104 protein-coding genes and 1 riboswitch (1 of these 105 running past the window's edge) are annotated in these 115343 nt (G+C 36.5%); of the genes, 39 read left to right on the plus strand and 65 right to left on the minus strand.

The genetic code is table 11. The features are described from left to right. Positions 1–86: 86 nt before the first annotated feature. The 3 genes from EGI24_RS01265 to EGI24_RS01275 all read left to right on the plus strand — a co-directional run bounded on the left by EGI24_RS01265 (position 87) and on the right by EGI24_RS01275 (position 2721). A complete protein-coding gene (locus tag EGI24_RS01265) occupies positions 87–1472 on the plus strand; it encodes a hypothetical protein (protein WP_255046373.1) in 1386 nt (461 codons plus the stop codon). A 6-nt stretch (positions 1473–1478) separates the two neighbouring features. Next, the gene (locus EGI24_RS01270) at positions 1479–2231 is read left to right on the plus strand and encodes an SH3 domain-containing protein (protein WP_255046374.1); all 753 of its coding nucleotides are present in this window, start codon (positions 1479–1481) and stop codon (positions 2229–2231) included. Positions 2232–2535: 304 nt separating this feature from the next. Next, complete coding sequence (locus EGI24_RS01275; RefSeq protein ID WP_255046375.1) at positions 2536–2721, plus strand: hypothetical protein; 186 nt, start codon at positions 2536–2538, stop codon at positions 2719–2721. An 88-nt stretch (positions 2722–2809) separates the two neighbouring features. On the opposite strand, the gene EGI24_RS01280 is transcribed toward EGI24_RS01275, so the two are convergent. The 3 genes from EGI24_RS01280 to EGI24_RS01290 all read right to left on the minus strand — a co-directional run bounded on the left by EGI24_RS01280 (position 2810) and on the right by EGI24_RS01290 (position 4355). Then, entirely contained in the window at positions 2810–3211 is a 402-nt protein-coding gene (locus EGI24_RS01280) for a Dabb family protein (protein ID WP_255046376.1), read from the minus strand. A gap of 449 nt (positions 3212–3660) precedes the next feature. After that, positions 3661–3963: a thioredoxin gene (gene trxA / locus EGI24_RS01285; RefSeq protein ID WP_255036607.1), complete on the minus strand. Its 303-nt coding sequence runs from the start codon at positions 3961–3963 to the stop codon at positions 3661–3663. Between the two features lie 8 nt (positions 3964–3971). Further along, the gene (locus EGI24_RS01290; protein ID WP_255046377.1) at positions 3972–4355 is read right to left on the minus strand and encodes a DUF983 domain-containing protein; all 384 of its coding nucleotides are present in this window, start codon (positions 4353–4355) and stop codon (positions 3972–3974) included. Between the two features lie 158 nt (positions 4356–4513). Here EGI24_RS01290 and EGI24_RS01295 point away from each other — a divergent pair, with 158 nt between their 5' ends. Next, a complete protein-coding gene (locus tag EGI24_RS01295) occupies positions 4514–5200 on the plus strand; it encodes a sulfite oxidase-like oxidoreductase (RefSeq protein WP_255046378.1) in 687 nt (228 codons plus the stop codon). On the opposite strand, the gene EGI24_RS01300 is transcribed toward EGI24_RS01295, so the two are convergent. After that, the gene (locus EGI24_RS01300; protein WP_255046380.1) at positions 5191–6027 is read right to left on the minus strand and encodes an N-acetylglucosamine kinase; all 837 of its coding nucleotides are present in this window, start codon (positions 6025–6027) and stop codon (positions 5191–5193) included. The two genes, EGI24_RS01295 and EGI24_RS01300, sit on opposite strands and share 10 nt — an antisense overlap. A gap of 63 nt (positions 6028–6090) precedes the next feature. Between EGI24_RS01300 and EGI24_RS01305 the strand changes: the two genes are divergently transcribed. Continuing rightward, on the plus strand, positions 6091–7317 hold the full coding sequence (locus EGI24_RS01305; protein ID WP_255046382.1) for a pitrilysin family protein: 1227 nt from the start codon (positions 6091–6093) through the stop codon (positions 7315–7317). A 539-nt stretch (positions 7318–7856) separates the two neighbouring features. Here the strand turns inward: EGI24_RS01305 and EGI24_RS01310 are convergent. The 5 genes from EGI24_RS01310 to EGI24_RS01330 form a co-directional block, all read right to left on the minus strand. Beyond that, the gene (locus EGI24_RS01310) at positions 7857–8969 is read right to left on the minus strand and encodes a trypsin-like serine protease (protein ID WP_255046383.1); all 1113 of its coding nucleotides are present in this window, start codon (positions 8967–8969) and stop codon (positions 7857–7859) included. Between the two features lie 329 nt (positions 8970–9298). After that, positions 9299–10825: an arylsulfatase gene (locus EGI24_RS01315; protein WP_255046385.1), complete on the minus strand. Its 1527-nt coding sequence runs from the start codon at positions 10823–10825 to the stop codon at positions 9299–9301. A 51-nt stretch (positions 10826–10876) separates the two neighbouring features. Next, complete coding sequence (locus tag EGI24_RS01320) at positions 10877–11926, minus strand: ferredoxin--NADP reductase (protein ID WP_255046386.1); 1050 nt, start codon at positions 11924–11926, stop codon at positions 10877–10879. A gap of 44 nt (positions 11927–11970) precedes the next feature. Next, on the minus strand, positions 11971–12384 hold the full coding sequence (locus tag EGI24_RS01325) for a barstar family protein (RefSeq protein ID WP_255046387.1): 414 nt from the start codon (positions 12382–12384) through the stop codon (positions 11971–11973). Further along, complete coding sequence (locus tag EGI24_RS01330; RefSeq protein ID WP_255046388.1) at positions 12381–12863, minus strand: ribonuclease domain-containing protein; 483 nt, start codon at positions 12861–12863, stop codon at positions 12381–12383. The genes EGI24_RS01325 and EGI24_RS01330 overlap by 4 nt, the downstream gene beginning before the upstream one ends. A gap of 97 nt (positions 12864–12960) precedes the next feature. Here EGI24_RS01330 and EGI24_RS01335 point away from each other — a divergent pair, with 97 nt between their 5' ends. Continuing rightward, positions 12961–13959 carry an SDR family NAD(P)-dependent oxidoreductase gene (locus tag EGI24_RS01335; RefSeq protein ID WP_255046389.1) on the plus strand — a complete coding sequence of 333 codons (999 nt, stop codon included), beginning with the start codon at positions 12961–12963 and terminating at the stop codon, positions 13957–13959. Between the two features lie 99 nt (positions 13960–14058). Next, positions 14059–15474 carry a lipopolysaccharide assembly protein LapB gene (locus EGI24_RS01340; protein ID WP_255046390.1) on the plus strand — a complete coding sequence of 472 codons (1416 nt, stop codon included), beginning with the start codon at positions 14059–14061 and terminating at the stop codon, positions 15472–15474. A 164-nt stretch (positions 15475–15638) separates the two neighbouring features. Here the strand turns inward: EGI24_RS01340 and EGI24_RS01345 are convergent, their stop codons facing one another. Then, the gene (locus EGI24_RS01345) at positions 15639–16484 is read right to left on the minus strand and encodes an arsenite methyltransferase (RefSeq protein WP_255046391.1); all 846 of its coding nucleotides are present in this window, start codon (positions 16482–16484) and stop codon (positions 15639–15641) included. 61 nt (positions 16485–16545) lie between these two features. Beyond that, a complete protein-coding gene (locus tag EGI24_RS01350; RefSeq protein WP_255046392.1) occupies positions 16546–16878 on the minus strand; it encodes a helix-turn-helix transcriptional regulator in 333 nt (110 codons plus the stop codon). Positions 16879–17101: 223 nt separating this feature from the next. Between EGI24_RS01350 and rpsL the strand changes: the two genes are divergently transcribed. The 5 genes from rpsL (at position 17102) to EGI24_RS01375 (ending at position 21805) form a co-directional block, all read left to right on the plus strand. Continuing rightward, positions 17102–17515: a 30S ribosomal protein S12 gene (gene rpsL, locus EGI24_RS01355; RefSeq protein ID WP_255036591.1), complete on the plus strand. Its 414-nt coding sequence runs from the start codon at positions 17102–17104 to the stop codon at positions 17513–17515. A gap of 115 nt (positions 17516–17630) precedes the next feature. Beyond that, entirely contained in the window at positions 17631–18098 is a 468-nt protein-coding gene (rpsG, locus tag EGI24_RS01360) for a 30S ribosomal protein S7 (protein WP_255036590.1), read from the plus strand. Positions 18099–18269: 171 nt separating this feature from the next. Next, a complete protein-coding gene (locus EGI24_RS01365; RefSeq protein ID WP_255046393.1) occupies positions 18270–18767 on the plus strand; it encodes a hypothetical protein in 498 nt (165 codons plus the stop codon). 131 nt (positions 18768–18898) lie between these two features. Further along, positions 18899–20788, plus strand: coding sequence for a T9SS type A sorting domain-containing protein (locus EGI24_RS01370; protein WP_255046395.1), 1890 nt, complete (start codon positions 18899–18901; stop codon positions 20786–20788). Positions 20789–20830: 42 nt separating this feature from the next. Beyond that, on the plus strand, positions 20831–21805 hold the full coding sequence (locus EGI24_RS01375) for a Gfo/Idh/MocA family protein (protein ID WP_255046397.1): 975 nt from the start codon (positions 20831–20833) through the stop codon (positions 21803–21805). Between the two features lie 33 nt (positions 21806–21838). Here EGI24_RS01375 and EGI24_RS01380 read toward each other — a convergent pair whose 3' ends face one another. From EGI24_RS01380 to EGI24_RS01405, 6 genes are read right to left on the minus strand one after another with little or no spacing between them, the layout of a single operon-like run. Then, entirely contained in the window at positions 21839–22366 is a 528-nt protein-coding gene (locus tag EGI24_RS01380; RefSeq protein WP_255046400.1) for a DUF2911 domain-containing protein, read from the minus strand. A gap of 2 nt (positions 22367–22368) precedes the next feature. After that, positions 22369–24396 carry a ComEC/Rec2 family competence protein gene (locus EGI24_RS01385; protein ID WP_255046401.1) on the minus strand — a complete coding sequence of 676 codons (2028 nt, stop codon included), beginning with the start codon at positions 24394–24396 and terminating at the stop codon, positions 22369–22371. 1 nt (position 24397) lies between these two features. Continuing rightward, positions 24398–25213, minus strand: a complete 816-nt coding sequence (panB, locus tag EGI24_RS01390; protein ID WP_255046402.1) for a 3-methyl-2-oxobutanoate hydroxymethyltransferase — start codon at positions 25211–25213, stop codon at positions 24398–24400. 7 nt (positions 25214–25220) lie between these two features. Further along, entirely contained in the window at positions 25221–26492 is a 1272-nt protein-coding gene (locus EGI24_RS01395) for a murein hydrolase activator EnvC (protein WP_255046403.1), read from the minus strand. Between the two features lie 14 nt (positions 26493–26506). Continuing rightward, complete coding sequence (locus EGI24_RS01400; protein ID WP_255046404.1) at positions 26507–27337, minus strand: DUF4292 domain-containing protein; 831 nt, start codon at positions 27335–27337, stop codon at positions 26507–26509. A 1-nt stretch (position 27338) separates the two neighbouring features. Beyond that, entirely contained in the window at positions 27339–29045 is a 1707-nt protein-coding gene (locus EGI24_RS01405; protein ID WP_255046406.1) for a tetratricopeptide repeat protein, read from the minus strand. Between the two features lie 164 nt (positions 29046–29209). Here EGI24_RS01405 and EGI24_RS01410 point away from each other — a divergent pair, with 164 nt between their 5' ends. After that, positions 29210–31216, plus strand: coding sequence for a tetratricopeptide repeat protein (locus tag EGI24_RS01410; protein WP_255046408.1), 2007 nt, complete (start codon positions 29210–29212; stop codon positions 31214–31216). A gap of 180 nt (positions 31217–31396) precedes the next feature. Here EGI24_RS01410 and EGI24_RS01415 read toward each other — a convergent pair whose 3' ends face one another. The 8 genes from EGI24_RS01415 to EGI24_RS01450 form a co-directional block, all read right to left on the minus strand. Continuing rightward, entirely contained in the window at positions 31397–32233 is an 837-nt protein-coding gene (locus EGI24_RS01415) for a tol-pal system YbgF family protein (protein WP_255046409.1), read from the minus strand. After that, entirely contained in the window at positions 32199–33011 is an 813-nt protein-coding gene (locus tag EGI24_RS01420; protein WP_255046410.1) for a hypothetical protein, read from the minus strand. The genes EGI24_RS01415 and EGI24_RS01420 overlap by 35 nt, the downstream gene beginning before the upstream one ends. Before the next feature lie 5 nt (positions 33012–33016). After that, the gene (gene yidD / locus EGI24_RS01425) at positions 33017–33439 is read right to left on the minus strand and encodes a membrane protein insertion efficiency factor YidD (RefSeq protein WP_255046411.1); all 423 of its coding nucleotides are present in this window, start codon (positions 33437–33439) and stop codon (positions 33017–33019) included. Then, on the minus strand, positions 33384–34130 hold the full coding sequence (locus EGI24_RS01430) for a DUF4292 domain-containing protein (protein ID WP_255046413.1): 747 nt from the start codon (positions 34128–34130) through the stop codon (positions 33384–33386). Before EGI24_RS01430 ends, yidD begins: the two co-directional genes overlap by 56 nt. Before the next feature lie 70 nt (positions 34131–34200). Continuing rightward, positions 34201–34647: a hypothetical protein gene (locus EGI24_RS01435; RefSeq protein WP_255046415.1), complete on the minus strand. Its 447-nt coding sequence runs from the start codon at positions 34645–34647 to the stop codon at positions 34201–34203. A 173-nt stretch (positions 34648–34820) separates the two neighbouring features. Next, positions 34821–35255, minus strand: a complete 435-nt coding sequence (locus EGI24_RS01440) for a hypothetical protein (RefSeq protein ID WP_255046416.1) — start codon at positions 35253–35255, stop codon at positions 34821–34823. Positions 35256–35509: 254 nt separating this feature from the next. Further along, a complete protein-coding gene (locus EGI24_RS01445; protein WP_255046417.1) occupies positions 35510–38323 on the minus strand; it encodes a metallophosphoesterase in 2814 nt (937 codons plus the stop codon). Positions 38324–38943: 620 nt separating this feature from the next. Continuing rightward, entirely contained in the window at positions 38944–41169 is a 2226-nt protein-coding gene (locus tag EGI24_RS01450; RefSeq protein ID WP_255046418.1) for an NADP-dependent isocitrate dehydrogenase, read from the minus strand. A 208-nt stretch (positions 41170–41377) separates the two neighbouring features. Here EGI24_RS01450 and EGI24_RS01455 point away from each other — a divergent pair, with 208 nt between their 5' ends. From EGI24_RS01455 to EGI24_RS01470, 4 genes are all read left to right on the plus strand, one after another. Further along, the gene (locus EGI24_RS01455) at positions 41378–41962 is read left to right on the plus strand and encodes a DUF1684 domain-containing protein (protein WP_255046420.1); all 585 of its coding nucleotides are present in this window, start codon (positions 41378–41380) and stop codon (positions 41960–41962) included. Between the two features lie 97 nt (positions 41963–42059). Continuing rightward, positions 42060–43082 (plus strand): UDP-N-acetylmuramate dehydrogenase, encoded by a 1023-nt coding sequence (gene murB, locus EGI24_RS01460; protein WP_255046421.1) that lies wholly within the window; start codon positions 42060–42062, stop codon positions 43080–43082. Between the two features lie 52 nt (positions 43083–43134). Beyond that, the gene (locus EGI24_RS01465) at positions 43135–43725 is read left to right on the plus strand and encodes a DUF6962 family protein (RefSeq protein ID WP_255046423.1); all 591 of its coding nucleotides are present in this window, start codon (positions 43135–43137) and stop codon (positions 43723–43725) included. Between the two features lie 34 nt (positions 43726–43759). Continuing rightward, positions 43760–43856, plus strand: a riboswitch (TPP riboswitch). A gap of 132 nt (positions 43857–43988) precedes the next feature. Beyond that, positions 43989–46223: a TonB-dependent receptor gene (locus tag EGI24_RS01470; RefSeq protein ID WP_255046425.1), complete on the plus strand. Its 2235-nt coding sequence runs from the start codon at positions 43989–43991 to the stop codon at positions 46221–46223. Between the two features lie 177 nt (positions 46224–46400). Here EGI24_RS01470 and EGI24_RS01475 read toward each other — a convergent pair whose 3' ends face one another. The 3 genes from EGI24_RS01475 to EGI24_RS01485 all read right to left on the minus strand — a co-directional run bounded on the left by EGI24_RS01475 (position 46401) and on the right by EGI24_RS01485 (position 52095). Continuing rightward, positions 46401–47147 carry a DeoR/GlpR family DNA-binding transcription regulator gene (locus EGI24_RS01475; protein ID WP_255046426.1) on the minus strand — a complete coding sequence of 249 codons (747 nt, stop codon included), beginning with the start codon at positions 47145–47147 and terminating at the stop codon, positions 46401–46403. A gap of 274 nt (positions 47148–47421) precedes the next feature. Further along, entirely contained in the window at positions 47422–48918 is a 1497-nt protein-coding gene (locus tag EGI24_RS01480; RefSeq protein ID WP_255046427.1) for a RagB/SusD family nutrient uptake outer membrane protein, read from the minus strand. Positions 48919–48930: 12 nt separating this feature from the next. Next, the gene (locus EGI24_RS01485) at positions 48931–52095 is read right to left on the minus strand and encodes a TonB-dependent receptor (RefSeq protein WP_255046428.1); all 3165 of its coding nucleotides are present in this window, start codon (positions 52093–52095) and stop codon (positions 48931–48933) included. Between the two features lie 503 nt (positions 52096–52598). Here EGI24_RS01485 and EGI24_RS01490 point away from each other — a divergent pair. The 4 genes from EGI24_RS01490 (at position 52599) to EGI24_RS01505 (ending at position 56447) form a co-directional block, all read left to right on the plus strand. Next, positions 52599–53930 carry an APC family permease gene (locus EGI24_RS01490; RefSeq protein ID WP_255046429.1) on the plus strand — a complete coding sequence of 444 codons (1332 nt, stop codon included), beginning with the start codon at positions 52599–52601 and terminating at the stop codon, positions 53928–53930. Between the two features lie 78 nt (positions 53931–54008). After that, positions 54009–54983: a polyprenyl synthetase family protein gene (locus EGI24_RS01495; RefSeq protein WP_255046430.1), complete on the plus strand. Its 975-nt coding sequence runs from the start codon at positions 54009–54011 to the stop codon at positions 54981–54983. A 4-nt stretch (positions 54984–54987) separates the two neighbouring features. After that, positions 54988–55605, plus strand: coding sequence for a rhomboid family intramembrane serine protease (locus EGI24_RS01500; RefSeq protein WP_255046432.1), 618 nt, complete (start codon positions 54988–54990; stop codon positions 55603–55605). 74 nt (positions 55606–55679) lie between these two features. Further along, the gene (locus tag EGI24_RS01505) at positions 55680–56447 is read left to right on the plus strand and encodes a LytTR family DNA-binding domain-containing protein (protein ID WP_255046434.1); all 768 of its coding nucleotides are present in this window, start codon (positions 55680–55682) and stop codon (positions 56445–56447) included. Positions 56448–56451: 4 nt separating this feature from the next. On the opposite strand, the gene EGI24_RS01510 is transcribed toward EGI24_RS01505, so the two are convergent. Genes EGI24_RS01510 through EGI24_RS01520 form a run of 3 tightly spaced genes read right to left on the minus strand, consistent with a single transcriptional unit; the run spans position 56452 to position 58382 of the window. Next, on the minus strand, positions 56452–57111 hold the full coding sequence (locus tag EGI24_RS01510) for a hypothetical protein (protein ID WP_255046435.1): 660 nt from the start codon (positions 57109–57111) through the stop codon (positions 56452–56454). Further along, complete coding sequence (locus EGI24_RS01515) at positions 57101–57601, minus strand: hypothetical protein (RefSeq protein WP_255046436.1); 501 nt, start codon at positions 57599–57601, stop codon at positions 57101–57103. Before EGI24_RS01515 ends, EGI24_RS01510 begins: the two co-directional genes overlap by 11 nt. A 49-nt stretch (positions 57602–57650) precedes the next feature. Beyond that, positions 57651–58382 (minus strand): intradiol ring-cleavage dioxygenase, encoded by a 732-nt coding sequence (locus EGI24_RS01520; protein ID WP_255046437.1) that lies wholly within the window; start codon positions 58380–58382, stop codon positions 57651–57653. A gap of 239 nt (positions 58383–58621) precedes the next feature. Here EGI24_RS01520 and EGI24_RS01525 point away from each other — a divergent pair, with 239 nt between their 5' ends. Together EGI24_RS01525 and EGI24_RS01530 are read left to right on the plus strand one after the other, a co-directional pair. Then, entirely contained in the window at positions 58622–59320 is a 699-nt protein-coding gene (locus tag EGI24_RS01525) for a hypothetical protein (RefSeq protein ID WP_255046439.1), read from the plus strand. A gap of 77 nt (positions 59321–59397) precedes the next feature. After that, a complete protein-coding gene (locus tag EGI24_RS01530) occupies positions 59398–59886 on the plus strand; it encodes a DUF4136 domain-containing protein (protein ID WP_255046440.1) in 489 nt (162 codons plus the stop codon). Here the strand turns inward: EGI24_RS01530 and EGI24_RS01535 are convergent, their stop codons facing one another. Together EGI24_RS01535 and EGI24_RS01540 are read right to left on the minus strand one after the other, a co-directional pair. Continuing rightward, on the minus strand, positions 59887–60300 hold the full coding sequence (locus EGI24_RS01535) for a DUF1801 domain-containing protein (RefSeq protein ID WP_255046442.1): 414 nt from the start codon (positions 60298–60300) through the stop codon (positions 59887–59889). Between the two features lie 20 nt (positions 60301–60320). Continuing rightward, positions 60321–61691: a DUF1214 domain-containing protein gene (locus EGI24_RS01540; RefSeq protein ID WP_255046443.1), complete on the minus strand. Its 1371-nt coding sequence runs from the start codon at positions 61689–61691 to the stop codon at positions 60321–60323. 190 nt (positions 61692–61881) lie between these two features. Between EGI24_RS01540 and EGI24_RS01545 the strand changes: the two genes are divergently transcribed. The 4 genes from EGI24_RS01545 (at position 61882) to EGI24_RS01560 (ending at position 66009) form a co-directional block, all read left to right on the plus strand. Next, entirely contained in the window at positions 61882–62721 is an 840-nt protein-coding gene (locus tag EGI24_RS01545; RefSeq protein WP_255046445.1) for a sterol desaturase family protein, read from the plus strand. Between the two features lie 259 nt (positions 62722–62980). Then, the gene (locus EGI24_RS01550; protein WP_255046447.1) at positions 62981–63808 is read left to right on the plus strand and encodes a universal stress protein; all 828 of its coding nucleotides are present in this window, start codon (positions 62981–62983) and stop codon (positions 63806–63808) included. Positions 63809–63978: 170 nt separating this feature from the next. After that, a complete protein-coding gene (locus EGI24_RS01555; protein WP_255046448.1) occupies positions 63979–65046 on the plus strand; it encodes a 3-oxoacyl-ACP synthase III family protein in 1068 nt (355 codons plus the stop codon). A gap of 3 nt (positions 65047–65049) precedes the next feature. Beyond that, positions 65050–66009 carry a YheT family hydrolase gene (locus EGI24_RS01560; RefSeq protein WP_255046449.1) on the plus strand — a complete coding sequence of 320 codons (960 nt, stop codon included), beginning with the start codon at positions 65050–65052 and terminating at the stop codon, positions 66007–66009. 93 nt (positions 66010–66102) lie between these two features. On the opposite strand, the gene EGI24_RS01565 is transcribed toward EGI24_RS01560, so the two are convergent. The 7 genes from EGI24_RS01565 to EGI24_RS01595 form a co-directional block, all read right to left on the minus strand. After that, the gene (locus EGI24_RS01565; protein ID WP_255046451.1) at positions 66103–68568 is read right to left on the minus strand and encodes an outer membrane beta-barrel protein; all 2466 of its coding nucleotides are present in this window, start codon (positions 68566–68568) and stop codon (positions 66103–66105) included. 329 nt (positions 68569–68897) lie between these two features. Further along, positions 68898–70640: a gliding motility-associated C-terminal domain-containing protein gene (locus tag EGI24_RS01570; protein ID WP_255046452.1), complete on the minus strand. Its 1743-nt coding sequence runs from the start codon at positions 70638–70640 to the stop codon at positions 68898–68900. A gap of 154 nt (positions 70641–70794) precedes the next feature. Beyond that, complete coding sequence (locus EGI24_RS01575) at positions 70795–71214, minus strand: hypothetical protein (RefSeq protein ID WP_255046453.1); 420 nt, start codon at positions 71212–71214, stop codon at positions 70795–70797. Beyond that, complete coding sequence (locus EGI24_RS01580) at positions 71211–71663, minus strand: DUF3592 domain-containing protein (protein ID WP_255046455.1); 453 nt, start codon at positions 71661–71663, stop codon at positions 71211–71213. Before EGI24_RS01580 ends, EGI24_RS01575 begins: the two co-directional genes overlap by 4 nt. Before the next feature lie 9 nt (positions 71664–71672). Beyond that, positions 71673–72710 carry a hypothetical protein gene (locus tag EGI24_RS01585; RefSeq protein WP_255046456.1) on the minus strand — a complete coding sequence of 346 codons (1038 nt, stop codon included), beginning with the start codon at positions 72708–72710 and terminating at the stop codon, positions 71673–71675. 4 nt (positions 72711–72714) lie between these two features. Next, a complete protein-coding gene (locus EGI24_RS01590) occupies positions 72715–74241 on the minus strand; it encodes a hypothetical protein (protein WP_255046458.1) in 1527 nt (508 codons plus the stop codon). Between the two features lie 11 nt (positions 74242–74252). After that, entirely contained in the window at positions 74253–74504 is a 252-nt protein-coding gene (locus tag EGI24_RS01595; RefSeq protein ID WP_255046460.1) for a hypothetical protein, read from the minus strand. 124 nt (positions 74505–74628) lie between these two features. Here EGI24_RS01595 and EGI24_RS01600 point away from each other — a divergent pair, with 124 nt between their 5' ends. Beyond that, on the plus strand, positions 74629–76095 hold the full coding sequence (locus tag EGI24_RS01600; RefSeq protein WP_255046462.1) for a LuxR C-terminal-related transcriptional regulator: 1467 nt from the start codon (positions 74629–74631) through the stop codon (positions 76093–76095). Between the two features lie 87 nt (positions 76096–76182). After that, positions 76183–77136 carry an ion channel gene (locus tag EGI24_RS01605; protein WP_255046463.1) on the plus strand — a complete coding sequence of 318 codons (954 nt, stop codon included), beginning with the start codon at positions 76183–76185 and terminating at the stop codon, positions 77134–77136. On the opposite strand, the gene EGI24_RS01610 is transcribed toward EGI24_RS01605, so the two are convergent. The 7 genes from EGI24_RS01610 to EGI24_RS01640 all read right to left on the minus strand — a co-directional run bounded on the left by EGI24_RS01610 (position 77137) and on the right by EGI24_RS01640 (position 85222). After that, positions 77137–77625, minus strand: a complete 489-nt coding sequence (locus EGI24_RS01610; RefSeq protein ID WP_255046465.1) for a DinB family protein — start codon at positions 77623–77625, stop codon at positions 77137–77139. It lies immediately after the preceding gene. A 513-nt stretch (positions 77626–78138) separates the two neighbouring features. Next, on the minus strand, positions 78139–79485 hold the full coding sequence (locus EGI24_RS01615) for a dihydroorotase (RefSeq protein ID WP_255046467.1): 1347 nt from the start codon (positions 79483–79485) through the stop codon (positions 78139–78141). A 5-nt stretch (positions 79486–79490) separates the two neighbouring features. Continuing rightward, complete coding sequence (locus EGI24_RS01620; RefSeq protein ID WP_255046468.1) at positions 79491–80327, minus strand: DUF6671 family protein; 837 nt, start codon at positions 80325–80327, stop codon at positions 79491–79493. A 266-nt stretch (positions 80328–80593) separates the two neighbouring features. Further along, positions 80594–82030 carry an NADP-dependent isocitrate dehydrogenase gene (locus tag EGI24_RS01625; protein ID WP_255046470.1) on the minus strand — a complete coding sequence of 479 codons (1437 nt, stop codon included), beginning with the start codon at positions 82028–82030 and terminating at the stop codon, positions 80594–80596. 401 nt (positions 82031–82431) lie between these two features. Next, complete coding sequence (locus EGI24_RS01630) at positions 82432–83025, minus strand: 2OG-Fe(II) oxygenase (RefSeq protein WP_255046471.1); 594 nt, start codon at positions 83023–83025, stop codon at positions 82432–82434. Positions 83026–83172: 147 nt separating this feature from the next. Further along, a complete protein-coding gene (locus EGI24_RS01635; RefSeq protein WP_255046472.1) occupies positions 83173–83610 on the minus strand; it encodes a nuclear transport factor 2 family protein in 438 nt (145 codons plus the stop codon). A 235-nt stretch (positions 83611–83845) separates the two neighbouring features. Next, the gene (locus EGI24_RS01640) at positions 83846–85222 is read right to left on the minus strand and encodes a hypothetical protein (protein WP_255046474.1); all 1377 of its coding nucleotides are present in this window, start codon (positions 85220–85222) and stop codon (positions 83846–83848) included. Between the two features lie 288 nt (positions 85223–85510). Between EGI24_RS01640 and EGI24_RS01645 the strand changes: the two genes are divergently transcribed. Beyond that, a complete protein-coding gene (locus tag EGI24_RS01645) occupies positions 85511–85975 on the plus strand; it encodes a hypothetical protein (protein ID WP_255046475.1) in 465 nt (154 codons plus the stop codon). Positions 85976–86180: 205 nt separating this feature from the next. Beyond that, on the plus strand, positions 86181–86396 hold the full coding sequence (locus EGI24_RS01650) for a hypothetical protein (protein WP_255046476.1): 216 nt from the start codon (positions 86181–86183) through the stop codon (positions 86394–86396). A gap of 8 nt (positions 86397–86404) precedes the next feature. Here the strand turns inward: EGI24_RS01650 and EGI24_RS01655 are convergent, their stop codons facing one another. The 4 genes from EGI24_RS01655 to EGI24_RS01670 all read right to left on the minus strand — a co-directional run bounded on the left by EGI24_RS01655 (position 86405) and on the right by EGI24_RS01670 (position 89011). Beyond that, entirely contained in the window at positions 86405–86785 is a 381-nt protein-coding gene (locus EGI24_RS01655) for a nuclear transport factor 2 family protein (protein WP_255046478.1), read from the minus strand. A gap of 17 nt (positions 86786–86802) precedes the next feature. Next, complete coding sequence (locus tag EGI24_RS01660; RefSeq protein ID WP_255046479.1) at positions 86803–87063, minus strand: hypothetical protein; 261 nt, start codon at positions 87061–87063, stop codon at positions 86803–86805. Between the two features lie 238 nt (positions 87064–87301). After that, positions 87302–88438, minus strand: a complete 1137-nt coding sequence (locus EGI24_RS01665; RefSeq protein ID WP_255046480.1) for a two-component regulator propeller domain-containing protein — start codon at positions 88436–88438, stop codon at positions 87302–87304. Positions 88439–88663: 225 nt separating this feature from the next. Continuing rightward, positions 88664–89011, minus strand: a complete 348-nt coding sequence (locus EGI24_RS01670; protein WP_255046481.1) for a DUF1801 domain-containing protein — start codon at positions 89009–89011, stop codon at positions 88664–88666. A 300-nt stretch (positions 89012–89311) separates the two neighbouring features. Here EGI24_RS01670 and EGI24_RS01675 point away from each other — a divergent pair, with 300 nt between their 5' ends. The 3 genes from EGI24_RS01675 (at position 89312) to EGI24_RS01685 (ending at position 96358) form a co-directional block, all read left to right on the plus strand. Then, a complete protein-coding gene (locus EGI24_RS01675) occupies positions 89312–92713 on the plus strand; it encodes a DUF2126 domain-containing protein (protein ID WP_255046482.1) in 3402 nt (1133 codons plus the stop codon). A gap of 227 nt (positions 92714–92940) precedes the next feature. After that, complete coding sequence (locus EGI24_RS01680; RefSeq protein WP_255046483.1) at positions 92941–95502, plus strand: circularly permuted type 2 ATP-grasp protein; 2562 nt, start codon at positions 92941–92943, stop codon at positions 95500–95502. Continuing rightward, positions 95492–96358 (plus strand): transglutaminase family protein, encoded by an 867-nt coding sequence (locus tag EGI24_RS01685; RefSeq protein ID WP_255046484.1) that lies wholly within the window; start codon positions 95492–95494, stop codon positions 96356–96358. Before EGI24_RS01680 ends, EGI24_RS01685 begins: the two co-directional genes overlap by 11 nt. A 129-nt stretch (positions 96359–96487) precedes the next feature. On the opposite strand, the gene EGI24_RS01690 is transcribed toward EGI24_RS01685, so the two are convergent. From EGI24_RS01690 to EGI24_RS01730, 9 genes are all read right to left on the minus strand, one after another. Next, positions 96488–97318, minus strand: coding sequence for an AraC family transcriptional regulator (locus EGI24_RS01690; protein WP_255046485.1), 831 nt, complete (start codon positions 97316–97318; stop codon positions 96488–96490). Positions 97319–97354: 36 nt separating this feature from the next. Then, positions 97355–97903: a cupin domain-containing protein gene (locus EGI24_RS01695; RefSeq protein WP_255046487.1), complete on the minus strand. Its 549-nt coding sequence runs from the start codon at positions 97901–97903 to the stop codon at positions 97355–97357. Between the two features lie 330 nt (positions 97904–98233). Beyond that, positions 98234–99724, minus strand: coding sequence for an FMN-binding glutamate synthase family protein (locus EGI24_RS01700; RefSeq protein ID WP_255046488.1), 1491 nt, complete (start codon positions 99722–99724; stop codon positions 98234–98236). Further along, complete coding sequence (locus EGI24_RS01705) at positions 99721–100845, minus strand: glycoside hydrolase family 130 protein (RefSeq protein ID WP_255046489.1); 1125 nt, start codon at positions 100843–100845, stop codon at positions 99721–99723. The genes EGI24_RS01700 and EGI24_RS01705 overlap by 4 nt, the downstream gene beginning before the upstream one ends. Positions 100846–100927: 82 nt before the next feature. Then, on the minus strand, positions 100928–103867 hold the full coding sequence (secDF, locus tag EGI24_RS01710; protein ID WP_255046490.1) for a protein translocase subunit SecDF: 2940 nt from the start codon (positions 103865–103867) through the stop codon (positions 100928–100930). A gap of 113 nt (positions 103868–103980) precedes the next feature. Further along, complete coding sequence (locus EGI24_RS01715; RefSeq protein WP_255046492.1) at positions 103981–104322, minus strand: hypothetical protein; 342 nt, start codon at positions 104320–104322, stop codon at positions 103981–103983. Between the two features lie 75 nt (positions 104323–104397). Further along, positions 104398–104883 (minus strand): hypothetical protein, encoded by a 486-nt coding sequence (locus EGI24_RS01720; RefSeq protein ID WP_255046493.1) that lies wholly within the window; start codon positions 104881–104883, stop codon positions 104398–104400. Positions 104884–104886: 3 nt separating this feature from the next. Continuing rightward, positions 104887–106083: an S-adenosylmethionine:tRNA ribosyltransferase-isomerase gene (locus tag EGI24_RS01725; RefSeq protein ID WP_255046496.1), complete on the minus strand. Its 1197-nt coding sequence runs from the start codon at positions 106081–106083 to the stop codon at positions 104887–104889. Beyond that, on the minus strand, positions 106083–106583 hold the full coding sequence (locus EGI24_RS01730; protein WP_255046497.1) for a hypothetical protein: 501 nt from the start codon (positions 106581–106583) through the stop codon (positions 106083–106085). The genes EGI24_RS01725 and EGI24_RS01730 overlap by 1 nt, the downstream gene beginning before the upstream one ends. Positions 106584–106703: 120 nt before the next feature. Here EGI24_RS01730 and EGI24_RS01735 point away from each other — a divergent pair, with 120 nt between their 5' ends. Further along, a complete protein-coding gene (locus tag EGI24_RS01735; protein ID WP_255046499.1) occupies positions 106704–107252 on the plus strand; it encodes a cob(I)yrinic acid a,c-diamide adenosyltransferase in 549 nt (182 codons plus the stop codon). A 57-nt stretch (positions 107253–107309) separates the two neighbouring features. Here the strand turns inward: EGI24_RS01735 and EGI24_RS01740 are convergent, their stop codons facing one another. From EGI24_RS01740 to EGI24_RS01750, 3 genes are all read right to left on the minus strand, one after another. Continuing rightward, positions 107310–107945, minus strand: a complete 636-nt coding sequence (locus EGI24_RS01740) for a carbohydrate-binding family 9-like protein (protein WP_255046501.1) — start codon at positions 107943–107945, stop codon at positions 107310–107312. Positions 107946–108042: 97 nt separating this feature from the next. Continuing rightward, a complete protein-coding gene (locus EGI24_RS01745; protein WP_255046502.1) occupies positions 108043–108195 on the minus strand; it encodes a hypothetical protein in 153 nt (50 codons plus the stop codon). 75 nt (positions 108196–108270) lie between these two features. Continuing rightward, positions 108271–108903: a hypothetical protein gene (locus EGI24_RS01750; RefSeq protein WP_255046503.1), complete on the minus strand. Its 633-nt coding sequence runs from the start codon at positions 108901–108903 to the stop codon at positions 108271–108273. Positions 108904–109159: 256 nt separating this feature from the next. Here EGI24_RS01750 and EGI24_RS01755 point away from each other — a divergent pair, with 256 nt between their 5' ends. The 4 genes from EGI24_RS01755 to tyrS all read left to right on the plus strand — a co-directional run bounded on the left by EGI24_RS01755 (position 109160) and on the right by tyrS (position 113214). Continuing rightward, the gene (locus tag EGI24_RS01755; protein WP_255046505.1) at positions 109160–109738 is read left to right on the plus strand and encodes an RNA polymerase sigma factor; all 579 of its coding nucleotides are present in this window, start codon (positions 109160–109162) and stop codon (positions 109736–109738) included. Continuing rightward, positions 109731–111113 carry a PorT family protein gene (locus EGI24_RS01760; protein ID WP_255046507.1) on the plus strand — a complete coding sequence of 461 codons (1383 nt, stop codon included), beginning with the start codon at positions 109731–109733 and terminating at the stop codon, positions 111111–111113. Before EGI24_RS01755 ends, EGI24_RS01760 begins: the two co-directional genes overlap by 8 nt. Before the next feature lie 142 nt (positions 111114–111255). Then, complete coding sequence (locus EGI24_RS01765; RefSeq protein WP_255046510.1) at positions 111256–111894, plus strand: outer membrane beta-barrel protein; 639 nt, start codon at positions 111256–111258, stop codon at positions 111892–111894. Positions 111895–111900: 6 nt separating this feature from the next. Next, positions 111901–113214 (plus strand): tyrosine--tRNA ligase, encoded by a 1314-nt coding sequence (tyrS, locus tag EGI24_RS01770; protein ID WP_255046513.1) that lies wholly within the window; start codon positions 111901–111903, stop codon positions 113212–113214. A 98-nt stretch (positions 113215–113312) separates the two neighbouring features. On the opposite strand, the gene EGI24_RS01775 is transcribed toward tyrS, so the two are convergent. Both EGI24_RS01775 and dxs read right to left on the minus strand, forming a co-directional pair. Then, entirely contained in the window at positions 113313–114110 is a 798-nt protein-coding gene (locus EGI24_RS01775) for an AAA family ATPase (protein WP_255046514.1), read from the minus strand. Beyond that, positions 114107–115343, minus strand: partial view of a 1-deoxy-D-xylulose-5-phosphate synthase gene (gene dxs / locus EGI24_RS01780; RefSeq protein ID WP_255046516.1) — the 3' portion only. It continues 692 nt past the right edge of the window; 1237 of the gene's 1929 nt are visible here — the last part of the coding sequence; its start codon lies off the right edge, out of view; it ends in the stop codon at positions 114107–114109. The genes EGI24_RS01775 and dxs overlap by 4 nt, the downstream gene beginning before the upstream one ends.

Below are 115343 nucleotides of genomic sequence, written 5' to 3' on the forward strand. Positions count from 1 at the left end.
ATCCAAATACCAAAGATGGATTTCAGTTGAGAAGAAGGCAACAAATTCTTAAAGCCATCTCAATTATTGGGAATACCACAGAATGTATGAAATCAAATAAGAATCAAGCGGAGCCAATGAAAAAAGGCCCAATTTGGTCTTCTATGCCTCTTGCTGATCCATGTTCAGATTCACTTTCAGAACTTGCAGAATTTGATTTTCAATTACTTCAAGACAATGTGGCCTTAACGGAAGAGGAAGGTAAATTTGCAAAAGAAATTTTGGATGTGACAAAATTTACGCTAGACGTCAAAAACAAGTCTAAAGATAATAAACCTGAATCCCTTAATTTGAAACCCAATTTTGATTTACATTTAGCAAAAATGCAAGCCATAGCCGATAGATTCACAGCTCCAAAACCCGAAGTAGATTCAAAGCGTTATCAAGTAGATAATGTAAGCTTAAAATTAAATGGAAAAACCACACAACTCAAGCATTTTATTTTAGGATATGAAGGTGATTTTACCATAAATCTTAATGAGTTTTCAGAAGAAAACATCAAAGACAATACTAAAGATAAACTACTTTTTGTAGGTGCCCAGGCCAGCAAAAAAGAGCTTTTGGCAGTCCATGGAACAATAAAGGATGTAAAGACCGTTTACGATTATCTTAGTCCAAAAAAAGGAAAACTTACTGGAAAGCAGTTGTATGATATCTTTGTTGATAAAAATGGAAAACATATTACTCCATTATCCCGCTGCGATGAAGTGGCAAAGTTAATTAATAAGTATGCGGATAAATTTGAAATAACAATGCCACTTCGAATGGCTCATTTTTTAGGGCAGATAGGTACTGAGACAGGTGGATTAAAGCACACAAAAGAAATACCCTGCTACAAAGAAAAAGCAATTAGAGATAATTTCGGTTATAAACATTATTGTGATTTGTTTGAAGGCTTTGATTGTGTAGATTTAGAAGCTTGTGCAACCAAAACCGAGAAAGTAAAATGTTCACAAGGGACACCGACAACAAAGGAAAATATTAAGCAAAAATACATCTGTACTCCTGACTTGTTCGATTATGTGTATTCTTGCTCTGCTCGATTAAAGGGGGGAGATTATGATTTAGGTAATGGCCCACCTTCTTCAAAAGACGGTTCAACTTTTTTAGGTAGAGGATTTATACAACTAACAGGTAAATCCAACTATAAGAGTTTGAGTGATGCTTGGAATAATGATAAGGAAAATGATAATAATAAAAAGTATTTTAATAAAAAAACATCTGATGGAGGTCATATAGACGAACTTGAGACAGACTTAGATGTAGCCATGAAAGCAAGTATGTATTACTGGAAGTTGAAAGGTTGTAACTCTAAAGCAGATGATGATAATACTGCGGGTGTCACCAAAAAAGTAAAAGGGTCAGATGATGAAAAAGAAGTTACTAATCGTGAAAAAATTAAAAATAAAGCAATCGAAGTTTTTAAAAAATAAACAATTATGAAATACACAAAACACTTAATATTTGGTTTTTTATTACTCATTTCAAATTTAAGCATCGCCCAAAATCTTAAATTGTCGGATATCAAAGGGGTATGGAAAAGTGTAAAATACGAATATAATTTCCAAGTTTTTTATGAAGACAGTGTTGCATCAATAGGGCTAAGAGATAATATAGAAATAGTGATTAGCTTTGGAAAAATTGGCTTTATGGATGAAAATGACCCTTATTTGTTGAAAATTGATTCTATTCAAAATAATTTGGATAATGGAGATAATCCACCACTTTATATTAGAGTAAACTTAGAAGATAAAGACATAAAACATCTAAATATAAAAAACGAAAAAAGTAAAAATGGACTTTTCTATTTTGATGGAATATTAAGTAAATTAGGAATTGAAGATTATCCAATCCATGTTGGTACCAGAATGGAAATTCTCAATTCAAACGTTCATATTTATATGAAAGAGCAAGATTTACCAGCATTGTTTATTTATAAACTGCTAACAAAATACCCATTAAATATGCTAGGAAAAATGTTAGATAAAACTTTCATGAAAATTATAAGTATGAAAGCAATGATTTATTCAAACCCAAATAGAGCCACCAAGATGTACCTACTCAAAAACGATTCAGTTGAAGTAACAGAAGAAAAAGACAATTGGCTCAAAATCAAATACTACCCAGAAAAAAATGGTGAATGGACAGGCAAAACCATCGAAGGCTGGATAAAAAAGAGTGATGTAGAATAAAAAAAATTAAATGAAAAATAGATTGACAGCCTTCGGGCTATTTTTTATTTGAAAATCTACACTTACTATTCATTGTCCAACAAAGAGTCAAGTTGGCCATTGCCTATGACATTTTTGACAAACCACCGATGCCGTTTATAATCATGCGGAGGTAATTTCGGAAACATATAATAGTATAGCTGATTTGTGTAAGGGTATTGCAAAAAAGACCCAGAATTTAATAGATAAATTAAATAATGGTCAAAAAATAACGAAAAGAGAGACCAAAGAATTAGAAGAATTAAAAAAGCAGGCAGCCGATATAATGAATAAATCTGCTGATTATTTTTTGAAATCGCTTGTATCACAAGTATCACAACCAAATTTAGACTTTTACCACCACAACAGAAACCGAAGCTATAACCGCAACCACAATTATTCTCATTCTGATAGAAGAGGCTCAAGATCAGGCTACGATAACAATAGCAGCGGAGGAAATCACAGAAGGTAGGATTATTAAATTGAAAACGAATTAACAATAAAAAAGCAGAGCCTTGGCTCTGCTTTTTCGATTTATATTTGTTGTACTACTATAAAGATTACTTTATATCTGCATTGATCACAAACTCCGCCTTCCACTCGTTTTTGTGTGTGTTAACGAATTTCTGATAAGACGCACTCTGCTTGAATTTAGCAATGTCTTCTTCAGTTTTGAAGGTTAGATAGTGCATTACGTCAAAATCAGGTTTTTTGTCGCCATGGCCCACTGTGTATCCAGCGGTATAGTTCACTATTTGTTTGTTGCTTTTTTTCAATTCCAAAAAATCTCCTATGTGTTTTTCAACTTGATCTTTGGGAGTATTTTCATTGAATTTATAACAAACCACCATTTGTTTTTTCACTTTAGCAGGGCCAAAAGCCACGCTCCATATAAACATTGTTCCGAGGAAAGTTCCGAATAGTGCAGCTGGCACCAGGTATTTTATTAGTCTCTTGTTCATTGTATTCCGAATTATATTCTGTTAACGATACAAAGATAACAAATATTCTACCAAAATGTTGCATTATTTTTATACAAAAAATAACGATAATAAGAGTAATGGTATTTATGCAGAATAATATTTTGTTTAAATAGTTTTTGCCAAAATCTACTTTGTGTGATTATATGAATCAATTTTTAGGTATTTTCTAAATGAGCCTTTCAGTTTAAAGGGATTTATCCTAAAAAAAGCATTTTTTTCAAATTGGAGGTTTGGCTTCTTGGCTTAGTGGTTTAAAAAATGATATTTTTGAATGTTTTATGTTTAAATGTGGTGGTTGAACGTCGCCAAAGATAATTTTGATAAAAAATTCTAATTTTTTTTCGTTCTGGCCTAAAAATGAGTCATTTAAAAACTTGGCACAAAAAAAAGCAGATGTTGACACCTGCTTTTTTTTAGTTTATGTCTTCTCAATTTAAGAATCCATTCATAACTTGTTTCAATTGAGACAATTGTAACACGCCCGATTGTCTCCATTTCTGTTGTCCATCTTTAAAAACCATCATGGTAGGCACACCAGATATATTGTACTTCCTTTGTAAAGCGGGGTTTTTATCAATGTCAATCTTTATGATTCTTATTTTGTCGCCCATTTCACCCGCCAATTGTTTTAAAATAGGAGCCAAGGCCTTACATGGTCCGCACCATTCTGCAGAAAAATCTATCAATACAGGTTTTTCTGATTTTATCAATTCATCAAAACTTCCAGTCATTTTTATATTTATTTAATTGTATCTTTTTTGTCAGGATCATAACTTACCATAATCATCAACCACAATGAACGGGACATTCTGTAAATCCACCTTACAAGTGTAAAAGTGATGAGCAGATAAATAATTATATAAAATCTCCAATCGTATTTATCTTCAAAAAACATGTAGTAACCCACAGTGGCCGTTACAAAAAGTGCGATGTTGAGCATGTAAGAGATGTACATGGCACCATAAAAGAATCCTACCTCTTTTTCATATTTCAGCCCGCAGTTGCTGCAGTTTTTATGCATGCTAAAGATGCCTTTTAACGAAAACAAATTTGTTCTGTCGTACAATTCACCTTCGCCACACCTAGGACATTTCATTTTTACTGCCGAACCTATTTTACCCATCTATTTGTTTATTTTAATACAAATTTACCTAATTCAAAGGAGAATTTAGTATTATTAGCTAATTAATATATGAACATATATTCATATTGAAAAATTCATTTCAATAAAAAAAACTTTTTGCGTTTGGTTTGTTACTATATTTATAAAAATACTCGAACATGCAGGATAAATTAGAGAGAATTATTGAGGCTAGAATGAAGTTGAAGGCCAGATTTGAAGAAAAAATCAAACTTTCTCCTTCCATTTCTGACGATAAACCATTGGGAAAAGGCCCCATAAATCGACATGGAATGCCGCAAACGCCAGTTGGGCAAACTTTAACAGAAAAGTGGCCGGTTTTAGACTTGGGTTATCATCCCACAGTGGAGCAAAAAAACTGGCGACTTAAGATTGACGGTGCAGTGGAGAATCCAGTTACTTTGACGTGGGAAGATTTTATGGCCTTGCCTCAAACAGATGATGTAAGCGATTTTCATTGTGTCACTACTTGGTCAAAATTGGATATGCCATGGCAAGGGGTTAGTTTTTTGGATTTGGCAGCTTTGGTAACGCCCAAACCTTCAGCTACACACGTAATGTGTTATGGATATGATACTTACACGACCAATTTGTCTATTGAAGAAGCCTTAAAGCCAGATGTTTTATTGGTACATACAGTTTATGATGAACCTTTGGCAAAGGAACATGGTGGTCCTGTTAGAATGATTACGCCACAGCTTTATGCATGGAAAGGCTCAAAATGGATAAAAAGAATAGAGTTTCTGGATAAAAACCAAAAGGGCTTTTGGGAAGAGCGGGGGTACTCAAACACGGCCTATCCTTGGAGAAATGACCGCTACTCTTGATGATAACGAACAAGATTATCAATTGGTTTTTCTATAATTGTAGTGATTTGTAAATTGAATTCTGAGCATATTTTTTCTAGAAATTTTGAATAATAGAAGGCTACTGATCCAACAAATCCAATTTTTGTGGTTTTGATATTTGGGTACTTCAAGAGATATTTTTCCAGGAAATCTCTGAATGAATTTTCTATTATATCTTGGCAGTAAGGTTCGTGGTCATTTTCATAAAGGAAATAGGAAAAAGAAGCAAAGTATTTGTTGGGTTTATCTTGTTTATAGGCTTTATTGAGTACTTCTATTCTGTCCATTGCTCCATATTTTTCCTCAAATAAATCTCTTATATTTTTGGGCATTTCTTTGTGCAAATAATCCAACATAAGTTTTTTGCCTAAATGTCCCCCAGAACCTTCATCGCCTAACCAAAATCCTAAGGGAGGTACCTGGAATTCGATACTTTGTCCATTCCAAAAACATGAATTTGAACCAGTGCCGAGGATACAGGCTATGCCTTGTGCGTTTCCGAAAAGGGCTTTTGCGGCAGCTATGACATCAGAATAGGTGAAAATTTGGGTATTATATCCGAGTGCTTTTAATATTCCCTCTTTTATGACAGCGGATTTTGAGTCGTCCGTTATTCCGGTTCCATAAAAGTGTATTTCGTCAATTCTAACATCCCTTAATGAACCAAATCTAGGCGATATTTCGTTACAAATTTGGTCAGCGTCTACAAAATAAGGATTGAGTCCGATTGTTTCGAAGCTTGTATTGTTTCTATCAAGAAGTCTCCAGTCTGTTTTTGTTGAGCCGCTCTCTGCTATTAATATCATCTGCTTTGTTATATTTTTTTCTTTGTACCTTTGTGGTTCTTTTAGCGAAATAGAAATCGAATAATGTCTGAATATCAATTATATACCTTGCCAAATGGCATAAGGATTGCCCACAAACAAGTTACACATACCAAGATTGTTCACTGTGGAATAATGTTAGATATTGGTAGTCGAGACGAGCAACCTCACCAAGCTGGTTTGGCCCACTTTTGGGAACACATGGCTTTCAAAGGTACAAAAAAACGCAAAGCTTATCACATAATCAATAGTTTGGAGGCAGTAGGTGGGGAGCTGAATGCTTACACCACCAAAGAGAAGATTTGTTTCTACGCTTCTATATTGGATAATTATTTTGAAAAAGCCATTGATTTACTGACGGACATAACGTTCAACAGTGTTTTTCCTGAGAAACAACTGGAGGTAGAACGAGGGGTTATATTGGAGGAAATGTCGATGTATTTAGACTCTCCAGAGGATGCCATTCAAGATGAATTTGATACAGTTGTTTTCCCAAATCACCAATTGGGTGTAAATATTTTGGGAACAGTTGAAAGCGTCAAAGCTTTTACACGAGAGGATTTTCAGAAATTTATCGATGAAAATCTGGATACAGAAAAAATTGTAGTGTCTGTAGTGGGTAATTTAGATTTTAAAAAGGTTGTTAGCGTTGCTCAGAAATTTTTGAATGATATTCCTTTCAAAAAAACAACTAGACAAAGGATTTCTCCACTTGAATATACTGCAAAGGAAGAAGTGGTTGAAAAAAGCAATAATCAAGCTCATGTGGCCATTGGAAGGCCATCTTTTGCTCTTAATCATCCAAGCCGTTTGCCATTTTTTGCCTTGGTGAATCTTTTAGGAGGGCCGGGCATGAACAGTAGATTTAACCTTAGTTTAAGAGAGAAACATGGCTTGGTTTATCAAATAGAAGCCAGTTATACTTCGTATTTGGATACTGGAATGTTTGCTATATTTTTTGGAACAGATCCACAAAACTTAAACAAATCGCTAAAGTTGGTAGACAAAGAACTATATAACCTCAAGAATAAGTCGCTGGGCCAAATCCAACTAAAGACGCTCAAAGAACAATTGAAGGGACAGCTGGCGATGTCTGAGGAGAGTAAACAAGGTTATATGTTGATGATGGCCAAAAGTTTGTTGGATTTGGATAGGGTAGAGACCATTGTCAAAATATTCGATGACATTGATAATATCACAAATCCAGTTTTGATGGAATTGGCCAATGAAATGTTTGACAGCAGTTTACTTTCCAGAATGATTTATAAATAAAAAGGCAGCCAAATTGGCCGCCTAGTGGTTTTACTTTTGGGTTCTTTAGATTTTATTCTTAAAAGGTGTACATCTATAGAACAAATGAGCTAACGAACTTTAGTGTTGCTGTCTCAAATTAATATCTCAATTTACCAAAGACACTGCATTGGAAGCATTTATTTAAAATTGTTTGGAAAAAGTGGCCTAAGGAAAGGCAGACAATATCTTCAACGTTTTTGACGGATTATTTATAATTGGTTTCTTTCTGTGCTTATGACGCTTTGATTTGCAATGGTCACAGATTTTAATTTTTTTTTATTTTGAAAAAATATTAAAGTGGAAAAAGATGATTACTCTTGAAGCTTTTCAGGCCAAAAATTCATTAATATGAGATAACTAAATTAGCTTTTTTTTTTAAAATCTATGTGGGTTTTAAGGATTGTAATTTCTTGAAAACGAAGATGAATTTTACATTGAAAAGCTTATCTAAAATATCCTTTAAAGTTAGAGCCTTTTGAATATTAGATTGTACTAGCCTTTTGGAGATAACAAATGGATTACTTCGTTATAGATTGAATCCAACTAGAAGCCGAGGCAGTTCTACAGTAGATGCTGATATCACCATATGAGCTATCTTTAAGTCCTGCTCTTACTTCATCTACACCTCCATGGAGTAGCCCACAAACTTTCCAAACACCGTTTATTTTTATAAAAATTGGTCCGCCACTATCACCTTGGACAGTTCCACCTTCCATTTCTAATGCTTCTGGTGCACTGTTTCCTGAGCCCAAAACTCGTTCTTGTTCGTTGGCGATATTATCTCCTAATGTATTGTAATTGCCATCGGGAGCATCAAAATCGAAAGCCAGTAAACCTCCGTTATAAGTTGTTCCTGCTATTGTAGTTGTTAGTCCGTTTACAATCCTATCTAACACGTTTACCATGGCGTGTTTTTTAGAGTAATCGTCTTTGTTTTGACCCGCTTGTTGCGAATAATCTCCAAAACCACATGTCCAAATGTAGGCTTTGTCTTTTTCGCCATTTAGGTCGAAATTGACCTCTGCTGGAGTTATGTCTGAAATTGGTGTGGCCAGTTTTAACAATGCCAAATCTGTACCCTTTTCAAAACCACCGTCGGAGCTGGTCCAATGCGGATGCACAATGATTTGCGAAACTTTTAAGGATTTTGAGGGTCTGTTAGGGTCATTTCCAATAAGTATAGAAACATCTGATAGTCTGGGTAGGTTTTTGGTTTCTTCAGGCAATAAAAAATTATGTGCAGCCGTAAGAACCCACTGCGAACTTATGATTACACCAGAACCTACAATTACGTCTTTGCCGTCTTCTATTTGAATACACACCACTGATCGAAAGTCTGGAAATTCATCAGTATTAAAGGGAGCAACATTGGTAGCAATCGCTTCATAATCAGTCAGCTTTTTGTCGTTCCTAATGCCGAAAGTTTGTGGTGAGCTGCTGACTTTTCCTAAAGCAGTTGGAGCATAGACTAAAGAACCACTCGTATTGGGCTGGACTGGGTTTATAGGATTAGTTCCTGTCGAATTGTCTAAATCTGCATCAACAGGATCAATATCTTCTACACTACAAGAAAAAAAGAAAAGCGATAAAAATAAGACCTTTAATCCAGTATAAGTTTTTTGAAACAGCATAGGAGAAATTATTCTTTAGTTATTTTTTTAAATAAACAGTTTTTGATGTTTGTTAAGTATACACTTCATTTATTTTTGGTTTGAAAAATACAATTATGTGTATATGTTTTATTTCACAAAATTATTCATTTCTATCCTTTATAAATCAATTTGTATAGTTTTCGGGCTCTATTTTGAGGGAAAATGTAATATTTTACAAGTTTGATCAAGTAGGTTTTTCAAAATTAGTTAAGCTGCACCAATGAAGGAACAAATTCTTCTTTTGGCTTTGTAAAATTAATTTTTATGGGTTTTTAGTCGAATTTATGCTGATAGTAGATTGTAGGAATCTATATTTCATCACCCAAACTCTTAATTCTAAATCGTTTATTGTCAGCTTGTACGTGATTATCTTTGAAGATTGCTTCTGCCTTTTTTACAATTTCAGGAAAAGAATCGGAAATGTCATTTTCCTCCCTGATATCTTTTGTTAAATTGAAAAGTTGAGTTTTAACAATTCCTTTGTGCAAATTTGTTCGTACAGCCTTCCAGTTACCCATTCTTACAGCTTGCTGGCCACCAGTTTCGGGAAACTCCCAATAAAGGTAATCATGCTTCTTTTGTGTTTTCAGTGTTAAAGTAGGGAGATAACTAATGCCGTCATTTTCGGGTGTTTCAATATTTAGTAAATCGCCAACGGTGCTCATAAAGTCATAGAACGAACTGATATGGTTACTTTCAGATCCTTTTTTGATAGTTTTTGGCCAAGATACTATCATAGGTACTCTTATGCCACCTTCATATACAAATCCTTTACCTCTGCCATATTGTCCTTGAAATGGTCCACCTGAATTAAAAAACTCAGGCTTAGCTCCACCGGCATAAGAAGGCCCATTGTCGCTGGAAAAAATGATGAGCGTGTTTTCGTACAAGCCTTTTTGTTTTAAAGCTTTTACTATGTCTCCAACTTGTTCGTCAAGATAAGATATCATTGCCGCATAAGTGGCCATCGGTGTATGATTGGGGTAGTAAATATTACTTTTTCCGCCAAGATATGGTTCTTCTCGACCAATTTTCTGTTGATAATATTTTACCCATTTTGACGGGGCTTGTAAGGGTACATGAGGTAAAGGTGAAGCATAGAACATAAAAAAAGGATTATCTTTTTTTTGGTTTTCGAGATATGTTAATGCTTTTTTGTGCATGACTTCTGGAGCGTAGTCGGTGAGCTCAAAGGATGTATAACTCTTTGGATCATAGGGGTCAAGTGACTTATCTAAACTTTGATGAAGATCCAAGAATTTGTTTTTTAAAGCATATATCTCCTCATTTTGCCATAGATGGGTAGGGTAGAGTGTGTGAGCCTGCCTTTGACAATTATAACCAAAGAAATAATCGAAGCCTTGTTTGTTAGGGGTACTTTCGCTGAACGGTGCACCTAGTCCCCATTTACCGAAGAGAGAGGTTTTGTAACCAGCATTTTTAAGAATTTTAGCCACCGTTATAATACTATCCGGCATAGGTCTTTGTCCCTCTAGGCTAGGATTTTCTTCCATTGCTTTTAGTGACCACACATCTCCACGCTCATTCCATTCGTCGTTTCCTCTGATGTTGGCGTGTCCTAAATGTTGGCCTGTTAGCAACACACACCTTGATGGAGCACAGACAGGAGCACCTGCATAATGTTGGGTGAACTTCATACCATCCTTAGCTAGGGCATCAATATTAGGAGTTTCAATGATTTTTTGCCCATAAACACCAAGTTCTCCATAACCTAGGTCGTCAGCTAAGATAAGAATTATATTGGGTCTTTGATTTTTCTTTTCTGAAAAACCAAACATGCAAATCAATAAAATTGAAACTGCTAAAACTTTCATATTTGGGCGGTTGAATTCCCAAAATTAGAAGATTTTTTTCGAATTGAAAGATTAATCTATCTCAACCACCACACCTTCACTCATCGGGTGCGAAACGCAGGTAAGTATGTAACCTTGGGCAATTTCTTTTTCGGTAAGGCCTTCTTCTTCGTCCATTTTTACTTTTCCATCGGTGCATTTACCAAGACATGCTGTACACATACCCGCTTGGCAAGAATAAGGCAAGTCGATGTCCTGTTCAAGTGCCGCTTCGAGAATCGTTTGGTGTGGTTCTACTACAAACTCATGCGTATCTCCATCATATATAACCTTTACCGTTTGTCTCTTAAGTTCATCTGTGTTCACTGTGTCTTCCTCTTGCATAGGAGCATTGAAACGCTCATAATGTACTTGGCTTTTGGCTACGTCATAAAGCTCAAATATTCTTTTTAAGTCATCCATCATTTCTTCTGGACCACACATAAAGAAATTGTCTTTTTTGAAATCAACACAAGCGTCTTTTAGCCAAATGGTGGTATTTGCCTGATTGATACGTCCTTTTGCACCTACCCAGGTGCTACCTGGTTGGCTAAGAATATATTGAACAGAAAAGCGGTCTTTATATTGACTTTCTAGTATATCTAACTCTTTTTTAAAAATTATGCTTTCTTCTGAGCGGTTGCCATAAAGTAAATGTACTTTGGTGTTCGGCTCTGTTTTCAAAACGGTTTTAGCTATTGAAATGAGTGGAGTAATTCCGCTTCCGGCACCAAAAAGGAAAATATTTCTGTTTGCATTTTCAGAAGGTTCAAAGGAAAAGCTGCCCATGGGCTCGATTACTTCTAAGAAATCTCCGGTGTGTACATTGTCGTTGAGGTAATTCGACACTATGCCATTAGGTACTCTTTTCACAGTGACAGCAACGGCAGTATCAGTTGCAGGTGAACTTGACATGGAGTAGCTGCGTTTTACTTTCTTTCCGTCGGATGTGGGTATAGAAATGGTTATAAATTGACCTGCTTTATATTTTATTTGCTCGCTTATGGGGTGCCAAAAAGAGAGCGTTACCGTATCTGCTGTTTCTTGTATGACTTCTTTTACTTGTAAAAAGTAGGTTTTCATTCGTTCGTGTTTTATGAAAGACAATCTGGTTTATTAACTGCTTTTTACAGAAGTTTGTTCAATAGGTGCTCCATTCTTTGGCTTTTATCAAATCCAAAGAATAACTCTTTTGAGGTATAATCCTCGTCTTCTTCGTCCATTTCATGCCATTTCCAATCTTCGCAAGTAGCATCTAATAGGTCCAGAAGGGTCAAAATTTTGGTTTCGTTTCTTTCTTTTTCAAGAAATTTCTCTGAATTATTGAAATAGATAGCCAATTTTTCATCCTCTATCCAAGTCAGGTCATTAAGTAGTTCGTCTAAAGAGTCTAGGTTGAAACCAAAATAGTCAGGAAAATGCATGGCTTTGGCGAGAACTTCATAAAATTCTCTCAGTGAAGTTACTTCACTAGCGTCAATTTCAATGATTGAAAACTCACTTGAAATCTGGTTTTTATCAATTATATCTAAGTTTTTCATTTTATTTTTTTGAAAGATTCATAATGGTCATTTGTGAAATAGGCACTTTTGTCATCTCCTGTTACCAGTCTTTCCTTTCCTCTGTTTTTGCCATCTACTTTGGGATTTACATCCCATTCTCTATAATTTATTTTCTTGTTATCTTTATCTGACTTCGGCAATAGACCCTCTAAGTTTTTGAATTTCCTTCCTCCTACATAGCCATCAGGAGCTTCACCTGTTTCTTCAATTTGACTCAAAACTTTCCATACTTTATTCGGGACTCCGGTGTTATCATCCGTATAGTCATTTTCAGAAGCCTTTTTTTCTTCGGCTGGTACTTCTCTACTTTTTTGAAAATTATCCTGAGGGGTATTTTTTGTTATCGTACTTTGGGTTTCATTTTTGTCAAATGTTTCATTATGAGAATTTTGCCCCCAAAAGTATCCTAAACCCAAACCTCCTAAAAACAACAGGATGTAAATAAGCAGTTTGTTCATTCGATTTTTTATTTTTTTTGCAAAAATATAGTCGCCATTAGTATTTATCATTAAAAACCAGAAACATTTTGAAGTACTTTTGTAAAAAAAACTCTAAATGGTCGTATTGATTACCGGTGCTACTGGGTTGGTGGGCTCTGCAGTGGCAAAAGAGTTTTTGTCGCTTGGATTTACTGTGAAGGCTCTCATTAGAAGTGAGTCTTCAAAAAGTGCGGTCAGGGCAGTTTCAGATCAAATAGAAATTGTTGAAGGAGATATTCTTGACATAATTTCTTTGGATGAAGCCTTGCAAGGCGTGGATTATGTGGTTCATGCTGCAGCAATTGTGTCTTTTTCTCCTAAGGAAAGGGCTAATATGTATAAAATAAATATTGAGGGAACCGCCAATGTGGTCAATGCATGTTTGGCTTCAAATATTAAAAAACTCTGTTTTATAAGTTCGGTGGCAGCTTTTGGAAGACCCGCCCAAACATTGATCAGTTCGGGAGAAAAAATCACGATTGACGAAAAGCAAAAGTGGGAGAGTTCAGACACAAACTCGCATTACGCCATTACAAAATATATGGCCGAGTGTGAGGTTTGGCGTGGTCAAGCCGAAGGTCTTTCTACGGTAATAGTAAATCCTTCCATTGTTTTAGGTGAAGGGGATTGGTCAAAAAGTAGCACGCAGCTTTTTAGATATGTTTTTAATGAAAAACCATTCTACACAAAAGGCTTTATCAATTATGTGGACGTACAGGATTTGTCAATCATAATCAAAACATTGCTGCTTTCTGAAATTGAGAACGAACGTTTTTGTGTTTCTTCGGGTTTGATAAGCTACAAAGAGTTTTTTGAAAAAATAGCCAATAGTTTCGGAAAGAAAAGTCCGAGTTTTGAGGTAAAACCGTGGATGATGGATTATCTGTGGAGATTTGAAGCTTTAAAATCTTGGATTACTGGCAATGCTCCGTTGATTACCAAAGAAACAGCCAAAACCTCAAGGTTGCAGGTTTTTTATAACAGCAACAAGCTTAAAAAAGCCTTAGAATTTGAGTTTAGGCCATTGGCCACCACACTGAAAAGGGTGTGTGACTATTTGGTCTCAAAATCTTAATTTCTTCAGAAAACAAAATTCCGTATTCGTATAATTTGAAAAATCTAATCAGTTTTGTATCTTTAATAGAGAAATGAATCTTATAAACCTAATTACTGCATGAATCAAGACTACAGTGATCATTTTGATGAGTTTAATGAGGCTACCATAGCCGATGCAGCAAAGAGGTTTGAGTCCATGCTTCAGAGAAAAGAAACTCCCTACTTTAGCGAAGAAGTATTTGAGTCACTTTCAGAATATTACATGGTGAGGGGCAAATTTGATTTTGCCATGAAAGCTTGCAATTTTGGTTTGAAGCATTATCCGCATTCTTTGGATTTGATTTTAAACAAAACTCAGATATTAATCAATAAATTTGAACTCGAAGAAGCCACAGATTTGTTGGACAATGCCAGTATTTTTCACCCCTCCGATACCGAAATTGAGTATTTCAGGGGCGTTATATTGATGTGTTCTGGCGACAATGCAGAGGCCCTAGATTTGTTTAGACAGATATTGCCACTCGCCGAGGAAAAAGAAAATGTGTACTTTCAAATGGGAATGGCATTGGTAAGTTTGGGTCATATTCCAGAGGCTATAGAATCATTTCAGAATGCGATAGGATGCAAGTCAAAGAACGAACTGGTCTACAATGAATTGGTGTATTGTTTCGATGTGCAGTCTAATCTGTTGGGAGGTATAGACTTGTTTAATCAGCTCATCGACGAAGATCCATATAACCAACTGGCTTGGTTTGCCCTTGGTCAGTGCTATAATCAGCTGAATCTATACGAAAAAGCCAAAGACGCTTTTGAATATGCTGTGGCAATAGAAGGGGATTTCGCCTCTGGTTGGTACAACCTTGGGCTAAGTCAGATGAATCTCGAAAGTTTTTCTGATGCGAAAGAGTCCTTTATCAATACTTTGCGTTTTGAAGAGCCCTCAGCCGAAGTTTTAACACACTTGGCGGCATCTCACGAAAAACTGGAGGAATATACCGAAGCTTACAAAAACTATAAGAAGGCAGCAGACATGGATGAGTTCTGGGACGATGCCTGGTTTGGTATGGCCTCGGTGCTTTATGAACAAGAGAAATACCTAGAGTCGATACATTTTGTAAAAAAAGCCATAAAGCTCAATGATATCAATAGTGATTTTTGGTTGTTATTGGCTGATAATGAGTCTAAGCTCGGCAATGTGATATCCTCAGAAGAAGCTTATGATAAAGCTGCGGATTTGGATCCAATCAATGCAGATATTTGGCTAAATTGGTCTCTTTTGCACTTTGAGCAAGAAAATTACCACCGTGCTTTTGAGATAGTTTATGAAGGCATTGAAGAGATACCCGACGATGCAGACCTTTATTACAGGGCTTGCACTTACTTGCTCTATAACAGCAGCTTCAACGAAGCCTATAAATATCTGCAAGAGGCCTTAGTCTTAGATTACGACAAACACGTGCAGTTGTACGATTTCTTTAGTAATCTGGACACTTTGAAAGCTTTGCAGAGGATTATTGATCAGTTTAGGAAATGAGGGTTTAATGTGATAATTTGTTAATTACTAATTTGTTAATGTTTTGACATAGATATTAAAAGAGCGATTTGAAATATCAAATCGCTCTTTTTATTTATAAAAACTATCCAAGAAAATCCGTGCGAGCATCCATGAAACCGGTGTTTCTTAAACCATCTGGAATCTCAACTACAACAATCTGGTCCACAACAAGCGGCTTTTTCAGCTGGTTTTTCGGCATAAACGGTAACACTGAAAATGCCCATTTTAGAGTTTTTGAAATCTTCTAACTGTTGAGCATCAAGGTATTGGCTCAGGATATCGTCAGGTATAATTATCGCTTTTTCTTTTTGTAGCGTTATATTCATAAACCCAGTTTCCTGAATCATTCCTAGGTATTCGTCTTTTTGAATCGCCCCAGAGACACATCCAGCGTACATTTCTGCGGCATTTTGTAATGTTTCTGGTAAATCACCCACCAAAACTATGTCGGAAATACTAAAATGCCCACCCGGTTTCAAGACTCTCATGATGTCTTTCAAGACCGCCTTTTTGTTCGGTACTAAATTTAGGACGCAATTGCTCACAATCACATCAGCAACATTGGCCGTAACTGGCATGTTTTCTATATCGCCTTGTCTGAACTCCACGTTGTTAAAACCTCTGATTTCGGCATTGGTTCTGGCTTTGTCTACCATGGCAGGTGTGAAATCTATCCCAATTACTTTGCCAGATTCGCCAGTTTCTGCTCTTGCTATGAAGCAATCGTTTCCCGCTCCGCTTCCTAAGTCTATTACAACATCGCCTTTCTTTATTTTGGTAAATTGCGTCGGTAGTCCGCATCCCAAGCCCAAATCAGCGTCAGGGTTGTAGCCTTCTAGTTGGGAGTAATCGTCGCTCATGATATTGTAAACCTCTGTAGAGCAACCGCCTGAGCCGCAGCATGACGACATGTTGGTTTCTTTGTCTTGCAAAGCTATCTCACTGTATTTTTGCTTTACAATCTCTTTTAATTGTTCTTCTGTTTGCATTTTTGTTTTAATTTTAGTTTTTTATTATCGTAATAATGCGATTGCTTTTCGCAAAAAAATATCAACAACAACTGGTTTTGTTTACATAATAACTACTAAATAGCTCGTCTATATAGCTTTTAGCTTGATTTAGCTCGGTTTCATCTATACAATAACACACTTTAGCTCCTTCAATTTCACCTTTTATTAAGCCTGCTTCTTTCAGTTCTTTGAGATGCTGTGAGACTGTACTTTGTGAAAGAGGAAGTTCCTCTACAATATCTCCACAAATACACGACTGCCTCTTTATCAATATCCGTAGTATAGCTATACGTGCAGGATGCGACAAGGCCTTTGCGTATTTTGCTAGCTTATTATCTTTGACTGTAAACTCTTCTGACTTGGTTAATCCCATATATTTATTTTCTTATCGCAATATTACGATAGAAATTTTGATATTTCAAACTATTTCGAATATTTTTTTTTGAAAGGGTCATTCACGTTTGGTTTTTTATAAAATATAGAGTCTTTAGGTATAATTTATTGTACAAAATTTTATTTACAGAAAAATAATCTTACCTTTGCAGTCCCAATTTTGGGGAGATAGTATTTAATTAATTAATTTTTAACAGTTTACAATGCCTACTATACAGCAGTTAGTAAGAAAAGGAAGAGAGACATTAATGTACAAGTCGAAATCTCCGGCATTGGATTCTTGCCCTCAGCGTCGTGGGGTGTGCACAAGAGTTTATACTACTACACCAAAGAAGCCAAACTCGGCTCTTCGTAAAGTAGCTCGTGTACGTTTAACGAACCAGAAAGAAGTGAACGCCTACATTCCAGGTGAAGGTCACAATTTGCAAGAGCACTCTATCGTATTGATTAGAGGTGGTCGTGTGAAAGACTTACCAGGTGTACGTTATCACATCGTTCGTGGGGCATTGGATACAGCCGGTGTAAACAACCGTAAGCAGAGTCGCTCTAAGTATGGTGCTAAACGTCCTAAGCCAGGTCAGGTAGCGGCAGCACCAACAAAAGGTAAGAAAAAATAACAAGAAAATCTTTATAGTCTCTCACTGAGAGCACATATAGGGGAAGTAATGTTTGGTATTACCGAATGTGAATTAGTTTAAATCATTAAACGAAACCTTCTTAAAAATTTAAGAAATGAGAAAAGCAAAACCAAAAAAGCGTTACGTGTTACCTGATCCAAAATTCAGAGATGTAACCGTAACAAAGTTTGTAAACAACATGATGTACGACGGTAAAAAATCACTGGCTTACGGTATTTTTTATGGTGCATTAGAGATTGTTGAGAAACGTACGAGCGAAAACGGATTAGAAATCTGGAAAAAAGCATTGAACAACGTTATGCCAGCTGTAGAGGTTAAGAGCCGTAGAGTGGGTGGTGCTACTTTCCAAGTTCCTACTGAAGTAAGAGCCGATCGTAAACAGTCATTAGGTATGAAATGGATGATCAACTACGCTCGTAAGCGTGGTGAGAAAACCATCACTGAGCGTTTAGCTGGCGAGATTATCGCTGCTTCGAAAGGTGAAGGTGCATCTGTGAAAAAGAAAGATGATACGCACAGAATGGCAGATGCTAACAAAGCATTCTCGCACTTCAGATTGTAATCGTCTATTCTACAGACCAAAAGAGAACCTCTCGATTATTCGGGAGGTTTTTTTGTGGGTAAATGTTTCTGTAAAATAGAAATCTTCATAGAAATTGCGTTTTCTGCTTAATGTCATAAATATTGGTTTGGTTATTATTTAGTTTTATCACTCAACCTAAATAACCCCGATATGACGAGTTTTAGAGTAAGGCCTAAGTTCAGGAAAGAATATCCCGATAAGCCGAAGGAATTAGTAGAAAAAATCAATAAAAGATTAGCGACGCAGCACGACCATATTGATGGCAAAGTGTTTCTTACCCACGGACTTTTTAGAATCTTGCCTGAATATCAGCATTTTTGGTCGCCACAGCTAAATGTGTCTTTTGAAGAAACAGAAAATGGAACTGTTTTGCGAGGAATGTACGGACCGCATCCCACAGTTTGGGCAGTTTTTTTGTTTGGTTATGCTATTTTGGGGCTGGCTACATTTTTCATTACTATTATTGGCTTGGTAAAATATTCACTGCATATTGACAGTCAGATACTTTGGCTGTTACCTTTTTTGCTTGGAGGTTTAGTGATTCTGTATTTTGTGGCACAAACTGGACAGAAAATGGGTGTGGAGCAGACTTTTCAACTGCATCACTTTTTTGAAGAATCGATTGGTGAAACCGTTCACATAAGCTGATTATTAGGTTATTGACATTAATATGTATTCGCACAACATATATAGGCATGAATTTTGAGTAATTTTTAGGGTAAAGTCTGTATTCTCGTAACTTCAGATTTTTACATTCCTATAAAAATACTTATTTATAAATGCTTAAATACTTATCCATATTAATACTAATTTTAATAACCCAAGAATGCGTTTTTGCACAAGAATACGTGGTAAATTGGCAAAAATCTTATGGGGGAGAAAGAAATGAAGTGGCATATGCGGGAGTAGAAACATCTGACGGTGGGTTTATTCTGGTGGGTTCTACCAATTCAAAAAATAGCTTTGATGTAAAAGACTCCAAAGGATTTGATGGCACAGGAGGAAATGATTTTTGGATTTCAAAAGTTTCAAATACTGGGGCTATCGTTTGGGCAAAGACTTTTGGTGGTTCAAAGGACGACGTGGCAACTTCGATTGTCAAAACTTTAAATAATGAATATTTAATATTAGGCACTTCTCAGTCTACTGACGGTGACGCCATATTTAATGGGGTAAATGGCGGCTTGATACTTATTAGGCTTAAAGAGAATGGAGATTTTGTTTCCAAACGACTTTTTGCTGGAGGAAATAGCAACTCTGGGGTTTCATTTCAACAAGTAAATAGTTTTAGTAAACCCACCATAAAAATTCTAGCTGACGGCCAGTTTATAGTCGGTGCAACTAGATCCATCGGTGTAAATCCATTTTCTGGATACGATTTTTATGTTGCAAAGCTCTCTACGTTTGGAGATACACTCTGGGAGAAAACATTCGGTGGTGGCTTAGAAGATTACATGAACGATATAATCCAAACTTCTGACGGAGGATATTTGATGGTGGGAGGGACACTTTCGTTAGAGAGGGATATCACAGGGGCAGGCCAAGGTTTTCTTGATATGTTAGTGATCAAAATTGATGGCACTGGAAGGCAACTTTGGGAAAAAGGATTTGGTGGAAATAATTACGATGTGGCGTTTTCGGCACTAGAAAATAGTTCTAAAACTGGGTTTTATATTGCGGGAGAGTCAAGCTCAATAAATGGTCAAATTGGGAATTCATTGGGGGAGAAAGATGGTATTATTTTGAGAATCGATAAAAACGGGATTTTGCAGAATAAAAATCACTTTGGCGGCATCGAAAACGATGGTTTTTATAGTTTGATACGTGGCACTGATGGCGTATTGTATGCATCTGGCACAAGCCAGTCCACAATAGGCACTACCAAGCCCAAAGGCACCTTGACAGATGTTTGGTTGATGGCTTTGAAAGAAGAGACCTTTGTGCCTATTTTTCATAAATTGTTTGGTGGAGCTGATATCGATTTGGCTCGACAAGTTATTTATTCTTCAAAAAACGGCTTATTCTTGGCTGCAAGTAGTCGCTCGGCAGATGGCGATGCAAGTGTTAATAGAGGCCAAAGTGATTTTTGGGCTCTTAATTTGAGTTTGCCTCCTCCAATTATTTTTGGAAAGTTTCAGGCTTTTTTAAATGAAAGGCAAGAGATAGAATTGGTTTGGACTACAACATTTGAACAAAACTCTCAGTTTATTTTCATAGAAAAAAGCGATGATAATAAAGCGTTTTTTCAGAAAGATGAGCAGGCTGCAGTTGGGGTTTCCACTGGAATAGTTTCTTATAGATTTATAGACAAAAATCCAATTTTTGGCAACAATTATTATAGATTGAGATATACGGATTTAGCAAATAAATCTTACGTTGGCCCAACTGTAAGCTTTAACTTTTTACCCCTTTCGATTTTAAATTTGCCCATAGATCAATTCAGGGTTTATCCAAACCCTGCTACAGATTTTGTACTAATTGATACCTTTTTAGAAAACCCAACCATTCAACTGGTGGATGCAAAAGGTATTAGCGTGCCTTTTGAGTTAATTAAAATTGGTGATTCTTCTTACAAAATAATTTTAGCAAATAATCCTTCCATTGGCATTTATCATGTGGTGGTTTCTAATAGTGTAGCTAAGCAGACCAAGAAAATTATTGTTAACTAATGGTTTTAGGGCTAAATTGCAAAAATATTTGACTTTATATAAATGATTAAAACCATAAAGTGGGGAATTTTGGGTGCAGGTAAAATTGCCGCAAAGTTTGCTTCAGATTTAAATAAAACAACTGGTATCGAGCTGGTAGCGGTGGCCAGTACTTCATTGGAAAGAGCTCAGCAATTTGCATTAAATCATCATGTTAGGCATGCCTTCGGTAGTTATGAAGCCTTATTTACAGTGGATATAGATGTAGTTTATGTAGCAACGCCACATACCTATCACAAGGAGCACTCTTTGTTGTGTTTAAACAAAGGTGTTGGGGTTTTGTGTGAAAAACCATTTGCTATGGATGAGATAGAGGTAAACGAGATGGTAGCTCTAGCAAGGAAAAATCAAGTGTTTTTGATGGAAGCCATGTGGACACGTTTCTTGCCTAGTACTTTGAAGGTACAATCGTGGATAGCTGAAGGTAAAATAGGTAATATTAAAACAATACATGCTGATTTTGGATTTAAAGCTGCTTTCGACGAAAAATCTCGCCTTTTCAATCCTAGCTTGGGCGGTGGGGCATTTTTAGATATCGGAATTTATCCAGCTTTCTTGTCTTTGTTATTATTGGGTTACCCATCTAAGATTTTGGCAGCAAGCATTTTTTCTAAAACAGGAACAGACGAAACCACCTCTTTTATTTACCAATATGACAACCAAAGTACAGCAGTGTTAAATTGTACGGTTGTGGCTCACACGGACTGTGATGCCCGGATTTATGGAGAAAATGGCTCCATTAAAATGCATGGTAGATTTCATGAGGCCACTCGTTTGACTTTATACACTTTGGAAGGAGTGGAAGTGGAGACTTTGGAGTTTCCAAGAGATACTTTTGGTTATAATTATGAAATCGAAGAGGTTAATGACTGCCTCAGAAATGGCCTATTAGAAAGCTCTAATTGGTCTTTGGCTGATAGTAATAAACTTATTCATTTGTTGGACAAAACTAGAGAGGCAGCTAAGATAGTGTACTGAATAGCTTAATTTAATTTTTTTGGATTAAACTAATTATCTTATTGGGATATTCAACACAGTGTTTTCCCAATTTAGTGTTAAATCTATGCCTCCCTCTGCTATTTCATTGAGTTTGATGGTCAGTTGTTCAATAGCCTTTTGGGTTTTACCGGCTTCTACTTTAAACCTCAAATAGTCTTTAGTTTCGTCATAATTGGTTCCCCACTGTCCTGTTTCTGTATTCAGTATTATTGTCCAATATTTTTCACCAGGGATAGTCCATAGGCTATATTTGCCGTCTTTTACTTTTCGTTTGCCAAAAGTACAAGTTCTGGAAAAACTAATCGTGGTGGCTTCATTGGCCCCAGTTCTCCATACGGTATTGTAGGGTATAAGTTCGCCAAATATTTTTCTTTCTTTCATTAATGGTCTGCAGTAGCCAAGTTCTACTTTTAAGTCTCTTTTGCCTTTGGCAGTGAGTTTCTCAAATGGGCTGTGGCTCTTCGTATAGGTACGCACACCGTATAGGGCTAGAACCAACACACCGATGACAATAAAGATTATATTTAGTGCTTTTTTCATGATTAAAAGGTTAATGTTTTCGATCCGGTATCATACAAAACTACCAATTTTTTCTTTTTTTGTTCAGCCTCCGCTTTGATTTTTTCTACAACCCATTTTTTATTAGAGCCATCCAGTATAATCGTGCCATCAAATTCTGATAAATTTGTGAGGTCTTTTATGGCATTTTCTGAGCAGACTAAATACGGGCTATTTTTTTCAATAATTTTTCCATTTGGTGTCTTCATCCATTGGATATTTCCCAAATCATTATTTATGATGAAGTTTCCTTGATCAGCGATTTTTTGTGTTTTATAATTCTTTATGCCTTTGGCGTCATAATAGTTTTTTAGGTGGAATTGATAAATAAGTGGCTCATTGCAAAGCGAATCTGTAGAAATAAAAGTAGCCGAACGACCCTCAATGACTGAAATTCCCCAGCCGTTTGGAATAAAATGGAAGGTGATTTCTTTTTGTTTGTTTTGTTTGAATAGCTGATTTGCTCCACTAATAGTTAGAAAAAGGCAGGTAATTGCAATCAATTTTATATAAATGACCTCTTTTTTTTTGAAGAATACAAGTATAGAAGCAATGGTCAAAAACAAAAATATTACAGTCGTGATGGATATTGAAAGCCCTGTACTTAGTGCGTTTGGAAGTTCTGCAATCAAATAAACTGAGTAATTGAGAATATCAATTAACCATTTGAAAATGAATCCTAAAGCCGCTCCTAAATAAGGTATTTTGGCAATAAACAATACCAATAAGCCAATCGGAAGCATGAAAGAAGACACCAATGAAACTACGGGATTGGCCAGTAGAAAATAGTTTGGAAATTGATGGAAATAGTAAAGTGTAAGCGGCAAAGTGAAAATCTGGGCGGCGATAGATACTGCTGAAATTTCCCAAATCCAACGAATAGGCTTCCATTTAAAATAAAATAGTCTTTTTAGGCTCGGATAAATTACCATTATGCCAAAAACCGCCAAATAAGATAGCTGAAAACCAACATCATAGAGCCAATTGGGTACAATGATGAGTAGAATTATAGCAGACAATAATAGTGTATTGACGGGATTATCGTCACGTCGGAAAAATGTCCCCAATTGTATCATAGAAAACATCAAAGTAGACCTGCAAACACTAGGACTTAGTCCTGTAAATATGGCATACGACCAGAGTAATATCAAGATAGCAGCCAAAAAGAAAGGTTTTTTCTTGTCTAAAAATAGCCCTAATAGTTTATTCAGTACTACAAATAATATGACCACATGCATGCCTGAAACCGCCAAAACATGTATGGCACCGGTGGCAGAATACCACTGTTTGGTTTCAAAATCTAGCTCAGCCTTCATGCCGCCAATCATAGCTTCCGCTACGCCCATTTGTTTTGGAGTATCTAAAATTTCTTTAAAAACTGTATGGGTATAAACATTTAAAGAATTGGCAAACTTCAACAAAGACCAACCTTTCATTTCGCCGGCCAGTTTAAAATCGCCTTCCCTCAAAAACTGATGCGTGAATATGTTTTTTCGTGCTTGATAGCTTTTATAATCAAACTCAAATGGGTTTTTAGGGGCTTCTATTTCTCTAATCGTATTTTTCAATATATATACTTCACCATATTTTGGAACAGTATTGGCCTCTTTGTTGAAGTAAAGCATGGTCTCACCAACTACATTTTGCCATTTACTGCCTTTTTTTACAGCAAATATCTTTGCTGTCACTTTGTAAGTCTTGGGCTTAGATTCGGTATATGAGTCAATCATAGCCATGTATTGGTCGAACTTACCAACCTTGGTGATATGATTCCCTTGATTTTTCTGATCAAAAAGATACGAACTGGCCAAGCCTAAGCCTAGAAAAAGAAGCGGAATGGTGTGTTTTAGAAAACGCAGTTTATTAATTTTTGTAGAAAGAATACCTAATAAAAATGCAGTACTTATAAAAATATAGATTTGGCCAAGCTGTGGTTGATACCATTGGTAGAGATAAATACCTACTACTAATAGTATAAAATATCTTAATACAGGTATGGATCTTAGGTACATATCAATAAGACTCCTTTTTGTTAGGAAAGTCTCCAGACTTTACATCGCTAATGTAGTTTGTAAAAGCAGTATTCATCATGGTGGCTAGGTCGGCATACCTTCTCAAAAACCTTGGGGAAAAGTCTTGGTTGATGCCCAACATATCATGGATTACCAATATTTGTCCGTCGCAACCGTTTCCTGCACCGATTCCTATTGTCGGAATTTCAAGTGTTTGGCTGACTTCTGTGGCCAGTTTAGCGGGTATTTTTTCTAATACTACACCAAAACATCCCAAGTCTTGTAATAATTTTACGTTATCTCGCAGTTGCTGAGCCTCTTCGTCTTCTTTGGCTCTTACGGTGTAAGTCCCAAATTTATATATAGATTGTGGAGTTAGACCTAGGTGTCCCATTACTGGAATTCCTGCACTCAAAACTCTCGCTATAGACTCTTCTATTTCTTTTCCGCCTTCCATTTTTACAGCATGGGCACCAGACTCTTTCATGATTTTTATAGCAGAACGGAGTGCTTCTTCTGAATTGCCTTGATAGCTACCAAATGGCAAATCGACTACAACCAATGCTCTTTTTACGGCTCTTATGACTCCTTGGGCATGATAAATCATTTGATCCAGCGTAATTGGTAGGGTAGTTTGGTGACCAGCCATGACATTTGATGCGGAATCGCCAACCAGTATCACTTCAATTCCAGCTGCGTCAACCAATGTGGCCATGGAAAAATCATATGCAGTCAAACAAACAATTTTTTCCTTTTTGTTTTTTAATTCTTTTAAGGTGTTGGTGGTTACCCTTTTGATCTCTGAATGTACTGACATTTTAATATTATTTAGACCCTAACCAAGGTTCGGGATTGAGTTTACTGAAATTATGCCAAATCTGGAAGTTTATTTCCGGACTACCGTCTTTGTAGGCTACGGTACCAATTTGTTGCTGAAGGCTTACTTGCTGATTGATGCTCACATTTACATTATCAAGGTTGGCATAAACCGTATAATAATCTCCATGTTGAATCGCTACTACATTGTTTAGGCCAGGAATTTGTGAAATGTCCAATACAACTCCCTCAAATACGGCTCTCACTGCTGCATTGGGAGATGACTGAATGTCAATGCCATTGTTATCAATTTTCAAACCTTTAAGTACAGGATGATTTTTGACCCCAAACTTATCTGATACAAAACCATCTACTGGCCAGGGAAGTCTTGCTTTGCTCGCTCCAAAATTTTTGCTGGAGATTCTATTGGGCTTACTGCCAGTTTCAGCCTCTTTTACAACAGCTTTCTTACTTTCTCTATCTCCCAATATTTTCTTTTCTCTTTCTTCTATTTCTATTTGTTTTTCTTTTCGTGAGGCTGGTACTTTTCTAGCTTTTTGTTCTTTCTCAATTGCATTCGAAATTACCGAATTCAAGCTTGCAAGTGCTGCTTTTGATTTCTCCAATTCTCCTTTAAGATCTTTTTCTTTATTATTGAGGTCTTTTACTATCAAATCTTGTTTTTCTCGCAATGCCTCCAGACTCTTGGCTTCAATTTTTACTATGTTGATCAGATTTTGCTGCGTGATTTTTTTCTGAAGAAGCGTTCTTTGGCGTTGCTTGAGCATTTCGCCTATTTTTTTGATTTGTAAAAGTTGATGTTTCCTGTTTTCAGTATATTGTTCCAAATATTTGTATCTCAAAAAAAGCTCGCTTAAAGAACCAGACGAAAACAAAAATCCCATTTTGGTGAGTTTGTTGCTGTTTTTTGATTCTCGATAAATAGTTGCAGAATATTCAGTCTGTAAGGCATTTAGCTGTTTAAAAAGGTCGCTTTGGGCTTTTTGGATTTCCACCATTTCTACTTTTATGAGTTCGATATCTTCTAGAGCTAAATCAATTTTGTTTTGTTGATTTTCTATTTGTTGATTGATGGCTTTTATATGACCAAGCGTATTTTGCTTTTCTTTTTGTGTCTCGTTCAGTATTTTTTTTACCTGAGCAATCTTTTGAAGGTTCTTTTTTTTATCAGATTCAAGAGCTGCTCTACTTTTTGGTTTTTGAGCAAAACTGGATAACGACAATAGAAATACAAAAAATAAAATAACGTATTTTTTCATAGTATGACCTAACCTTAAAAATTAGGTATTTTTTCTAGAGAATAACCTTTCGGAATATTAAAAGGAAAACGAATATTTCGGTCTAAAAAGTCAAATTTGGAATGCTCAAATTCTATTTTTGCCTCGTTTTTGCCTGAAATCAACAAAGAAATAATAGTTGGGACAAGTTTATTGTCTTCATTGATAAAACTTTTGTAATCGATATTGAGCTTGGTATTTGTTTTTTTGTCTGTGGCATTTATATAAAACAACTTACTTTTTTCTAGATCAAAACGGTTCTCAATCTCTACTTCGTTTCGTTTCTGAGAAATACTGTTAAACTCTGTAAGTTTTTTATAAATATCGATGCTGTCTATTTTTATGGGTAAATTTCCCACAAGAAGAGATTGTATCATATTAAAATCTAAGTCAAAGTCAAAATTATCGCTGAGCTCTTTAAAACTAACTTTATAATATTTTCGGTTGAGCCTATCCAATAGAAATATGCTGTCAGGATTGATACTGACTCTTGCCGCTTCAAGACCGATAGCTATCGAAATCCAGATAACACTGTCTTTCTTGACATGAATGGTAGCAGGAATATTTTGGTCTATTTTGGCTGTTTTTATACTTATTTTGGATTTGATTTTTAGTTTTTCAAAATCAATTTCTTTGGTTTCAAAAAACACTTTTTCCTCAACAGGTATTTCGGCCAACACCACACTGTCTTTTTTTACAATGACGGAGTCAGCTGTAGCCGTTACGGTTCCCAGTACAATACTATTTTTCTTCATCTTGTGGCTTCTACAAGATGAAACGACAACAATAATAAAACCCGCAAAAAATAGTTTTTGGAGTATCTTCATTTTATTCTATAATGGTTCTATCTTTTATTTTATTTTCAAGCTTTTTATTGGATTTGTTCAATTCTAGAGCTTTTTTCCAAGCCGCTACGGCATTGTCTATTTGCCCCAGCTTAAAAAGGATATCTCCTTTGTGTTCAAATATACTATCACTTCCGTCTTTATCTTTTGAAATTGCCAAATCTATAATTTCATTGGCTTTGGCCAAGTCCCCTTTTTGGTATAATACCCATGCATAAGTGTCAAAATTGGCCGACTGACCTGGGTGAAGTTTTACAAGTCGTTCGGACAAGGTCATAGCTTTCTCTATATTTTTTTTGTTGATGGCCAAAAGAAGGCTATAGTTATTTAATGCTTGTTCGTTATTTGGGTTTTCAGCTAAAACAATTTCAAATAATTCGATTGACTTTTCAAGCTTGCCTCTCAAATGATAAATTTCAGCCATACTGGCATTTATGTGGTGTCTGAGTTCTTTGTTGTTGGTGTTTAATACTTGGGCTTCTTCAAAAGAAATTAGTGCGTCATCGTATGATTTTGTTTGCAATTGTGCAAATCCCAAATGGTACCAAAAATAAGCGTGATTTGGATAGTATTCAGTGGCTTTTTCTGAATGTTTCACTAACTCATTGAATTTTCTCAGTTTAACGTCTAATTCAATTACGGCTAACCATGCTTCAAATATTCCTTTATCGTATTTAATAGCATTAAGATAGGCGTCTCTACCTTCCAATAGTCGGTTAGATTTCACCAAAATGTCTGCTTTATATACATAGGTTCTGGCTTCGTCGGGATGTTGGGCTATAATTTGATCGCAAAAACTCAATGCATCGTTTAAGTCATCCGGCTGGCTTCCACTTTTCAAAGTACTAAAAAACGAGCCTAAGGCATTGGCTTTTAGTGCATAAGGCAAGGATGATTGAGCCAAAATGCTTTTTAGGACATCCTTGGTGCCTTGTTTGTTGTTTTGCTTGGCGTAGGTTTCTGATAATAAGCCATAAGCCTCCATAAAACTGGGATTTTCATCAATGGCATTTTTTAGCATTTGAGCGGCTTCTGTAAACCTATTGTTGGAAATCAATATGGTTGATTGTTGCAAAACATATTGTGGGTCCGACTTTACCATCTTCTTTCCTTCTTTCAATGCCGCATCTACTTTGTTTTGTTTGAGAAAAATAGCTTGTTTGGCTTGAGTTATTTGTTCGCTTGCTCCCATTGATGTTTCCATATCCTCAAGCGTTTTTATGGCATCGGATTCTTTGCCTTCAATCAAATAAATATCCACAAGGTTCAAATAACCTTCTACATAGTTTGGCTTGATTTTAAGGGCTTTTTTGGTAGTCAAAGCTGCGTCTTTGTATTGCGAACTCTTAAATTGGATATTGCCCAGATGTTGCAAATAGAAAAAATTATCTTTTTCTAAATCCGAGGCTTTTTTAGCCGATATCAACGCGGATTCCAAGAGGTTAAGGGCGAGTTCGGTTTTGGAAAGCATAAAAAGTGAGCTTCCGGATTCTCCAAATACTTTAATGTTTTTTTTGAATTCTTCTTGGGCTTTTAAATAATCTTCAATTAAATAAAACTTCATACCTTCGGTAAAAGATTGCTCAGCTTTTAACTCTTTGGCTTCGATTTTCTGGTCTTGGGTTTCATCTACAGCAGATTGACCAAAGGCTATCGAGGATATAAATAGAAATATGATTAAAATTCGCATGGGACAGTTATTTTACCGAAGGTTGCCACTTTTTATAAAATTTTGATAAGTTTAAAACTTTAAATTATTTTTGATTGATTTTTTAAACCCCTTCAAAACGTAAATTTCAGTATTTTGTTACAAAAAATCAATTTTTGAACCCTTTATAATATATCACAAAGCTTATGGCCAAGCAAAACCCTAAACATAAGACAGAAAAAATAGCTATTGAAAGCCCAATAATTGAGAAGGAATATAACAAGTGGGTAGTTTTAGGTAGCCTAACTGCCTTGATTTTTGTAGCTTATGGCATGGTTTGGCAAAACGGCTTTGTTTGGGATGATGACCCGTATATTGTTCTTAATGAGGCTGTTAAAAATTTTAACCTAGGTTCGTTGTTGAAGGATTTTCATGTGGGTAACTACCATCCGCTCACTATGCTCAGTTTAGCCTTAGAATATTTGATTGTCGGAGATAAGCCATGGTTGTTCCATTTCAACAATCTGCTATTACATATTTTCAATAGTTATCTTTTATATGTTTTGGTTAAAAAGCTACAAATAAAAACAACCATAGCTTTGCTTTTGGCATTTTTCTTCGCCGTGCACCCCATGCACGTGGAGTCGGTAGCTTGGGCGGCAGAACGCAAAGATGTTCTTTATACGTTCTTCTTATTTCTCTCTTTTGTTTATTATTTAAACTTCAGAAAGTCAGGTAGTAAAATTCAGTATATGGTTTCTTTAGTACTATTTCTGGCGAGTTGTCTTTCTAAAGGTATGGCGGTGGTGTTGCCAGCTTTATTAATAGTTACAGACTGGTGGATGTTGGGTAAAAAGTTTTCTTTAAAAAGTCTTACGGATAAAATTCCATATTTTGCCATTACTTTGGTGTTTGCTTACATAGCCACTACTGCTCAAAAAGACGCAGGAGCAGATGCTTCGACTGTAATAAATGCTGCTTTTACGGGCTCGGAAAGATTTAGGATTGTATGTTATTCGTTTTTGTTTTACTGGTTCAAAACCATTCTTCCTATCAATTTATTGCCATTTTATCCATATCCTACCAAGATAGGAGGGAGTATTCCTGCAATTTATAATTATGCTGTGTTTGGTCTTTTTATTTTTTTAGGGGTAATGTATTGGTTAGGTAGAAAAAATAACAAAGTGTGGTGGGCGATTGCTTTTTTTGCCATTTCTATATCAACTGTTATTCAAATTTTACCTGTAGGTAGTGCCATTGTTGCAGACAGATATTACTACTTATCGTCTGTTGGTCCTTTGTTTTTAATTGCGTTTTGGTTGGGTAATCTCAAGTCAGATTTCGGGAGGATTATTTCCTTTGGATTGGTGTTGGTTTGGTCTGTATTGACTTTTTTCCAAACAGGTCATTGGAAAAATGGATATACACTTTTCAAACCAGCTGAAAAATTTTATCCAGAAGATGCCATGGTTTTAAGCAATATTGGCTGGTATCATTTGGGACAGAAAGAGTTTCCGATGGCAAAGGCTTACCTGACTAGAGCGGATAATAATGGTTTTAAAAACGGTGATGTTTGTAGAACCATTGGCTCTATGTTTATCGACGAAGGCGATTATAAAAATGCCCTTCTTTATTTAGAAAAAGCACAGCTATTTCTTCCGAAATCTCCAAGAACCGATTGGCTTACAGCGTTGGCCTACCTAAGGTCAAATGAATATGCAAAGGCAATTCCATTTGCTGAAAAAGCGATAAATGAAGACCCCAACAAGGTGGATTATTTGAATACCTATGCACAAGCTCTAATGAACCTAAAACGGTTTGAGGAGTCCAATAAAGTGTTTAATGATATCATTAGCAAAGATCCTGAAAATTGGGATGCATACCTTAATATTTCTTACTCTTTCAAATTGAAAGGAGACACGCAGACAGAGTTGAAATTATTGGCAGACTTGATTAATAAAAAGCCCAGTTATTTGCCCGCTTATAGAAATATTGGGGTTACATTCAGTGATTTAGGAATGCACGAGCAGGCCGTTCAGTATTGGCAAAGAGCTACTGTTTATGACTCCACGGGAGATTATGACTACAATATAGGTATAAATTTCGCAAACAGAGGCCAAGTAAATGTAGCCAAAGATTGGTATATAAAAGCAGCAAAAAAAGGCAAACCTGAGGCTATTGGGATATTAAAAGCTAATGGTGTGCAGTATTGAGATGTTTTAGTGGAGTCTTTAGAAATTGGAATGAGATTTTATTAATTAAAAATTAAAATTTTGAATGTAAAAGTTTTTGGATAGTGAAAAAAGTTATTAGTCACATTAGCTAAGATTTTAGCCTGTTGAAATTCAGATTTTTAAATTCAAAATTTTACATTTAAACTTTTACATACCTTCCTACCTGAAACTCCCACCTTTCTCAACTTCGTCAAGTAAATGATTATAAATCTTATATCTTTTTTCTTGAATTTTCGCAATGGCTATGAGTTCGGCTTTTTTGAATCCACCTTGATAATATCGTTGAAACCACGGAAGTACTGAAATAGCCGCATCCAGCGGATTGTTAATGATGGCTGATCTTACGCCCAAAGCGAACAAACCTGCAGACAAAATAAAAGAGTTTAGGCCATTTTTTATGTCTCCAACATACAGTTGACCCAGCCCTGGCATGATCATGCTCATTATTTTTGCTTTCTTAGGGCTAATTTTACTCACTTTAGTGTTTTGGTCGAAAAGTGCATTGATAGCTAAAGTATCCGAAGTCAATTTTTTGAAAATTTGCTCAGATAGATCATATTCTTCTTTGGCAAATCTTAAAATGGCTTCACTGAAATTTTTGTCATATTCAAGGCTATCAGGAAGGTCAGAGCCTAGATTGAGTAGTTCAATTTCCGCATAGTCGTATTCTTGCAAAATGAGAAAACAGGATATTTTTTTTAGAATATAGGTGTCTTTTAGCAATGAGTCTTCTGTACTAAAATACGCTAAATCATAATAGTCAGCAGATTCTTGATATTTTTCAAGGTTAAATAAGCAATCAGCAATTTTTGGGTAAATCTGATTTGAATACAAAGATGTACTATCAAAATACACCACCCTTTTATAGGCTTCTACAGCATTTTGATAGCTTTTTTGTATATAAAGTTGGTTGGCAAAGTCAAAGGTCTGCTCTAGGCTCTGTCCAAAACTTGCTAACGAATTAGTAATAAGTATTAAAAAGAGCACTCGCTTCATGCTGTAATGCGTTTATTTTTTTTCTATTATAATCTTTGGTTGATTTTACAGATCCGTAAATATTGCCCAAATAAAATCCAAGTCCAATTCCACCGTATATCCATCCTCTGTGGTTGTTGGTGCCATATTTGTTGAAACTTCTGTAGGACTGGAATGCCATACCAGCGGTAAAAAAAAGAGAGACTATTCCATCCTTCCAATTATTGGAGTAAGCTTTGCCCGTGCCAGGAACTATAGCCGACATTATGGCTGCCAATCCTGGGCTTTTTTTGTGAACTTCTTTTTCAAGAATGGATCTGTATCCAATTCCAAGTTCGTTTTCTTGATTTAATATCTGGGAAATATTGGCTCGGGCAGATTTAAAATCACTATTGAAAATATCAGAGGTAACATTCAACAATACCTTGTCGTCTAAAGAAAAACTCTCATTTTTATTCCAAAAATCTTTGGCTTGTTGCCAAGACTGATTCTGCATTTGCAGTTTTGAAAATTCTAAAGCTGGAGAAAAAGGCACTTTCGTCCTATCTGCATAAAGGACATTCAGTTTTTCTATTCCTAATGTAGTTTGATTTGAAAGTCTATAGGCTTTTAATAGATTGGTTTTCAGTGTGTCGTTGTTTGGAGAAAGATAAACCAAACGTTCATACTCCTTACTTGCAAGCTCAAATTGGCCAGATTTTAACAGGTAATCTCCATACTTTTTAGATTTTTCAAAAGTAAAAATATCTTGGCCCGCTAATGTAAAACTTATAGAAAATAACAATAATAATAATCTCATTTGTTTTATTTGATATTTGAAACCACAGATACAGCTGGTGTGATTCTCGGGTCATCCTTGAGAAGCATAGTGGTTTTGTCGAATTCATAATTGTGGGGAGAAAGGCCGTTGCATCGCGTTAAGCGATCCATGGTCATGACTCCACCTTTTATCATGCCGTATTTTTTTACCGCTAAAATGCCGTATTCTGAACAAGAAGGACTAAAAGTGCAAACGGTCAAATCTTGTGAAGAGAAGAAGGTTTTATAAAACAAAAACAGGCCTGAAAAAACTACTTGAACTTCATTTTTGTTATTTTTGGCCTCTACGTACTCTTTTTTTATGTTTCCATTTGGCAAAACATTCCTATACACACTTACCTGAGCTTGAGCATCATTTTTTAGAAGCAGCAGACCTAGAAATAGGAACTTTATAACGATATATTTCATCTTCATTATTTTGGTCTATAACCACGTTTTTATAAGTAGTTAATTGAATATTTTTTTCACCTTTTTCGCTTATGCTTACCATGGTTACCTCGGTAGGGAATTCCACGCCCTTCACATTAACGTATTTTTTGAAGTATTGTTGACTAACCACTTCTCCTTTAGTGCTATAAAACACCATTGCATCTAATCGTTTATTAATGGTCTGCATTCTGATATTTCCAAAAACTTTCTTGTATTGATCTTCGGAAGGAATCCATGTAGTGATAACCCCATTATTGGTTTTTTCGACCTTCCCGATTTTATAAATCGATTTTTCGTTGTTTTTGGGCTTCAAACCGTAGTCAGATAACTGGCCAGTCAAAGCCAAGTGGAACGCAGTAAATTCTGGAATAAGAAATGTGCGAGACGTACCAACTACCAAGTTTTTGTCATTGATGGAAAACATCGTGGTGTCTTGCACCACCATGGTTTCTTTTTTAGGAAAAATGAGCTTGTAAACTATTTTTTTGTATAATTTATCATAGTAAATTTTGCCCATGGTGAGCCTGTATGTACCGTTCGAGAGTTTATCTTTAATAGAAACATCAGCTCGGAACCTATAAAATTGCTGACTAAATACTATACTAGGTAGTAAAAAAAGCAAAAACAAAACCGCCCTAAAATTCAATTTTTTAGAAATTATGATGTACAAAAATAGGCCAAGGATTTTAAGTTTGGGCTATTTGTAAAAAAAATAATAGGGTTTATTTTATAATACGGTACTAGTATGCAGTAGATGACAAAGCGGTGATAAAAATAATAAGATATGACAAAGCCGTAATTCCGCCATAAACAACCACCGCTGTTATGCAGCCCTTGACAGTTTTATTAAGAGCGGCTTTGTCATTGTCGGTTATAAGATAAACGATTAAGATACCCCAAATACCCAAACAAAACCCCCACCAAAAAGCAGGAAACCCAGCTGGTTTCATAGGGTCATCACCACCAATGCTCGATTTGACCTCGTTGTTTATTCCCAAATCTTTTAATAACTGAGGCTGCTCTTTTATCACACTATCTATGGTAAGAGCAGGATTGGCGTTTACTATTGCTTCCAGCGTATTGAGTTTTTTGAACTCTGCCGAAAAGTCTTCTTTTTGTAAAGGCTCTGACGCAATGGAATTAAAATAGAAACAAATACTTGTTAAAAGAATGAGGATTCTTTTCATGAAATTTAAAATTATGGATGAAACTAAATTTTTTAAAAACCATGCAAAAGTCATGCAGAAAATATTTTTAGTCAAATTAAATCAATTAAGTTGAGGTGAATTATTTATTAACTGTACGGGTTGGGCATAAAAAAACCCACCGTTGGGTGGGTCTTTTTGTATATAGTTTTTTATCAGAAGAAACCTCTAGTTCCTATTGAAGCGACAACTATCCACCAGATGATATAAATACCTCCAGAAACCAAACAACCTAACAAGGCTTTTTTAGTTTGAGCATTGTCTTTGTCAGTTAAGACATAAACCAATACTACTCCAAGGATAGTAAGTACACATCCCCACCAAAAAGCAGGGATACCAGCAGGAAGGTCAGAAGAGGCAACAACAGAAGCGGTATCTGCTTCGATGTTTATATTAGCTAACAACTCAGAATTTTGCAATTTCAAATTTTCTAAAGTTGTGCCTTCATTGTTTTGAACAAAGTTTTCGATTTTGTTCAGTTTATCAAACTCAGACTCAATGTTCTGAGCATCATAATTTATTGGCTCGGCAGCAACAGCCATCGAAAAGCTCAAAGCCAAAATACTAAATAGGGAAAGGATTTTTTTCATGATAGATAAGATTTAAATTGTTTAATGATATTACAATAATAGATAATTAAAAATTGAATTTCAATGGCTTTAATCACTTTTTTACAAAACAAATTTAAAAATTGATTTTTTGATAATTTCTTCTGTATTGATTGGTGAATTTTTTATTTTACGGTAAAGGTTTTAAAATTTGAAAACTTTTAAATTGTTTATTTATATAAAACAAATGCCACTTAACACATTTGATATTAAGTGGCATTCTATTTAAGATTAAATTAATTATTTTTATTACAAGGAATTATCCTTGCATTAAAAACTGCTCCATTTTCTACTTTAAAAGTATTCGGATTTAAATTTATTGCCGTTGCAGCGTTATAATAAACCTTTTTGTTAAAGGTTGCATTGTATTTAATAGTATTATTTGCGTTTATAAATGTACTCGAATTGATTTTTTCGTCTTCAGGACTATCTATTAAATTATTTATTGTTACTCCGTTAGTCCAACAATCTGGTGAGAAGTGGAATCTTATGTTTTGAGTTAAACAGGTAGTTTGGTCTTTAACAATATAAATAGGCCCTATTTGAGGATTGTTAATTGAAACCGGCTCGTTTGCAAAGGTTTGATTAGTAATACCTGGGCCATTTAAAATGAAATTCTGTACTTTTGGCCAAGGAGAGGCAATTTTTTGTAATTGAGGGGATTGGTCTGGAAAATCTATTTGGGTTATTATCTTTTCTAAGGTATCTCCTTTATTTACATCTTTCATAATAGTAAATTCATCGGTTACACTGCCGAGTTGATTAACAAATTTTCCATCAAGTCTATTTCCTTTAACTTCAATTAAAAAAGAACCTCCATAGGTATCTTCTACATTTGATGATACCGTTTCAGTAACCATAAAGGTTCCATCACTATTTATTAACGATCTTGTAAAAGGAGGTCTAAAATATGAACCATTTAATGCAGAGTGCCCTGTTGTAAAATCGCTATTTCCTGGTGCCTTCGATCTTCTTTGGATTTGACTTGAAGAACCTGTCACTATATACACGATACCTTCATTTTTGGTATTTGATTGGGATTTGAAATATGGACACTGGCTTATTGCACCGAATTTTCCATCTGAATTGGCATTCGAATTAAAGTTAGTATTCAACAAAGGATTATTGTGCAAACTAGGGTCAAAAGTACTTGAAAAGCCATAATGTCCTTTTAATAATTTTGATCTTTGATAGGCGTGACTATGACCATTTAAAACTAAATCAATTTTATAATTTGCATTGTCGAGAAACTTAATAAGTTTTTCTCTTATTCCTCTCAAAATAAACTCATCTGCAACTTCCAAGTCTGAGTTGTGCCCACCTGCATTGGTATATGGAGAATGATGCCAAAACATTATTGTCCATTTGATATCCGGATTGTTTTTAGTGGCGTTCAAATCTTCTATCAGCCATTTGAATTGAGGATTATTATTAGAGGATGTTGTGTCCCCAAAAAGAAGATAATTATTATAAAAACCATAAGAATCCAAACTAATAAAATGAATATTGTTATGATTGTAAGAGTAATAACCTTTTTTACTGCTATTGTTTGTAGTGCTGTATTTATTTAATCCAGAAGTGGGGAATGAAAATAAATTAAAAAAAGGATTGTCTCTTGAAATCCGGAAATTAGATTCAGAAATAAGTGAACCAAATACGGTAGACGGTAATCCAAATGGGTTAGAGGGGCTTATAGGAGAAATTTTATTATTTGACTCGAGAGAATCAATCTTTGTTTGTGGAAAGGTGCTTTTGATACTAACCCCATTATAGTAATCATGATTTCCAAGTGAAGGTAATATAGGTGTTTGTTGCATTACTTTAAAATTACCATCATTATAATAATTGAAAAAGTAAGCATCATATTCAAATTCACGACCTAAAGAATCACCGAGGTCGCCTAAAAGTAACCATAAGTCTATTTGTGGTGAATTTTGACTATTATAAAAGTTAATGAATCCTGATTTAACCTGGTCTTGCACATCAGGCTTGTAGTCGTCTTGGTGATCTCCTGTTACCCATATTCTTGTAGTTAACGAATTATTTACACCCGATGGAGGGGTAGTAAATTTATGATTGGCATCACCCACAAATATTGTGTTTGTGGTATTTTGAATAGAATAAAAATAAGTTGTATTTTGACTTAGTCCAGTAAGGTTAACAATATGATCTTTAGTAGCTATGGTTTCAGGAACAGGGGTGCCTGGATTGCTTGGAGTAATTGGGCCTATATTGCTATAACAGACTTTACCCATTTCATGCGTATTGGTTTTCCATCTAATCTGAATACCAGTTGGATGAGGGAGCTGCAGATAAGGGCCCCTAGTGATTATTGGAGTTATCGGTCCAGTTGCACCGGTTAATTCTAAATCAAAAAAACAATCTGAAGAAGAAGAGTAAGGTGCTACATCTCCAGGGTTTAAGGATTGGTGAATTTCTGCAGTTACTGTTAGTTTTGTTAAGTCGGTTGAATAGGCACTCAATACAGAGGTCAATAATACTCCTGAAATAGTAATTGGTGCTGGAATATTCTGATCCACATCATGGGAGCTACCTGCACCAACAAATGTTGTCGCTGGTGTATCTTCGGAAACGTCTCCAGCTTGTATATTATCTCTATAAACTTCTATTCCATTTAAATAAACAATTACACCGTCATCTCGCTTAACATTTAAAGTTAACGAAGTATAGGACTGGAGATTGGGTTCTGTGACGGTTTTCCTAAAATAGCTTGTAATTAATTTACTACCAGTATACAATGGAGATGTTGGATATATGTTCGAAAATGTAGTAGTGGTATAACTACTACCCGGATATCCAAATGGTGTGGAATTTTGTGGTTGCAGATAGGGTGGGTTTGATGGCCAACCAGTTTCCACGGTATTGTATCCTGGAGACTTCCAATCAAATGCACCATAATCCGGTGGAATTTGAGGGGAAACTGTATTTGCGTAAAACTTCCAACCTGAACTTGAAAAAGATAACGGTAGCTGCCCATACAAATCAAAAATCGAAAATACTAAACACAAAAAAACGACTAAATTTCTCATATTTTAAAGATTTTAAATTTTGGAAAAAATGTAAAAGAAAGCCCCTTTTTACATTTGCAATCTAAAACCAATAAAAAGAAATGACAATGATTTTGGTCATCAAAAATAGCCATTTTTTGATAATTGAATACTTATTTTATTACCCATTCAATGGCTACTTTTGGATGTAACATTTTGGTGATATGCTTAAAAAAACATGTGATTTTTACGTGTTGTAGTTTATTAGATATACTACCAGCTCTAGATTAAATATTTTTCGGTTGCTAAAACAATACAATTGGTGGCCTATGTTATGCAAGAACAACGGGTATAGCTAGATTTATGTTTTTTAAATTTGACTAATCGGGAATATTTAAACCCAAAAAGCTCAATAGACATTCTGGCGAAATAATCGGTCCGTCGAACGGTTTTGCAAAATAGCTAATTCGAGCATAGAAAAACCTTTCGAGATAAGTTTGCAGAGGATCAGAAATAGGTAGTAGGGCGGCCTTCCGATAAAGCCAAATTTATCGTAGCCGATTTTCTAATGAGTTTTTTGGTTTAAAGCTATTGTACCCACAAAAACAAAAAAAGTCTCAGGACTACGCATCCTGAGACTTAATATTAAAAAATCAATTCAATTATATCTTAGCCAAAATAGCATTAAAAGTGGCACTTGGACGCATGGCTGCAGAAGCTTTTTCAAAAACTGGCTTGTAGTAGCCGCCAGTATCTTGAGGTTTGCCCTGTGAACCGATCAATTCAGCTGCAATTTTATCTTCGTTGGCTGTTAATTCAGCCGCAATTGGCGTAAATGTAGCTTTCAATTCAGCATCTTTGTCTTGTGCTGCTAATGCTTGTGCCCAATACAATGCCAGGAAGAAATGACTTCCGCGGTTATCTATTTGTCCAACTTTACGAGCTGGTGATTTATCGTTATCCAAGAATTTTCCAGTGGCTTCATCCAAAGTATCTGCCAATACTTGGGCTTTCGGATTTCCGAAGGTATTTGACAAATGCTCGTAAGAACTAGCCAAAGCTAAGAATTCACCTAAAGAATCCCAACGTAAATATCCTTCTTCTAAAAACTGCTGAACGTGTTTTGGAGCCGAACCACCTGCACCAGTCTCAAACAATCCACCACCATTCATCAACGGTACGATTGAAAGCATTTTTGCCGAAGTACCTACTTCTAAAATAGGGAACAAGTCGGTGTTGTAGTCACGCAATATATTTCCAGTAACCGAAATGGTATCTAAGCCTTTCACGATTCTTTCCAAAGAAAACAAACATGCATCAGCTGGAGTCATGATTTGAATATCTAGACCAGAGGTATCATAACTTGGAAGGTACTTGTTTATTTTAGCGATGATGTTGGCATCGTGAGCTCTTTTGCTGTCTAACCAGAAAATGGCAGGTGTACCAGTAGCTTTAGCACGATTTACAGCTAATTTTATCCAATCTTGAATCGGCAAATCTTTGGTTTGACACATTCTGAATATATCTCCAGATTCTACCGCTTGCTCCATCAAAACAGTTCCATTAGAATCGGTAACAATTACTTTCCCACCAGCAGACATTTGGAATGTTTTATCATGTGAGCCATATTCTTCGGCAGCTTGAGCCATCAAACCTACGTTTGATACACTTCCCATCGTTACAGGGTTAAAAGCTCCGTTTTTCTTGCAATAATCTATAACAACTTGGTAAATACTTGAGTAGCTGCGATCAGGTATTACATATTTGGTATCTTTTCCTTTGCCATCTGGTCCATACATTTGTCCAGATGTACGGAAGGCAGCTGGCATAGACGCGTCTATAATTACGTCGCTAGGTACATGTAGATTGGTGATGCCTTTGTCAGAATTAACCATGGCTAGGGCAGGATTTTTAGCGTATACAACATCCATGTCAGCTAAAACCTCAGCTTTTTTGGCTGCATCCAATCCTTCTAACTTAATCAACAAATCGCCAACGCCATTGTTAGGATTTACGTTTAATTGGTCAAACAAAGCAGCATGTTTTTCGAATACATCTTTGAAAAATACTGAAACCACTGCTCCAAAAATAATAGGATCAGAAACTTTCATCATGGTGGCTTTCAAGTGAACCGAAAACAAAACATCTTCAGCTTTTGCATCAGCTATCTCTTGAGCAATGAAAGTTTTTAGTTTCCCAAGGCTCATCACCGTTGTATCGATGATTTCGCCATCTTTCAATGACGTTTTTTCTTTCAATACTTTTTCAGAGCCATCATTTCCTACAAAAGTGATTTTTACGTCGGTTGCGGTTTCAATCATTACTGATTTTTCACTGCCAAAAAAATCACCTTCGGCCATTGACGAAACGTGTGATTTAGAATCCGCACTCCACGCCCCCATGCTGTGTGGGTGTTTACGAGCGTATTCTTTCACAGCTTTAGGAGCTCTTCTGTCTGAGTTTCCTTCACGCAAAACTGGATTTACTGCACTTCCTTTGATTTTGTCATATTTCGCCTTAGCGGCTTTTTCTTCATCTGTTACTGGCTCATCTGTGTAGTCAGGTATTTTATATCCTTTTTCTTGTAATTCTTTTACTGCAGCTGTCAACTGCGGAATCGAAGCACTTACATTAGGTAATTTAATAATATTGGCATCTGGGGCAGTAGCCAGAGCACCCAAATAAGCAAGGTCATCAGAAACTTTTTGTTCGTCAGTCAGATACTCTGAAAAAACAGAAAGAATTCTACCAGAAAGAGAAATGTCACGGGTTTCGATTACTACATTGGCTGGTTTTGAAAACGCCTCCACTATAGGTAAAAACGAATAGGTAGCCAATGCTGGAGCTTCGTCTGTAATCGTGTAAATTATCTTTGCTATTTGTGTCATAGAATTAAGGAAATTTTGAAGACTAATTTTAAGGAAAAGAAAAAACTAAACTTAAAATTCGGTCGGGTGCTTTGTAAAATTAGATAAACGCAAAGTTAATAATTCTCACGAAAATTTTATGATATAGTTTCAAATTCATGTATTAAATTTCGAAGAATTTCAAAATACGCCTCAATAAGTTCTTGGGCATTAAAAGTTTAATCTGAGTATGAATAAATTACTATTGATTCCATTTTTTATAATTTTAACCTTATTTCATAAAAATGGATTTTGTCAAGATTACACCACAGAACTTGCTTCACATCGAGAAAAATACAAATTAGAAACACAAGGGAGATTTCCCGGTCAATTGCAAGATTTTTATGCAGAAAATACTAAGTTTAGGATTGAGGCCAGCTATAAAAAGCCTAGAAAACCCAAGACGATTTCAGTACCAACTTCAGGTGTTAAAATCAAAGATTACATAGAGTTTGCAGTGGTAACTTTCAAAATTGAAGGTAAAAAATATAAAATAACCACTTATCGGCAGTCGCCAGTATTACCTCTTTACAGAAATCTGGTATTTGTGCCGTTCAAAGACCCTAGTGCCCCAAAAGACACGTATGGTGGCGGTAGATATATGGACATGGACGTGAATGATTTCAAAGATGGAAAGGTTATTTTGGATTTTAACAAGGCTTATAATCCATATTGTGCATTTTCAGATGGATGGAATTGCCCGATCCCTCCGAAGGAGAATCATCTGAATGTAAAAATTGAAGCAGGTGAAAAGGTACCCTTGACTGGACATTAAATTTCTAAAAATCTTAAGTGAGGGCTATGATGCAATATGTAAAAAAAAGCTTTCAAATAAAAATTCATAAATTGCAGTCAAATTGAGAATCTAGAAAATGACCGAAATACTTCAAAACATATCATTAAAACCTTATAATACCTTCGGATTAGAAGCAAAAGCAAAATATTTTGTTGTTTTCAAGTCAGTGGAAGAACTAAAGGAAATTCTTTCTAAAGAAAAATTCAAGAATGAGAAAAAGCTTTTTTTGGGTGGAGGAAGCAATATTCTGTTGATGAGAGACTTTGATGGTTTGGTTTTGAAGAATGAAATTTACGGAATTGAGAACATTTTTGAAGATGACTCCAAGGTGATATTGAAATCTGGAGCTGGTGAAGTTTGGCATTCTTTTGTATTGAAAAGTATTGATTTGGGTTTGTCTGGATTGGAGAATCTTTCACTGATTCCGGGGACAGTAGGTGCAGCTCCCATGCAAAATATTGGAGCTTATGGTGTAGAAATCAAAGATGTTTTTGTGAGTTTAGAGGCACTCAATTTGGAGACACTTGAGATAAAACATTTTAACAAAGTAGACTGTAATTTTGGCTATCGTGAGAGTTATTTCAAGCATGCTGGAAAAGGGAAATATGTTATTTTAAATGTAAGTTTTGAGCTTTCTAAAATTGCAGAATTTAATGTTTCTTATGGTGCAATAAAAGAGACCTTAGAACAAATGGGTGTGAAGGATTTAAGCACAAAGGCAATAAGTGAAGCTGTAATTTCGATTCGAAAATCTAAGTTGCCTGACCCCGCAAAGATTGGTAATTCAGGTAGTTTTTTTAAGAATCCTGAAATTCCTAAGACGCAATATGATGCTGTTATTGAGGCTTTTCCAAATATGCCTCATTACGTAATTGATGCAGATACAGTGAAGGTACCTGCTGGCTGGTTGATAGAACAAGCAGGATGGAAAGGTAAACGTATAGGTGAAATTGGTGTTCACACTAAGCAAGCTTTGGTATTGGTAAATTATGGTGGAGGCAAAGGGCAAGATATAGCTAATTTGGCTTACGAAATTCAAGCATCTGTTCTTGAAAAATTTGGTATCAAAATTACTCCAGAAGTGAATTTTATTGATTGATTTTTTTAATAATTTGATTATAATTATTTTTGACAAAATAACCCTTAAAACAATGCAAATAAGCCACGTAATTTCAGATTTAATTTTAGCCGCCATTGGACTTTATGTGTTCTTTGTATATTTATCCAAACTAAATCTCACCAGCACAGTGCTTTGGGAGTCATTTGTGCTTTCTGTTACCGCAGCCGCTATTTTCGGAGCCATCACTTTTGCCGGATATCCTGATTCTAATCCAATTTCTTTATTTTTTCAAAAACTCGCCACCATTACTGGAGGAGTTGGACTGGTTGGGGCTACATTTGCCTTAGTCTCAGGTAAAGATTTATCCAAAACTGTCTGTTATTCCCTTTTGACATTGGGTTTTTTATTATACCTTTTATCCGAAGCTTTTGGTATTGTAATTATCGGTAAGTTGACACCAATCATAGCAATGTCCTTAGTAGTTGTTTTGGCTCTTTGGGGCTTTATCAAAGGAAATTCTAGAGTTTCGATTTGGCTTTTATTGGGGGTAGTATTTTTTGCATTGGGTACTTTTCGTCAACAAATTTTCGGTAAAGAAGAAATCACCATAGATATTTTTCATTATTTAACTGCAGCGGGCATTTTGAGTCTTGGAATGGCGAATTCAAAAAAAACTGCTTGAAATTAGAAAAAAAGCTTCTACATTTGCACCTGAAATCTCATAAAAGGGGTGCCTGAAAACAACGGGCTGAGATCATACCCATTGAACCTGATGCGGTTAGTACCGACGAAGGGATTTGAGCTTAAACTTTGCTTTTAATACCGGTTAAATGAGCATCGTTTCTCAGAAATTTCAATAGTAAAATTAAGTTTAACAAGGCCATATGGCCCGAAGACAGCGTTTTGCTCCTTTATCTGCTTCGTAATAATTTTTAAAAAATTGTTATGAAAAAATTATCATTTTTCTCATTTATTGTATTTTTTGTCCTCTTTTCAAACCTCGCTTTATTTGCTCAAAAAGGCAAAGATTCTACTGATGCCGAAACGCTCAACGAAGTAGTTGTGAATGCCACCAGGGCTAAAGAGACTTCTGGAATGGCATTTTCGAATGTTTCTCAGAAGGAAATCAAAAAGCAAAATCTAGGGCAAGACTTGCCATTTTTACTGAACCAGATGCCTTCGGTGGTAGTGAGTTCTGATGCTGGTGCAGGCGTGGGCTACACAGGTATTCGTATTCGTGGTACTGACCCGACCCGTATCAATGTCACCTTGAACGGTATACCTTACAATGATTCGGAGTCGCAAGGAGTTTATTGGGTAAATATGCCCGACTTCGCATCCTCCGTACAAAGTATTCAGATTCAACGAGGTGTGGGTACTTCTACGAATGGTGCTGGAGCTTTTGGAGGTAGCATAAATGTAAATACTTTGCAGCTCAATCGTGAAGCTTTTGGCGAAGTAAACGTTTCAGCAGGTTCATTCAATACCGTAAAAGCCAACTTTCTAGCTTCGACAGGATTACTAAACGATAAATTCGTTTTTGATGCCCGACTTTCTAAGATAGAGTCGGATGGCTTTGTGGACCGAGCTTCTTCAAATCTACAATCTTACTATTTATCTGGAGGATATTACCTGAAAAACTCCTTTCTTAGATTTAATGCGTTTTCAGGTCATGAAAAAACTTATCAATCTTGGAATGGTATTCCTGAAGCACTGGCCAAAGGTGATGCGGCTGGTTTAGATGCCTTCATCGAAAGAAATTATTATGATGAAAATTTCAAAAAGCAAATATTAGAAGCTGGTCGAAAGTTTAATTTCTATAATTATGAAAACGAGGTAGATGACTATAAACAAGATAATTATCAACTCATTACTTCTTGGAAACTCAATAAAAACTGGAGATTCAATCCTACTTTGCATTATACCAAAGGGCAAGGATTTTATGAGCAATTCAAATATGGAGAAGATTTGGAAGATTATAACATGAAACCAGTAATAGTGGGTGAAACCGTTATTTCCGAGACGGATTTAATTAGAAGAAGGTGGCTTGATAATGACTTTTATGGAGCTGTGTGGTCGTTGGATTACGAAGGAGAAGGCAAAATCAAAGGCAATCTTGGAGGAGGATGGAATCAGTATCTGGGCAATCATTTTGGAGAAGTGATTTGGTCGAAATTTGCTTCAGAAAGCAGTATTAGGCATAAATATTATGAAAACGAAAGCGTTAAGACCGATTTCAATATTTATGGAAAACTATACTATACTTTGTCTTCAAAATTGGATTCTTATTTGGATATACAATTTAGAAATGTAAATTTTGAAACTAAAGGCTCGCTGGATCCATACCAAACCTTTAATTCTTCCAATAATTACGCCTTTTTTAATCCCAAACTTGGGTTGAATTATGTAATAAATAATTCGGCATCAGCTTATATGAGTTATGCAAAAGGAAGCAAAGAGCCTAGTCGCCAAGACTTTGTAGATAACCCAACAAGCTTGCCGAAAGCTGAACATTTGAATGATTTTGAAGGCGGTTTAAAATTAAAAAAAGGGAATTGGGTAGGTGAAATCGGACTTTATAATATGATGTATAAAGACCAGTTGGTGTTGACTGGCAAAGTAAATCTTACGGGTGAGGCCATCAGAACCAACGTAGAGAAAAGTTATAGAAGAGGCGTTGAATTGCAAATTTCCGGAAAATTATCGGAAAAATTCTCAGTCGCTGCTAATGCTACTTTTAGCCAAAATAAAATAGCTGAATTTACAGAAGTAGTTCCTAGTTATGATGAGACACCAGAAGAAGTGAACATGCTTACCCATACGGATATTTCTTTTTCGCCAAACGTTATCATGGGCGGTAGTCTTAATTTTCTACCAATCAAAACGCTTGAAATTAGCCTATTGCCCAAATATGTAGGAAGTCAATTTCTAGACAATACTTCTTCAGGTGCAAGAAAATTGGATGCTTTTTTTGTGAATGACTTAAGGCTAGGTTTCACTCCCAAAACCAAACTATTCAAAGAGCTAAACTTTAGTCTGCTGATTAACAACATTTTCAACCATGAATATGAATCAAACGGCTACACTTATAGCTACTTATACGGAGGTAAAATCACCGAAAACTTTGTATTCCCTCAGGCAGGGATAAACTTCTTGACAGGAATGAGACTTAGATTCTAATTTTTTAAAGCCATAAATAAACAAACCCTCGCTCTGAGTATTCGGAGTGGGGGTGTTTATCTAATGACTATTTATATTAAAGTTAATTTTCAGTTTTGACTGTTGGCTGACCGGTTTGTTGATACCCAGTTTTCCCAAAACTAATTTCCCAATAACAATTTCTTGAATGACCACCTATCAAACTTTCTCAACACCTTCGAAGCCTAAAAGGCTGATGCTATTAGGTTCTATATTGGTAATCAGCGTGTTTATTTTTTCTAGAGGGCAAATTTGATAGGCTTCCAAAACGCCAATTTTTTCTTCTACTACGCAGCAAATTGTATTTTTTGCGGCCGCCATCATTTGTTGTTTTAGGATCGATTCTTCGTAATTTCTTATCGTCAGGCCTTTTGTTTTGTCTATGCCATTTACTCCCATAAAATAAATGTCGGCGTTGAATCGCTTTAATTGATTGCTCACCTCAGGACCCATGGCTATTTGGTATCTTTTGTAGTATCGACCTCCAAGTAGTATCACTTCCACATTTTCGTGGTCGTTTAGAGCCATGGCCAGTGGGGGAGAGTTGGTTATTACTGTGAGCGTGAGGTTTTTTGGAATTTGTTCCGCCAAAAAGAAGTTTGTGGTTCCACCATCCAAAATGATTATCTGATTGTTTTTTAGAAATTTCACAGCCTTTTTGATGACAATTTCTAAATCACCACCTTTTTTTACGTCTTTACGTTGGCCAGACAAAATATTGAGATAGCTGTTTGATACCACCCCGCCATGCACCTTTTTCAAAAGGCCTTTGTCTTCAAGTTCAATAACATCACGCCTGACGCTGTCATAAGAAACTGTAAGCATGTTGCTTAGGTCTCCCAAGTTGATTTTTTTTGCGGTTTTTAAATGCTCTAAAATGAGTTGTTGTCTTTCTTCTTTTAGCATTTTGGTTTTCTTTTCTGAGAATAATGAACTGAATAAGGTAAAAATAGTTGTTTTAAGAATCACTTGCAAATATTTGCAAAAATATTGCACAATAAATTTGCATTAATAAAATAAGTTTGCATAAATTTGCATCACTCAAGTAAGAAAGAAATTTAATAGAACCTATGATGAATCAAAATGACCTCAGCTATGCCGAGGTCTTTTTTGTTTTTTGGGCATAAAAAAAGGAGGCTGAACAATCAACCTCCTTTTAAAACTTCAAGAAAAATTAAATTTAATTTCTTGACATAAGTTTGTTCACCTGTAATTCAGAGTTTGGAATTGGCCAGATATAATTTATAGATGATGGTTCTACACTACCAATCGATGCTTTCGCAGGAATGGTTGCCATTAATCTCATCAAGTCAGTATTTCTTAATCCTTCACCTAAGAACTCAATTCTTCTTTCCAACAAAATGGCATCTATCAATGCCTGTGGTGTAGCAAAACTTGCAACAGTGTAAGTCCTTGATGCGTCAGAACGACCTCTAATTGAGTTTAAAAGAGCAATAGCCTCAGTATTTACAGTATTAGAAGTTCTTACTTTAGCTTCAGCCAAGCTCAACAATACCTCTGCGTATCTCAATACTGGAGCTTTGTCTAAGAATGGTGATGGTGAGGAAAACTTCATCCAGTAAGTGTCAGTTGCATCTGTTAAGATAAAATCACGTCTAACATCCTTCGGTCCAAAAGCGGTTGTATCGGCTATTATACCAGCTTTATTTAAACCATATTCACCATTTCCTCCTTTACTTGTTGGCATATAGTAAAACGCTACCGGATTTTGAGTACCAGGAGCATTTTGAGTACTAAAACCGAAGGCAAAGATATTCTCAGCTGTTTCTTGAGGAAGTGCAAATACCGTCTTCACAGAGGCTTCCAATTTATGTGCAATACCACTTGTAGCAGAGAATGGAGCAGAAGTTTGTGGCACCAACTTAGCAGCTTCGGTGGCTACATCGTTATAGCGTCCCATTGTAAGGTATACTCTGGTTTTTAAAGCAATAGCCGCATTTCTGTGAGCTCTAGTTACTTTTGCCTCATTAGTTGCATATGTAAGCGGAAGGTTAGTCTCGGCAAAGTTCAAATCTTCCAAAATTTGCGTATAAACTTCTGCAACTGTGCTTCTTGCCAAGTCATTATTTTCTGAGCTTTTCTCACCTTTTAATCTCAAAGGTAAACCTGGCTTGCTACCAGCACCATCTGAATATGGTCTTGCATAATATTGTACAAGCGTTAGGTATGCCAAAGCACGTAGAAATCTTGCCTCACCTCTATATTGATTTGCTTTTGTGCTAAAGTCAGCAGGAAAAGTTGGAGCTACATACTTAGCGGTGTTATCATCAAGTCCTTGAAGAAACACGTTTATTTGATTGATTGCTGCATAGCCGGTGTTCCACAAATTAATAACATCATTGGTTGATGTTTCCGTCAATGTATGGTTCCAAACTTGAAAACCAGTTACGGAATTACTTGTCCGGTTCAAGAAATCATTCGCTCTTATATCACCATAAACTTGGCTTCTTCCACCCAAGAAGGCACCAACTTTCATGTATTGATACAATCCATTGGCTTGCAATTCGATTCTCGCAGGAGTGTCGAAAACCACTTGGTCAGAAAACAAAGTTTCTGGAATTGGATTCAAAAGATCATTTTGACAAGATACTCGAGCTCCTGAAATAGCTACTACTAGCGTAGCTTTTTTCAATATATTTTGATATTTTCTTTTCATTTTTAACATTTTTTAGAAGCCTACATTAAGTCCGATTGTATAAGTTCTTGCTTGACCTACAGAGTTTCTGTCAATACCCATACCTGTGTTACTTTGACCATTTGAAGATATTTCAGGATCAATACCTGTATATTTGGTAAGAAGAAACGCATTTTGAACCTGACCATATAGCCTCAAGTTAGATACTTTGATTTTATTCAAAAGGCTTTTGTTAAATGCATAACCCAAAGCAATATTTCGGATTCTCAAGAAGTCGCCCTTCTCTACGTTTTCAGAAATAACGAGTGCAGAGCCATTTGATACGTTGTCGCTGTATACGATACGTGGAACCGTACCTTCTTTGTTGGTTGGCGTCCATCTGTTCAAAATATCAGTATGGTTATTCCAGAATCTTTGGTCTCTCAAACCTGCTTTTGTACCATTATAGATGTAGTTACCACCTGAGAATTGCGTAAATATACCCAAATCAAATGCCTTGTAAGTGAAGTTATTATCCAATCCACCATACCATTTTGGAAGTACTGGTCCGTAAAACTCGCCATCTATCAATTGGTTTGGAGCTGAAATAGTTTTCCCTTCCAAAGTTGTCCAGCCAGCACCTAAGTGGTCATATTGTACTATAGTTCCGTCTTTTTTCTTAGCCAATCTTCTACCATTGTCAGGGTTTACACCTAGGGTAGGAACTGCAAGAATTTCCCCTACAGATCTTCCAACTGTCGTGTAGTTTGAAGTCTCCAAACCAGAGGTAGCTGTACCAATACGCTCACCTTCACTACCGGTAAGTGCCAATACCTCATTTCTTTGCGTGGTAATGTTTCCAGTCACTTTCCATGTGAAATCTTTCTTAGTAATGGCATTGTAAGTCAAGCTTAGCTCAACACCAGTATTTTGCATTGAACCTACGTTGGCCAAAATTGAGTTTCCAGGAATACCTTTTGAAGGCGACTGAGGAACACTCATGATCAAACCGTCCACAAGGTTTTTGTAGTAGGCAAATTCTCCAGTTAGTTTATCATCCAAGGCTCCAAAGGTAAAACCAATATCAGTTTTCTTAGATGTTTCCCAGCTCAAAGCAGTATTACCAGCTCCACTGTAGAAAAGTGTAGCGGTGTTTATGTTAAGACCTGATGAATATGATTGAAGAGATGCAAAATCACCCACCCCTTGACTATTTCCAAGTTCTCCGTAGCTACCAGTAACCTTGAAGAAGTTGATTTTACTCAACAAAGGACTGTTTTTCCAAAATGCCTCCTCAGAAAGTATATAACCCAACGATAGACCATAGAAGTTACCCCATTTCTGAGCCCAAGCTGAGTATCCGTCTCTACGGAAGTTTACCGAAGCAAAGTATTTTCTTCCAAAGTTATAGTTCAATCTACTAAAATAAGATAATAAATAGTTTTCACCTTGACCGTTACCATCTGGAACGATGTTGGTGAAATTACCCTGGAAAGTTGTAAAGAATGCATCCGCTAGTATGGTTCTGTTTGCTCCCCATCTGTCATAGGTACTGTGTTGCTGTTCGCCACCCACAAGCAATGATAGGTTGTGATTATCGGCTAGCGTTATATCATATTGAGCAGTGTTCTGCCAGTTCCAACGTTTGTTAGTTCTGTAGTAGTTGCTTGCAGAACCTGTGCTTGAGAATCCGTCGCCCGCAATACCAGCATAGAAAATCTGATCCTCAAGTGACATATTATTCAATCCAAACTGCGTTCTAAGGTTCAAACCTTTGAAAAGGTTTAAGTTGGCAAATACACTACCTTGTACCTCGTTACCTTCAGAAGAGAATCTGTTCAAATCCAAAATTGGAGCTGGGTTGTAATATCCAGTTACCAACTGACCACCTGTTGCAGGGTTAAGGTTAGCTCCTGGTCCAATACCAGCACCAGCAAGGTTATAAGAACCATCAGCCAACAAAGCTGGGACGTTTGGAGGTAATACCAAAGGTAAACGACCTAAACCAGCAATTGAGAATCCTGAACCAAATGATCCAGAGTTAGGAGCTGAGTTGAAGTTATTTGAGTATCCAAAAGTTACACCTACAGTGAAGTTTTTGAATACTTTGTGATCAACATTGATTCTGGCGTTTGTTCTTGAAAAGTCGTTGTTCACCAACATACCTTTTTGCTTGGTATTACCCAAAGAGAAATAATATGAAGTTTTCTCAGTACCACCAGAAAAACTCATAGCGTTATTATAAGAGAAACCAGTTCTATAAACGTAGTCATACCAGTCAGTATCAACAGTTTGACCATTGATAGTCATTGGTTTGAAGCCTTCAATGTTTGTGCCTGCTTTTCCGGTTCTGATAAGCGTATTCTCGTTAAGGTTTTTAACACCTTCATTTTTGATGGTCATATACTCATCAGCATTCAAAACATCAATCAGTCTGAATGCTTGAGTAGCACCTACCCACGAATCAAAGTTAAACTTGCTTTTACCAGCAGAACCTCTCTTAGTAGTAATCAAAATAACACCACCACTAGCTCTTGAGCCATAAATAGCACTCGCAGATGCATCTTTCAAAACCTCAACACTTTGAATATCCTCTGGATTGATATTACTCAAAGGGTTGTTAGAAGCCTGACTAGCACCATTGTTTCCTGTAAATGCAGGAATGCCATCAATAACAATTAAAGGATAAGAACTCATGTTGATAGAGTTTACCCCACGAATGAAAATTACTGGAGGGTTGTTCAATACACCGTTTGGCGTAGTAATGTTCACCCCTGCAGCTCTACCTTGAAGAGCCTGATCAAAACTCTGAACTGGAGCTTTAGCAATAGATTTTCCGGCTATAGTCGAAATTGACCCCGTCAAATCTTTTCTTGACTGCGTTCCGTAACCAATCACAACCAACTGTTCTAACTGATTGTCATCGTTTTGTAAGGCTACATCGATTACACTTTTTGAACCGACTGCGACTTCTTTAGCTTCCATACCAATAAAGGTAAAAACTAGCGTTTGGTTCGAGGCAACTTCAATAGTGTACAATCCGTTAAAGTCTGTTTGAGTTCCTTTGGAGGTACCCTTCACTAACACCGACACTCCTGGTAATCCTGAACCATCGTCAGCAGAAGTGACTTTCCCTGTTACTTTGTTTGTTTGGGCAAAAGATTCATTTAACCCAACCAAAAACAACAGCCCCAAAATAAGTTGGAGAGTTTTCTTCATAATAGAATTATTTAATAGTTTGTTAATAATAAAAACTCTGCAAAGTAAGAGGCGAATGTTTTGCGATACAAGTAAATTTTTATTTTTGACGAAAGTCAGTAGACGAAAAGGTGGTATTTAATAAAATTCTAATCTAGTTTTAATTTGAGTTTCAAAAAACTACTTTTCATAAACAGGAGTTTACAAAACAATTAACTAAAAAAAGCAAGAAACACTTTCTAAAAAAATGGCATTTCTCCCGATTGTGTTTATGAAAGGAATGCATTTTACCGGATTTCAGCATATTACGAATTTTATTATTAGACTATCAAACGGTAATATTTCCAAAAAAAATAGCTATACTTAGCTCGGCTTCAAAAAATATTTACCATTTATTAAACCTCAGAAAGTGGTCAGAATGGCATTGCAAAAAAAATCAGTTTTTCGATAATTGAGCAAATTATGCTTTGGTGAAATATAAAAGGCAATGATTTTATTTTAACTTGCGATAATAAGCATACTATATGACAAACAAATCTTCAAATCAATTACTCAAGCTACTTGGTGTAGGTTTTGGAATAGCAGTAACCATTGGCGGTACCATTGGAACAGGCATTTTAAGAAAGCCTGGAGCCATAGCTGCACAAATTGGTGATTCTACTATCATCATGCTCATATGGATTGCGGTGAGTATTTACGCGTTTTTGGGCGTTTTGTGTGCCATTGAGTTGGGTGTATCACTGCCTCAAGCTGGATCATGGTATGTCTATGCCAGAAGAGCTTTTGGGAATTATTTCGGATTTATAACTGGACTCACAAGTTGGTTAGGAACTGTAGCGGCTTTGGGATTTGGAGCTTATACCATGAGCGAATACATTATTTTGCTTTTGCCTAACCTCGAAAACTTTATTCAAATAATAGCCATTAGTATTTTAGTGGTTTTAACCTCATTTCACTTTTTGGGTACTTGGGCGGGTGGGAAATCACAAGAAGTACTTTCGTTTCTAAAAGCTATTGGATTGATTGTTTTTGTGGTTTTATGTTTTATTTATGGTAAAGACGTGGATTATTCGCTCTTGAAAATCACAGCCGAGAAGACCCAAAAACCGGCTCTACTCTTTGGAATAATAGCAGCTTTGCAATCTATATTTTATACCTTTGATGGATGGCATACCGCCTCATATTTTTCTGAAGAAAATACGGACCCTGCCAAAAGTTTACCTAAATCAATGATTTTGGGAGTTTTGATGGTTATTGTTATTTACTTATTAGTGAATGCCGCCATCCTCTATGTTATACCAATGGACCTTTTGGCAAATTCCAAACTCGCTGCAGCAGATGCCGTTTTGCTTATTTTTGGTGCAAATTCAGCCAAAATAGTGACATTCTTTCTTATGCTTTCTATTTTGGGCATGCTCAATGCACAAACGATGTTTGCTCCAAGAGTGATTTTTTCAATGAGTAGGGATGGATTGTTTCATAAGGCAGTTCAAAAAGTCAATAAATCAGGAACACCTTCTGTGGCCATGCCACTTACTAGTATTGGTTCCATTCTTTTGATCATATCAGGAAAAGAAATCTGTGGTGTACTTTCTGATATTGCAACCTTCTTCTTTGTAATGAGTTATGCGGCTGGCTTTGCTTCATTGATTAGACTTAGAAAAACTGAGCCAAATTTAGCACGACCATTTAAAGTCCCAGGATTTCCGTATGTGCCCTATTTCTTGCTGATTTGTTCTGTTTTGTTTTTGATAGGAGCAGTTTTGCAGGATTTGAAGAGTAGCCAGTTTGCCTTGATATTTTTAGTTTTGAGTTATCCTTTATACAAATTGCAGGTCAGAAGTGTTAAAAATTAAGACTTTTTGGAGGTCTTTTAACAAAATAAGCCATAGCTTTGTTTCTCAAATATAACGTCGAATCTAAAATACGCATAGATGCCCTTTAAATCCTATCTAGAAGCCATAAACAAAGAATTTGAAAATCATTCTTACGGACAAAATCCTGTAGAGCTTTATGAGCCGATAGAATATATAATGTCATTAGGTGGCAAAAGACTCAGGCCATTACTTACGCTAATGTCGGCAAACTTGTGGTTGTATAACTGGCAAAAAGCTATAAAGCCAGCTATGGCCGTGGAGGTTTTTCACAATTTCACTTTGATGCATGACGACATCATGGACCAAGCCCCATTACGAAGAGGCCAACAAACGGTTCATGAAAAATGGAACATAAATACTGCTATTCTTTCTGGAGATGTGATGTTAGTAGCAGCTTACGATTTGCTTTTGCTAGTTGAAGACAGGCATTTCAAACAAGTTGTTCGTCGGTTTAATAAAACAGCAGCGGAAGTATGTGAAGGCCAACAGTTAGATATGGTTTTTGCCAAAAAGAAGGATGTCAAAAAAGAAGATTACATAGAAATGATTCGCCTGAAGACTTCTGTACTTTTGGGTTTTGCCATGGAACTAGGCGGTATTGTGGCCGACGCCGACGCTGAATCAGTTGATTTATTGAACGAAATAGGCGTTAATTTGGGTATTGGTTTTCAACTAAATGACGATATTTTAGATGTTTATGCAGATCCAGAGAAGTTTGGCAAGCAAGTAGGAGGAGACATTATAGAAAATAAAAAAACCTGGCTACTGCTGGATGCATTAGAAAAATCTGTGGGCAGTGAAGAAGCCAAAGCTTTGGAGGGGTGGTTGAAAAAGAAAAAATTCGATGCCAACGAAAAAGTAGAAGCTATCAAAGCCATTTATGATAAATTAGAAATAAAAGCTGAGGCGGAAGCAGAAGCCAAAAAGTATTTTAGAAAGGCTACGGATGCACTCAATAAACTAGCAGTAAGTGAGGATAAAAAGCAAGTTTTGAGATTATTTGCGGAGCAATTAGAAAACAGAGAAAATTAAAAAAATGAGTCTAAGTATAATAATCATACTCGTAACGGTTGTAATAAGTTTAATGGCTTTCAGAGATGGTGGTTTGATGAATAAACTTATTCACAATCCTTATTCAGTAAGCCATAGAAAGGAATATTACCGAGTGCTTACCTGCGGATTTATCCATGCAGATTACATGCATTTATTGTTAAATATGTATGCTTTATATCTTTTCGGAGGTGCAGTAGAAAGCTATTTTGAATATCTTTTTGGTGGAAATGCCCATTTATACTTTATGCTCCTATATTTGTTGGGTATCATTATATCTAATATTCCAGATATGATCAAATACAAAAATATGGCTTTTTACAATTCATTGGGTGCTTCAGGAGGGGTAAGTTCAATTGTTTTTGCTAGTATTATTCTGTCTCCCATGACCAAACTGATGATGTTCCCAATTCCGATTCCCATGCCAGCATATATTTTTGCTATCATTTATGTAGCGTATTCCGTATACATGGACCGAAGACAAGGCGATAATGTAAACCACATGGCTCACCTTTGGGGTGGACTATGGGGAGTTGTTTTTATGATGGTAGCTTATCCTGATTCTATTAAAGGCTTTTTTAATCAAATATTGGGCTCATTCTGAAAAAAATAGCAAACATATTTTGTCAACCTTATCCGCAAAGAGAAAGGACAAATAAACAAGCTCTCATTCATTCTGTGGGTGAGGGCATTTTTTTGTATTTGTTTTTTGTGTTTTTTGAGCCTTTTGATATTTCGAAATGGGCAGATCCCAATAAGTATATAAAGTTAGTTGGTTTTGCTTTAGTAACTACCATTTCTACTTTTTTGCATCGACAGGTTATTCCTAAGTTTTTTCCCAAATTTCATGCTGAAAAAAACTGGGTAATTTGGAAAGAAATACTAAGTGTTTTGATATTACTTCTGTTAATTACCACTGGAAATGTGTTGTATGGTTCTATGATTTTTAAGTGGAAATTGACTTTACTGACTTGGGTTAACTTTTTTCTTTGGGTGCTAGGCATAGCGGTATTTCCTACAATTTTTTGGGTTCTTTCAGATTATATTTATCAATTGAAAAAATATTCAAAAACCGTTGAAATACATTCAATAAATGATGAATCTGGAGACGAGAAACTAAAACTTATTGCGGAAAACGAAAAGGACTTAATTGAGATAAAAAACATAGACTTGCTCTACATAGAGTCATCAGACAATTATTGTACGATTGTTTATTTGAAAGAGGAGAAGGAACAGAAAACTTTACTAAGGAGTAGTTTGAGCAGGTTAGAAACTCAGATAGTAGATAAAAATATTGTCAGAACGCATCGTTCATTTATAGCCAACCTAGACCATGTAGTAAAAGTTACGGGAAATGCTCAGGGTTACAAACTCCACCTGAAATTTACAGACTATTTAGTGCCAGTAGCACGTAAGTTTTCTTTTTTGATAGAAAGATTGAAATAGTATTTTATTCTATAACCAACATTACAATACTTTCTGGACTTAAAGATTCAAAATCAAGACTTTCGACCATCATAAAACTCGCACTATCTCTATTCTGCAAGAGCATGCCATTTAGCTCAAAAGAGCCACTAATTACAAAAAAATATACATTAGTAATTTCTTCAAAATTGATTAGCAATTCTCTTCTGGCTGTGAATTTACCAAGATATATTTTTGGAGAAAGTAATGTTTCCAATTCAACAAGACCATTGAGTTTATCCTCTAAATTAAAATTACCAGTTGTAAAGTGCTTTTTAAAAGCACAATCAAAACAGACTTCTAAGAAGTTAATGTGTTCGGTTTCATAAGGATTTTGAACAAGAAAAGATTGTTTTGCACTTCTACTTTGTAAATAATATTGTCCTGGTTCTATAAAAATCGTTGTTTCGTTTTTTTTAATTTCCAAACCGCCTACCAATGGAATTATTACACAACCGACATTAGGAAATTGTTCAATTATAATGCTTTTTGTTGGAGCAATTGTAGTATCTCTAAAAAGTTTAAGTTTATCAACTTTATCTATACCCGAATCTGTGGAAGAGATAAAGGTATGTATCCTGTAATCAGTCGTTTGAGTTAGGCTTCTGCTTTCTGCCCAATGAATAGTGTTAGATTTAGTTCTCATGTAAAATACTGTTGATCATTAAATTATTTTGCAGTTTTATCATGATAGTTTCCATTTTTTTTTCTGAAATAGAATCTGGTAGACCTAGCCAAAGCGTATCGGTAATGGATTCAATATAAAGAAGAGCAGTGGATATAAAGTCAAGTTGAATTACAAAATCTTCTTTTTTATTGAAATTAGCACTTAAAATTTTAAAGTCATATTGTAAAAATGGAACAGATCTTTTATCCAAAGTATCTACTATATCTGGGAAATAATTATTCAGACTTTGTATGAGTCCCAAACAACCTAAACTTGTAAGATAGTGTAATTTTTGTGACTCGGAATTCGCCAAAATTAAATCCTTAAATATTGGAAACTGAATGTCGCTGTCATAAAATTGAGCTTTCATTCGATATTCAAGAAATGATGCCTCCCAAACCTGTCTTTCCCATTGTTTGGTGCTATTTTTATCTATAGTTTTTTTGTAATGGAGTGTAATTTTTTTCATTTTGGGATATTTAAATAAATGGCGAATTTTTGTCGCCATTTATAATTGATTAGGCACTGACTACTATATTATGTGTCAAAATATAACCTTCGCTAATATTTCCTGATAGTGAGCCTAGTTCGTTGGTAAATCCATCTCCAAAAACATTGTCGCTTGCATTCGTGGTGTCTTGTTTTCCCTTGCTTATGTAGTCTTTTGCTGTTGTGTAAACAGTATCACAAATTGTCTTATCAAAGGCTATTTGGGTTACCAAAAGTGATTTACCGCTTGCGTTATATATGTGTACATGAATATGCGGAGCTCTGCCAGAATACCAGCCAGGGAATATAGAGGTAAAAGTTACCAAACCATTTGCGTCTGTAGTTTGTCTACCTCGTAACCAATGCACAGACGTCCAATTGGTGGTCTGCATACCTGTTCCACCATACTCTGAGTATTCGCCTTTAGCGTCACAGTGCCAAACATCAACTATGGTGTTCGCCAGTGCAGCACAGCTGTTGTTTTTGTTTTTAATGTTTATCTTTAATGAAAGTTTTACGCCAGGGCGGTCTCCAGTAATGTCTGTTTTTACAAGAGAAGCTGGGTCTTTTATAGGAAATGGGCCAGCTGTTTCACTATTAGTCACTGAGCAATCACTTGCAGTACTTCCATTTGTCGTGCCAGTTGTTGTAGTAGAGTCGTTGGAGGCGACGTCAGATTTTTCACAAGCCGAAATAATTGGTAAAGCCGTAAATAATCCTAGACTTGTTAATCCTTTTTTGAGAAATTCTTTGCGTTCCATTAAGTTTAATATTATTGTGAAATTATTTTGTGATAAACAGGTATACGAAAAGTAGGAATGTAATGTTGTCTCTTCAAATTCTAAATGTTAATTATTTACGAAAACTTTAATGTCAAACGTCCCAAAAATACCACCAAGACCCCAGAATCTTGATTTTTGTCCCTAAAAATTGACTATAGTCCCTTGATTTTTGATAAACTTATTTTGGAATATACTTTTGAGCATCAAACAAATACAAGATGACAAAAACTATTTTTCAATCAGCATTATTATTACACGTTATAGCAGGTACTTTGGCATTGGCCTCAGGATTGGTCGCAATGGCATATGGCAAAAAAGGAGGCAAGGTTCATAATTTCTCGGGTCAGATATTTTACTGGGCAATGTTTTTCGTTTTTATTACCACCATTTTGTTTTTTGTTTTGTATCCCGAACAATTAAAATATCAGTTTTTTCTGACCATTGGCATTGTCAGTTTTTACCCCAATTGGTCTGGGAAAAGAATGTTAAGTATGAAGAAAGGCCTAGTACCTATATGGTACGACAAACTCGGTGGTTTTCTCATTGGCCTATCTGGTATTGTGATGATAGCTTACGGAGTTTATGGTTTACTTAACCCACTCAAATTTGGCGGTTTACAATATTTATTTTTGGTGTTTGGACTGGTTAGCTTGTTGAATTCCTATGGCGATCTAAAATATTACTTAAATTTTCAAACTGCTCCAAAAATGCATTGGTTTTTTGCTCACGGAGGCAAAATGATGGGAGCATATTCTGCAGCTATTACAGCGTTTTGTGTAAATATTGTACCACGCTATTTGCCTGAAAATTTCCCTTTTTATGGTTATTTAATTACTTGGATTGCCCCAGGGATTGTGATAGCTGTAATTTCCACGAGGATTTTAAAGAGGTATAAAGTGAAATTTAAGCTTGTTTGAAAATAATTGTATTATTTTATAAATAAATATAAATATTGTCAGAAAGTATTTTTACTTTTGTGTGAAAATACACGCTAATGAAAATAAAAATATTGGTCTTGATTGCAATTTTCTCACAAAGTTGCGTAATAACAGGTCCTTTTGTGGTCAATACTTATACAGACCAAAGCTATACCAACTTAAGCAATTTTACCTATACTTTGGTGAAAGATGAAAATAGCAATCCAGAAATATGGAGTAATATAGAAAATAGTCTTAACAGAAAGGGGTATTTTCAAGATGATAAGAATTTTGATCTGGCGGTTTTTTATAAAGTATATAATGAAAAAACCAAACTTACAGATATAGATTTTGTGAGTAGCGGAAATGTGTTGTCCAAAAAATACACCTCTGGCAAAAGCCTGATGGTGCAAATTATGGATGCCAAAACCAAGGAGATTTTTTATAGAGCCACTTGCAGTAGATTGCCTAATTCACTTTCAAAAAATCAGTTAAAGTCTATAGTTGATCAGTCTCTTAGGAATCTTGATGAGGTTTCCAATAGTCAGTTTTCGTTCAGAAGGTAGCTATTCTACCATCGAAATCCATTCCTTAATAATTTGTTGGAAAGCAACTTTCTTTTCTTTAAAATCAGATTGGCTGTAAAACTTGATAAGTTTTCTTCCGTCGGGGTAGTTACCTTCTAAAATATTATCAATGTTTGTCAATTTTGCTCCAGAAGGTAGTACCACTAAAATGTGGTCTTTCTGTCTGGTGTTAAAAACTAACATATCCCTTTTGTATTCTTTTGGGTCAAATGGTTTCATTTCGCCTTTATAAAAATAAGCAGGAACATTCCATTTGATAAATTCATCAATCTGCTCATCGGACTCAAGAATAGCTTCTCTGATCAATTCACATAATGCGGCATCTTCAGGTTTCATTTCTGAAATATATTTGCTTACTGCCTCAGAGTCATTTTTATATATATTTTTGGCCATTTTTATAGGTTTATTTAAGGTTATTTTACATTTTCAATAACTGGTGGAGCCCATTCTCCAGAATAAACCATTTCGCCTGGCGAATATACTTTGAATACCAATTCAAAATTTTCAGTTGGCAATGGCACCCAATTAGTTTCCAATCCTTTTGGCGGTTCTACTTGTAGGTGAATAGTAAGTGAGCCATCTTTGTTAAATTTCAGACCTTTACTTTTGCTTCCGATTCCGTATTTTCCTTTGGCGTTTTCATAAATCTGTTTATCCACCTGAAGTACATTTATCGTCCAAAAAGCTTTAGTTTGTGGCAGTTGAGCCTTTTTCAACGTTAGTTTATATTTTTGAGTCCCAAGCAACTTCTCTTTATTGTTGTCTAGGGTTGTTTTGTATTTCATGATTTCTTCCGAAGCAGTTTGACTGAAACCATTATAGGCTGAGGCTGCATTTTTTGTGTATTTGTTTCCCCATTTTCCTTCACTCACGTTATAAGACCAGCCGTTTTTGTTATAATCTTCTTGTCTGGGTGCTTCAGTTTTTAATAATTCTATAGCGTCCGTAAATCCTTGTTTTATGCCTTTTTGTTTTTTGTTGTTCACTTTAGCATCTTCAAAATCTTTCCCTGGAAATATTCCCAGATCCTCAAAGTCCATGGCATATTTTTTCTGATAATCAGGCAAAGGATTTTCTTTTAGAATTTGGCTTATGTAAGAAAAGTATGATTTCCAGTCCATTATAAGAGCTTGTTCTGTCGGGCTTCCACTAGTCTTGAGTTTGGGAAATGAATGTCTTTCTACCCAAGTTTTTGCGTTATCTTTTTTGCCAACTTCAGAAATCTTTATGCTTTCCAAAAGTTTCTTTGACTCAGCCATTTCTAGTTTGTCCAATATCGAGACTTTACCTTCGACCCAAGCTAGGTTTGTTGGAGATTTAATGACTTTTTTTACCCCTTTCGGGATTTCTCCTTTCCAATCTGGTCCAACTATCAAAATGGTTTTCTCTTTACTTATATTTTTTAGAGAACTAAAAACCTCAAAAACGCCACTAAATGCATCTGTAAACGTTAAAGAGTAGTATTTTAGGCTGTTCACCGGAAGGGTGATAAGCAAAGGTGTATCTTTTAAATCCAAGTAGGCTTTCGAGTAAACGATGTCTTCGTTTGAGGTAGTTTTTTGTTTCGTGCTTGATTGAATTATGGCAAAATTGTTAAATTTTGCTCTTTCGGGATTTTGCACAAATTCCTCAATTGAAAGACCCATTGTAACCATAGGAAATCCCCACAAATATGCATTGTAAGCAGATTTATAGGCTTCAAGTTCGTTTTTGTTTGTGATTTGTGCATATCCATGAGCATAAGTTATGAGTAGGATTAATAGGAATCTTGCCTTATTTAACATGAGGTATTTTAAGTTTTTACTACAAATATAAAGAGATCATCAAATATAAAGGTCTTGCACTAACGAAATGCAGATTGGTTTTTAGTATTTCGTCTATATAAAACAGTATAGTTTTTATATGTATTAAGAATATTTGGTACTATGGAAAGAAAAAATATGTTATTTTCGCAAATCAACACTATAAACATTTATGGAAACCATTATAGAATATTTTAAAACTATACCTTCTCTACATAGGTCATTATTATTGGTAGGAGGAATAGCCTTTTTTTGGATTTTAGAGTCAGCAGTGCCACTTTTTAATTTCAAATACCAAAAAGTCAGACATGCAGGCACCAATATATTTTTCACTGTTACAACTATTTTGGTCAATTTCCCTTTGGCATTTATTTTAGTTAAAAGTTCTGACTGGGCCGTAGCAAATGATTTTGGGATAATCAATTGGCTACCAAATATGCCGATAATTTTATATGCTATTTTGGGTCTAATGATTTTAGATTTGATAGGAGCATATTTTATACATTGGCTTGAACATCAGGTAAAATGGATGTGGATGTTTCATCTGATTCACCACAGTGACTTGCATGTAGATACAACTTCGGCCAATAGACATCATCCTGGAGAAAGCGTTTTTAGGTTTATTTTTACAACCATTGCTGTAGTTATAACTGGGGCTCCAATGTGGATGGTTTTTTTGTATCAGTCTCTTTCGGTGGTTTTGTCACAGTTTAATCATGCCAATATTGCATTGCCTAGGTGGCTTGATAAGGCCATCAGTTATGTCATCGTAAGTCCTGATATGCACCATACTCACCACCATTATACCCAACCCTATACAGACAGTAATTATGGAAACATTTTTGCCTTTTGGGACAGGTTGTTCGGAACTTATAATTTTATTGAAAGAAAAGATATCGTTTATGGCATAGATACCTACATGGATCCCAAAGAGAATGAGCATATTTCTCCTTTATTGAAGATTCCTTTTGAAAGTTATAGACCGCCTGTTGGTGCAAAGTTTGACCATTAAAAGAGGCGAAAGCCTCTTTTTTTTGATGAATATTTAAGTCAGATCACACCAAATTCTAGAAATATCAAACTGATTAATTATTTATTCCAATAAATATTAACATTTTCCGCCAGCAGCTAAACTTGTTTTTTTGAAAGAGTGAAGACTGAAATCATGCAATAAATCATAATTTTCGAAAACAAAGGTCATTCTTTTTTTTTGATGTTTTAGGGACATTTATATCCAAAAGTGGTTCAATAGTATTCTAAATAATAATATCATGAAAAAGATTTTAGTACCGACCGATTTTAGTGAAATAGCCAATAAAGCATTAGAAGTGGCAGTAGAAATCGCAAAGAAAATAGAGGCAAGAATTGAGTTGTTAAATGTAAAAGTTTACCCTACATCCGATGTTGGGGCCTATTATTCTTTGTATGGTGCGTCTGGTGTCTCTATTGACGATGCTTGGGGAGAAATTTTGGTAATAGCCAAACAGGAAATGAAAGAATTAATCAGTAAATATCCTGAGGTCAAAATAAAATCATTGATAGAAGAAACCAGTGAGCATTTTGTGGAATCTGTTTTAGACCATAAGGCAGATTTGATAGTGATGGGATCAAATGGTGCTGATGGTTTTAAAGAATTTTTTATGGGCTCTAATAGTGAGGAGGTAGTCAGGATGGCAACTTGTCCTGTTTTAGTTATAAAGGATGCTAAAGACGATTTTAAACCCAAAAAAGTGGTTTTCGCGGTGGATTTAATTCATGAAGAATTTATCAAAAAAGCTATTCTAAATCTTCCACTTGAAAACGCGGAGTTTCACTTTTTGCATGTAGACGACGGCAATAGGAAAGTGGATTATCTAGAAGCCGAAGCTAAAATGCATAAATTGGCAGAAAAATATAGCCTCAAAAACTGTAAGTTTGAAATTTTCAATGCAAACACCATAGAGGATGGGATTCTTGAGTATGCAGATGCAGAACACGCTGATTTAATTGTGATGTACACACATGGAAGGACAGGTATAGCCCATTTTTTTAAGGGAAGTATTGCAGAATCGGTAGTTAACCATGCAAAATGTTCTGTATTTACGAATGTAGAAAATTAATAATTTAAATTGAGTGTTTGTTCAGATGTGGGTCTTTAGTCAAGGCTCACATTTTTTATTTGATTTTCTTAGGTAAATTTTCTCAAATAAAACAGAATTATCTAATTGTATGATGGAATAATGTAATTTTGTGTAATTGTTGAATCAAATACCATCAAACAGACACCATTTTGAAAACTAAAATAGTAGCTACAGGTACACAAATGCCTGAAAGAAGAATACCTAATTCATATTTTTTAGATCGAAATTTTTTGACTGAAGACGGCTCCCCAATGCCAAAGTCTACCGAAGAAATGGTGGCCAAATTGGAGCAGATTACGGGTATAAAGGAAAGAGGATATATTTCAGAAACGGGTGATTCTGTGCCATTAATGGCCGCTGCATGCGAAAATGCACTGGCAGAATGGGGCAAAGATAGAAACCTGATTGATGGAATAATTGTGGCTCATAACGCAGGAAACATGCTGGAAGGACGTGATGGTTTTCATACCGTACCCAATATGGCCGCTCTTTTAAAGAACAAATTAGCCATTTCTAATCACGAATGCTTTGCTTACGACATACTTTTTGGCTGTCCCGGTTGGTTGCAAGGTATCATACAAGCTCATCAAGCCATTCAAATGGGAGATGCTAAAAATGTATTGGTGGTAGGATTGGAGGTTGCCTCAAGATTGATGGATCCGCATGATTTGGATTCGATGATATTAGCGGATGGTTGTGGAGCAACAATTGTCACTGCTGGAAACAACGATGAAGCTGCAGGTATCATTTCTTATGCTACCTATTCTCATGCCCAAGAGGATATTTCATGTATATATTTGGCCAAATCTTACAACAAGGATTTGAAAGCCCCAACGCTTTTCAAAATGAATGGAAAAGATGTTTACAAATATGCAACAGTATGGGTGCCAAAAGTTATCAAAGCGGCTCTTGATAAAGCTGGTTTGACAGCATCAGATGTCGATATGTTTTTGTTCCACCAAGCGAACGGTAAAATGCTTCATGCTTTTGCCAATAATTTGGCACAAATGTATGGTTTAGAAGGCCTTTCTTTCGATGGAAAAATACCGACGACAATAGAGTTTACTGGTAATACTTCCGTAGCTACCATTCCTACTATGTTAGATTTGATTAGAAAGCATGATTTGGGAAATTACGAGATCACGCCCGGAATGAAGGTGGTTTTTGCCTCAGTAGGAGCGGGCATGCACTGCAACGCCATGGTTTATCAGTTTTAAATTATGTCAATCGAATTCAAGCCGCCTTTTTTTCAACTGAATGGTCATATGCAAACCATTTACCCAAGTTTGTTCAGAAAAATCCCTGTCCCATACCAGCGAGAAAGGATTACACTTCCGGATGGCGACTTCTTAGATTTAGACTGGGTGAAGACTGGCAGTAAAAAGCTTATGATAGCCACACATGGGCTGGAAGGCGATTCTACAAGACATTATGTGACAGGTATGGTTGAGAAGTTTAACAAAAATGGCTTTGATGGATTGGGCTGGAACTCAAGAAGTTGTAGCGGAGAAATTAATAGATTACCCAGATTTTATCACCATGGAGATGCTGGAGATTTAAAACATGTAGTCGAATATGCCATTTCTTTGGGCTATGAAGAGGTATTTTTAGCGGGTTTTAGCATGGGCGGAAGTCTGACGCTTAGGCTTTTAGGAGAATATTCGTCTAATATTCCTTCACAAATAAAAGGAGCCGTTGTTGCTTCAGTTCCCTTGGATTTGCCTACCTCTGTAGCTGAGTTGGACAAACCTGGAAAAAGATTTTACATGAATCGTTTCCTGAAAAAATTGGGAAAAAAGCTCGAACAAAAAGCTCGAATGTTTCCAGAAAATAAGCTTTTGAGTGTTGATAATTATTGGACAGAGGTCAAGAATTTTGAGGTTTTTGATAACCGATACACAGCACCACTTCACGGATATGAAAATGCCCAAGATTTTTACAGAAAGGCATCTTCTAAACCTCTTTTAAAAGATATCTGTGTTCCTGCTTTGATTATTCAATCTGTGAATGATCCGTTTTTAAGTCCAGAATGTTTGGATGTAAAAGGAGCTGAAAATAACGAAAATATAACCCTAAAACTTACTCAAAATGGTGGCCATGTTGGTTTTATGATTAAAGGCCAAAAGCACAGTTTGGTCGAAGACTTGGGCTGGGATTTTTATTCACAATTGAAAAAATAAAAGACACCTTCAAATAATGAAAGTGTCTTTTAATTTCCTCAAATTTTTACCCTACTTAATACTCCTCATTTGGATAAGGGGCAATTTTTTTCATTACCCTTGTCCGCCGCCAGCTCTACTTTTTAAATCGTCTGTTGCCGTGCTTCTTCTTCTCGCACTTTTCACGTTTTGATTTCCGAAGTTATACGTGAAGCTCAGTGTTGCTCTACGACTCGACCAACGGTTGGTTACTGCCAAGTCAATGTTTTGGTAGTCAATTTTTCCATTGAAAAACGAAGTCAAGAACATGTCATTAACATTCAATTTTAATCTCGCTTTTTTGTTAAGTACTTTTTGTACACCAGCATTTACTGCATATTGAGGTTTTACGGCTTTTATGATTCCGAAAACATTTGGTGAGTTATACCACATGTTGGCTTCTGCTGACCAGCCTTTTTTGAATGAGAAAGTGTTGCCAGTATAAAAGTTATAAGCAAACTGGCCAATATCTAAAACGCCGCCCGATACTTCACTATCTCTGAATCTGTTATAATATCCACTGATGTTGTTGTTCATGGTCCACCATTTTCTTACCGTCACCGGGAATGAAATATTTACTGAGAAATTCTCTACTTTTTCTAAGTTTGTCGTTGTTTGGAAGGTCTTCCTAGTGTCGTCTTCCTGTTCTATGATATCAAACATATTGTCTTTTGTAAACGAATAACCAAATCCTATCGAAGAAGCACCTTTGTAGGAGTAAGTAAATTCTGCGTTGTCTGTAAATTGCGGATTCAAGAACTCATTACCTTTTTGGAAAGTATAAGGGTCTAAGAAAAACAAGAAAGGGTTAAGCTGCTGATAGTTAGGTCTGCCAATCCTACGGCTATAAGTATATCTTGTAGCGTGCTTTTCGCTTATATTGTGGTTGATAAACAAAGTAGGGAAAAGGCTTAGATATTCCTTTGGAACCACTTTGTTGAGCGTTAAAGAATTGCCCTCAGAGATGGTATATTCTGCTCTTAAGCCCGATTGAATTCCAACTTTTTTCCATTGTTTTCCATAGTTTACATATGCGGCATTTACAAATTCTTTATACACAAAATGGTTGGTTTTTCCTTCGTCATTTACCCATTTGTTGTCAAACAATTGTTCAAAAACAAAGTCATTGTCTGTTTTTACATAACTCGATTTAGCTCCAAAATCAACCTTTGCTTTGTTTTTGGTAGGTAATGAAAAATCAAATTTGGCCGCATAAATGTCTATAATTGTGGAAGTTGGGTTTCGTTGAATTTGATTTTCAGTTAGTTTATTGTTGGCATCAAAAAACTTGTTTTCAAAATCAGAAAGTGAGGTATTGTTGAAGCCACTGTAGTCCAAATCAACTGTCAGCTCTTTACCTTTGTCGTTAAAATTGTGTTTGAGGTTCATGTTGGCCGTGATATTGAAATTCGCATTGTCATTTTTAGAACTCGGAATCAAGCTACTCGCTGTTCTAACATCATTTTTTATTTCTACAATATTGGTAAGGCCCGAATTAATACCACTTCCTTCCCAATTATTTGCATCTAGCATGGCTCCTAGGGTAGTTTTGCTGCTGAGGAAATAATCTGCACCAATTTTTCCATTTGTAAAAATTCCACTTCCGTTTCTTTTCGAACTTTGGTTGAATTCGCTTCTCAATCCTTCATAATTTGTTGACCTTATCAAAGTATTATCATTATACCAAGTGTTTTTTCCTGGATTTATGTTTCCATATAAATTCCACTTTTTGTTGCGGTGGTTAAGACTTAAATTGGTAGATAACCTATACAAATCATTTGGAGCATTTGGCAAAAATGTATTTCCAGCAGACACGGTTAATGTTCCATTTGTTCCAAAAGAAAGATTTTTCTTAAGTTTTATGTTGATAATTCCAGAATTGCCTTGTGCGTCATACTTTGACGACGGATTTGTAATGATTTCAATAGAAGCCACTTGCTCACTGTTTAGATTAGACAAGAACTGAATCAAAGCTTCGCTTGATAAAAAATTCCTACGACCGTCAATCATTACTAGAACACCATCTTTGTTTTTTAGTTTCAATGCGTTATTTTGTCTATCCACCACCACGCCAGGAGATTTTTCTAGAATTTCAAGAAGTGTATTTCCTGAGGCTACAATGCTATTTTCCACATTGACAACGGTTTTGTCGATCTGTTGTTCAATAAATGGCTTTTTGGCCGTAACGCTCACTTCTTTAAGTAATTGGGTTTGAAGTGTCAACTTTATAGGTTCAAACTTAAAACTTGGATTTGCTTCGTTCAAAATAAACTTTGGTGTGTAAATTTCACCGTAACCCACCATCGAAATTTTCAATAAATAGTTATTGAAACTTGCATTTTCGATGAGAAATTTGCCATCAATGTCTGATGTTACTGCTTTTGCTAGCGTGCTGTCTTTAGCTTTTAGTAGTAATACATTGGTAAAAGGGAGAATCTCAGATTTTTCATCCAAAACAACACCACTGACTGACCCAGAATTTTGGGCAAAAGAATTCATAGTTGCCAATAAGGCAAAAGTTAATTGTAATAGCTTTTTCATTTTTTTAGTTCTTGTCTTTTGTAATAGCTTCTTTTTTCAATGCAAACTTAATAGTAATATGTTATGCAAAGTAGTGGTTTATACACAAGTGGTTTTTTTTCTTGTATGAGCGGTTTTTGCTATATGGATGCAGTAAATAGGGGAGAAGTTGCATGGGGACTTAAATTCTTTTGGAAGTTACCTACTTCGAATACTAATAGATTTGATTTTTTTGGAGGTATGAGAAATTTTCCTCAAACAATGACCAAGAGGTTTATTCTTTATCTAATTTAACTTTAATGGGGGCCTTTAAATAGTTCTAAAAAGACTATTTGTAATTTTTGATTCTTTTACCGAAGAAGATTAATCGGTCCTTTAAATTGTTCTATTGAACCATCCAACAGTTGGGCTTTGGCCACGAAGGAATAAAGTCCTGCTGCCAATTCTCTGCCGTCTTTTTTACCATCCCATCCAAAGTTTTCATCTGAAACAGGAATATTCTCTGTAATAAAAACCTGTTCTCCCCAACGGTCAAACACAATAAGGCTGAGGATTTTAGCGACACATTTACTCCCCAAACCAAAGAATTTAGCATTTAATGGGTCTGAATTTGGTGAAAATGAATCAGGAAAATGGACTGTGCAGGGAACAACTTTGATAGAAGTCGTATCTGTGCGTTTGCAAAGTCCTGTTTGACTGACTGTCTCAAAATAGAAGTTTTGGTCAAAAATCGGCTCTAAAGTTATATTATGACAAGCGTTGCACAGTTCTTGCGTAGCACTTAGCCACCTGGTAGAGCCTTCAACACCCGTTATTGTTTCACCAACTAGCATAATGGGGTCGCCTATTGTAATACTTTGGTTTTCAGTTGCTTTTATCTCTAATTTTTCGAAATTTACATTCGCATTCACAATAGAATCGCATTTACCTGCTCGCTGAATTCTGATACGATAGTTTCCGCTGGTTTTAATTATACTGTCTCGGATGGTCACACTTTCACCCTCACATTTGTTAAAAATGGCGTTTATTTTTGGTACGGTATTTACCAAAAGGTCGAGATTTACGGTGCTATCACAAATTCCTCCTCTTGATATTATTTTGGTATAGTTTCCTGTAGTTTTATATACTTCGTCGTCTATTTTGAAATTTTCTCCATCACAAATTGCCTCTTTCAGGTTGGTATTTGTAGTTTTAAACGGTACGGTATAATAAAGCGAGAAATTACAAGCAGCATCTAAACTTGAAAAAGGCGTTATAGTAACCTTAAAAGGCTCACCCAGAACTGCTTGTGCCGAAAGTGCTTTGTTTTGGCTTCCATTACTCCATTGGTATTTTTCAAAGCCATCAGGTGCTAAAAGTGTCATTTTCCCATTGATATCGGGGCATACAGAGGCTTGCTTTATTTCTGATTTTAAAAGTTCGGCATCGAAATAGGCATATCCAAAATGGCCTTGACCAGTGCAGCCATGGGCGGTTACTTCTACTTTTAGGGTTTTTCCAACGTGTTGTCTCAAATCTATTGCACCGGTTGTCCAATTTTTGTATTCTATGTCGCCTTGGACTTTAAACCCTGCCAAAAGATTGCCTTCAAGTTGTACATCAAAGTCACCACAGGTAATTTGTGTACCTGCCAAGTCTGTAATTTTTAATGAAAAACCTGGCTTCTGAGGTTGACTGTGGCGATTAACATCCTCCTGAAGCAAAACCGCAAAATGGTATTGAAATAAAGTATGATCTGCCGTGATTTTGAATGTTGTTGAGGCTCTTTCCCAGGTATTTCCATTTACTGTTTTTCCTATTCTCATGGCGTAATTTCCCTCCTTACTCACCATCGGAATGGCTTCCATATTGATTTTTGGGTCGTTACCTTGAGATTTGGAAACAATCAAATGACGGTCTTGAATCGTTCCGTTTTGGCTATTTTGATATTCAATTCGGTTGTTGATCAATTTTACATTTCCATAGCTAAGCGTCCAACCTTCAAATGTACCTTTTTCAAAACCTAAATTATTGGTATTATCCACCTGACCATATCCAACTAGGTAAGGTAATATTAGACACAAAGTGCCACACATTTTCAGAAATGTGTTCATGGTTTCAGGTTAGGTAATTAAGTAGTATACAAGCAATTACGAATATAAGTATTATTTCGTTGCTTTAAAAATAGAAGGATATAAATTTATAATACGGATAGCCACCGAATTCCTTTTTTAGACTTCGGTTTAAGTAATTTGAATATGAAAGGCTCTATTTCAAATCCTCCCCAAACTTATCGTCAAATGAGAAACTATGAATTTGCCAACTGTTGTTGGGTTTGTAAAATTCAAAATCGAAGCGGATAGGTTGACGGTCGTACCTGCCTATATAAGTAAGAAAAAGGTAATTTTCCCCAATTTTTTTCTCCTTTACTAGTTCGTAACCGTAAAATTTTCCTACAAAGTCGAGGGTCAAGCCATCTAACTGAGTTTTCAGCCCAGATATAGCATCTGCGGAAAACTCCATCCATCTGTTGGAGGCATAGAGGTTGTCTATGGATTTAGCTACACCCAGCGATTGGTATTCTTTAAAGAATTTTTCTGCAGTGCTTTTTGGCGTGATTTGGCCAAAAGATGGGAAACTGAACATCAGTAATCCGGAAATTAAAGTTTTAATAATGAGTGTTTTCATAGTTTAAATGCTTTTTGAAATATTATACCAAAAAATAGAAATACTAAACCAATACCAGCTAAAATTAGAATTGGGAACCACGAATATCCCATGCTGGCATTCTCAGGATCATCAGTGTTGTAATAAATGTCCACATATTCTCCCACTTTATATTGAGGCGGTCTGCTAAAAACCATGTGATAGTGTAGGTGAGTTTTTTGGTTTTTATCCAAAAACTCGACTACCGGTGCATAGCCTTGTCTGTAGGCACCGCCATCTAGTCTTATAACTACCCCTTTGGTTTTTGTGGCATTTTGAATAAAATAGTAGTTAAACCCACCAATACCAAGTCCAATTGCTATTAATAGGGTTCCAATCCAAGTAAAAACTTTCGGGAAATTCTTGTCCCAGAATCTGGGCTTTCTGTAAAGATCTTTTCTGAGTCTTGCTTTTAATTCTTCTTTGTCCATGGTGTTATATTATCGCCAAGAAGGCCTTTGGGTGTAAGTTACATAAGTATCGCCATCAATTACGATCATCGGGTCACCGTTTTTTGGATGATTTCGTTTTTCGAAAGATAAAATCTGGAATCCCTGAGATCTTGAATTGACATGAATTTTATTTCCCACTACTTTCCATGTACCATTATCGGCACTTTGGCTACTCGATCCTCCGTAATATCCACCTCCATAGCCACTTATAGAGCCTTCTGCAGAGTAAGTATAGGTGCCATTGCTGTTTATGTTAATACATTTGCTACTCGAACTGCTCGCTTGCGTATTGCCCGAAGCTTTTATCCAACACCATTTTCCCACAATACTTTGGTCAATTCCACCAGTAGCAGAATTATTACTGCCATTGTTATTGGATGTTGTATTGTTTGCGGTTTCGGTCTTGTAACCTTTGTGCCCTTTGGTCAACACTACGTTTATTCCTGCTCCGCTCAAAGAGAGAGATTCTCCCAAAAACATAAAGAAAAATGCGTTTGAACCGGTGTTATCGGTACTTACAAGTGTATTTCCGTTTACGGTGTACGTAAATGGATTTCCGTTATAAATTCCTTTTCCATTGGCTTTAAATTCTATGTCGGCACCTTCGGTAGTCCATTTTCCTATCAGTTTTTCAGTTTTGTTTCCTTTTTCAGCTGTCGGGGCTTTTTCTGAAATCGAGGTTGAATTCAAGGCTTTTGAATTTGAATAAGAGCTGCCTTGTTTCGAAAAATTTATAGTGGCGTCTAAATCTCCACCCGAAAGTGTGAGGATGTTTCCAGATAATTTGTAACTGTAAGCTATGGTTTCTTCTTCAAATTTGATACTCAATTTATTGCCTATGATGGTATAGCTAATGTTTTCATCTTCAAAAGCACCTTTTCCACTGTCATTGAGTTGCAGTTTCATGTCATAACCAAAGTCTTTGTTTACCCAAGTGCCAATGAGTCCTGGTTTTGTGCTGGGTATTTTAGAGCCAATTTGAGCAAAACTGACCATTGTAAATAATAGAAAGATGATTGTTTTCATGATATTACTCTTCATAAGTGATAAGAATTTTAGCAGTTTTGTTTAATATACTTGACGAATTTCCTGGCTTGACTTTGAGTTCAATGTCGTTAGTGTTGTTTACCAAAAAATGAAATTCATAGCTTGGATTATTTGTAAATGCATGTGGAACATATTGATTTGGGGCATATTCAACCAGTACCTGAACCCCCAATATTTTGGCACCATTGAGACCATGTGGTACATAAGTAATATTATTTGGTTCGACATCGCTGCTTGCCGTTTGTATAGTTAGTTTTTTTATTTTTATGGCAGGAGCATCTGAACCGAGTTTTGTAAAGCCGTTTACCTCGAATTTTGTAGTGGGGTTACTGGTGCCTATGCCTACCCTCGAACTACCACTGACAAACAACTCTGGTGTGCTGTTGTATGGGTTTGAATTTAGAATAATATTTTGTGTCTCCAGATTGTTCATCAGCATTTCGCCTTGCGTACTATACTCAAACATAAATCCATCATTTCCATATAGGCTTGAAAAAGCATTACTGATTTTGAATTTTGTAGCTTGCCCAGCCGCTGTTTCATGTAAATGCAAGTTGGCACTTGGTAAAAATCCCAACAAACCTATGCCAACTTCGCCAGCCGGATAAACCGTCATATAACTACCAAAATTATTCGCTCCAAAATTCAGCGGTTTATTTTCTTTGTTTAGAATGTGAGCTTCTCCATTGGTATCTGAAATTAATGAAAGTCCGTCAGTCAAAGTGGTTCCTATGTTGCTGTTGTTTAGTAATATTTGGGAATGTCCAGCTGTTTGATATATGTGTAAATTGGTTAATGGGTTCTTTGTCCCAATGCCCACTTTTCCATGAAATCCGAGTTTAGCAGCATAAAAATCTCCCCAAATGAGCGGGTTTTCTGTGTCAGTATTTGAAATGTAAAGTTTATTGATTTTAGGGCCTGAAACGGAGCCTGCTTTATATCCAATAAATACGTTAGCTGAGTCATTAGTATTTGCAATTAACCCTGGATGCATTCCAGCTTGGGTGCCAACTACAGTGTTTTTGTTTCCATAATAGCCAAGAGTTAAAGCATTGCTACCTATAGCCACATTTTCGTTCCCCAATAATTCAAATCCTGCACCATAACCGACAGTCGTATTGGAATTTGAATTGGTACCTAAAACCAAAGTTTGGTTACCCACAGCGGTGTTCCAGTTGCCTCTATGGTTTAAATGCAAACTTCTATAACCCAAAGCCACGTTATTCATTCCTGACACAGAGTTTGCTGGAGCGTTTACTGTATTATTTTTTAGAGCCTCAAAACCAATGGCCAAGTTCCCTGTTCCAACTAAATTACTCGGTTGGTTCGATTTCAGTGCATCAGTACCAATTGAGATGTTGTCATCAGCAATGTCGAGGTTGCCTTTTTTTACATCTATTCCTTGTGGTGTTAATGTGATACTAGTTAGGTTGTTATCGACTTTCCGAACCTGAGCAAAAACGGAGTACTGAAACGTTAGAAAAATAAATGGGAAAAATATTTTTTTCATGCTTATTAAATTTAAATTCTGTATCCTAAAAATTTGCCCATAAAAGCCCAAAATCTCAGCTTCCAATGTGGTGGTTTTTTAATTTTATCGAGATGATTGGAAAAGAAAAGGGCAGTTATAAATTTAGCCTCCAAACTACCTGGTTCTTTTATGTTTTTGAGTTTTAGATACCATCCATATTCCTCCAAAAAAACCTTTATTTCAAAATCTTCGCCCACCAACTCCACGCCTTGCCGTTTTATAAAATCTTCGATGAATTGCATGAGCTGATGATTTGAATCTGAAAAATTTCGATTAAATTGTGAAGCAAAAGAACCTTCAAAAAGCTCTTTTGTCAATACCTCAAATGAGGTATTTTTGCCCAAAAAGTCTCAATATTAGCCCTAGATGAAGTTTTTAAGCTATATTTTGATGGTTTGCTTGCTTTTTTTGTCGTCAATTACTGATGCACAAAAGGTATTCGAATTACAGGATTTTAGCGGCAAATTGAAATACACTGGCGAGATAGCTTATTGGGTAGATACTACTTTCAAACTAAATTCTGCTCAAATAGACAGACTCTCTAATCTTCCAATTTCTGAAAAAGTGATTCCAGACTTGGGTTGGGGAAAGTTTAGGGGTTGGATAAAATTAAGTGTAAAATCAGATAAAAACCAACGGGTTTTTCTGCAAATCCACAATCCTGTTTTTGATGAAATCGATTTCTATTTTTATAAAAATGGACAATTGATTTCAAGCCTTGAAAACATCAGTAAAGGCACAATTTTCAGACCCCATTCTTTTAGGCTTTTAACAGTTCCTTTAGTTTTAGGAAAGGATAGTGTCTATCAAATTTATGTGTCTGGCATCTCAAAGTTTAACCCTGTAAAATTTCCCATTAGGTTTCTAGATCAAAATGGTTTGGATGAGTTTCGCGAGTCCGAGAACCTTTATAATGGCCTTATGTTAGGTTTTATGGCTATTTTGATAATTCTTAATATATTGATTTTTGCTTTTTTCAAAGTCCGAATATTTCTCGTTTTTTCTTTGTCCAATATTTCGTTTGTATTTTTGTATTTATACCTAGAGGGCTATCTTTTCGCACAGGAATATTCCGCATTCTTTTTCGAAAACTCATACTTCAACTTTCAATATCTTATTTACTACAGTTTTCAGTTTTTCAATTTTTATTTTGTTTGGTCTATCTATAGACTTTATTTTTTGAATAAACCTGTTTGGACAGTGACCTACAATGTCCTCATTTCATTGTGTTTAATACAAGGTTTTTTGATGTTTTTTTTACCACTTTGGGAAGTATATCTTACTCATAATCAGATTTTAGGTATTGGTTTGTTTACTCGTTTAGGAGCTTTGTTTCTTAATATATTCATGCTGGCTTTGATTATAAAAACTTGGCGTGAAAAACCTTTTTCTGCTTGGATGCTCATCGCCATTTTACCGGGTTGGTTTAGTTATGCTGTACCAAGATTTGCAGCAGTTTTTATGCACGAATTTTGGGTAACTTTGCCGTTTTTGTATTCTTTAAGTTCTATCTGGAATGTACTTTTTATTACTGTAGGCTTGTTTTTAGAGCTTTCTAAAAACTATAAATCAATAACAGAACAAGAAACCGAAGTCCAATTTGAAGTTTTGAAAGAACCGATTCAGCAGACAAAACCTTTGAATGTTTCACATCTGTCTAAACGCGAAATCGAGATTCTTCAAGCTTTTGCCAACGGTTTTTCGTACCAAGAGATTTCGGATGCCATGTTTATAAGCCCACATACGGTGCGTACACACCTCAAAAATATCTATAATAAGCTAGAAATCAACTCCAAAGCAGAGGCTATTCGTTGGGTCATAGAACATCAGTAGCGTTTTCAAACTTTATTTGCTTCTTGTTTGTTGGTTTGAAAAAGGCATCAATTCAAAATATTCTTTGCCTAATTCCCTTTTGTATTTATGAAAAAAATAGACTTAGTAGAAAAAGAGAAACAAAGAGAAGATACTGGTTTTGGTACGATAGCCACCTCCACTTCTGCCAGATTGGTCAACAACGAAGGCAATTTTAATGTCAAGAAAATAGGGCAATCTTTTGAAGCTAGGGTGAATCTTTATCATAAATTGATCACCATGTCCTGGGCCAAGTTTGCGATCTTTTCACTTGGATTTTATCTCACCGTAAACCTTACTTTTGGAATAATATACTACATAATTGGTATTGAAAATTTGATGGGCATCGACAAAAATCATGGTTTGTCAGAATTTTGGGAAGCGTACTTTTTTTCTAGTCAAACGCTTACCACCGTGGGTTATGGGAGAGTAAGTCCTGTAGGTTATATCACCAATATCACGGCGTCGGTGGAAGCATTTATTGGTTTATTGTCGTTCTCAATTATGACGGGTTTGCTTTATGGACGGTTTTCAAGGCCGGTTCCAAGAATCCTTTATTCTGAAAAAGCTTTGATAGCTCCCTACCTGGATATTAATGGTTTGATGATTAGAATCGCCAACGAAAAAAGCAACCAACTGATCAATGTAGAAGTTAGTTTGACTTTTTCAAGAAACGAACTAAAAGATGGTTTGGTAAAAAGGGCCTATTATAACTTGCCACTAGAGAGAAGTAAAGTCAAGTTTTTTGCTATGTCATGGACTTTGGTACATCCTATTAATGATGCAAGTGTGCTTTATGGTGAAACATTGGCCTCTTTAGCCGCCTCAGACGCTGAGATTTTATTGGCATTTGAAGCTACCAACGATACTTTTGCCGATCCAATTTATAGTCGTAGGTCTTATTTGTACAACGAAATAGAAGTGGGCAAAAAATTCTTACCCATGACAGTTCCTCAAGAGGATTATTACCTTTTAGACCTCAATAAACTTTCAGATACGATAGATGCAAAGCTAAACGCTTGATTACTTTTCTCCAACTCTAAATACCCATTCAGGTGCATCGTTGGTGTTTTGGCGGAGTAGCAAATTGAGTTGTGCGGCGTGATGTTGCACATGTCTGAGGTTATAAATCAGAATTTCGAAGATGGAGTAATTCATGCTGCCAGACTCATTTATCCATCTGTTTTGGAGTTTTTCGGGGTTCATATCTTGAAACAAATCTTGGCTTTTCTGTTTGCAATGACTTAGATATGCCAGTATTTCTGGTTTAGTATAAACTCTTTCTGGCATTCGGTCTTCAAACTCCGAAAAATTAAACGGTGTAGGAGGTACAAAATCTTTGGGCCGAGAACTCAGATAATAATCCAAGAAAAAAATACAGTGGAAAGCACTATACCAAAATCTTTCTTCGGTATTCCAAAATTCATGAGGGCAAATTGAAATCGCATTTTCGAGCATCTCAACGCTCGCTCCAAACTGATTCCAAAGATCTGCTTCAAAAGTGCTTTCCATATAGTTTCATTTTGGTTTAAATGTATTTTAAATTTCGAATAATATCTAAAACTTGAATAGAAAAATAAGTAATGAAAAATTATGCTTAAATAAAGTATAACCACAATCGACATCGCTCAGTGTTCTTTGGAGAACTGACTCTTCGTCTCCACTCAGTGTTTATTAATGAATCCCTAAACTTACTAAGGGCATCAGTTAACCAATAACCAGCCTTCCATTAACCTTTTCAGAAGCCGCTGCTATCTCATCTGAATCATAAATTGCAAGTTGTTTTTAGAAGAAATAAGGTGTAAAGTGGCATAATCGAAGAAAGGGAAATACCAAAAAGCTTTGACTATCCTATTTCGCTCCTGAAGGCTTCATGTGACAACTTCTGTCCTCCTTTGAATTCTATAGAGAATAACAAATATAGGGAAATGAATTTTGAAGAATTTGGGTGATTTCCAAGTTACTTTTTAAATAAACCGCTAATGTGTTCTGTAACTATTAACTAATTTCTATAAATTATTAATGTCATCTATTTTTTGAAAATCTGAGCCTCATGCCATGTTTGTTTTCGTTAAAATTGCCATTGTCGAAAATCATATTGCCATTCACAAAAGTTTTTAATATTCTAGATTTAAAGGTTTGATTTTCGAATGGCGACCAACCACATTTGTACAATATGTTCTGAGGACTAACACGCCACTTATTGTTTAAATCTATTAAAACCAAGTCGGCATAATAGCCTTCTCGAATATATCCTCTATCCTTGATTCTATATATTTCGGCAACATTATGACTTGTTTTTTCAACAATTTTTTCTAAGCTGATTTTTTCTTGATGATAAAGCTCTAACAAAGCAGGTAAAGCATGCTGTACTAAAGGTCCGCCAGACATAGCCTTGAAGTAATTCCCGCTTTTTTCTTCCTTGGTATGAGGGGCGTGGTCGGTTGCAATAATGTCTATGTGATTTTCAATCAAGGCCTTCAAGAGCCCATCTTTATCGCCTTGGCTCTTGATAGATGGGTTCCATTTTATATTTGCTCCTAGCAATTCATAGTCTTTTTCTGTAAACCACAAATGATGTACGCAAGCCTCAGCGGTAATGCGTTTATCCCTTAAAGGGGTTTTATTGTCAAACAATGTGGCTTCTGAAGCTGTGGAAATATGGAATAAATGTAGGCGATTGTTATGCTTTTTTGCTAATTCTAAAACACGTTTAGTAGCAGTAAGACAGGCTTCTTCGCTTCTTATTTTAGGATGTAAATCCATAGGGATATTATCACCATAAATTGCACGATATTTAAGGGTATTGTTTCTTATTATGCTATCGTCTTCACTATGCAGGGCTACCAAGGTGTCCGTTTTGGAAAAAAGTAAATCTAAATAGTCTGGGTAGTTGGCTAAAATACCTTTGTCGTTACTAAAGTACAAGCCATCGTCTGTGATTCCACAAACATTTTCATTATCCGTTTTTAAAGCCTCTTCTAAATTGTCTTGATTTATTCCCATAAAAAAGGAATAATTAGCAAGAGAGTTTTTGGATGCTAAAGCATATTTTTCTTCTAACAATTGTTGGGTTAAGGTATTCGGAAATGTGTTAGGCATATCCATAAAAGATGTGATACCGCCCGCCATTGCTGCCCGAGATTCGGAATAAATCGTAGCCTTATGTGTTAGCCCAGGATCTCGAAAATGCACTTGGTCGTCAATAAGGCCCGGGAGCAAAAAAAGACCTTCCGCATCAATGATTTCAGCTTGATTATCAGAAATTTGTATAGCAATTTTTTCTAGTCTTTCACCAACTATTAATACATCGCAAGTTTTGATTGTTCCTTCATTAACAACCTCTGCATTCTTTATTATTTTCTTTTTCATAGGTTTTAAGGGTTACAATAATCGCAAAATTTTGGGTCTTCGCTTTTTTTTTGGTTTGGATATAATTCTTCTTGGCTATGCTCACATTTTTGACAAGTATAAACATAACTCAAAGTAGTGTTAGTTGGCAAACCACACAGTTGACAAGGCAGTCCTTTTTTGACTTCGTTTATACCAAAACCTGGCGATTGACATACAGGACATAGAGTTTTTATCCTATCCACAAGTTTTAAAGTTGCTTTTTCAATCACTTTCATTCTTTTGGGATTGTACATGGCTCTCATGTCGGTTTCTACCCAAACCGACTTTGATTTTGAAATAAATTGATTGAAGGTTTCCAGTAGAGAGTGGCTATCAGTGATACCTTTTTTTATTTCGTTTAAATCATTCTCGGCTTTTTTGAGAATCAAGCCATGAGAAGGAAATCCTATACTATTAGCAAATTCTAAGAGTTCATTTTCGGTACTGACTTCCCTTCCTCCAAAATTGGTTTCGGTGCTAATTTCTCTTATTTTGATCTCTAGTTCATTTTTCTTATCTAGTAGAATCAGAATTTCATCATCGGCTGGTAAAAAAAAAGCCGATGGATGTGAACCAAACGAGCCTTCACTCGCCAATGCAAGGTCACACTTGTAGGCTTCCATTGCGTATATGCACTTTTTCTTTGCTGTTGTTAGCGGGTCTTCTTCTCTCTCAATTTCCCCGCTAAATGTTCCGAATATATCGGTATCAAACGAAGCATGCACCACACACTTTACACCTAATTCCTTCTCTAATATCGGTGCTATTACCTTTTCTTTATGGTGCTTAGTGGCTATAAATAAAGTTCTATCTTTAAACATTTTAGAGGTAAAAATAACTGGATCAAATAAACAATATTGATAGTCCCAGTCAGTTAAATTGTTAATTCTTTGAGTAAGGTTATCAATTTACTCATTTTGAATTCCCTTTGGATGAAATGGCTAGTACACCAAAAATAATTGCCATTGACGTAAACAAGTGGCTATATATTTGGTCTTGGGTCATAAAAGTTAGAATTATAAAGGAGGCCATTAAGACTGAAGCAATGACCGTTTTTACTACACGTATCTCCATTTTTTGTATTTAATTATTGTCCTTGGGCTAGTGAAAATCCAATTTTTCCATCAAAAGCATACAGGTTTTCTGTCTTGATGGTATCTATGTTTGCTAAATCGGCCCTTGTTAATATTTGAATGATATCATTCTTGTTTATTGGGGTATTTTCTGTTGGCATAAACCTACACCTCCAGTGGTCAGTACAAAAGGTTTCTTTAAAGCCATCTGGCCATACTTTTATGCCTCTGTTGGTTATTATCTGTAGTTTTGTTTGCGTACTTTCAATGCTTTTTAGCTTTTCTGCTAGTTCATTAGGATCAGTGCCGTTCCAATGAACAAATATATCTACACCAACTAATTCTTTACTAAGAGGAGCCTTTCGTTGGTATTTGGGTAAGTTTATTGCAAGGTCATTAGTGTATGAAACCGCATTTAAAATCGAAGGCTTTTTGCCAAGGTTTTCTATGACAGATTTCGCAAATTCTTTTGTGCCTACTTTTAACCTGCTTGTACCTTCTTTGTAAATATCCGCTGTATGAATACCTTGTTCTAGTGTATAAAGCCAAGCGTTTTGAATTTTCTCAGCTATGCTGCTTTGCCCAATATGGTTGAGCATCATGATGGCACCTTGCAACAATCCCGAAGGGTTGGCGATATCTTTTCCGGCTATATCTGGGGCAGTACCATGTATAGCCTCAAACATGGCACACTCTTCGCCAATATTTGAAGACCCAGCGAGTCCTACTGAGCCCGTTATTTCGGCGGCAATGTCAGAAATAATGTCACCATACAAGTTGGGCATCACTATTACATCGAATATTTCGGGGGATTCAGCCACTTTGGCGGCTCCTATGTCTACAATCCAGTGTTCATTTTGAATCTCAGGATACTCTTTGGCTATTTCATCAAACACCTTATGAAACAAGCCGTCGGTTTGTTTCATAATATTGTCTTTTGTAAAACAACTTACTTTCTTGCGGTTTTGCTGTTTGGCATATTCAAACGCGTATCTAACGATTTTTTCACAGCCCGGCCTACTGATGAGTTTCAAACACTGTACTACTTCATCGGTCTGTTGATGTTCAATGCCTGCATACAGGTCTTCCTCATTTTCTCTGATGATGACAAGGTCCATCACAGGGTGCTTGGTGTCCACAAAGGGGTCGAGGCTTTTGCATGGCCTTACATTTGCATATAAGCCAAGGAATTTTCTTGTGCTTACATTTAAACTTTTGTAACCACCTCCTTGCGGAGTGGTGATAGGAGCTTTTAGAAATATTTTGTTAGTAGTGATAGATTTCCAGGATTCCGGAGCAATACCGGCAGCGTTTCCGGCCAAATACACTTTTTCGCCAACTTCTATCTCTTCTATCTCGATTTTAGCTCCAGCAGAAATTAGAATTTCTAAGGTGGCGTCCATTATTTCAGGGCCTATTCCGTTGCCTTTTGCGATGGTAATTCTTGACATTTTTTGTTCATTTGATTGACAGCACAAAATTGCCACATATAATCTATAAATTTTTATTTATATTTATGATGAAGATTATAAAATATTTTTATGATATAAGTTAGATTGATTTACTTAGATTTTTATTTTCAAAAAATTGAATAGGGAAGCAAATCTTGATGAATAAATTCCTTTAGGTCTATTTTTTGCTAATATAAATGGGTTCCAGTTATTGATTTTTAAATTTTCACAATGGAAAAGCAGACATTTATTCTATGAAATTTGTCTTCTTGAAAAAAACAATGCCAATGTCTGGCATTATGAGTAAGAGAAACTATTTATAACTTGGCCAGCTGGATGTATAAAAATCAGACTTAAAGACCCTAGCGAGTATTAACTTTTTTTTAATCTTGTAAACCAAATCAATCCACCCTAAACCAACCCGTAATACTCATTCTTTGTGCATGGCTCATCAAAACTTCGTGTTCGATTTCACTGCTTTTGAAAAACACACATTTGCCGTTTGTAGGGGAGATGTTAAGCGAGAAGTCTGGTAAATAGACACACAATTCACCGCCATCGTCGAGTTTCCAGTCGCTGTTGAGATAGAAAATCATGGTGTATTGTCGGCTGGCATTGGATTTGAATTGATCCAAATGTTTTTTGTAGAAACTTCCTTTTTCATATAAAGCATAATGGAATTCATAGCTTGTGATGCCCGTGTAGCAAGTCTGGTTAAGAAATAAAACGAAGGCGTCCATGACATCGAAAAAAGCGTTTTCGTTTGGATTTTCATGAATTCTGTCCAGCCAAAAAATCTTGTCGGACCTTACCAAAGCATTCAGATTAGTTTCGTTTCCGTTACCAGTTTTAGCAGAAATGAGTTTTTTCTCTTCAAAAAGTTTTACAAGATTCTCTTTCAAGTTTTGGGATAAAGCCAAGCCAAGAAAGTTTTCGGAAATACCCACTTTGTCTAACAAATAACCATCAATGAGGGCATCAAAAACTTCTTGCATGCTATAAAACCTTAAAAGAGCGATATCGGCAATATAGCCATGTACAAAGGAATGCTTATTGTCTTAGATTTCCTCTCTTTTATTCAAAATAACCATAAATTATAGCCAAAATATTCTTCAATTCAAGTAAATACACTTAAAAGAGATTTAATTAAAAATACTTGCTTGCCTTGCAACTAAGGACCAAACGTTTTTATTCTTCATCCAAGTATGTGTATATCTTCTTACAACAATATTACCTGCATTTTCAGTTGCATTTTGGGGGGTAGTGGTTTCCTTACCCATCACTATACAAACATTATCAATAAAAGTGATTTTTTCAATTTCTCGATCAAAGCTTGAATAATCTATTTTTCCAGTTTTTATAAGATAGGATATTTGAGGTATCGTTACTACAACCCCATAAGGATTATTCACAACGTATTTTGGATGCCAAATTTTATATAAAGCTGTTGTATCTCCCTTCAACATTGCCTCTTTTTCAATTAATTCTAATCTTCGGATTTCTTTTTCTGAAATGTTTTGAGCAAACGATAAATTAAAAGAAAAGACAGTTAACAATAGTAAGAGTAGGTATTTTTTCATTTTAAAATAGTTCATTAATGATGTGATAAAGTATTTTTATCAAATGTAGGGAAGACGTTTTCTGGAATCAAATTAATCCATTGAATTCAATTTAGTGGCTAAATATTATTTCGTAGACCTTTTTTTTGCAATAAATTATTGTCTAATTGAACCACTTTGTGAATCTTAGCACTATCCAAAGGTTATCTCATTTGTGCAACACCATTAGGTTATTTGAGGAATCGTAGATTGTTTTCTAATCCTTTGAAAACCAAAACGGTATAGCGACATAATCTCCCCACACTTTTTTTGGTAGACTATCGGTTTGTAGGGTTTTGATAAAGAGTGTATTTCTTCCAATCTTACATTTTTCCGTACTCAAGTAGCTTTTTATGCCTTTTGCTTGAGCGGTTTCTTCGAAAAAAAACTCGGTAGAAGATATTGTAGAATCATTCAGAGCAATTTGAAAATACTCCGTCATACAAGCAATTCTGGCTTTATCACGAAGAGGTCTTTTTTGGGAATTTCTTAAACTGTCAGCAAATATGGGCTCTTTACAAATCTTTGATAAATCCTCATCTAAGTACTTAGAATAATTAATAAAAAGCTTTAGGAAAGGGTCTTGGATTACATCAGATTGAATACTAGCCTCGGGTATCTGCTCCATTTCACCCCTTTGGCTATCATAATAACCCGAAATTATTTTGTATTCAACCGAACCTGAAGAAAAATAATTTCGTGATTCCATCATCGGAATTCCAGCGTGTTCTAACAACTTGGTGGCATAAATACCCATAGAAATCGTGAAGAAAATAAGTCCAATGATTATCACAGATTTGAAATATTTTTTGTGAGGCATATTGGAGCCAAACGTAAAATTAATGTATTGAACCGGCTTATACATACCCATATAGAGGAACGTACTCTTTTCAATGACTCCTTTATATAGTCTTTTGACGATGGGTTTCTCCCGATATTTTTCATTGTATCCAGCAACCATTATAGCCATAGAAAATAGCCAAATCAACCCAAATAGGACTAAAAAAATAGGCTTAGTTTTTTCGTAAATTGTAGGTAAATAGGTTTTAAATCCAATGGTAGCCACAAATCCCAAAAGGTATAGAAAGGCCATCATTATACTGAATAATACCAAAACGAAAGCTATAGAGAAAATTTGACTACAAAGTTTATCTAGACGTACGATATAACTATCTAAAGTGCCAAATTTTTGTTTATACATTTCTGCCATTTCTTTGGTGGTGTTAGGAAGGTTGTCGAAGTTGATTCCGTTTGGAAAAACTGCCCTTAAACCTACTAAAGCTATCCAAAATGCACGAAAAATAAAATGAACTATAAATGTAAATATCAATAAATAAGCAGAGGATTTTCCGAAACTATAAGCAAGTGTAGGCATTACTTGATTGTATAAATCACTGCTAATTTGATAGTTTTCATAATAGCTGGCGATGGCACGGTCGCTGAGTTCGGGTAAAAACGAAGTAGAAAAAATGGCTGCCCCAGAAACCACCAATTCCAGATTCCAGCTTTGGTTGGACAGTTCTTGAATCCAATTGCTTTTTTCGTGGGGATTATTTTCCATAGCATTAAATAGTGATAGTTTAGGTTTAGGCAAAGATAGAAATTTTGTTGATTTTTTTGAGCCTTGATAGGTTTCTCATTTAAATTTTGTTGAGCATCTGTTTAACATAATCCCCCAAAATTGTTGCAATAGCCAAATCTCGGTTAGAAAGTATCTTTTCACTGCAGTTAAACAGGCAATTGGAGGTAAAGAAAACCTATTTTTGGTAATGCCGCAGTAAAATGGATTTGTATACCCCATCAGTTAGAATATCTAAATTATTCTAATTGTTTTTTAATGTGTCGATACTTTCGGGAATTTAATTTTGCGAAAAAAGCGTAAATGAAAAAAATAGTTTTACTTCTTATATCAACACTTTATTTATTTTCTTGTGGCTCTTTGTTTGAGGGTGTTGCCGACTCAAAATCATGCACACCAGAGGGTGTATGGTATTACTTTGATTTTGGAAATCGAGGACCCTACCACATTAATATAAATGGCAAAAGTGGTAAATATGACAAAGTAGGCCTTGGCTCTAATGCAGATCAAGCAATTAAAGCTGGAATTATCTCTACAACTGATTTTGCTATTAGAAATATTGAAAAGATTGGAACTAACAACGATAATCCTCAATACTCAGCCGAGTTTAGGACTTATCAAACTAATCAAAATGGAAAAGTCGTTTCTTCCTTTTTTGATCCATGTACCATTGAGGTTCAAACACTTAATACTTCTTTAAACCCTTGTAATATGCTAATGATAACCGATCCAAGTGGCTACATTGTATTTGCTGAGAAAATTGAATAATGAATTGACTAAACAAATTTAAATCTATAGGTTCTTTGAAACTGATTTTGGTTTTCAGAGGTTCTGCTTGTTTTTTTTAATTATTGGTTTCACATTTATATAACTCCAACCCGCTTTTCGTTTCAGGAGAGTCTCCGTTAGGGACTCTGTACGTTGCAGGTACTTAGTCCGTTTGACATTCAAGTTTAGTTCAGAGTCCACCAAAATGGGACTCTGGATGGAGGTAACTTGCTGTAATACAAGGAGTAAAAACAAGCTGGATGACCAAAAACTCACGTTTGAATATGTAAATGCCCCTGACTGTAAAACTGTAAAATGTGCCGATGCAAACACCAAAACAATTGAACTGTTGGACAGAAAAAACCTCATCCTGATAGAATCAGGTGATAGAATCAAAAATAAATACTGTAGAGTACAGTAATTATTGTATTAAGCCTGCGGTGCTTGAATACAATAGGAAGTAATTCGCTGAATTTGGCCGTTTTCATTGAATTCATACAAATCACAAGCCGAAACAAACGAAACACGCTGACCATTTCTGCTGAATTCTGCTGTGCCGTTGATAACCACTTTGTGGTCTTGAGCGATGATATTCAAGGTCTTGAAGTCGGTGGTAACAGATTTAAAATAGGCCGCCACCTGGTTGCAGTTTTCAGTGATGGCATCTTTACCCACAAAAGTATTTTCCTCCACCACTTCCCAAACTGTCTCATCAGCAATATATTCCACAGTTTTTTCGAATTCACCATTGGAGAAGGTGAGGGCTATTTCTTGTTTAGTCAAGGTTTTTCCTAATTCTGAGTATTCCAAAAAGCTTCAATATTTTACTATTTCTTCAAGTTTAAATTTCTTGCTTTCATTTCTGCCTCAACAGCCTTATAGTTATTGGTGATAGAAAAGGCTATAATCCCGACAAAAACAGGTACAGCTAGCATAGAAAACTCAAAGTCACTGATGAACATCCTGATAAAAGTAAAGATAACGGACACTATCATGGTAGCCATGACAAATAGGTAAGGTGTCTTGGTGTCTTTCCATTTTTTCAATAATTCCTCGTCGCTCAGTTCGTTCAGTTGTTTTTCTTGCATGTTTTCTCTGTGATTTATTCGAAACCAATTTAGGAATTATTTGGGAAAATTGAAAGTTTTTTTGTTTGAGAAGAGTTTCCGAAAGGACTTTGTAGGTTACTTTTATTTTGCCTGTCCCGTCCTAAATTTTAAAGCTAATTTTATGGTTAATCTTAAGCCCAAAAGGTAGATTTCGTACAAGCATGATAACTTGTCGGTGGTTATAGGTTTGGTTCTAAGTACCTTCAAATTTAAAAATTTATTGGGAAAAGGTCACAAAGTTTTTGCCGTCATAACGGCTCAGTCCAGAGCCTTTGGTTCCAAACCACAAGTTGCCTTCATTGTCTTCTATAACATTCATTACTGCATTATTTACAAGTCCGTCCTTTTCATTAAAGTTCTTCAATGTTTTGCCATCAAAACGCCAGACACCATCTTTTTCTGTTGTGAACCAAAAGTTGCCTTTTTTGTCTTCCAATATAGCGTATGCTCCCCCGCTTAATTGACCTTGCTTTGTTCCAAATTCTGTAAATATTTTGCCGTCAAAACGGCAAGCTCCATGGTTTCTTGTTGCAAACCAAATATTTCCTAAATGATCTTCTGTCATGGAAGATATCATATCATCCGAAATATAATCTTGGGATTGAATAAAAACCTTGTGCCCCAAATTCAAATCTAATGCATTTTGTGTACCGCCAATTTTTCTATTGTCTTGGTTGGTTTTATAATAGTCTAAGGATGGAAGAAAGTGCTTAAAATCTTTCCCGTCGTATCTCCACACCCCGCCACCATTCCACGAACTAAACCAAATGTTTCCGTTTCTATCTTGAATAATATCACTGATGTATTTCTCGGCTCTATCCCCATAGAATGGGTGCTTGTACTTAAAAAGAACATTAGTAAGATTGGTTCCATCATACCTATAAATTCCTTTATTCATCACGCCTATCCAAAGGATTCCATTTCGGTCTTCAAAAAGACTCGTAATATTCAGTGTGTCAGTTATTGGAATATTTGTGAAACTTTTTCCGTCATACTTACAAATTCCACTATCGGATCCAAACAAAAAATTTCCTGATTTGTCCTGAATTATAGCACTTACATTGTTATTGGATAATCCATCTTTGGTGGTAAAATTGGTAAACGATTTCCCGTCATACCGATAAGCACCATCTTCCTTAATACTAAACCATACATTACCATCGGAGTCAAGCATTTCGCAATGAACAACCTGAAAGTTTGTTCCCAGTGTTCGAACTATTTGAGGATATTTTACGGTTTTTTCTACTGAATTTTCGTGGTTATGGTTTTTTGAAGCCTGCCCTCTACAGCCTGTACAAAAAAATAGGAATGCCAGCAGGAAAAAATTTGAGGTTTTGATATCTGACCAATTCATATTTTTAAATCCGTTTTTGCATAATCAAAAGTAAACGCTGTCTTTCATAATGAAGCAGTACAAATGTAAAATAATGTAAATCGTAGGTGGAAACTTTTTTTTCTGAATGCAGGCTGTGTTTATAGCTCTGCTTGGGGCATACTACTGGTGTGTTTGGTATTCTAGTATAGTTTTCCCTGAATGAAGACTCTGAACGGACCTAAGATAATTATTTTCTAAATTTACCTACCCATACAACCCCAACCCACTCTTCAAAATCTCCAAAATAGTACCCAAAGGCAAATCTAAATTAGGATTAACTCTGAGTATCTTCATTTTGACTCGGTCGCCTTGTTCCAGTTCGGGGTGGTGGAGGCGGTTTCCTTCTACCATCAGTATGTAAGGCTCGTTGGTCTTTTTGTCTATCCAAACATAACAGAATCTTTTCCCTTTGTACAAAAAGCAGGGCATTCCGTATTTAACGGTTTCAGTAATTTCGGTATTTTGAGCCAAAATAATACTGCGTAAAGCCAAAAGACAGCTTTTGTTAGGTTCAGCTTGCCCCAAATAATATTTCTGTAAATCTTCTATCATTATTTTCTAATTGAACCAATAAGCACTTCGACTCTACACAGTGTACCAATAACCAGTCGACCAATAACCCATTTCGAGACCTATCGGTTGCAATTTCATTCGGACTATCATCCGAATTTCATTGTGCTCAGTGGCCAGTGACCAATCCACCAGTAACTAATTCACCACCTTTCTTGCACTTAACGAGTCAAAAATAATATTATTCTAGGTTTTTAATTGGATTTTCTAACCCATTTTGTTGCCTATTGAGTTTTTTGGGCTTAAATTACATTTGTTGATTAATAAGCCAAAGAATAAAAGATGTCCATTAAAGTAGCCATTTCGCATAAAACTGCGTATAAGTTTGACAGGAGCGTAAAGCTATCGCCCCATATTTTTAGATTGAGACCCGCCGCTCATTCTCGCACGCAGATTGAAGGTTATTCGTTTAAGATATTTCCTGAAAATCATTTTATCAACTGGCAGCAGGATCCGTTTGGCAACTATCAAGCCCGGGTGGTTTTTCCTGAGCCATCTACCGAGCTACGCATTGAGGTAGAGGTGATTGCCAAGCTGCAAGTCATCAATCCTTTCGATTTTTTTGTAGAGGAATACGCCGCAAAGTTTCCTTTCAAATACGAAACTATTTTACAAAAAGAATTAACACCCTATCTCGAAACCAAAGACGTTGGCGAGCTTACCAAGCGGTTTATAGAACAGATGTCGGTCAAAAAGGACATCAATACCGTTGATTTTTTGGTTTATGCCAACCAGCAAGTTTACAATGCCCTCAAGTACAATATTCGTCTCGAAACTGGAGTTCAGACATGTGAAGAAACACTGACGATAGGTAGCGGTTCTTGTCGTGACTTTGCCTGGCTTTTGGTGCAAGTATTGCGTAGTTTTGGACTCGCAACTCGCTTTGTGTCAGGTTATTTGGTGCAGTTGACTTCCGATGTGAAATCACTCGATGGTCCGTCTGGTCCAGAAGCCGACTTTACAGATTTACACGCTTGGGTAGAAGCCTACGTGCCTGGTGCAGGCTGGATTGGCTTAGATCCTACCTCGGGACTGTTCGCCAGCGAAGGACATATTCCGTTGTGTTGTACGCCTGATTATGCCAGTGCATCGCCCATAACAGGTGCGACCGATGTGTGTAAAGTAACTTTTGAGTTTGACAACAGCGTTTTCAGAATTCACGAAGACCCACGGGTAACCAAGCCTTACACCGAAGCCCAGTGGAACAAAGTGATGGAAGTTGGAGAGGTAGTAGAAAAAGATTTGATAGCGGGCGACGTAAGATTGACCATGGGAGGCGAGCCTACTTTCGTTTCGATTGACGATTTTGAATCTGCTGAATGGAACACCACTGCAGATGGCCCGCTAAAACGTAAACTGGCCTATGACCTTTCTTTGAGACTGAAAAAACGCTTCGCACATGGCGGATTGCTACATTTTGGCCAAGGGAAATGGTATCCGGGAGAGTTGTTTCCTCGTTGGCAGTATGCACTTTACTGGAGAAAAGACGGTCAGCCAATTTGGAAAAACGACGATTTGGTGGCCAAAGAAGGCGAGACCCATTATACTTTTCATGACGCTGAGCGGTTTGCGATAGAACTCACCAAACATCTGGGTATAGACCCCAAAAATATTTCGCCTACTTACGAAGATCCCATTTATTGGGTATTGGAAGAGGGCAAGCTACCTGTGAATCTAGATCCAATGGCTGTAAATCTGAAGGATTCGGTACAAAGGCACACGCTGGCAAAACTGCTCGAAAAAGGCCTAAACAATCCTTCGGGCTTTGTTTTGCCTTTGAAATGGGTACATGAAACAGGCAATTGGACGAGCTGCATCTGGGAGTTTCGCCGTCAACAATGCTTTTTGATTCCAGGAAATTCACCCATAGGTTTACGTTTGCCCTTAGAATCTTTGCCTAAAAGCTCCAAAAACAAGCGTGAACAACCGATAGAAAGGAGTCCGTTTGAGGAATTGCCACCTTTGGGTGATTTTCATCAATCGTTGGCTGAAAGATACGGCACGGTTTCACCACCTTACAAAGCTCCCGAAACGAAAGTAAAAGACGAAGAAGAGGACGAAAAGGAGAATCTACTGTTTGAGGTAGAAACCTTTACCACGGCTTTGTGTGTGGAAGAGCGTGAGGGCATTATTTACGTATTTTTGCCACCGACAGACTATCTGGAGACCTATCTGGACTTGATAGCTTCGGTAGAAAATACGGCAGAAAAATTGCAAATGCCGGTTAGAATAGAGGGTTATCAGCCAAAATCTGATTACAGAATAGAGAAACTCATGGTAACGCCTGACCCAGGTGTGATAGAGGTCAACGTGCATCCTGCCAAGTCGTGGCAAGAAATTGTGGACAACACCACGGCACTTTATGAGGAGGCGTTTTTTGCTCGCTTGGGTACAGATAAATTTATGGTAGATGGCCGCCATACCGGTACAGGTGGAGGAAACCACGTGACACTAGGTGCCTCAAAACCAGAGGATAGCCCACTGCTTCGAAGACCCGATTTGTTGCGGAGTTTGATTACCTATTGGCAGCATCATCCAGCTTTGAGTTATCTTTTTGCGGGGCCGTTTATTGGCCCAACCAGTCAGGCCCCCAGGATTGATGAAGGCCGAGACGACCGACTGTATGAAATGGAAATAGCCTTTGAACAAATACCCGAAGACAAAGAAGTGCCTTTTTGGATGGTCGACAGGATTTTCAGGAATCTACTGACGGATATTACAGGAAACACCCACCGCTCAGAGTTTTGTATTGATAAATTATACTCGCCAGATTCTTCTTCGGGCCGATTGGGCATTTTGGAGTTGCGGGCCTTTGATATGCCACCACACAAACACATGAACTTGGTTCAAACCTTATTGGTGCGTGCTTTGGTGGCTAAATTCTGGAAAAATCCATATAAGAAAAAACTGATTCGTTGGGGAACAGAACTACATGATAGATTCTTGCTACCTCATTTTGCCTATCTGGATATGATTGACGTGGTAAACGACCTCAAAGATGCGGGTTATGATTTTGATATTTCATGGTTTAATCCGTTTTTTGAGTTCAGATTTCCGCACCATGGCAGCATAACGGTGGATAATATTCAGCTCGAAATTAGGCTGGGAATAGAACCTTGGCATGTTTTGGGAGAGGAATTGTCCAATGCCGGAACCTCAAGATTTGTTGATTCTTCGCTTGAAAGATTACAGGTAAAAGTGTCGGGGATTGTGCCAGAACGACACATTTTACTGTGTAAAGGCTGTAGAATTCCTCTAAGAAGCACCGGTACAAAAGGAGAATATGTGGCTGGAATTCGATACAAAGCCTGGAGTCCTCCTTCTGCATTGCATCCAAATATTGGCGAAGATGTCCCTTTGGTTTTTGATATCGTGGATACTTGGAACAACCGCGTATTGGGTGGCTGCACCTATTTTGTGACACACCCAGGTGGTAGAAGTTTTGATACTTATCCGGTGAATAGTTTTGAGGCAGAATCACGAAAAATTAGTCGTTTCTGGGACTTTGGACATACGCCATCGAGTACGGTAGAACAAACGGCTCCAGTGATAAACACGGCAACGGTTTCGAGATTTGTTGCACAAAACAAAACCGATCTTTTACCCGATACGCCTATAGAATTGATCAACCCGGAGTATCCAAGTACACTGGATTTGAGGCATTATTGGAAGGCTAAGGTGTAGTTTTTTTTTCACCGCAAGGAAGCTAGGTCTCAAAGGGCTTGAAGGTAACAGAACTCTTTGAAACTCATTTTAGACAATAAAGGTAAACTCTGAGTAACTCTGTGGTAAAAATGAAAACAGTCATACTGAAAATTGCAAAGCAATCCCATTTTCAGGCTTTAAACCCGAATTTATTGGTTTTTACACTAAAAAGGCATTAATTTGTAGAAGAACTCCTATCCAATTAAATGATAAAAGATTTGTCTTTGAGCCTGCTCAATTCTTATAAAAGTGCCTTAAACTCTTATGATGAGGTACTTGACCTCAAAGGTCAGGTGAAACCTTACTGGAAAAGTCTTTTTGACACTTTGGAAACTGTTGGTTTGGATGGATTGGAGCTTCGCAACAAAGAAATCATTGAAAAACTGAAAGAAAACGGTGTCACTTACAACGTTTATAATTCAGAAAACGGAGCAAATAGGGCTTGGAAACTCGACCCGATTCCTTTTTTAATTCACGAAAAAGAGTGGCAAACTATTGAAAAAGGCATCAAGCAAAGAGCACATTTGCTCGATTTGATTCTCAAAGACATCTATGGGCCACAGCTCCTCATCAAAAATGCCATTATTCCTGCTGAACTGGTTTTTGACAATACAGGGTTTATGTTGCCTTGTTTTGATTTAAAGCAAAAGCTTAAAAATCAGCTCATTATGTATGCTTGCGACATGGCACGTGGGCCAGATGGTAAAATGTGGCTGCTCGATAATCGTACGCAATCACCTTCAGGATCAGGCTACGCTCTAGAGAACCGTACAGTGATGGCCAAAGTGTTTCCTGAGCTCAACAAAAATATTTATCGAAATAGGCTCTCGCCCTACTTTAACCATTTGCAACAAACGGTAGCTACACTGGGCAATATTTCCAACGAAAACCCCAACGTAGTTTTTCTGACGCCCGGCCCAGGAAACGAAACCTATTTTGAGCATGTGTATTTGTCCTCGTATTTGGGATATACACTCGTACAAGGTAGTGACCTCTTGGTTAGAGAGGGCTTTGTTTGGCTGAAATCACTTGAAGGATTAGAACGGGTAGATGTCATCATACGTCGTGTAGATGACGAATGGTGCGATCCATTAGAACTGAGACAAAACTCACTTTTGGGTGTTCCAGGGCTACTTCAAGTGATGAGAATGGGCAATGTGGCCGTTATTAACCCTCCAGGTGCTAGTGTGGTAGAAAATTACGGTTTGATGGCTTTCATGGAAAATGCCTGTAAGTTCCTAATGAATGAATCGCTTTTGATGAACTCAGTGGCGACTTGGTGGTGTGGGCAGCCCAAAGAATTGAACTTCGTTTTGAGCAATTTGCCAAGATTAATCATAAAAAAAGCAAACAGAAAACAAGGTTTTAGAACACGTTATTGTCGTTTGCTCAGCATTGCTGAGTTGGAGGAACTTCGACAAATGATTATTCAAAACCCGAAGGAATTTGTAGCTCAAGAAGAAGTTAGCCTTTCTACTACACCCTCCTTTATAAACGGTAAGTTGGAGCCACGTTTTGCTGCTTTACGTACATTTATGGTGTCTGACGGCTCAGATTATAAGGTTTTGCAGGGCGGTTTGACCAGAAGTTCGTCGGTAAAAGATAAGTTTGTGATTTCGAATCAACTCGGTGGAATTTCGAAAGACACTTGGATTGTTACAGACAACCCTACGGAGCATTACGAAAGGTTTGTGGTTAAGAAAAGTACAAACAGTCATCAAAACAATTCACTCACGAGCCGCAACGCCGAGAACTTGTTTTGGGTAGGAAGGTTGTATGAGCGAACCATGTCCTTGACCAGTTTCTTGAAAATCGTCTTGGATCGTCTCAACGAAAACGTAAACGACAAAGGCCAGAAACAACAGGCTTATTTGGTTGTATTACTTAAATCTATTACACATTTGACGCAAACTTACCCGGGTTTTGCTGAAGAAAATGATGATGCTATATTCGAAAATCCTGAGCCAGAATTGTTTATTTTAATCAATGACTTAAAGAAAGCTGGTTCGATAGCTTATAACATTCAATCGTTGCTGAATACCGCTAATCAAGTAAGTGAAAGGTGGACATCCGACACACGAAGAATCTTAAATTTGCTGGAAGATAGCTTACAGTCATTAAAAAATACGCCGAGTATTAATCAATTGAGTCACAAACTTGATAAGCTATATACCCGACTTTTTGGTTTTTATGGCAACGTTTTTGAAACTCTACCCCGAGACAATGGCTTTTATTTGTTTGAGGCGGGCAAAAATATTGAGCGAATCCTTTCTTTGATTTCAGTATTGCGTTCTGCTTTTAGTTTTAAAAACAACGAAGAAGTGGAGTCTGTAATTTTGGAGGCTGTTTTAGAAAATCACCATTTACTTACCCAATATCGCCATATTTATAAGTCGCAATGGAGTTTAGTGGCAGGCTTAGATATGGTTTTGTTGGAGAAAAACCTTCCATATACACTTTCTGCTTTATTAGATAGATTGGCTTATTGTCTATCTCATTTGCCTAAATCTACAAATGCCAATAGATTAGGAATTGATGAAAAAATAGTTTTGGAGGCAAGTACAATTATAAAGTTAATAGATGCTGAAAGCCTGGTTAAAGTAGATGCGGATACTCAATATAGGTCTGAATTAGATAAAACTTTGGAACAAGTTTATGATCTCATTTCGAAAGTAACCGGCAGTTTATCAAGCCTTTATTTCAGTCATTCGGTTATACAACATTCGCTATTAGATACCATAGAAAAAATTAATTCTGATGAGATATAAGCTAAGACACCAGACAGTCTACACTTATGAAGAACCTGTAGACAATTATCAGAGTGTATTGTGTCTGCAACCACGCAACCTAGATTCGCAAATATGCCACAGTTTTGACCTAGAAGTCTCGCCAAGTCCAATTAAAATACATTCTCGCACTGATTTTTTTGGAAATAAATTGGCTTATTTCTCATTGCATGAGCCTCATCATATATTAAAGGTCGTTTCTACGAGTGATGTGGAGGTATTGCCCAAAAATATGCCTGTTTTAAGTCCTTTGACATGTTCGGAGGTGAGACAAATGTTTGTAAGCAATCGTCCACTAAAAGTTGAGCTTTTGCAATACCAACTGCCGTCTAATTTTATTAAATGGGACGATGAAATCAAAGAGTTTGCTGTTTCATGTCTACAGCCAGAAACGCCTTTTTATGAAGGAGTAAGACTACTTTGTGAAAAGATATTTAGAGAATTTCAGTTCAAATCGGGCTTTACAACCGTTAATACACCACTCAAAACCGTTTTGAAAGAGCGAAAAGGAGTCTGCCAGGATTTCTCGCATTTGGCTATTGCAAGTTTAAGAAGCCTTGGCTTTGCGGCAAGGTATGTGAGTGGGTATTTGGAAACTTTACCACCCAAAGGCAAGCCAAAACTGCAAGGGTCAGACGCATCACATGCCTGGATTTCGGTATATGTGCCTAATATGGGTTGGTGTGAATTTGACCCTACCAATAATCTTGTGCCCAAAGAAAGGCATATTATAACAGCTTACGGAAGAGACTATGCAGACGTGGCTCCAATGAAAGGTATTGTCTTCAGCTCAGGAAGCCACAAAGTCAAAGTGGAGGTGGATGTGATTCCTGTGTGATTTAAACACATAGGCATAAAAATAGCATAGTTTTTTTTTCAAATGTTGTTTTTTCGATGACATAGCTTACTTTATTTTACTAAAGAGGGCATGGAGTTTTTCACGGAGTTTACAGAGTTTTTTTTCCTTTCAAACTTCTACTATTCCAAACTTTCGCTCAGGAGATTGAGTGTCTTGCAGGTAAAAATTTGCTGGGGTCATTCCTGTGAATTCTTTATAGTCTCTCACCAAGTGTTGGTAGTCGTAGTAACCGCATTCCAAGGCAATACTTAGCCAATCTTTATTTGGGAAAGCATTTTTCATTCTGAATGCCTTATCGAATCGGATGATTCGGGCAAAATATTTTGGGTTAATACCGATGCGTTCATTAAAATTTCGTTCAAACTGTTTCGAACTCAAGCACGATTCCTTGGCTAACCAATCCAAAGAGAATTGATTAACGTTTTCTAGCATGGCTATACCAACTTTATCAATGGGTCGGATATCATAAGAAGATTTCCTGACCATATTCATCAGGAAATCTTCAACCAACGGAATCATTTTGGGATAATCTTCTATATTACTAAGCCTTTGATTAAGGTTTCTTACTTCATTGCCTAAAACCGCCTCTGCATCGAAATATTGGTTGTTCAAATCGATGGTCGGAATACCCGTCAGACGATACAACCCGCCTGGTTGAAAAACAACTTGAACCATCAAAAACTCTTTGCCAACCAATCGATGACTGACTACATTTTGCTGTCCAATAAGGGCAGAACGCACTCTTGATGGCGATCTACCATCTTCGTAGCTGACTTTTTCGGAGTCTCTCGGATAAAAGCTAAGTGTAACCTCAGGCCTTGGCGGATAGGCCTTTGCTGGAGGCAAAGTACTGTCAGTAAACAGTAAATGCATAAACCTATATAGCCTAACATAAGGTTTCAAAGCTAAACTTGGCTGTAAATCATAAAAAAATGGCATAAGCTATATTTTTTTGATAGTCAAATTTAACTTTTTTTAGATAGAAATGGGTGGGCCGACCACTTTCATTCCATGGGCATGATGAATTTCTTGAATGAGGGCTTCGGTTGGAGGTCCTTTTAGTTCATTCATTTTCTTGAAAAACTCTTCCATTTGCCCCGATGGTTGTAGAAAATATACCAATTTGCCTTTGTCAGAAGTTTGTACCCAGGTATGCGGTACTGCTCTTGGAAGAAATATGGTATCTCCCGCTTTAAGGGTCATTCTTTCTGTGTCAAGTTGAAAAATGTATTCTCCTTCTACCACATAGAATATTTCGTCTTGCTCATAATGTACGTGTAAAGGTGGTCCAATTTTCTCAAAACCCACATATTCCAATACTGTCAGTTGCCCATCGGTGTCTTTTGAGGAGATTTTTACGTCGTTGGGATTTATGCCTCGGTACTTTATCGGCTGGTTAAATCTATCCTTGCCAGCAGCTACTTTGAAGCCTTTTTTGTTTCGAATTTTGGCGTTTACCTTACTGGCTGCCAGCACTATGGGCAAGGAAACCAAAGTGTTTTGAATAAAATTTCTGCGTTTCATGTCTTTGTAAATTAAATTGGTTTAAATAATTCTTCTTTACAAAGTTTGGATTTTGGCGGATATGTTTAGTGGTAAAAAATGGACATGTTTTGGGTGGGGTTGTTTTTTATAAAACACATAGGCACATAGTTTTCATTGAATATTATTGACGAAATGGTTCTTTTAGGCTTCTCATTGATGGTTTTACCACAGAGGTCACAGAGTTTTACACAGAGTTACACAGTTTTTTTTGATAATTAAAAATGATATATATATAAGCAATTCGCCACTAACGCAAATAAACTTATATTTTCTATGTTCCCTATGCCTCTATGTGTTTAAATTAACCCCTCAAAATCCCCCAAAATCCACCTCTGTTTTCTGATAGCCATACGCCTGGCTGAGTGGGATGGTGCGGTTGTTGTCGCCCATCGATATTTCGATGTCTTCCATCGTAAACTGTGAAGGGTGTTCGTAGCCACATGCATGCGATAATTCTAGTATTTCTTTGTTGATGGTCTTGAGATAATTATAAAAACGCACACTTTTCAATTCGGGATTCAGGCCTGACTCCAGCCATTTGTTATTGGTAGCTATACCTACTGGACAAGCATTGGTGTGGCATTTTTGTGCTTGAATACACCCAATACTCATCATCGCTTCTCTGGCCACGTTTATCATATCTACGCCCATTGCAAAGGCCATGATGGCCTTCTCTGGCAATCCAAGCTTGCCCGATCCTATGAATACTATCTTTTTCTCTAAGCCGTATTTTTGAAATATCTTGTAAATATTGGAGAATGCATGAACCCACGGGAGTGAAACATGGTCTGCAAATGCCCTCGGAGCAGCTCCTGTGCCACCTTCGCCACCGTCTATGGTTATGAAATCTGGGCCTTTGCCTGTTTCTTTCATTTTTTGAGCGAGCGTTTCCCACATGTCTAACTTACCTACCGCCGACTTCAATCCGACTGGTAGGCCACTAGCGTCAGCCATCGATTCTATAAAATCTATCATTTGCGGAATATCTGTAAATGCTGTGTGATACGCTGGAGAAATTACATCTTTACCCACTGCTACGCCTCTAATGTCTGCTATTTCTTGGGTTACTTTTTTGCCAGGTAACATGCCCCCTTTGCCAGGTTTTGCACCTTGCGAAAGCTTGAGTTCCAACATTTTTATGCATGGATTTTTGCTTGTAAGTACCTTTAGCTTTTCAATACTAAAATTCCCTTTTTCGTCTCTTACTCCAAAATAGCCCGTGCCGATATTTAACACCACGTCACCACCTTTGGCATGGTAGGAAGAGAATCCGCCTTCGCCAGTATTGTGATAACAGCCGGCCATTTGAGCACCCAAATTGAGCGAAGTGATAGCTGCACCAGACAATGAGCCATAGCTCATCGCACTGATATTGATTACTGATTGCGGATGATATGGTTTTTGTCTTTGAGGCCCTATAATTTTGGCAGATGGGCAATAGGAAGTATTTTTGAAAGACGGATGCTTTTCATCCAGTCTAAATGGCATCATTGCAGGTTTTATGAATACATAGCCCGGCTCATGTATATCTTGGTCAGTACCAAAGCCTTGCATATTGTTTTCGGTCTTGGAAGAAGCATAAATCCAAGTTCGTTGTTGGCGGTTAAAAGGTAATTCCTCGCGGTTATTGGCCACAATATATTGGCGAAGTTCGGGTCCGAAACTTTCTAAAAAGTATCTAATATGCCCGACCAAAGGGAAATTATGTTGTATTGTATGCTTCTTTTGAAAAATATCTCGGAGGAAAATTAAGAATAAAATGACCAAAATATAGCCCCACCATGGAAAATCGAAATTCATTGTTTTTTGTTTTTTTGTGATGAAATGGCCAAGCCTACGAAGGAATCAGCTGTGCCATAATAAAGATACCATTTGTTTTTAAAGAAAACCAAACCCTCGGCAAAAGTAGTTCCAGCTTTATATTGGCCAGTAACTTCATGAGCTAAACTCGGAACCAAAAAAGGTTTTTCTGAACGTTTGAGTACCGTTTTCAAATCTATTGGATCAAAAACAACTCTCCCGACTGTATAAGTTCCGAGTGGAAATTCTAAAGATGCATTTTCTTTGAAATCACTATTTTTGCCATTGTAAACCAATACCACACCTTCATCCGTAATCATGGCTGGTGGGCCACATTCTGTTAGATTGCTGTCAAAAAAGCCTTTTCTGGTTTGAATTACAAAACTCAATTTTCCAGTATTATCTAGTTCTGGATACCAATCATACAGATTTTCTGACCAGGCCAGATTTACACCATGTTCGCCCCAATACATCCAATATTTACCGTTTATTTTGGCTGCTACATAATTTTTCCCTTCTAATTTGGTTAAAATTGAACCTGATTTAGAAGCCATGTTTTTGAATTTTCCCTCATAAGCTTTTGTAAAAGCAGGCCCTTTTTTCTCCCAATTTATCAAATCTTTTGAGAAAGCGATTGAAAGTCTTGGCGTGTCATAATTCCATGCTGTATAAGCCATTACGTAAGTTCCTTCTGCAGTTTGTACTACCCGTGGGTCTTCACATCCACCTAGCGAATCATATATGGAGAAATTATCTTCCGCTGGATATAATACGGGTTTTGGGTATTTTTCGAAATTTATACCATCTGTACTTTCGGCCAAGCCAATTCTTGAAGTTCGTCCCCCTAGATGTGCCTTTGGATTGTCTTCTGCTCGGTATAACAACATTATTTTGTCATCTTTCACAATGGCTGCGGGATTAAAAACATCAGCCTTTTGCCATTTTACAATGGTTTTTTTCATTGGGCAGTCAAAAACGAAAGTAGAATCTGCTTTTAAGATAGGATTTATTTCTGTTTTGTGGAATGCATCGAAATCTATTTGCGAAATACCCGTTTGGGAAGTTTTACAAGAGCCAAACCCAAAGAGTAAGAGTAATAGGAATACATTTTTGAGTTTCATAAGGTTGTTTTTTTAGACCTCTAAAAAACAAAAAAAGCTCGGCATAACCGAGCTTTCTCTAAAAAAATATGATTTCTTTTTCTTATTTCTTTATATCTATTGCTGGAACTGTTTTCATCGATTCGCCGTCCTTTTCAAGTCGTCTTTGCATAGCATCGACAACAATCGGTGCGGCAATAAACAATGATGAGTAAGTACCTACAATTACACCAATAAACATAGCAAAAATAAATCCTCTGATGGTTTCCCCACCAAATATCAATAGAATTAACAATACCAATAGCGTAGCCACACCAGTCACGGCAGTTCTACTCAAAGTGCTGTTCAAGGCGTTATTGATAGTCGTTTCGATAGGTTCTTTGCTTGAGCCTTTCTCTCTTAGGTACTCACGAATACGGTCAAAAATTACGACAGTATCACTCATAGAGTAACCCATCAAGGTCAATACAGCACCCACAAAAGCTTGGTCAATGTCTAAAGAGAATGGCAAGATTCCGTTAAGGATAGAGAATATTCCCAAGATAACCAGAACGTCGTGGAATAGAGCTACAACCGCACCGAATCCAAAGGCGACGCTTCTAAATCTGATATAGATATAGATAAATGTAAGTATTAAGGCATAAATAATGGCCTTCAAAGATGACCAAATGGTGTCATTGGCAATAGTTGCTCCTACTTTAGAGAAGGACATCACTTTACCCTTATTTCCATTTATTGACGATACAGCTTTTCCTAAGTCGGCTGTGATTTGTTTCTCAACCTCAGGCTCTGTATTATCTATTTTGTATGCAGAAGTTACCATTACTTGGTCAAATCCACCGTAAGTTTTCACTTCTGCAGTTGAACCCTGAAATACTCCTTCTACAGCAGTTCTTACTTCTTCTGTATTGGCTGTTTTTTCAAACTTCACCACAAAAGTTCTACCACCTTTAAAGTCAACACCTAATCCAAAGCCTCTTATGCCAATAGAAATTGCACCTGCTAATATAATAGTAGCAGAAATGATGTAGAATACTTTTCTTTTCTTGATAAAATCAATATTAGAATCTTTGAAAAGTTTCTCCGTCCAAGCAGTTTTGAAATTAATCGTTTTGCCTTTTTTGATGTTGTAATCAAACAATAATCTCGATACAAAAACTGCACAAAACAATGAAGTGAATATACCTATTAACAATGTCGTAGCAAATCCTTTTACAAGACCAGTTCCGAATATCATCAAAATAACAGCCGTTATCAAGTTAGTTACGTTAGAGTCAATGATTGACGGCATCGCGTTTTTAAAACCATCACCCACAGCTGTAATAAAGCTTTTTCCTGAAGACAATTCTTCTTTGATACGCTCATAAATAAGCACGTTGGCATCCACCGACATACCCACCGAAAGTACCAAACCAGCAATTCCTGGCAAAGTCATGGTTGCACCAAAAGATGCCATAACACCTAAAAGCAATACCAAGTTGACCAATAGGGCAGCATTGGCAATCCATCCAGCTTTGCTGTAGTACACCATCACGAAAATCAAAACCGCAACAAGGCCCAATATTGATGATAACACACCCGCATTTACGGCTTTAGCACCTACAGAAGCTCCCACTGTGGCTTCTTCTATGATATTGGTTGGAGCTGGTAATTTACCTGCTTTCAAAACGTTGGCTAAGTCTTGTGCTTGTTCTACACTAAAACCTCCAGAAATACTTGAGCTTCCGCCAGAGATTTCTTGGTTTACATTTGGTGCTGAATATACATAGTTGTCCAATATGATGGCGATGCTATTTCCAACATTGGCACCTGTCAAAGTTTTCCATTTTCTGGCTCCCAACGCATTCATTTGCATCGTTACATCTGGTTTTCCAGTCATTGGGTCGTAATCTTGTTTCGCATTCGTGATTACGTCTCCTTCGATTGGAGCATTACCATGGTCTTTAACCGCATAAACAGGCACTACTTCTTCTTTAGTTACTGGGTTCTCCACAGGACTAATGTCGAACATAAAGGTCATATTTGCTGGAAAAATTCCTAAAGCTTCTGGGCGTCTTAAAACTTCATTAAGTCTTGAAGTATCTTTAGTTCTAACCGCTAAGCCACCTGTTGGAGATGCTACAAATATATTGGCAAGTGAGTTTGCATTGGCCAATGAATCTGTGCCTGTAGAATCAGTCTTTGTTTTCAAAGCTGAAGCCAAGCTACTCTTAGAAGTATCTTTGGCTGCAATTTTCTTTTCTGCAGAAGCAATTTTAGATTCAAGATCTATTTTGGTCAATAAAGCAGAAAATGCTTCCAAAGATGGGTTAATCTCTTGGATACTATAAACCTCACAAAACTCCAATTTTGCAGCTCCTGATAATAATTTCCTTACCCTTTCTGGGTTGTCAATACCCGGCAATTCAACTTGGATACGATTTGTACCAGGTATTTTTGAAAGATTAGGGTTGGCTACACCAAATTTATCAACCCTTGTTTGAATAACTTTATATGATCGGTCAAAAGCACCATCAACTTCTGTTTTTACATATCTGATAACTTCAGAATCTGAAGAATTTAGATTTAAAACATCTCTGTTTGAACTGTTAGAAAAGATTGAAGCCAATTTAGTGTCTTTGGCTAATTTTCTGTATTCAGCAACAAACAGATCTACGAAGTTTGTGCTACTGGTTACTGCTACTTTTTTAGCTGCTTCTATCGCGATGTTTACTCTAGGGTCACGTGAGCCTTTGGCAAGCGTTCTTACGATTTCGGTAGGAGAAACTTCTAAAATTACGTGCATACCTCCTTGAAGGTCAAGTCCAAGGCCTAATTCTTGCTTACTCAAATCTTCCAAAGTTGAACCCAAGAAAACATCTTGTTTCCATAAGGAGTCCAAGTATCTTTGTTTTTTGCTCAAATCCACTTTACCGTCTTTGCCAGTTGCATACGTAGCAGCGGTGTTTCTGATGTCGTTAACTTTCCAGGTTCTTACCAAGTAGTAAATACTTATTAGAGAGAAAACAACAAATAGTACCAATATACCTAATCTGTTTTTCATAAATATTGATTGTATCCTTTTCCCAAAATTGGATGTTTAATTGAAAATATAGCACACAGGGAAATTGTGCTTTTTATGGTTTAAAAGCTAATAATCACGAAAGGATCAGAATTTCAGGGAGCGTTTATAGCAATATGATGCTCAAAAAGCTTATCGAAATAGGAATTTCTAAAAAATACGAAGAATGGCTTTGCAAATGGAGCATTTTGCTCATAGCCAATTATAAAGTTTTGATCAAATACCAGTTGGAATTCCTCAAAAGAAAAGTCATAAGAAGGAACTACAGATTCGTGGCTGATTTGCTGAATTACTGGGGTTTCCTTTTCTTTGTTGTCCTTTTCTGAAGTTTCAAGTTGAGCTTGAGGTACATAACTAGCCGAAGCCACGTGTGCTGAAAACACGCTTACGAGCATCAATAGCCCGAGAATCTTCGATATAATGTTATTCTTTCTCATTTTGAAGCACAAAAGTACAAAACCTTCCAAGAAAAAGTCAAGAAATATGCCAAAAATTAATATTTCTTGGAATTCTTACTTTTTTACGGACTTCACCAATGCCTTTTTAGACATAATAATGAAACCCAAATCTTTCTTGCAGTTTTTATAAACCAGTGAATTTGTTTTGATAGGAAAACTGTATAAATAAAGTGTATCGTTGACTTTCTGAATATTATCGCCGATTAATTGTTTTTGTTCTTTACTGAATTTGTAGGCCTCAAGTATTTCTCCAATTTTACCATTTTTCAAGGCTTCTGGTGTTACCAAACTCAAGTCTATCAATTCGATTTCAGTTCCTTCCAGGGTGATTTTGTCAGCACATTCTATATTTAATTCACCATTAAATTTATCAGAAATAGACTTTCCTAAAGTATTGGCCACGTCAATGATTTCCTCTTGGTTGACTTTTTTTATTTTGTAGTCCGACATCAACTGTTTCACCTCGGCGGTATCCACACGTTTTACTTGTCCGCAAGATATTAACCCAAAAGTCAAAATTATGGTGCATATATTTTTCATAAACTAGGGTATTAAAAGACTTGAATCTCCAAAGCTCAAGAATCTGTAATTGTTATTGAGTGCTTCTGAGTAAATTTTTTTCCAGTTATTTTCACCAACAAAAGCCGCTACTAACATCAATAAGGTAGAGGATGGTTGGTGGAAGTTGGTAATCAATCCTTTACAAATTTTGAATTTGTAACTCGGGAAAATCATGATTTCCGTTTGGCCAATTATTTCTGTCAAATTGTTCTTTTCAAAACATGAAAGTACGGCTTTTAAAGCATCAACGGTCGAAATTTCTTTCCTTTCTAAGTAAGGAAACAGTTTTTCTATAAAGAAATTGCTTTTTTCGTTCTCAATTAGTTTTACACCGAACCAATACAAACTCTCAAGTGACCGCATGGAAGTTGTTCCGACAGGCACTACAAAACCATGGTTTTCTATTAAAGTCTGTACAAATATTTTTGAAAAAACGAGCTGCTCATTGTGCATCGGGTGTTCCAGAGCGTTTTCAGTTTTTACGGGCAAAAATGTACCAGCTCCAACATGAAGGGTTAAAAAACTTTTCTTTATACCTTTTTTAGCTATTTTTTCAAAAACAGTATCTGTAAAATGTAATCCTGCAGTAGGTGCGGCCACCGCTCCTTTATTTTTAGAATATACAGTTTGATAGTTTTCTATGTCTGTTTCTTCTGATTCTCTATTTAGGTAGGGAGGAAGAGGTATTTTGCCAAAAGCTTCCACCAATTCACTAAAATTATCTGCTGAATTCCAACTTATTTTGACTTCGTTCTCTTCTCGATTGGCAAACGAAGCCTGAATCGAAACCGTATGAGCATTTATCTCTACTTCAGCATGCAGTATTTCGTCTGTTTTCCACTTTTTTTTGTTGCCAATCACACATTCCCAAACGCTTTCAAATTTAGCTTCCATCGCTAATGAAATCACATTACTTGGACTTACAGGATTTAACAAAAAAATCTCGATGATAGCACCAGTCTCTCTTTTGAAAAACATTCTGGCCGGTATCACTTTTGTATTGTTAAGGACTAAATGTGTGTTTTTGGGTAAGGTATCTACAATATCCGTGAAGTGATGATGGGAGATTTTTTCTTTCTCATAAAACAATAGCTTGGAGTTATCCCGTGGTTCAACAGGATATTTAGCAATACGATCGTCGTTTAATTCGTAAATATAATCTGAGATTTTGACCTGCATCAATCCTCTGGGGTTGGGTTAGAAAAGAGTAGTCTTAATGGAACGAAGAACAACAGAATCATCAATACAAAAACGCCGAAAATCAGCAACCAGTTATAATTGAAGTCTAACATTTGTCCTTTTCTCGAATTGATATTATTCAAACCTAAAATCACAAATATCAAATAAGTATTTACGAAAGACAAAAAAGCTGAAAACCAGCCGCTTATGAGTGCTTTTAAGGCTGTTGGTTCATTGGCCCATGCACTGCTTGAATTTAATCCTTTAAAATCAATTTTAAGCAAAAGTCCTTTCAGTAAATCCATCAAAATATTAATTGAAAACACTATACCAACTGTCCAATAAAAAAACTGTTGTTTGTTGATGAATCGATTGGGATAACCTTGGTCGTCGTGGCCAATGGCGATGGAATCTGGCAAGTTTGTATAACAAAAAAGAATAACTGCGGTGATAATAACTACAGAGGATGTCCTCCAGAACTTAAAAAATATATTTGTCATATTGAGACTTTCGAATAAATGTATCTAATTTTATTCTTTTATAATTAAACTTTTGTCTTGTCGAAATGTTTCACAAAGGTAGGGGAGAAGGCCTAGCATATTTATTAAATTTCAGAAAAAATGTCAAAAATTTATACAAAAACAGGCGATAAAGGAACCACTTCGTTGATAGGTGGCACCAGATTGTCCAAAGACCACATAAAAATCGAAGCTTATGGAAGTGTAGATGAACTCAACGCTTGGATTGGGGTATTGGCCGATGCCCCCGAAAACAAAGAGCGTAACGCATTTTTGAAAGAAATACAGGACAGACTTTTCACGATTGGTGCTGAATTGGCTTCGGAACCTGAGCAAAACAAGAAAAAATTGCCTGAACTTTTTGAAAGCGACATAGTGGTTTTGGAAAAAGAAATGGATTTCTACAATGAGGTTATTCCGACTTTGAGAGCTTTTGTCCTTCCAGGTGGTCATCCCTTAGTTTCTTTTGCACATGTGGCCCGAACGGTTTGCAGAAGGTCAGAGCGTCAGGTCATAACTTTGTCCCACAATGAAGATGTCAATCCCTTGATTATTAAATATCTGAATCGATTGTCAGATTATCTTTTTGTGCTTTCGAGAAAGATAACGCAAGAACAAAATGCACCAGAGATTGCTTGGAAACCCAGGTGATGATGTAAATGTTGATTTCTGTGTGAAACAGACTTGGTCAGCTTTTGTCTGCCAAAATCACTCTATCGTTAAGAATCCAAACCTTTTTGGTCTATGAAATGCAGGTGATTCACCTGAAAGTGTAGAACTCCAGCACAAAAAGTTGCAAGTTTCGGCATCACATGTCCAGTTTGCATCTTCATGACTTTGATTTGAATGAATGCGGTAGAAGTTAATTCTGTATTGTCCTTTTGCATCTATTCCAATTAATTTCCATGGAATAGATAACTTTCCGTTCCAAGAATTCAATGATTTTGTAGCCTCGTGTATGATTCCGGCATCTTTATGTTCAATCATTCCCTCCAAGGTTTGAGTTTCCTCCCCCAATGATGGATTGTTTATAGTGCCCACCCAAAGTGCATTATTGGGATTTATTTCGATTTCTAAATAATGTTTTGAATCTTCTTTACCAGGACTTATAAAAACCTCGAAAACTTCTTGATTGTAAAGAGGGTCGTTGTGAACGACCATATTGTTTTGCTCTACGAAATCGTCTTTGAGACAATCGAATGTTATGTGCAAGTAATCACTATCAGATTGTATAGAAACGTTGGTTTCAAAATCAACGGCTTTGCCATTGGTAGAATGTTTGAAATGTGGGTCTAATATTACGGAAGCTCCGTTGTTTTTTAGGGTTATTTCTTGGTTGGCCATTGTTGTTTTTTCTTTGCTTAAATCAATTTTTAGAAAATTGGTCTGCAAAATTATAAAAAAAACTAGGGAATGACTAAATGCCATAAAATTCAATTTTCTAAAGTATGATTGAAAGGTTTTTGTTGCCAACCTGAAGCTGCAGGATGTTTCCTTTGCTTATCTGTTGTTTGGTCAATTCAAATTTACCATGATTGTCAATCAATTCTCTCAAGCTTTCCTTATTATTTTTCTCTTTGATACTTATTTTCATGAGTGGCTTTTTTTTTTGATATAAGGAAAAATGACTTCTGGAAATCACAATTTCCAGAAGTCAATGTTTTTAAACTTATTTTCCCTTTCCTTTCCCTTTGCCTTTTCCACCTTTCTCTTTCATAGTGAGTTCATTTAAGAAAACACCCGCTGCATCAAAACCCAACATTACTTTAGATCCGTCAGCTTTTGTTACCAAAACACCATACTTTCCGTCGCTTGATTTTCTTGCACCGCTTACCGTTGAGCCAGCGTAAGTGGTAGAAATATAGGTAGTTATACTCGCTGGTAAAGTAGCGATGTCTACTTTCTCACCGCCATGGCCTTTGCCCGAAACCTCTTTAACAAATACGCCTGCAGCATCAAACAATAAACCTTTATGCGTACTGTCTTTCAAAATAATGTGTACTGCATATTTGCCTGAATCCGACTTAGCTGCACGTTTGATAGAAGATCCAACATAATTGGTTGAAATGTAAGAAGTTACCGCAGAAGGTAATGCACTAGCTTCTATTTCAGTCATGTTGTGTTTTTTGCCATGGCCATGTTTTCCTCCCAAGCCAGAACTATCGGCAGTGGCCAAAAACATAAAGTCGGCATAAGCAGAATCGTCGGATGTTTCTGATGGAGACAATCCCAAGTTTTCACAAGATGTAAAACCCACCGCTGCACTAAATAGAGCAAGAATTAATACTTTTAAATTTTTCATAAGAAATAGATAATAATTTGATTTAAACAATGTAAGAACTTCCTACAAGTAAATTTTTTCCATGGAATACTTGTTTGATTTAAAAAATCCAAAAAGGTTTATTGGCCTTTCAGAAATACTATACGATTCTCTTTTTTTTTCTGTTGCCTAGGTTCAGAAAAAAATATTTTAATTACCCAAGGCAACGATTTCTCTCAACTATTACGTATACTTTTGTATTAATAAGAATTCCAGTATAATATAAAAGAAAGCCTTTGTGATATTTAAAAGAAACAAATCTTTTGACTTGGTAAAAGTTTTGGAAGGATGTCGGTCAGACAGCGGTTCTGCCCAAGAGCGTCTTTTCGAACATTACTACGGCTTGGCTAAAAGGATATGTTTGCGATATGCCGGATCGAGCGATGAAGTCGACGAGATGGTGAACGATGGTTTCTTGAAAGTTTTTGCCAAAATAAAAATGTACGACGCCAATCAGTCTTTTGAGGCTTGGTTTCGAACGGTGTTGGTAAGGACTTGCATAGATTATTATCGGCGTAACAGTCCAAAAGTAAGTTTGATAGACATCCAAAATGCTCCACAAATCGAAACTAATGATCATTTGGTGGAGCGGATGTCAGCGGAGGATATCTTGGAGTTGGTCCAAAAACTTCCTCCATCTTATCGGATGGTTTTTTCGCTCTACGTGGTTGAAGGGTACTCGCACGCTGAAATAGCCGAGATGCTCAACATCAATGAAGGTACGTCAAGGTCAAATCTTGTAAAAGCTAGACACAAAATGCAAGAATGGGTAACGCTATATTTAGATGAAAATATAAATCAAAATAATCATGTCTGAGAATAATTTTGATGATGACATAAGAAAAAAGCTTGAATCTATACGGCCGGAGTATAGTGAGGCGGCCTGGCAGAAGCTCAAACGCTCCTTGCCCATACCATGGTATATGGGTTTTCTGCGAGATTATGGATCTTGGGTATTTGGAGGCATTGCCACAGTAGCCTTTTTAGGATCGCAATACAACAATCAAACCATTAGAAAAGAAAACAAATTACTGAATGACAAAATTTCTACTATAACCCATTCGCCAGCAACAAAAATTGTTAATGACACTATTTATGTTAGGCAGAATGATACTGTTTATACCACTCGCTATGTTACAAGATATGTAAGAGTAGATGATGAATTTGTGGAAGATGAAAATTTGAAAACGAAAAATTTATCTGAGATTCAGACTGAAAAAGCAAGTAGAAATCTTAAAGAGGAGACAATTTTCGGTGATAAAACAGTATTGAATTCAAAATCTAATGTTGAAAAAGCCAGTAAAAAGGCTAAAAATTTAGATATTGATTTGATTGAAAAATTGACTGACAAAAAGGTCGTTTCAGATAAAGATTTAGCAGAAACCAACTTGGCTTTTCAGGCTAATCAGCAGGCAGATAAGGTTGTAGCGGAAGTTTCTGACGAAAAACCGAAAGCAGTTAAAGTGGAGGATACCTCAGCTATAGTTGACGAAGAACTTAAGAAGGAGCAAAAGCAAGTTGAAGAATTAATTATTCCAGAAAATAAGGCTTCGCTACCTTCTGACCAAAAGAAATCTAAAAAAATAGATTTGAGCAGAATAAATGCCAGATTTGGAATAACAGGCGATTATATGGGTAAGCAATTTAATAGCTTAGGGCCTGCTTTGGAGGTCTTTTTGGGAGAAAGATTTGCTTTAAATACTGGATTGTTGATTACAGGTAAAAAAGAATTTGAATATAAACTCTCTAGGGATTTTAATATGTTTACAGGTAAGAAATTTGAGGACAGATACAAACCTTTTATTCCTCAAAAACCTGATAAAATCCAAGATATAGAAATCGAAACTTCGAGTATAAAGTTACCGATATATTTTAGTTATTATGTTCCGGTAAGATACAATTGGGCCTTTGTGCTCAGCACGGGTACTAAACTAGATCTTTCAGTAATGGAAACTGTTAAGTTTAATGGTCAAAACTTTGATGGTTCATTAGATTATAATAAGTTCGAAAATCAATATAAGCCGAAGATTTTCAGTAACTTATATTATGGAATGGGTGCCCAATATCAATACAAACGTTTCTTTGGTCAGGTTACTCCATACTTTGAGTTTCCATTTAGACAAGCTTCTTATCTGGTACCACCAAAGAGGTTTGGGGTAAGTGCTTCATTGAAGTTTTCATTGAAAAAATAAAAAATATTCCAACCAAAAATCCTGCTTTTTGAATGTAGAAAGCAGGATTTTTTTATTCTAAACTCAAATAACGGCTTAAAATTTAGTAGATTTGCAGACTTTTTGGCGTTGCTGAAACGTTTCAAACATAAACAAAACAAAAATGCACTCCATTCGTATAATTATTCTTTCTTTTTTGTGTCTTCCGGTTTTAGGTCAGATCAAACCCAGGTTGTTCGAGTTTGGACCCAAAGCAGGTATATTGGTGAATAGCATTGCAACATTGGACACTGTGACTTTTAAGAAAAAACTTTCAGTAGGTTATCAGGGAGGTATTTTTACAAGATTTAATTTTGGGCCATTAAGTTTACAGCCTGAACTGGTTTATCAGCTAAAAGGAGCAAGTACTACCTCACCTGCTCAAGCCAAATACTCCTACAAATACATTTCTACACCTATTATCGTCGGTTTTACGCCAATTAAGGGTATCTACTTTGAGGCAGGTTATGAGCCAAGTTGGGCTTTGAACCAAGGCTACAAAAAAGACGGCCTTACGATTTATGGGCCTGATGTTGCTACCGATAAAAGCTTAATCGTTGGCACAAGAATCAACATGTTGGATATGTTTTCATTGTTTAGCTTAAATATTCGCTACACCCATGGTCTTCAAAACGTGAGTACTTCCAAGTATTTACTCACTCCACTTGACTTTAGAAATAGAAGCGTTCAGGTATCTGCAACTTACACGTTTTCAGAATATTACCTCTGGAAAAGGAAATACGGCGTAAAGAAAAAGAATTAATAAGAAATGAGTTTTATAGAAGAATTACAGTGGCGGGGCATGCTTCATCAGATGATGCCTGGCACAGCTGAGCAATTAGACAAAGAAATGACCTCGGCCTATATTGGATTTGATCCAACTGCCAAATCTTTGCATATCGGTAACCTAGCCACTATCATGCTTTTGGTGCATTTGCAAAGAGCTGGCCATAAGCCTTATGCATTGGTAGGTGGAGCCACAGGTATGGTAGGTGATCCATCTGGAAAGTCTGCTGAAAGACAATTTTTAGATGAAAACATCCTAAGAGAAAACCAAGAAGGTATTCGCAAGCAATTAGAAAAATTCTTAGATTTTAATACTGGTGCCAACAGTGCCGAAATGGTCAACAACTATGATTGGTTTAAAGACTTTGGCTTTTTGCAGTTTTTGAGAGAGGTAGGTAAGTATTTGACAGTCAACTATATGTCGAGTAAAGATTCTGTAAAAAACAGAATTACCACAGGTATTTCTTACACCGAATTTACCTATCAATTGCTACAAGGTTATGATTTCTACCATTTATATAAGCACAAAGGCGTAAAAATACAAATGGGTGGCTCTGACCAATGGGGGAATATCACCACAGGAACGGAGTTGATTCGCAGAAAAGAAAACAATGACGGCTCCGATGCAGAAGGTGATGTAGAATATTCAGCGTATGCACTTACTACGCCTTTAGTGACCAAGGCCGATGGTACGAAATTCGGTAAATCAGAAGGTGGAAATGTTTGGTTGGATCCAAACATGACCAGCCCTTATGAGTTTTACCAGTTTTGGATAAATCAAGCCGATGAAGATTGTAAAAGACTCATCAGGGTATTTACGCTTTTGAGCAAAGAAGAAATAGAAAAGCTCGAAGCCCAACATGCCGAAGCTCCGCATTTGAGATTGGTTCAAAAGGCTATAGCAGAAGACGTTACTACGCGTGTTCATGGCAAAGAACAATATGAATTGGCCGTAAAAGCTTCCGAAGTATTGTATGGTAAGGCAACTTTAGAAACACTTCAAAGTCTAGACGAAAATACTTTCAAAAAGATATTCGATGGGGTACCACAAACAACCATCTCCAAGGTTGATTTTGATGCATGTCCCTCATTGTTGGATTTGATTTCGGTAACCACCAAAGGAGAAATATATCCCTCAAAAGGCGAAGCTAAGCGAGCCTTACAAGGAAATGCAGTGAGTATAAACAAAGTAAAAACTCAGGACGAAAAATTGGCTGTTTCAGAAATTAGTCTGCTTTCAGGCAAATATATTTTGATAGGAAAAGGAAAGAAGAATCATATTGTGGAGGTGGGGTGAAATACCTCTGAACATCTTTTATTAATGAAGCCATTCAGTTTTGAGTGGCTTTTTTTTTGACAAACTTGAGAATTTGCGATTTGCAAATCGCAAATTCTTTAACCTTCCAACTCCCTCAGATACCGCTCTGGATTATCCAGAAATGCCTTGGTGAGTTGATAATGTGGGGTTTCGGTGTAACTGATTTCGTTGATAGCGTTATTTTCGAAATGTAGAATTTGAGCTTCTTGCATGGCCATGATAATGGGCGAATGCGTGGCTATGATAAATTGCGAACCTTTGTTTTTAACGGCTTCTTGAATCAAGACTATCAAGCTCAACTGTCGGGCAGGGGAGAGTGCGGCCTCGGGTTCGTCTATGAGGTAAAGGCCTTTGCCAGTAATGCGGGTATTGAAAAATTTCAAAAAACCTTCGCCGTGGCTCATGGCGTCCAAGTTTTCGGTGTAGCGGTCGGTTATTTCTTTTCTTTCGCTTAGTAAAGGACTTAGGGCCAAGTTGATGTCTCCGCCCGTCCAAGTTTCTTTGATATCCTTAATTTCGGCGTCTAACTCTGCAATGCTTCGCAAGATATTTTTTACAAAACCAATAAAATCTTCTGCTCGTGCAAAGAAACCACGGTTGGTTTTTTCAATAAATCTCAATGAAAGCATTTTGCCCAAATCTCGTGCAGGTTCCATCAGGGGATCGTCGGATATACTAATTCCGCCGGCTGTTGGTACACCCGAGGCATAAGCAATGGCCTCTAGAAGTGTGGATTTCCCAGAACCGTTTTCACCTACAAAAAACGTAACAGGCTTTTTTAATGATATATAAGGAAGATTTTTTACAAGTTCGAGATTAAAAGGAAACTCCTCCGTTTCAGGTAGATTTCTTAATCCAAAACTTTGTAAAATCATGCCAAATGACCTTGAATTTGAAGAGAACGTACGGTTTCTACAATACCAGCAGCGTCATAGCCACATTCAGCGTAAAGCTGATATTGCTCGCCGTGTTCTACCAATCTGTCAGGAATGCCCAAGCGTTTTACTTTTGCTGAGTAATTGTGGTCCACCATGAATTCTAAAATGGCCGAGCCAATTCCACCTTGTAAACAACCGTCTTCGACTGTTATTACGTGGTCAAATTTTTCGAAAACTTCATGCAACAATACCTCATCCAATGGTTTGGCAAAACGCATGTCGTAATGAGCAATACTCATTGCGGGCTCTAAAATATCAATGGCCTTGGTAACTTCATTGCCAATCGGGCCAAAGCTCAGAATGGCCAAATCCTCACCGTCTTTTATTTTGCGGCCTTCTCCCACTTTTATTTCTGAGAACGGCTTTCTCCAATCAGGCATAACGCCTTCACCTCTTGGATATCTAAGTGTAATGGATTCGCTACCACCTTGGAAATCATCAGATTGAGCCAAAAACATTAAGTTTCGTAATTCTTCTTCATTCATCGGTGAAGCTACCACCATATTGGGTATGCAACGCATAAAAGCAATATCGTAGGCACCGTGGTGTGTTGGTCCGTCTGCTCCAGCAAAACCAGCTCTATCTAAGCAAAATATTACAGGCAAATTTTGAATACAAACATCATGAATGACTTGATCATACGCCCTTTGCATGAAAGAAGAGTAGATATTACAAAAAACAGTTAGTCCACGAGTGGCCATTCCAGCCGAAAGGGTCACAGCATGTTGCTCTGCTATTCCTACGTCAAAAGCTCTATCGGGCATAACATTCATCATAATGTTTAAAGAAGAACCCGAAGGCATGGCAGGTGTAATTCCCACTATTTTTGGGTTCTTCTCTGCCAATTCTACAATAGTATGACCGAAAACATCCTGATACTTTGGAGCAGTTGGATGCGTGATAATTTTTTTCTTAATTTCGCCCGTTACCTTGTCAAAAAGACCAGGTGCGTGCCACTTGGTTTGGTCTAGTTCAGCAGGGGCGTAACCTTTGCCCTTTACTGTAAGTACATGCAATATTTTTGGGCCGGGAATATTTTTCATATCTCTAAGTACGGCTACCAAATGATCTATATCGTGGCCATCTATCGGACCAAAATATCTCAGATTAAGTGCTTCGAAAAAATTGCTTTGGCTGAGCAAAGCACCTTTCATAGCGTTTTCAACTTTG

The sequence above is a fragment of the Lacihabitans sp. CS3-21 genome, assembly GCF_024343675.1.
Classification (GTDB): domain Bacteria; phylum Bacteroidota; class Bacteroidia; order Cytophagales; family Spirosomataceae; genus Leadbetterella.

Excerpts from the sequence above, each read along its gene's own strand:
- EGI24_RS01265 (WP_255046373.1), top strand. The coding sequence starts at position 87 with ATGAAATCAAATAAGAATCAAGCGGAGCCAATGAAAAAAGGCCCAATT.
- EGI24_RS01270 (WP_255046374.1), top strand. The coding sequence starts at position 1,479 with ATGAAATACACAAAACACTTAATATTTGGTTTTTTATTACTCATTTCA.
- EGI24_RS01275 (WP_255046375.1), top strand. The coding sequence starts at position 2,536 with ATGAATAAATCTGCTGATTATTTTTTGAAATCGCTTGTATCACAAGTA.
- EGI24_RS01280 (WP_255046376.1), bottom strand. The coding sequence starts at position 3,211 with ATGAACAAGAGACTAATAAAATACCTGGTGCCAGCTGCACTATTCGGA.
- trxA (WP_255036607.1), bottom strand. The coding sequence starts at position 3,963 with ATGACTGGAAGTTTTGATGAATTGATAAAATCAGAAAAACCTGTATTG.
- EGI24_RS01290 (WP_255046377.1), bottom strand. The coding sequence starts at position 4,355 with ATGGGTAAAATAGGTTCGGCAGTAAAAATGAAATGTCCTAGGTGTGGC.
- EGI24_RS01295 (WP_255046378.1), top strand. The coding sequence starts at position 4,514 with ATGCAGGATAAATTAGAGAGAATTATTGAGGCTAGAATGAAGTTGAAG.
- EGI24_RS01300 (WP_255046380.1), bottom strand. The coding sequence starts at position 6,027 with ATGATATTAATAGCAGAGAGCGGCTCAACAAAAACAGACTGGAGACTT.
- EGI24_RS01305 (WP_255046382.1), top strand. The coding sequence starts at position 6,091 with ATGTCTGAATATCAATTATATACCTTGCCAAATGGCATAAGGATTGCC.
- EGI24_RS01310 (WP_255046383.1), bottom strand. The coding sequence starts at position 8,969 with ATGCTGTTTCAAAAAACTTATACTGGATTAAAGGTCTTATTTTTATCG.
- EGI24_RS01315 (WP_255046385.1), bottom strand. The coding sequence starts at position 10,825 with ATGAAAGTTTTAGCAGTTTCAATTTTATTGATTTGCATGTTTGGTTTT.
- EGI24_RS01320 (WP_255046386.1), bottom strand. The coding sequence starts at position 11,926 with ATGAAAACCTACTTTTTACAAGTAAAAGAAGTCATACAAGAAACAGCA.
- EGI24_RS01325 (WP_255046387.1), bottom strand. The coding sequence starts at position 12,384 with ATGAAAAACTTAGATATAATTGATAAAAACCAGATTTCAAGTGAGTTT.
- EGI24_RS01330 (WP_255046388.1), bottom strand. The coding sequence starts at position 12,863 with ATGAACAAACTGCTTATTTACATCCTGTTGTTTTTAGGAGGTTTGGGT.
- EGI24_RS01335 (WP_255046389.1), top strand. The coding sequence starts at position 12,961 with ATGGTCGTATTGATTACCGGTGCTACTGGGTTGGTGGGCTCTGCAGTG.
- EGI24_RS01340 (WP_255046390.1), top strand. The coding sequence starts at position 14,059 with ATGAATCAAGACTACAGTGATCATTTTGATGAGTTTAATGAGGCTACC.
- EGI24_RS01345 (WP_255046391.1), bottom strand. The coding sequence starts at position 16,484 with ATGCAAACAGAAGAACAATTAAAAGAGATTGTAAAGCAAAAATACAGT.
- EGI24_RS01350 (WP_255046392.1), bottom strand. The coding sequence starts at position 16,878 with ATGGGATTAACCAAGTCAGAAGAGTTTACAGTCAAAGATAATAAGCTA.
- rpsL (WP_255036591.1), top strand. The coding sequence starts at position 17,102 with ATGCCTACTATACAGCAGTTAGTAAGAAAAGGAAGAGAGACATTAATG.
- rpsG (WP_255036590.1), top strand. The coding sequence starts at position 17,631 with ATGAGAAAAGCAAAACCAAAAAAGCGTTACGTGTTACCTGATCCAAAA.
- EGI24_RS01365 (WP_255046393.1), top strand. The coding sequence starts at position 18,270 with ATGACGAGTTTTAGAGTAAGGCCTAAGTTCAGGAAAGAATATCCCGAT.
- EGI24_RS01370 (WP_255046395.1), top strand. The coding sequence starts at position 18,899 with ATGCTTAAATACTTATCCATATTAATACTAATTTTAATAACCCAAGAA.
- EGI24_RS01375 (WP_255046397.1), top strand. The coding sequence starts at position 20,831 with ATGATTAAAACCATAAAGTGGGGAATTTTGGGTGCAGGTAAAATTGCC.
- EGI24_RS01380 (WP_255046400.1), bottom strand. The coding sequence starts at position 22,366 with ATGAAAAAAGCACTAAATATAATCTTTATTGTCATCGGTGTGTTGGTT.
- EGI24_RS01385 (WP_255046401.1), bottom strand. The coding sequence starts at position 24,396 with ATGTACCTAAGATCCATACCTGTATTAAGATATTTTATACTATTAGTA.
- panB (WP_255046402.1), bottom strand. The coding sequence starts at position 25,213 with ATGTCAGTACATTCAGAGATCAAAAGGGTAACCACCAACACCTTAAAA.
- EGI24_RS01395 (WP_255046403.1), bottom strand. The coding sequence starts at position 26,492 with ATGAAAAAATACGTTATTTTATTTTTTGTATTTCTATTGTCGTTATCC.
- EGI24_RS01400 (WP_255046404.1), bottom strand. The coding sequence starts at position 27,337 with ATGAAGATACTCCAAAAACTATTTTTTGCGGGTTTTATTATTGTTGTC.
- EGI24_RS01405 (WP_255046406.1), bottom strand. The coding sequence starts at position 29,045 with ATGCGAATTTTAATCATATTTCTATTTATATCCTCGATAGCCTTTGGT.
- EGI24_RS01410 (WP_255046408.1), top strand. The coding sequence starts at position 29,210 with ATGGCCAAGCAAAACCCTAAACATAAGACAGAAAAAATAGCTATTGAA.
- EGI24_RS01415 (WP_255046409.1), bottom strand. The coding sequence starts at position 32,233 with ATGAAGCGAGTGCTCTTTTTAATACTTATTACTAATTCGTTAGCAAGT.
- EGI24_RS01420 (WP_255046410.1), bottom strand. The coding sequence starts at position 33,011 with ATGAGATTATTATTATTGTTATTTTCTATAAGTTTTACATTAGCGGGC.
- yidD (WP_255046411.1), bottom strand. The coding sequence starts at position 33,439 with ATGAAATATATCGTTATAAAGTTCCTATTTCTAGGTCTGCTGCTTCTA.
- EGI24_RS01435 (WP_255046415.1), bottom strand. The coding sequence starts at position 34,647 with ATGAAAAGAATCCTCATTCTTTTAACAAGTATTTGTTTCTATTTTAAT.
- EGI24_RS01440 (WP_255046416.1), bottom strand. The coding sequence starts at position 35,255 with ATGAAAAAAATCCTTTCCCTATTTAGTATTTTGGCTTTGAGCTTTTCG.
- EGI24_RS01445 (WP_255046417.1), bottom strand. The coding sequence starts at position 38,323 with ATGAGAAATTTAGTCGTTTTTTTGTGTTTAGTATTTTCGATTTTTGAT.
- EGI24_RS01450 (WP_255046418.1), bottom strand. The coding sequence starts at position 41,169 with ATGACACAAATAGCAAAGATAATTTACACGATTACAGACGAAGCTCCA.
- EGI24_RS01455 (WP_255046420.1), top strand. The coding sequence starts at position 41,378 with ATGAATAAATTACTATTGATTCCATTTTTTATAATTTTAACCTTATTT.
- murB (WP_255046421.1), top strand. The coding sequence starts at position 42,060 with ATGACCGAAATACTTCAAAACATATCATTAAAACCTTATAATACCTTC.
- EGI24_RS01465 (WP_255046423.1), top strand. The coding sequence starts at position 43,135 with ATGCAAATAAGCCACGTAATTTCAGATTTAATTTTAGCCGCCATTGGA.
- EGI24_RS01470 (WP_255046425.1), top strand. The coding sequence starts at position 43,989 with ATGAAAAAATTATCATTTTTCTCATTTATTGTATTTTTTGTCCTCTTT.
- EGI24_RS01475 (WP_255046426.1), bottom strand. The coding sequence starts at position 47,147 with ATGCTAAAAGAAGAAAGACAACAACTCATTTTAGAGCATTTAAAAACC.
- EGI24_RS01480 (WP_255046427.1), bottom strand. The coding sequence starts at position 48,918 with ATGAAAAGAAAATATCAAAATATATTGAAAAAAGCTACGCTAGTAGTA.
- EGI24_RS01485 (WP_255046428.1), bottom strand. The coding sequence starts at position 52,095 with ATGAAGAAAACTCTCCAACTTATTTTGGGGCTGTTGTTTTTGGTTGGG.
- EGI24_RS01490 (WP_255046429.1), top strand. The coding sequence starts at position 52,599 with ATGACAAACAAATCTTCAAATCAATTACTCAAGCTACTTGGTGTAGGT.
- EGI24_RS01495 (WP_255046430.1), top strand. The coding sequence starts at position 54,009 with ATGCCCTTTAAATCCTATCTAGAAGCCATAAACAAAGAATTTGAAAAT.
- EGI24_RS01500 (WP_255046432.1), top strand. The coding sequence starts at position 54,988 with ATGAGTCTAAGTATAATAATCATACTCGTAACGGTTGTAATAAGTTTA.
- EGI24_RS01510 (WP_255046435.1), bottom strand. The coding sequence starts at position 57,111 with ATGAGAACTAAATCTAACACTATTCATTGGGCAGAAAGCAGAAGCCTA.
- EGI24_RS01515 (WP_255046436.1), bottom strand. The coding sequence starts at position 57,601 with ATGAAAAAAATTACACTCCATTACAAAAAAACTATAGATAAAAATAGC.
- EGI24_RS01520 (WP_255046437.1), bottom strand. The coding sequence starts at position 58,382 with ATGGAACGCAAAGAATTTCTCAAAAAAGGATTAACAAGTCTAGGATTA.
- EGI24_RS01525 (WP_255046439.1), top strand. The coding sequence starts at position 58,622 with ATGACAAAAACTATTTTTCAATCAGCATTATTATTACACGTTATAGCA.
- EGI24_RS01530 (WP_255046440.1), top strand. The coding sequence starts at position 59,398 with ATGAAAATAAAAATATTGGTCTTGATTGCAATTTTCTCACAAAGTTGC.
- EGI24_RS01535 (WP_255046442.1), bottom strand. The coding sequence starts at position 60,300 with ATGGCCAAAAATATATATAAAAATGACTCTGAGGCAGTAAGCAAATAT.
- EGI24_RS01540 (WP_255046443.1), bottom strand. The coding sequence starts at position 61,691 with ATGTTAAATAAGGCAAGATTCCTATTAATCCTACTCATAACTTATGCT.
- EGI24_RS01545 (WP_255046445.1), top strand. The coding sequence starts at position 61,882 with ATGGAAACCATTATAGAATATTTTAAAACTATACCTTCTCTACATAGG.
- EGI24_RS01550 (WP_255046447.1), top strand. The coding sequence starts at position 62,981 with ATGAAAAAGATTTTAGTACCGACCGATTTTAGTGAAATAGCCAATAAA.
- EGI24_RS01560 (WP_255046449.1), top strand. The coding sequence starts at position 65,050 with ATGTCAATCGAATTCAAGCCGCCTTTTTTTCAACTGAATGGTCATATG.
- EGI24_RS01565 (WP_255046451.1), bottom strand. The coding sequence starts at position 68,568 with ATGAAAAAGCTATTACAATTAACTTTTGCCTTATTGGCAACTATGAAT.
- EGI24_RS01570 (WP_255046452.1), bottom strand. The coding sequence starts at position 70,640 with ATGAACACATTTCTGAAAATGTGTGGCACTTTGTGTCTAATATTACCT.
- EGI24_RS01575 (WP_255046453.1), bottom strand. The coding sequence starts at position 71,214 with ATGAAAACACTCATTATTAAAACTTTAATTTCCGGATTACTGATGTTC.
- EGI24_RS01580 (WP_255046455.1), bottom strand. The coding sequence starts at position 71,663 with ATGGACAAAGAAGAATTAAAAGCAAGACTCAGAAAAGATCTTTACAGA.
- EGI24_RS01585 (WP_255046456.1), bottom strand. The coding sequence starts at position 72,710 with ATGAAAACAATCATCTTTCTATTATTTACAATGGTCAGTTTTGCTCAA.
- EGI24_RS01590 (WP_255046458.1), bottom strand. The coding sequence starts at position 74,241 with ATGAAAAAAATATTTTTCCCATTTATTTTTCTAACGTTTCAGTACTCC.
- EGI24_RS01595 (WP_255046460.1), bottom strand. The coding sequence starts at position 74,504 with ATGCAATTCATCGAAGATTTTATAAAACGGCAAGGCGTGGAGTTGGTG.
- EGI24_RS01600 (WP_255046462.1), top strand. The coding sequence starts at position 74,629 with ATGAAGTTTTTAAGCTATATTTTGATGGTTTGCTTGCTTTTTTTGTCG.
- EGI24_RS01605 (WP_255046463.1), top strand. The coding sequence starts at position 76,183 with ATGAAAAAAATAGACTTAGTAGAAAAAGAGAAACAAAGAGAAGATACT.
- EGI24_RS01610 (WP_255046465.1), bottom strand. The coding sequence starts at position 77,625 with ATGGAAAGCACTTTTGAAGCAGATCTTTGGAATCAGTTTGGAGCGAGC.
- EGI24_RS01615 (WP_255046467.1), bottom strand. The coding sequence starts at position 79,485 with ATGAAAAAGAAAATAATAAAGAATGCAGAGGTTGTTAATGAAGGAACA.
- EGI24_RS01620 (WP_255046468.1), bottom strand. The coding sequence starts at position 80,327 with ATGTTTAAAGATAGAACTTTATTTATAGCCACTAAGCACCATAAAGAA.
- EGI24_RS01625 (WP_255046470.1), bottom strand. The coding sequence starts at position 82,030 with ATGTCAAGAATTACCATCGCAAAAGGCAACGGAATAGGCCCTGAAATA.
- EGI24_RS01630 (WP_255046471.1), bottom strand. The coding sequence starts at position 83,025 with ATGCAAGAAGTTTTTGATGCCCTCATTGATGGTTATTTGTTAGACAAA.
- EGI24_RS01635 (WP_255046472.1), bottom strand. The coding sequence starts at position 83,610 with ATGAAAAAATACCTACTCTTACTATTGTTAACTGTCTTTTCTTTTAAT.
- EGI24_RS01645 (WP_255046475.1), top strand. The coding sequence starts at position 85,511 with ATGAAAAAAATAGTTTTACTTCTTATATCAACACTTTATTTATTTTCT.
- EGI24_RS01650 (WP_255046476.1), top strand. The coding sequence starts at position 86,181 with ATGGGACTCTGGATGGAGGTAACTTGCTGTAATACAAGGAGTAAAAAC.
- EGI24_RS01660 (WP_255046479.1), bottom strand. The coding sequence starts at position 87,063 with ATGCAAGAAAAACAACTGAACGAACTGAGCGACGAGGAATTATTGAAA.
- EGI24_RS01665 (WP_255046480.1), bottom strand. The coding sequence starts at position 88,438 with ATGAATTGGTCAGATATCAAAACCTCAAATTTTTTCCTGCTGGCATTC.
- EGI24_RS01670 (WP_255046481.1), bottom strand. The coding sequence starts at position 89,011 with ATGATAGAAGATTTACAGAAATATTATTTGGGGCAAGCTGAACCTAAC.
- EGI24_RS01675 (WP_255046482.1), top strand. The coding sequence starts at position 89,312 with ATGTCCATTAAAGTAGCCATTTCGCATAAAACTGCGTATAAGTTTGAC.
- EGI24_RS01680 (WP_255046483.1), top strand. The coding sequence starts at position 92,941 with ATGATAAAAGATTTGTCTTTGAGCCTGCTCAATTCTTATAAAAGTGCC.
- EGI24_RS01685 (WP_255046484.1), top strand. The coding sequence starts at position 95,492 with ATGAGATATAAGCTAAGACACCAGACAGTCTACACTTATGAAGAACCT.
- EGI24_RS01690 (WP_255046485.1), bottom strand. The coding sequence starts at position 97,318 with ATGCCATTTTTTTATGATTTACAGCCAAGTTTAGCTTTGAAACCTTAT.
- EGI24_RS01695 (WP_255046487.1), bottom strand. The coding sequence starts at position 97,903 with ATGAAACGCAGAAATTTTATTCAAAACACTTTGGTTTCCTTGCCCATA.
- EGI24_RS01700 (WP_255046488.1), bottom strand. The coding sequence starts at position 99,724 with ATGAATTTCGATTTTCCATGGTGGGGCTATATTTTGGTCATTTTATTC.
- EGI24_RS01705 (WP_255046489.1), bottom strand. The coding sequence starts at position 100,845 with ATGAAACTCAAAAATGTATTCCTATTACTCTTACTCTTTGGGTTTGGC.
- secDF (WP_255046490.1), bottom strand. The coding sequence starts at position 103,867 with ATGAAAAACAGATTAGGTATATTGGTACTATTTGTTGTTTTCTCTCTA.
- EGI24_RS01715 (WP_255046492.1), bottom strand. The coding sequence starts at position 104,322 with ATGAGAAAGAATAACATTATATCGAAGATTCTCGGGCTATTGATGCTC.
- EGI24_RS01720 (WP_255046493.1), bottom strand. The coding sequence starts at position 104,883 with ATGAAAAATATATGCACCATAATTTTGACTTTTGGGTTAATATCTTGC.
- EGI24_RS01725 (WP_255046496.1), bottom strand. The coding sequence starts at position 106,083 with ATGCAGGTCAAAATCTCAGATTATATTTACGAATTAAACGACGATCGT.
- EGI24_RS01730 (WP_255046497.1), bottom strand. The coding sequence starts at position 106,583 with ATGACAAATATATTTTTTAAGTTCTGGAGGACATCCTCTGTAGTTATT.
- EGI24_RS01735 (WP_255046499.1), top strand. The coding sequence starts at position 106,704 with ATGTCAAAAATTTATACAAAAACAGGCGATAAAGGAACCACTTCGTTG.
- EGI24_RS01740 (WP_255046501.1), bottom strand. The coding sequence starts at position 107,945 with ATGGCCAACCAAGAAATAACCCTAAAAAACAACGGAGCTTCCGTAATA.
- EGI24_RS01745 (WP_255046502.1), bottom strand. The coding sequence starts at position 108,195 with ATGAAAATAAGTATCAAAGAGAAAAATAATAAGGAAAGCTTGAGAGAA.
- EGI24_RS01750 (WP_255046503.1), bottom strand. The coding sequence starts at position 108,903 with ATGAAAAATTTAAAAGTATTAATTCTTGCTCTATTTAGTGCAGCGGTG.
- EGI24_RS01760 (WP_255046507.1), top strand. The coding sequence starts at position 109,731 with ATGTCTGAGAATAATTTTGATGATGACATAAGAAAAAAGCTTGAATCT.
- EGI24_RS01765 (WP_255046510.1), top strand. The coding sequence starts at position 111,256 with ATGCACTCCATTCGTATAATTATTCTTTCTTTTTTGTGTCTTCCGGTT.
- tyrS (WP_255046513.1), top strand. The coding sequence starts at position 111,901 with ATGAGTTTTATAGAAGAATTACAGTGGCGGGGCATGCTTCATCAGATG.
- EGI24_RS01775 (WP_255046514.1), bottom strand. The coding sequence starts at position 114,110 with ATGATTTTACAAAGTTTTGGATTAAGAAATCTACCTGAAACGGAGGAG.